Source organism: Brevibacillus sp. HB1.1, assembly GCF_013332445.1.
GTDB classification, from domain to species: domain Bacteria; phylum Bacillota; class Bacilli; order Brevibacillales; family Brevibacillaceae; genus Brevibacillus; species Brevibacillus porteri.
The window spans coordinates 1-115,343 of record NZ_JABMIV010000014.1; the positions used below are offsets into that span (position 1 = coordinate 1).

The 115,343-nt window shown below is 46.6% G+C and carries 109 protein-coding genes, 4 tRNA genes and 1 pseudogene (1 of these 114 running past the window's edge); 75 read left to right on the forward strand and 39 right to left on the reverse strand.

Annotated features, from left to right (window positions below; translation table 11 throughout):
- Nucleotides 1-23: 23 nt before the first annotated feature.
- The 10 genes from HPY27_RS26235 to dnaA form a co-directional block, all read right to left on the reverse strand.
- A tRNA-Glu gene (locus tag HPY27_RS26235) sits at nucleotides 24-97 on the reverse strand.
- A gap of 7 nt (nucleotides 98-104) precedes the next feature.
- Nucleotides 105-180, reverse strand: a tRNA-Asn gene (locus HPY27_RS26240).
- A 17-nt stretch (nucleotides 181-197) separates the two neighbouring features.
- Nucleotides 198-273, reverse strand: a tRNA-Ala gene (locus HPY27_RS26245).
- Nucleotides 274-317: 44 nt separating this feature from the next.
- A tRNA-Ile gene (locus HPY27_RS26250) sits at nucleotides 318-394 on the reverse strand.
- A 219-nt stretch (nucleotides 395-613) separates the two neighbouring features.
- A complete protein-coding gene (gene gyrB / locus HPY27_RS26255) occupies nucleotides 614-2,539 on the reverse strand; it encodes a DNA topoisomerase (ATP-hydrolyzing) subunit B (RefSeq protein ID WP_017246849.1) in 1,926 nt (641 codons plus the stop codon).
- On the reverse strand, nucleotides 2,539-2,826 hold the full coding sequence (gene remB, locus HPY27_RS26260; protein WP_017246848.1) for an extracellular matrix regulator RemB: 288 nt from the start codon (nucleotides 2,824-2,826) through the stop codon (nucleotides 2,539-2,541). Before remB ends, gyrB begins: the two co-directional genes overlap by 1 nt.
- 11 nt (nucleotides 2,827-2,837) lie before the next feature.
- A complete protein-coding gene (gene recF, locus HPY27_RS26265; RefSeq protein WP_174226349.1) occupies nucleotides 2,838-3,956 on the reverse strand; it encodes a DNA replication/repair protein RecF in 1,119 nt (372 codons plus the stop codon).
- 16 nt (nucleotides 3,957-3,972) lie between these two features.
- Complete coding sequence (gene yaaA, locus HPY27_RS26270) at nucleotides 3,973-4,188, reverse strand: S4 domain-containing protein YaaA (RefSeq protein ID WP_017246846.1); 216 nt, start codon at nucleotides 4,186-4,188, stop codon at nucleotides 3,973-3,975.
- A gap of 32 nt (nucleotides 4,189-4,220) precedes the next feature.
- Complete coding sequence (gene dnaN / locus HPY27_RS26275; RefSeq protein ID WP_017246845.1) at nucleotides 4,221-5,360, reverse strand: DNA polymerase III subunit beta; 1,140 nt, start codon at nucleotides 5,358-5,360, stop codon at nucleotides 4,221-4,223.
- A 207-nt stretch (nucleotides 5,361-5,567) separates the two neighbouring features.
- The gene (gene dnaA / locus HPY27_RS26280) at nucleotides 5,568-6,929 is read right to left on the reverse strand and encodes a chromosomal replication initiator protein DnaA (RefSeq protein WP_017246844.1); all 1,362 of its coding nucleotides are present in this window, start codon (nucleotides 6,927-6,929) and stop codon (nucleotides 5,568-5,570) included.
- A 584-nt stretch (nucleotides 6,930-7,513) separates the two neighbouring features.
- Between dnaA and rpmH the strand changes: the two genes are divergently transcribed.
- The 16 genes from rpmH to HPY27_RS26360 all read left to right on the forward strand — a co-directional run bounded on the left by rpmH (nucleotide 7,514) and on the right by HPY27_RS26360 (nucleotide 22,619).
- The gene (gene rpmH / locus HPY27_RS26285) at nucleotides 7,514-7,648 is read left to right on the forward strand and encodes a 50S ribosomal protein L34 (protein ID WP_007720125.1); all 135 of its coding nucleotides are present in this window, start codon (nucleotides 7,514-7,516) and stop codon (nucleotides 7,646-7,648) included.
- Nucleotides 7,649-7,809: 161 nt separating this feature from the next.
- On the forward strand, nucleotides 7,810-8,778 hold the full coding sequence (locus tag HPY27_RS26290; RefSeq protein ID WP_174226350.1) for a nucleotidyltransferase family protein: 969 nt from the start codon (nucleotides 7,810-7,812) through the stop codon (nucleotides 8,776-8,778).
- A 142-nt stretch (nucleotides 8,779-8,920) separates the two neighbouring features.
- Nucleotides 8,921-9,301 (forward strand): ribonuclease P protein component, encoded by a 381-nt coding sequence (gene rnpA / locus HPY27_RS26295; RefSeq protein WP_017246841.1) that lies wholly within the window; start codon nucleotides 8,921-8,923, stop codon nucleotides 9,299-9,301.
- Between the two features lie 4 nt (nucleotides 9,302-9,305).
- On the forward strand, nucleotides 9,306-9,530 hold the full coding sequence (gene yidD, locus HPY27_RS26300; protein WP_205669431.1) for a membrane protein insertion efficiency factor YidD: 225 nt from the start codon (nucleotides 9,306-9,308) through the stop codon (nucleotides 9,528-9,530).
- A 38-nt stretch (nucleotides 9,531-9,568) separates the two neighbouring features.
- The gene (gene yidC / locus HPY27_RS26305) at nucleotides 9,569-10,327 is read left to right on the forward strand and encodes a membrane protein insertase YidC (RefSeq protein ID WP_017246840.1); all 759 of its coding nucleotides are present in this window, start codon (nucleotides 9,569-9,571) and stop codon (nucleotides 10,325-10,327) included.
- Nucleotides 10,324-10,953: an RNA-binding cell elongation regulator Jag/EloR gene (gene jag, locus HPY27_RS26310; protein ID WP_007720132.1), complete on the forward strand. Its 630-nt coding sequence runs from the start codon at nucleotides 10,324-10,326 to the stop codon at nucleotides 10,951-10,953. Before yidC ends, jag begins: the two co-directional genes overlap by 4 nt.
- A 288-nt stretch (nucleotides 10,954-11,241) precedes the next feature.
- On the forward strand, nucleotides 11,242-12,618 hold the full coding sequence (gene mnmE, locus HPY27_RS26315) for a tRNA uridine-5-carboxymethylaminomethyl(34) synthesis GTPase MnmE (RefSeq protein ID WP_017246839.1): 1,377 nt from the start codon (nucleotides 11,242-11,244) through the stop codon (nucleotides 12,616-12,618).
- A gap of 16 nt (nucleotides 12,619-12,634) precedes the next feature.
- On the forward strand, nucleotides 12,635-14,533 hold the full coding sequence (gene mnmG, locus HPY27_RS26320; protein WP_017246838.1) for a tRNA uridine-5-carboxymethylaminomethyl(34) synthesis enzyme MnmG: 1,899 nt from the start codon (nucleotides 12,635-12,637) through the stop codon (nucleotides 14,531-14,533).
- A gap of 11 nt (nucleotides 14,534-14,544) precedes the next feature.
- Nucleotides 14,545-15,261 carry a 16S rRNA (guanine(527)-N(7))-methyltransferase RsmG gene (rsmG, locus tag HPY27_RS26325; protein WP_017246837.1) on the forward strand — a complete coding sequence of 239 codons (717 nt, stop codon included), beginning with the start codon at nucleotides 14,545-14,547 and terminating at the stop codon, nucleotides 15,259-15,261.
- Nucleotides 15,262-15,473: 212 nt separating this feature from the next.
- Nucleotides 15,474-16,037: an MgtC/SapB family protein gene (locus HPY27_RS26330; protein ID WP_017246836.1), complete on the forward strand. Its 564-nt coding sequence runs from the start codon at nucleotides 15,474-15,476 to the stop codon at nucleotides 16,035-16,037.
- 637 nt (nucleotides 16,038-16,674) lie between these two features.
- Nucleotides 16,675-17,529, forward strand: a complete 855-nt coding sequence (gene noc / locus HPY27_RS26335) for a nucleoid occlusion protein (protein ID WP_017246834.1) — start codon at nucleotides 16,675-16,677, stop codon at nucleotides 17,527-17,529.
- A gap of 508 nt (nucleotides 17,530-18,037) precedes the next feature.
- On the forward strand, nucleotides 18,038-18,796 hold the full coding sequence (locus HPY27_RS26340; protein ID WP_015894094.1) for a ParA family protein: 759 nt from the start codon (nucleotides 18,038-18,040) through the stop codon (nucleotides 18,794-18,796).
- The gene (locus HPY27_RS26345) at nucleotides 18,793-19,638 is read left to right on the forward strand and encodes a ParB/RepB/Spo0J family partition protein (protein WP_017246833.1); all 846 of its coding nucleotides are present in this window, start codon (nucleotides 18,793-18,795) and stop codon (nucleotides 19,636-19,638) included. The genes HPY27_RS26340 and HPY27_RS26345 overlap by 4 nt, the downstream gene beginning before the upstream one ends.
- A gap of 15 nt (nucleotides 19,639-19,653) precedes the next feature.
- Complete coding sequence (locus HPY27_RS26350; protein ID WP_174226351.1) at nucleotides 19,654-20,808, forward strand: aminotransferase class V-fold PLP-dependent enzyme; 1,155 nt, start codon at nucleotides 19,654-19,656, stop codon at nucleotides 20,806-20,808.
- Between the two features lie 30 nt (nucleotides 20,809-20,838).
- Nucleotides 20,839-21,552, forward strand: a complete 714-nt coding sequence (locus HPY27_RS26355; protein ID WP_017246831.1) for a DUF554 domain-containing protein — start codon at nucleotides 20,839-20,841, stop codon at nucleotides 21,550-21,552.
- Between the two features lie 167 nt (nucleotides 21,553-21,719).
- A complete protein-coding gene (locus HPY27_RS26360) occupies nucleotides 21,720-22,619 on the forward strand; it encodes a diacylglycerol/lipid kinase family protein (RefSeq protein WP_174226352.1) in 900 nt (299 codons plus the stop codon).
- A gap of 90 nt (nucleotides 22,620-22,709) precedes the next feature.
- Here HPY27_RS26360 and yyaC read toward each other — a convergent pair whose 3' ends face one another.
- Nucleotides 22,710-23,315, reverse strand: a complete 606-nt coding sequence (gene yyaC / locus HPY27_RS26365) for a spore protease YyaC (RefSeq protein ID WP_017246828.1) — start codon at nucleotides 23,313-23,315, stop codon at nucleotides 22,710-22,712.
- Between the two features lie 214 nt (nucleotides 23,316-23,529).
- On the opposite strand from yyaC, the gene HPY27_RS26370 reads away from it, so the two are divergent.
- The 4 genes from HPY27_RS26370 to HPY27_RS26385 all read left to right on the forward strand — a co-directional run bounded on the left by HPY27_RS26370 (nucleotide 23,530) and on the right by HPY27_RS26385 (nucleotide 25,802).
- Nucleotides 23,530-23,811 carry a putative Se/S carrier protein gene (locus HPY27_RS26370; protein WP_026042915.1) on the forward strand — a complete coding sequence of 94 codons (282 nt, stop codon included), beginning with the start codon at nucleotides 23,530-23,532 and terminating at the stop codon, nucleotides 23,809-23,811.
- Nucleotides 23,808-24,683: a mechanosensitive ion channel family protein gene (locus tag HPY27_RS26375; RefSeq protein ID WP_017246827.1), complete on the forward strand. Its 876-nt coding sequence runs from the start codon at nucleotides 23,808-23,810 to the stop codon at nucleotides 24,681-24,683. Before HPY27_RS26370 ends, HPY27_RS26375 begins: the two co-directional genes overlap by 4 nt.
- 15 nt (nucleotides 24,684-24,698) lie before the next feature.
- Nucleotides 24,699-24,908, forward strand: a complete 210-nt coding sequence (locus tag HPY27_RS26380) for a DUF951 domain-containing protein (protein WP_007720174.1) — start codon at nucleotides 24,699-24,701, stop codon at nucleotides 24,906-24,908.
- Between the two features lie 114 nt (nucleotides 24,909-25,022).
- On the forward strand, nucleotides 25,023-25,802 hold the full coding sequence (locus tag HPY27_RS26385) for an Ig-like domain-containing domain (protein ID WP_017246826.1): 780 nt from the start codon (nucleotides 25,023-25,025) through the stop codon (nucleotides 25,800-25,802).
- A gap of 216 nt (nucleotides 25,803-26,018) precedes the next feature.
- On the opposite strand, the gene HPY27_RS30695 is transcribed toward HPY27_RS26385, so the two are convergent.
- Entirely contained in the window at nucleotides 26,019-26,105 is an 87-nt protein-coding gene (locus HPY27_RS30695) for a YjcZ family sporulation protein (protein ID WP_017246824.1), read from the reverse strand.
- Between the two features lie 357 nt (nucleotides 26,106-26,462).
- On the opposite strand from HPY27_RS30695, the gene pepF reads away from it, so the two are divergent.
- Nucleotides 26,463-28,373 (forward strand): oligoendopeptidase F, encoded by a 1,911-nt coding sequence (gene pepF / locus HPY27_RS26395; RefSeq protein WP_017246823.1) that lies wholly within the window; start codon nucleotides 26,463-26,465, stop codon nucleotides 28,371-28,373.
- 67 nt (nucleotides 28,374-28,440) lie between these two features.
- Here pepF and HPY27_RS26400 read toward each other — a convergent pair whose 3' ends face one another.
- Nucleotides 28,441-29,064, reverse strand: coding sequence for an NAD(P)-dependent oxidoreductase (locus tag HPY27_RS26400; RefSeq protein WP_173623511.1), 624 nt, complete (start codon nucleotides 29,062-29,064; stop codon nucleotides 28,441-28,443).
- 394 nt (nucleotides 29,065-29,458) lie between these two features.
- Here HPY27_RS26400 and ychF point away from each other — a divergent pair, with 394 nt between their 5' ends.
- The 10 genes from ychF to HPY27_RS26450 all read left to right on the forward strand — a co-directional run bounded on the left by ychF (nucleotide 29,459) and on the right by HPY27_RS26450 (nucleotide 38,381).
- Nucleotides 29,459-30,559: a redox-regulated ATPase YchF gene (ychF, locus tag HPY27_RS26405; RefSeq protein ID WP_017246821.1), complete on the forward strand. Its 1,101-nt coding sequence runs from the start codon at nucleotides 29,459-29,461 to the stop codon at nucleotides 30,557-30,559.
- A 143-nt stretch (nucleotides 30,560-30,702) separates the two neighbouring features.
- Nucleotides 30,703-30,990, forward strand: coding sequence for a 30S ribosomal protein S6 (rpsF, locus tag HPY27_RS26410; RefSeq protein ID WP_007720183.1), 288 nt, complete (start codon nucleotides 30,703-30,705; stop codon nucleotides 30,988-30,990).
- Between the two features lie 29 nt (nucleotides 30,991-31,019).
- Nucleotides 31,020-31,499, forward strand: a complete 480-nt coding sequence (locus HPY27_RS26415; protein WP_016739386.1) for a single-stranded DNA-binding protein — start codon at nucleotides 31,020-31,022, stop codon at nucleotides 31,497-31,499.
- A gap of 40 nt (nucleotides 31,500-31,539) precedes the next feature.
- Nucleotides 31,540-31,770, forward strand: coding sequence for a 30S ribosomal protein S18 (rpsR, locus tag HPY27_RS26420; RefSeq protein WP_016739387.1), 231 nt, complete (start codon nucleotides 31,540-31,542; stop codon nucleotides 31,768-31,770).
- Nucleotides 31,771-31,871: 101 nt separating this feature from the next.
- Nucleotides 31,872-32,780 carry a DUF2232 domain-containing protein gene (locus tag HPY27_RS26425; RefSeq protein ID WP_174226353.1) on the forward strand — a complete coding sequence of 303 codons (909 nt, stop codon included), beginning with the start codon at nucleotides 31,872-31,874 and terminating at the stop codon, nucleotides 32,778-32,780.
- A 4-nt stretch (nucleotides 32,781-32,784) separates the two neighbouring features.
- A complete protein-coding gene (locus HPY27_RS26430) occupies nucleotides 32,785-34,722 on the forward strand; it encodes a DHH family phosphoesterase (protein WP_007720189.1) in 1,938 nt (645 codons plus the stop codon).
- 26 nt (nucleotides 34,723-34,748) lie between these two features.
- Nucleotides 34,749-35,192, forward strand: coding sequence for a 50S ribosomal protein L9 (rplI, locus tag HPY27_RS26435; RefSeq protein ID WP_017246819.1), 444 nt, complete (start codon nucleotides 34,749-34,751; stop codon nucleotides 35,190-35,192).
- A gap of 24 nt (nucleotides 35,193-35,216) precedes the next feature.
- The gene (dnaB, locus tag HPY27_RS26440; protein ID WP_017246818.1) at nucleotides 35,217-36,566 is read left to right on the forward strand and encodes a replicative DNA helicase; all 1,350 of its coding nucleotides are present in this window, start codon (nucleotides 35,217-35,219) and stop codon (nucleotides 36,564-36,566) included.
- 181 nt (nucleotides 36,567-36,747) lie between these two features.
- Nucleotides 36,748-38,034 (forward strand): adenylosuccinate synthase, encoded by a 1,287-nt coding sequence (locus HPY27_RS26445; protein WP_017246817.1) that lies wholly within the window; start codon nucleotides 36,748-36,750, stop codon nucleotides 38,032-38,034.
- Between the two features lie 131 nt (nucleotides 38,035-38,165).
- A complete protein-coding gene (locus HPY27_RS26450) occupies nucleotides 38,166-38,381 on the forward strand; it encodes a hypothetical protein (RefSeq protein WP_020477510.1) in 216 nt (71 codons plus the stop codon).
- 69 nt (nucleotides 38,382-38,450) lie between these two features.
- Here the strand turns inward: HPY27_RS26450 and HPY27_RS26455 are convergent, their stop codons facing one another.
- On the reverse strand, nucleotides 38,451-38,906 hold the full coding sequence (locus HPY27_RS26455; RefSeq protein ID WP_173623510.1) for a hypothetical protein: 456 nt from the start codon (nucleotides 38,904-38,906) through the stop codon (nucleotides 38,451-38,453).
- Nucleotides 38,907-39,079: 173 nt separating this feature from the next.
- Between HPY27_RS26455 and HPY27_RS30460 the strand changes: the two genes are divergently transcribed.
- The 6 genes from HPY27_RS30460 to HPY27_RS26485 all read left to right on the forward strand — a co-directional run bounded on the left by HPY27_RS30460 (nucleotide 39,080) and on the right by HPY27_RS26485 (nucleotide 46,285).
- On the forward strand, nucleotides 39,080-40,576 hold the full coding sequence (locus HPY27_RS30460; protein WP_017246814.1) for a LysM peptidoglycan-binding domain-containing M23 family metallopeptidase: 1,497 nt from the start codon (nucleotides 39,080-39,082) through the stop codon (nucleotides 40,574-40,576).
- A 207-nt stretch (nucleotides 40,577-40,783) separates the two neighbouring features.
- Entirely contained in the window at nucleotides 40,784-41,494 is a 711-nt protein-coding gene (yycF, locus tag HPY27_RS26465; protein ID WP_017246812.1) for a response regulator YycF, read from the forward strand.
- Nucleotides 41,491-43,314, forward strand: a complete 1,824-nt coding sequence (walK, locus tag HPY27_RS26470; RefSeq protein WP_017246811.1) for a cell wall metabolism sensor histidine kinase WalK — start codon at nucleotides 41,491-41,493, stop codon at nucleotides 43,312-43,314. Before yycF ends, walK begins: the two co-directional genes overlap by 4 nt.
- A complete protein-coding gene (locus HPY27_RS26475; RefSeq protein WP_017246810.1) occupies nucleotides 43,311-44,693 on the forward strand; it encodes a YycH family regulatory protein in 1,383 nt (460 codons plus the stop codon). The genes walK and HPY27_RS26475 overlap by 4 nt, the downstream gene beginning before the upstream one ends.
- Entirely contained in the window at nucleotides 44,680-45,453 is a 774-nt protein-coding gene (locus tag HPY27_RS26480; protein ID WP_017246809.1) for a two-component system regulatory protein YycI, read from the forward strand. The genes HPY27_RS26475 and HPY27_RS26480 overlap by 14 nt, the downstream gene beginning before the upstream one ends.
- Nucleotides 45,454-45,496: 43 nt before the next feature.
- On the forward strand, nucleotides 45,497-46,285 hold the full coding sequence (locus HPY27_RS26485; RefSeq protein WP_017246808.1) for an MBL fold metallo-hydrolase: 789 nt from the start codon (nucleotides 45,497-45,499) through the stop codon (nucleotides 46,283-46,285).
- Here the strand turns inward: HPY27_RS26485 and HPY27_RS26490 are convergent.
- On the reverse strand, nucleotides 46,280-46,516 hold the full coding sequence (locus HPY27_RS26490; protein ID WP_174226354.1) for a hypothetical protein: 237 nt from the start codon (nucleotides 46,514-46,516) through the stop codon (nucleotides 46,280-46,282). The genes HPY27_RS26485 and HPY27_RS26490 overlap by 6 nt on opposite strands.
- 281 nt (nucleotides 46,517-46,797) lie before the next feature.
- On the opposite strand from HPY27_RS26490, the gene HPY27_RS26495 reads away from it, so the two are divergent.
- The 6 genes from HPY27_RS26495 to HPY27_RS26520 all read left to right on the forward strand — a co-directional run bounded on the left by HPY27_RS26495 (nucleotide 46,798) and on the right by HPY27_RS26520 (nucleotide 51,604).
- Nucleotides 46,798-48,030, forward strand: coding sequence for a S1C family serine protease (locus HPY27_RS26495; RefSeq protein WP_017246806.1), 1,233 nt, complete (start codon nucleotides 46,798-46,800; stop codon nucleotides 48,028-48,030).
- 572 nt (nucleotides 48,031-48,602) lie between these two features.
- Nucleotides 48,603-48,845, forward strand: coding sequence for a CxxH/CxxC protein (locus HPY27_RS26500; RefSeq protein ID WP_174226355.1), 243 nt, complete (start codon nucleotides 48,603-48,605; stop codon nucleotides 48,843-48,845).
- A gap of 4 nt (nucleotides 48,846-48,849) precedes the next feature.
- Nucleotides 48,850-49,329 (forward strand): 23S rRNA (pseudouridine(1915)-N(3))-methyltransferase RlmH, encoded by a 480-nt coding sequence (gene rlmH / locus HPY27_RS26505; protein WP_017246805.1) that lies wholly within the window; start codon nucleotides 48,850-48,852, stop codon nucleotides 49,327-49,329.
- A 187-nt stretch (nucleotides 49,330-49,516) separates the two neighbouring features.
- Nucleotides 49,517-50,413, forward strand: a complete 897-nt coding sequence (locus HPY27_RS26510; RefSeq protein ID WP_238144579.1) for a helix-turn-helix transcriptional regulator — start codon at nucleotides 49,517-49,519, stop codon at nucleotides 50,411-50,413.
- A gap of 79 nt (nucleotides 50,414-50,492) precedes the next feature.
- Nucleotides 50,493-51,341, forward strand: coding sequence for a DUF2785 domain-containing protein (locus HPY27_RS26515; protein ID WP_017246803.1), 849 nt, complete (start codon nucleotides 50,493-50,495; stop codon nucleotides 51,339-51,341).
- Complete coding sequence (locus HPY27_RS26520; protein WP_017246802.1) at nucleotides 51,341-51,604, forward strand: imm68 putative immunity domain-containing protein; 264 nt, start codon at nucleotides 51,341-51,343, stop codon at nucleotides 51,602-51,604. Before HPY27_RS26515 ends, HPY27_RS26520 begins: the two co-directional genes overlap by 1 nt.
- A 167-nt stretch (nucleotides 51,605-51,771) precedes the next feature.
- Here HPY27_RS26520 and HPY27_RS26525 read toward each other — a convergent pair whose 3' ends face one another.
- Entirely contained in the window at nucleotides 51,772-52,815 is a 1,044-nt protein-coding gene (locus tag HPY27_RS26525; RefSeq protein WP_017246801.1) for a zinc-binding alcohol dehydrogenase family protein, read from the reverse strand.
- Between the two features lie 125 nt (nucleotides 52,816-52,940).
- Between HPY27_RS26525 and HPY27_RS26530 the strand changes: the two genes are divergently transcribed.
- The 5 genes from HPY27_RS26530 to HPY27_RS26550 all read left to right on the forward strand — a co-directional run bounded on the left by HPY27_RS26530 (nucleotide 52,941) and on the right by HPY27_RS26550 (nucleotide 56,869).
- A complete protein-coding gene (locus HPY27_RS26530; RefSeq protein ID WP_017246800.1) occupies nucleotides 52,941-53,318 on the forward strand; it encodes a winged helix-turn-helix transcriptional regulator in 378 nt (125 codons plus the stop codon).
- 443 nt (nucleotides 53,319-53,761) lie between these two features.
- Nucleotides 53,762-54,589: a helix-turn-helix transcriptional regulator gene (locus tag HPY27_RS26535; RefSeq protein ID WP_017246799.1), complete on the forward strand. Its 828-nt coding sequence runs from the start codon at nucleotides 53,762-53,764 to the stop codon at nucleotides 54,587-54,589.
- 88 nt (nucleotides 54,590-54,677) lie between these two features.
- Nucleotides 54,678-55,661 carry an ABC transporter substrate-binding protein gene (locus HPY27_RS26540; RefSeq protein WP_017246798.1) on the forward strand — a complete coding sequence of 328 codons (984 nt, stop codon included), beginning with the start codon at nucleotides 54,678-54,680 and terminating at the stop codon, nucleotides 55,659-55,661.
- A 33-nt stretch (nucleotides 55,662-55,694) separates the two neighbouring features.
- Nucleotides 55,695-56,033, forward strand: coding sequence for a cupin domain-containing protein (locus tag HPY27_RS26545; protein ID WP_017246797.1), 339 nt, complete (start codon nucleotides 55,695-55,697; stop codon nucleotides 56,031-56,033).
- A 101-nt stretch (nucleotides 56,034-56,134) separates the two neighbouring features.
- Nucleotides 56,135-56,869 carry a hypothetical protein gene (locus HPY27_RS26550; RefSeq protein WP_174226356.1) on the forward strand — a complete coding sequence of 245 codons (735 nt, stop codon included), beginning with the start codon at nucleotides 56,135-56,137 and terminating at the stop codon, nucleotides 56,867-56,869.
- A 128-nt stretch (nucleotides 56,870-56,997) separates the two neighbouring features.
- On the opposite strand, the gene HPY27_RS26555 is transcribed toward HPY27_RS26550, so the two are convergent.
- Together HPY27_RS26555 and HPY27_RS26560 are read right to left on the reverse strand one after the other, a co-directional pair.
- Complete coding sequence (locus HPY27_RS26555; RefSeq protein WP_017246795.1) at nucleotides 56,998-57,372, reverse strand: hypothetical protein; 375 nt, start codon at nucleotides 57,370-57,372, stop codon at nucleotides 56,998-57,000.
- A gap of 68 nt (nucleotides 57,373-57,440) precedes the next feature.
- Nucleotides 57,441-57,680, reverse strand: a complete 240-nt coding sequence (locus HPY27_RS26560; RefSeq protein ID WP_174226357.1) for a hypothetical protein — start codon at nucleotides 57,678-57,680, stop codon at nucleotides 57,441-57,443.
- Between the two features lie 364 nt (nucleotides 57,681-58,044).
- Here HPY27_RS26560 and HPY27_RS26565 point away from each other — a divergent pair, with 364 nt between their 5' ends.
- The 3 genes from HPY27_RS26565 (at nucleotide 58,045) to HPY27_RS26575 (ending at nucleotide 61,054) form a co-directional block, all read left to right on the forward strand.
- Nucleotides 58,045-58,713, forward strand: coding sequence for a YdeI/OmpD-associated family protein (locus tag HPY27_RS26565; protein ID WP_174226358.1), 669 nt, complete (start codon nucleotides 58,045-58,047; stop codon nucleotides 58,711-58,713).
- 360 nt (nucleotides 58,714-59,073) lie between these two features.
- A complete protein-coding gene (locus HPY27_RS26570) occupies nucleotides 59,074-60,165 on the forward strand; it encodes a BC_2427 family protein (protein ID WP_174226359.1) in 1,092 nt (363 codons plus the stop codon).
- A 139-nt stretch (nucleotides 60,166-60,304) separates the two neighbouring features.
- A complete protein-coding gene (locus HPY27_RS26575; RefSeq protein ID WP_017246791.1) occupies nucleotides 60,305-61,054 on the forward strand; it encodes a CsxC family protein in 750 nt (249 codons plus the stop codon).
- A gap of 59 nt (nucleotides 61,055-61,113) precedes the next feature.
- Here the strand turns inward: HPY27_RS26575 and HPY27_RS26580 are convergent, their stop codons facing one another.
- Entirely contained in the window at nucleotides 61,114-62,049 is a 936-nt protein-coding gene (locus tag HPY27_RS26580; RefSeq protein ID WP_174226360.1) for a YndJ family transporter, read from the reverse strand.
- 269 nt (nucleotides 62,050-62,318) lie between these two features.
- Here HPY27_RS26580 and HPY27_RS26585 point away from each other — a divergent pair, with 269 nt between their 5' ends.
- The 4 genes from HPY27_RS26585 to cysI all read left to right on the forward strand — a co-directional run bounded on the left by HPY27_RS26585 (nucleotide 62,319) and on the right by cysI (nucleotide 68,517).
- A complete protein-coding gene (locus HPY27_RS26585; RefSeq protein ID WP_174226361.1) occupies nucleotides 62,319-63,689 on the forward strand; it encodes an FAD-binding oxidoreductase in 1,371 nt (456 codons plus the stop codon).
- Nucleotides 63,690-63,787: 98 nt separating this feature from the next.
- A complete protein-coding gene (locus HPY27_RS26590; protein ID WP_254612999.1) occupies nucleotides 63,788-64,726 on the forward strand; it encodes a class I SAM-dependent methyltransferase in 939 nt (312 codons plus the stop codon).
- Between the two features lie 209 nt (nucleotides 64,727-64,935).
- Nucleotides 64,936-66,762: an assimilatory sulfite reductase (NADPH) flavoprotein subunit gene (locus HPY27_RS26595; RefSeq protein ID WP_174226362.1), complete on the forward strand. Its 1,827-nt coding sequence runs from the start codon at nucleotides 64,936-64,938 to the stop codon at nucleotides 66,760-66,762.
- 33 nt (nucleotides 66,763-66,795) lie between these two features.
- Nucleotides 66,796-68,517: an assimilatory sulfite reductase (NADPH) hemoprotein subunit gene (cysI, locus tag HPY27_RS26600; RefSeq protein WP_174226363.1), complete on the forward strand. Its 1,722-nt coding sequence runs from the start codon at nucleotides 66,796-66,798 to the stop codon at nucleotides 68,515-68,517.
- 53 nt (nucleotides 68,518-68,570) lie between these two features.
- Here cysI and HPY27_RS26605 read toward each other — a convergent pair whose 3' ends face one another.
- A complete protein-coding gene (locus HPY27_RS26605; protein WP_174226364.1) occupies nucleotides 68,571-69,950 on the reverse strand; it encodes an SMI1/KNR4 family protein in 1,380 nt (459 codons plus the stop codon).
- Nucleotides 69,951-70,133: 183 nt separating this feature from the next.
- Between HPY27_RS26605 and HPY27_RS26610 the strand changes: the two genes are divergently transcribed.
- Nucleotides 70,134-70,580: a DMP19 family protein gene (locus HPY27_RS26610; protein WP_174226365.1), complete on the forward strand. Its 447-nt coding sequence runs from the start codon at nucleotides 70,134-70,136 to the stop codon at nucleotides 70,578-70,580.
- 38 nt (nucleotides 70,581-70,618) lie between these two features.
- Here the strand turns inward: HPY27_RS26610 and HPY27_RS26615 are convergent, their stop codons facing one another.
- Nucleotides 70,619-71,167, reverse strand: a complete 549-nt coding sequence (locus HPY27_RS26615; protein ID WP_174226366.1) for a hypothetical protein — start codon at nucleotides 71,165-71,167, stop codon at nucleotides 70,619-70,621.
- Between the two features lie 358 nt (nucleotides 71,168-71,525).
- Here HPY27_RS26615 and HPY27_RS26620 point away from each other — a divergent pair, with 358 nt between their 5' ends.
- Nucleotides 71,526-73,025, forward strand: a complete 1,500-nt coding sequence (locus tag HPY27_RS26620) for a malate:quinone oxidoreductase (protein WP_017246782.1) — start codon at nucleotides 71,526-71,528, stop codon at nucleotides 73,023-73,025.
- Nucleotides 73,026-73,179: 154 nt separating this feature from the next.
- On the opposite strand, the gene HPY27_RS26625 is transcribed toward HPY27_RS26620, so the two are convergent.
- Nucleotides 73,180-76,293, reverse strand: coding sequence for a S8 family serine peptidase (locus tag HPY27_RS26625; RefSeq protein WP_174226367.1), 3,114 nt, complete (start codon nucleotides 76,291-76,293; stop codon nucleotides 73,180-73,182).
- Between the two features lie 232 nt (nucleotides 76,294-76,525).
- Between HPY27_RS26625 and HPY27_RS26630 the strand changes: the two genes are divergently transcribed.
- The 4 genes from HPY27_RS26630 (at nucleotide 76,526) to HPY27_RS26645 (ending at nucleotide 82,041) form a co-directional block, all read left to right on the forward strand.
- Nucleotides 76,526-77,605: an ankyrin repeat domain-containing protein gene (locus HPY27_RS26630; protein WP_174226368.1), complete on the forward strand. Its 1,080-nt coding sequence runs from the start codon at nucleotides 76,526-76,528 to the stop codon at nucleotides 77,603-77,605.
- A gap of 168 nt (nucleotides 77,606-77,773) precedes the next feature.
- A complete protein-coding gene (locus HPY27_RS26635; protein ID WP_174226369.1) occupies nucleotides 77,774-78,919 on the forward strand; it encodes a YcdB/YcdC domain-containing protein in 1,146 nt (381 codons plus the stop codon).
- Between the two features lie 395 nt (nucleotides 78,920-79,314).
- Nucleotides 79,315-80,790, forward strand: a complete 1,476-nt coding sequence (locus HPY27_RS26640; RefSeq protein WP_174226370.1) for an RtcB family protein — start codon at nucleotides 79,315-79,317, stop codon at nucleotides 80,788-80,790.
- Between the two features lie 126 nt (nucleotides 80,791-80,916).
- On the forward strand, nucleotides 80,917-82,041 hold the full coding sequence (locus HPY27_RS26645; RefSeq protein ID WP_174226371.1) for a YcdB/YcdC domain-containing protein: 1,125 nt from the start codon (nucleotides 80,917-80,919) through the stop codon (nucleotides 82,039-82,041).
- 53 nt (nucleotides 82,042-82,094) lie between these two features.
- On the opposite strand, the gene HPY27_RS26650 is transcribed toward HPY27_RS26645, so the two are convergent.
- From HPY27_RS26650 to HPY27_RS26680, 7 genes are all read right to left on the reverse strand, one after another.
- Complete coding sequence (locus HPY27_RS26650; protein ID WP_174226372.1) at nucleotides 82,095-83,708, reverse strand: YcdB/YcdC domain-containing protein; 1,614 nt, start codon at nucleotides 83,706-83,708, stop codon at nucleotides 82,095-82,097.
- Nucleotides 83,698-84,237 carry an RNA polymerase sigma factor gene (locus tag HPY27_RS26655; protein ID WP_174226373.1) on the reverse strand — a complete coding sequence of 180 codons (540 nt, stop codon included), beginning with the start codon at nucleotides 84,235-84,237 and terminating at the stop codon, nucleotides 83,698-83,700. Before HPY27_RS26655 ends, HPY27_RS26650 begins: the two co-directional genes overlap by 11 nt.
- Nucleotides 84,238-84,342: 105 nt before the next feature.
- Entirely contained in the window at nucleotides 84,343-84,729 is a 387-nt protein-coding gene (locus tag HPY27_RS26660; protein WP_174226374.1) for a VOC family protein, read from the reverse strand.
- A gap of 54 nt (nucleotides 84,730-84,783) precedes the next feature.
- On the reverse strand, nucleotides 84,784-85,644 hold the full coding sequence (locus HPY27_RS26665) for a helix-turn-helix domain-containing protein (protein ID WP_017246771.1): 861 nt from the start codon (nucleotides 85,642-85,644) through the stop codon (nucleotides 84,784-84,786).
- Nucleotides 85,641-86,528: a TIGR01777 family oxidoreductase gene (locus HPY27_RS26670; protein WP_174226375.1), complete on the reverse strand. Its 888-nt coding sequence runs from the start codon at nucleotides 86,526-86,528 to the stop codon at nucleotides 85,641-85,643. Before HPY27_RS26670 ends, HPY27_RS26665 begins: the two co-directional genes overlap by 4 nt.
- Before the next feature lie 85 nt (nucleotides 86,529-86,613).
- Complete coding sequence (locus HPY27_RS26675; protein ID WP_017246769.1) at nucleotides 86,614-87,252, reverse strand: GNAT family N-acetyltransferase; 639 nt, start codon at nucleotides 87,250-87,252, stop codon at nucleotides 86,614-86,616.
- Nucleotides 87,249-87,818, reverse strand: coding sequence for a hypothetical protein (locus HPY27_RS26680; protein WP_174226376.1), 570 nt, complete (start codon nucleotides 87,816-87,818; stop codon nucleotides 87,249-87,251). The genes HPY27_RS26675 and HPY27_RS26680 overlap by 4 nt, the downstream gene beginning before the upstream one ends.
- 159 nt (nucleotides 87,819-87,977) lie before the next feature.
- Between HPY27_RS26680 and HPY27_RS26685 the strand changes: the two genes are divergently transcribed.
- The gene (locus tag HPY27_RS26685) at nucleotides 87,978-88,574 is read left to right on the forward strand and encodes a TetR/AcrR family transcriptional regulator (protein ID WP_174226377.1); all 597 of its coding nucleotides are present in this window, start codon (nucleotides 87,978-87,980) and stop codon (nucleotides 88,572-88,574) included.
- Between the two features lie 174 nt (nucleotides 88,575-88,748).
- On the opposite strand, the gene HPY27_RS26690 is transcribed toward HPY27_RS26685, so the two are convergent.
- The 4 genes and pseudogenes from HPY27_RS26690 to HPY27_RS26705 form a co-directional block, all read right to left on the reverse strand.
- Nucleotides 88,749-89,315 (reverse strand): NADPH-dependent FMN reductase, encoded by a 567-nt coding sequence (locus HPY27_RS26690; RefSeq protein ID WP_069850077.1) that lies wholly within the window; start codon nucleotides 89,313-89,315, stop codon nucleotides 88,749-88,751.
- A 23-nt stretch (nucleotides 89,316-89,338) separates the two neighbouring features.
- Entirely contained in the window at nucleotides 89,339-90,394 is a 1,056-nt protein-coding gene (locus tag HPY27_RS26695; RefSeq protein WP_017246763.1) for an LLM class flavin-dependent oxidoreductase, read from the reverse strand.
- A 15-nt stretch (nucleotides 90,395-90,409) separates the two neighbouring features.
- A pseudogene (locus tag HPY27_RS26700) lies at nucleotides 90,410-91,352 on the reverse strand (ring-cleaving dioxygenase).
- Between the two features lie 49 nt (nucleotides 91,353-91,401).
- The gene (locus HPY27_RS26705) at nucleotides 91,402-91,845 is read right to left on the reverse strand and encodes a MarR family winged helix-turn-helix transcriptional regulator (RefSeq protein ID WP_017246761.1); all 444 of its coding nucleotides are present in this window, start codon (nucleotides 91,843-91,845) and stop codon (nucleotides 91,402-91,404) included.
- 241 nt (nucleotides 91,846-92,086) lie between these two features.
- Here HPY27_RS26705 and HPY27_RS26710 point away from each other — a divergent pair, with 241 nt between their 5' ends.
- Complete coding sequence (locus HPY27_RS26710; RefSeq protein ID WP_173623484.1) at nucleotides 92,087-92,575, forward strand: hypothetical protein; 489 nt, start codon at nucleotides 92,087-92,089, stop codon at nucleotides 92,573-92,575.
- Nucleotides 92,576-92,626: 51 nt separating this feature from the next.
- On the opposite strand, the gene HPY27_RS26715 is transcribed toward HPY27_RS26710, so the two are convergent.
- From HPY27_RS26715 to HPY27_RS26730, 4 genes are all read right to left on the reverse strand, one after another.
- Nucleotides 92,627-93,511 (reverse strand): LysR family transcriptional regulator, encoded by an 885-nt coding sequence (locus HPY27_RS26715; RefSeq protein ID WP_174226378.1) that lies wholly within the window; start codon nucleotides 93,509-93,511, stop codon nucleotides 92,627-92,629.
- A gap of 15 nt (nucleotides 93,512-93,526) precedes the next feature.
- A complete protein-coding gene (locus HPY27_RS26720) occupies nucleotides 93,527-94,735 on the reverse strand; it encodes an MFS transporter (RefSeq protein WP_017246758.1) in 1,209 nt (402 codons plus the stop codon).
- Nucleotides 94,736-94,824: 89 nt separating this feature from the next.
- Nucleotides 94,825-95,487: a type 1 glutamine amidotransferase domain-containing protein gene (locus tag HPY27_RS26725; protein WP_174226379.1), complete on the reverse strand. Its 663-nt coding sequence runs from the start codon at nucleotides 95,485-95,487 to the stop codon at nucleotides 94,825-94,827.
- 187 nt (nucleotides 95,488-95,674) lie between these two features.
- Nucleotides 95,675-97,849, reverse strand: coding sequence for a serine hydrolase domain-containing protein (locus tag HPY27_RS26730; RefSeq protein WP_174226380.1), 2,175 nt, complete (start codon nucleotides 97,847-97,849; stop codon nucleotides 95,675-95,677).
- 261 nt (nucleotides 97,850-98,110) lie between these two features.
- Here HPY27_RS26730 and HPY27_RS26735 point away from each other — a divergent pair, with 261 nt between their 5' ends.
- Nucleotides 98,111-99,901: a helix-turn-helix transcriptional regulator gene (locus tag HPY27_RS26735; protein ID WP_174226381.1), complete on the forward strand. Its 1,791-nt coding sequence runs from the start codon at nucleotides 98,111-98,113 to the stop codon at nucleotides 99,899-99,901.
- A 30-nt stretch (nucleotides 99,902-99,931) separates the two neighbouring features.
- On the opposite strand, the gene HPY27_RS26740 is transcribed toward HPY27_RS26735, so the two are convergent.
- Nucleotides 99,932-100,090 carry a hypothetical protein gene (locus HPY27_RS26740; protein ID WP_007720288.1) on the reverse strand — a complete coding sequence of 53 codons (159 nt, stop codon included), beginning with the start codon at nucleotides 100,088-100,090 and terminating at the stop codon, nucleotides 99,932-99,934.
- 259 nt (nucleotides 100,091-100,349) lie between these two features.
- On the opposite strand from HPY27_RS26740, the gene HPY27_RS26745 reads away from it, so the two are divergent.
- Nucleotides 100,350-101,693 carry an erythromycin esterase family protein gene (locus tag HPY27_RS26745; protein ID WP_174226382.1) on the forward strand — a complete coding sequence of 448 codons (1,344 nt, stop codon included), beginning with the start codon at nucleotides 100,350-100,352 and terminating at the stop codon, nucleotides 101,691-101,693.
- 55 nt (nucleotides 101,694-101,748) lie between these two features.
- On the opposite strand, the gene HPY27_RS26750 is transcribed toward HPY27_RS26745, so the two are convergent.
- Nucleotides 101,749-102,339, reverse strand: a complete 591-nt coding sequence (locus HPY27_RS26750; protein WP_174226383.1) for a DJ-1/PfpI family protein — start codon at nucleotides 102,337-102,339, stop codon at nucleotides 101,749-101,751.
- 146 nt (nucleotides 102,340-102,485) lie between these two features.
- On the opposite strand from HPY27_RS26750, the gene HPY27_RS26755 reads away from it, so the two are divergent.
- The 10 genes from HPY27_RS26755 to HPY27_RS26800 form a co-directional block, all read left to right on the forward strand.
- Complete coding sequence (locus HPY27_RS26755) at nucleotides 102,486-103,358, forward strand: LysR family transcriptional regulator (RefSeq protein ID WP_174226384.1); 873 nt, start codon at nucleotides 102,486-102,488, stop codon at nucleotides 103,356-103,358.
- Between the two features lie 183 nt (nucleotides 103,359-103,541).
- Nucleotides 103,542-104,321 carry a DeoR/GlpR family DNA-binding transcription regulator gene (locus HPY27_RS26760; protein WP_174226385.1) on the forward strand — a complete coding sequence of 260 codons (780 nt, stop codon included), beginning with the start codon at nucleotides 103,542-103,544 and terminating at the stop codon, nucleotides 104,319-104,321.
- Nucleotides 104,322-104,355: 34 nt separating this feature from the next.
- Nucleotides 104,356-105,219, forward strand: coding sequence for a class II fructose-bisphosphate aldolase (locus HPY27_RS26765; protein WP_174226386.1), 864 nt, complete (start codon nucleotides 104,356-104,358; stop codon nucleotides 105,217-105,219).
- A gap of 29 nt (nucleotides 105,220-105,248) precedes the next feature.
- Entirely contained in the window at nucleotides 105,249-106,340 is a 1,092-nt protein-coding gene (locus HPY27_RS26770) for a bifunctional phosphoglucose/phosphomannose isomerase (RefSeq protein ID WP_174226387.1), read from the forward strand.
- A gap of 1 nt (nucleotide 106,341) precedes the next feature.
- A complete protein-coding gene (locus HPY27_RS26775; protein WP_174226388.1) occupies nucleotides 106,342-107,286 on the forward strand; it encodes a 1-phosphofructokinase family hexose kinase in 945 nt (314 codons plus the stop codon).
- A 28-nt stretch (nucleotides 107,287-107,314) separates the two neighbouring features.
- Nucleotides 107,315-108,313, forward strand: coding sequence for an ROK family protein (locus tag HPY27_RS26780; protein WP_174226389.1), 999 nt, complete (start codon nucleotides 107,315-107,317; stop codon nucleotides 108,311-108,313).
- Between the two features lie 18 nt (nucleotides 108,314-108,331).
- The gene (gene ebgA / locus HPY27_RS26785) at nucleotides 108,332-111,436 is read left to right on the forward strand and encodes a beta-galactosidase subunit alpha (RefSeq protein WP_174226390.1); all 3,105 of its coding nucleotides are present in this window, start codon (nucleotides 108,332-108,334) and stop codon (nucleotides 111,434-111,436) included.
- Between the two features lie 96 nt (nucleotides 111,437-111,532).
- The gene (locus HPY27_RS26790; protein ID WP_069850049.1) at nucleotides 111,533-113,269 is read left to right on the forward strand and encodes a cache domain-containing sensor histidine kinase; all 1,737 of its coding nucleotides are present in this window, start codon (nucleotides 111,533-111,535) and stop codon (nucleotides 113,267-113,269) included.
- Nucleotides 113,241-114,437 carry a response regulator transcription factor gene (locus HPY27_RS26795; RefSeq protein WP_017246743.1) on the forward strand — a complete coding sequence of 399 codons (1,197 nt, stop codon included), beginning with the start codon at nucleotides 113,241-113,243 and terminating at the stop codon, nucleotides 114,435-114,437. Before HPY27_RS26790 ends, HPY27_RS26795 begins: the two co-directional genes overlap by 29 nt.
- A 118-nt stretch (nucleotides 114,438-114,555) precedes the next feature.
- On the forward strand, nucleotides 114,556-115,343 hold the 5' portion of the coding sequence (locus HPY27_RS26800; RefSeq protein ID WP_017246742.1) for an ABC transporter substrate-binding protein. Its footprint extends 514 nt past the window's final position; 788 of the gene's 1,302 nt are visible here — the first part of the coding sequence; it begins with the start codon at nucleotides 114,556-114,558; its stop codon lies off the right edge, out of view.

The window sequence follows — 115,343 nt, forward strand, 5'->3', positions numbered from 1 at the left end:
CGATTGCAGGGCGTTTTGCTAGGTGACCCGTAGGGGATTCGAACCCCTGTATGACAGCGTGAAAGGCTGCTGTGTTAAACCGCTTCACCAACGGGCCGTTTCAATGGCTCCTCGGGACGGACTCGAACCGCCGACCGATCGGTTAACAGCCGATTGCTCTACCAACTGAGCTACCGAGGAATAATCATATTTTAGAATGGTGGAGCTGAACGGGATCGAACCGATGACCTCCTGCTTGCAAGGCAGGCGCTCTCCCAACTGAGCTACAGCCCCATCCTAACGCTTTAATGACGCAATTGCCATGTCAGCTATGTAAGTGGTGGGCCTAGGCTGACTCGAACAGCCGACCTCACGCTTATCAGGCGTGCGCTCTAACCAACTGAGCTATAGGCCCATAATTACTTCCGGAACTTAAATCTATCACACTTTTAAATTCATTGCAATAGAAAATTTGATTTTTTTTATTGCATGAGTGAACTTTTTTTGTGGAATACGAGCTTAACAAAAGCACACTCTATTATAAGTCATGTTCATCGTATTTTTCAAATGTGTTTTTATATTTTCATAAAGAAAAAGCTTGCCCGGTAAAGGACAAGCTTTTCTTCGTTCCAACTTAAATATCAAGATCGCGTACGTTTGCCGCGTATTGCTCAATAAACTCCCTGCGAGGCTCTACTTCGTCTCCCATCAGTGTCTCAAACACCATATCGGCATCCATAGCATCCTCGAGATCTACCTGAAGCAACGTACGAACTTCTGGGTCCATCGTAGTCTCCCACAATTGATCCGCATTCATCTCACCTAGTCCTTTATAACGTTGGACGTTAGGCTTGGGTTGAGCCTTCAAGGTAGCGAGTACCGCATCACGTTGCTTGTCGGTATAAGCATACTGCAACGTCTTCCCTTGCTTGATGCTGTAGAGAGGCGGCTGCGCAATATAAATATACCCCGCTTCAATCAACTGTTTCATGTAACGGAAGAAGAACGTCAGCAGAAGCGTCCGAATATGCGACCCGTCGACGTCGGCGTCCGTCATAATGACGACTTTGTGGTAACGTGCCTTTGAAATATCAAAGTCTTCGCCAACACCCGTTCCCAAAGCCGTAATAATGGCACGGATCTCGTTATTCCCGAGAATTTTGTCCAGACGTGCTTTTTCTACGTTCAATACCTTCCCGCGAAGAGGAAGAATGGCTTGGAAATGACGGTCGCGTCCCATCTTCGCAGAACCACCCGCAGAGTCACCCTCTACAATGAACAGTTCAGATTCGGATGCGTCCTTGGAAGAGCAGTCCGCCAATTTCCCTGGCAAAGCACTTACTTCCAGGGCACTCTTGCGACGAGTCATTTCACGTGCTTTACGAGCTGCCTCACGGGCACGAGATGCCATGAGCGCTTTTTCCACAACTTTTTTGGCTACACCCGGGTTTTCTTCCATAAAGGTGTTAAAACGGTCACCGAAGACTGACTCAGTAATGCTTCGCGCTTCCGAGTTGCCCAGCTTCGTTTTTGTTTGTCCTTCAAACTGAGGCTCTTGAATTTTTACGGAGATAATCGCGGTAATGCCTTCACGCACATCGTCCCCGGAAAGATTCGGATCCTTTTCCTTCAGGAAGTTAAACTTGCGGCTATAGTCATTGATAACACGTGTAAGAGCCGTTTTAAATCCAGTTTCGTGGGTACCACCCTCATGCGTGTTGATGTTATTGGCAAAAGAGTAGATGTTGCTCACATAGCTGTCGTTGTACTGAAGGGCAACCTCCACGACAAGACCTTCTTTTTCCCCTTCGCAATAAATCACATCATCATGCAAGGCTTCCCGGTTTTTATTCAAGTATTCTACGAACTGGATGATACCGCCCTCGTAGTGGAAGGACTCTTCCTTCTGCTGATCTGGACGTGTATCTTTCAGCGTGATACGCAAACCTTTGTTAAGGAACGCCAGCTCGCGAATACGTTTTTGCAAAATCTCGTATTCAAATACCGTTGTTTCGGTAAAAATAGTCGGGTCTGGCTTGAAGGTAACTTTTGTTCCCGTCTCTTCGGTCTCGCCCACTACAGCAAGATCGGCATCCGGTGCGCCTACTTTAAAGCGCATGTAGTATACCTGGTTATTTTGTTTAACCTCGACTTCCATCCATTCGGATAGCGCGTTCACTACCGAGCTACCTACCCCGTGAAGACCGCCGGACACTTTGTATCCGCCACCACCGAATTTACCCCCGGCGTGCAATACAGTCAAAACGGTTTCAACAGTGGATTTCCCAGTCTTTTCATGAATGCCAGTCGGGATTCCTCGACCGTTATCGGTTACAGATACGGAGTTGTCTGGATGAATGACCACCAAGATCTCGTCGCAATAACCGGCCAGCGCCTCGTCAATGGCATTGTCGACAATCTCCCATACCAGGTGATGCAAACCTCGGCTGCTGGTCGACCCGATGTACATGCCAGGACGTTTCCGAACTGCCTCTAACCCTTCCAGTACCTGAATCTGACTCGCATCGTAGTTTGTATCTTTCGTCGTCACTTGATCCACTACTCTGTCAACTCCTCCACTTCAGCTTGTACAAAGGGAAACTGATCCAAGCTGTCCACGAACTGAGCGCGTCGCTTCAGCGTCAGAGAAGAAATAGGTGAACAGTAAATGGCGTTCTGGGTGATTACATAAGACTTCGTTTCTTCCTCGCTATGATCAACAATTGTCTTACTTTTTTCGAGTAAGAACGCTTTGTTGATTTTTGAGGATTTCACAGTCTGATGATCAAGAATGGAAATGACTTCCTTCGTGCTCACCACAGTATCTCCACCAATGTGAATAAACATCCCTGTACCCCCTACCTTTCTCCGGAGATTTTCCCTTCCCTCACGTAAAAACGAGAGGCTTGCTGGAGAACCTGATGCTTTAAGCCTTCCACACCTGTGGTACTTACAAACGTCTGTACTCGATCCTGAATGGTTTCGAGCAGCAATGTTTGCCGATGTTCATCCAACTCTGACAAGACATCATCCAACAACAAAACGGGGTATTCTCCCACTTCTTCTTTAATCAGCTCAATTTCGGCTAATTTAATAGACAGCGCACTGGTGCGTTGCTGTCCCTGGGAACCATACGTTTGCACATCCATGTTGTTCACTTTAAGTGAAAAATCATCACGGTGTGGCCCAATAAGGGTGCTCCCCCGCATGATTTCCCGGTCGCGAACCTCTTCGTAGGCAGCAAGTATTTTATCTACAGCCTGATCTATCGTCATCTCTTCTGTAACGGGCGATGAGTTTACGTAATGCAAAGAAAGTCTTTCCCTGCCATCGGTAATGCCGGTGTGGATTTCCTGTGCCCACGTCTCCAACTTCCGAAGGAACTCAAAACGCTTCCGTAACAATTTTACCGCTAAATCGGCTAATTGGGTATTCCAAATTGCCAGCATTTCCAGCGAGTTACTTTTTTTCATGGCCAAATCCTTTAAAAGCTGATTTCGCTGGGCCAGCACTTTGTTGTAATTGCTCAAATAATAAAGATACGTAGGTGAAACCTGACCGATTTCCATATCGATGAAGCGTCTGCGCTGGGCAGGTGCGCCTTTGACAATGGAAAGATCCTCAGGTGCAAACATGACGACATTCAATGCCCCCACATAGGCGCTCAGCTTCTGCTGTTCCATTCCGTTGATTTTGGCCCGCTTTCCCTTGGTTGTCAACTGCAGCTCTAAACGAACAGAACCGTAGCGACGAAGAACATCGCTACGGATCGTGGCATAATCGGCATCCCAAGAAATTAGCTCCTTGTCACGGGGCGTTCGGTGGGATTTGGCGAGTGCCAAAACATAGATCGATTCGAGAGCATTCGTTTTCCCTTGAGCGTTGTTGCCAATAAACAACTGGATGGGACCGTCAAACGACAGGGACATCGTTTCGTAGTTGCGATAATTGGTTAGAGACAGGTTCTTGAGAAACAAGAATCACGCTCTCCTCTCAGGGGCGTACCACTTGATAGCGACCATAGCCTTCAATCGCCACTTCATCGCCAGGATATAGCTTGCGTCCACGTCTGTTGTCTAACTCTCCATTGACCTGGATCGGAACCTCAGCCAAAAAAGCTTTGGCCATTCCCCCCGTGTCAATGATTTCAGCCAGCTTCAAAAATTGGCCGAGAGCAATATAGTCTGTGCTAATGGAAACCTCACGCATAGCTTGGCTCCTTTCTTTTACGTAAAAACAAATTAGTACGTACGAACCGGCAAAATCAAGTGGAGCATCCAGTCGTGATCGGTCGGACGAATCACAAATGGACTCATCGGGCCGCTAAAGCTCGCTTTGATTTCCGCGCTATCGATTGCACGCAGCGCATCGATCATGTATTTGGCGTTGAAGGAAATTTTCAATTCTTCGCCATTCATTGCTTTTGGCGTCAAAATGTCCGTTACTTTCCCGATCTCAGGTGCATTGGACGTAATTTCGACGGTTCCATCAGGCATCGTAACGAGCTTGACTACGTTCGATTTGCCTTCTCGGCTCAGCAAGGAAGCACGCTCAATGGATTGCAAAAACTCCTTGGTGCTGACGGTGATTTCCGTTTTACTTCCTTGTGGAATAATTCTGGTCGTGTCTGGATAGGTTCCTTCCAAGAGACGGGAATAGAACAAGATATGCTTTGACTTCACCAAAATTTGATTGTCAGCAACAACGATATCCGCGAGATTTTGGTCGTCATCTAATATTTTTACCAATTCATTGCAGCTTTTACCCGGAACAACCACGTTATGGAAAGAAAGATCCTCTGGGCATTCGACCATAGCAGTACGACTAGCCAAGCGATGGCTGTCGGTTGCCACAAAACGCAATTTGCCTTGATCAAGCGACCACATCAAACCGGTCAAGATCGGACGCATTTCGGAAGTAGAGACACCAAATACAGTCTGGCGAATCATTGCCTTCAGTAAATCACAGGGAACACTGAAGACTTTATCTTCTTCCAGATGCGGCAGCTGTGGATATTCGTTGGCATCCATTCCGTTAATGGTGAACTCCGCTTGTCCGGAACGAATTTGGGTTACGAGCCGATCATCAACTTGAATATCGATTTCATTGCTTGGCAGCTTGCGCACGATTTCGCTGAAAATACGTGCAGTCAACACAATGCTACCAGGTTGATGTACGGTTACTCCCCATTCTCCGGCTTCTTCCAGCGGGATCTGAACTTCAATAGACACATCAGAATCGCTTGCTGTGAGTGTCAAACCTTCATCATCCGTTTTGATTTTAATCCCGGTCAAAATTGGAATCGTAGTTCTGCTAGAAACTGCTTTGCTAACATGCGATACGGCGTTCGATAGCTTTTCACGCTGAACGGTAATATGCATCGACGTGAGCCTCCCTCTCCGGCGCCATTATTTTTGGTTGGAATCTGCATAATGGCTGCGCCTTTATCATAACTTATTAGGATAGATCTTTTTAACAGAAGTAGTAATAGGGCCTGTGGATTTGTGGATATGTGGGTTCAATACGTAAAAGAGAGCCTATACACATGTGGGTAAGTTGTGTATAGGCTTTTTGCGTTATGCACAGGTTTAATGGTTTGCTTTTAACTTTTCAATGAGCGACTGAATGGTTGTTTGCATATGAGGGTCATTTGCCAGCGCACGAGAGATTTTCTCATGGGCATGGATGACTGTCGTATGGTCACGGCCGCCAAATTCATCACCGATTTTCGGCAAGGAGGCATCCGTCAGCTCTCTAGAGAGATACATCGCAATCTGACGTGGGAAAGCGACGGTTTTTGTCCGTTTTTTCGCCTTGAAATCTTCTAGTTTCAGGCTGAACGCTTCTCCGACCGTTCGTTGGATGTCCATAATGGTAATCACGCGTGGGCGGGAGGAAGGAATAATGTCTTTCAGTGCTTCCGCTGCCAGCTGCGTGTCGATATCGCGATTAATCAAGGAAGAGTAGGCAACGACACGAATCAGTGCGCCTTCCAGCTCGCGGATGTTGCTGTCGATCTGGTTGGCGATGTACGCCATTACCTCATTAGGGATATCGAGATTTTCCGCTTTCGCCTTTTTGCGCAAAATCGCAATCCGCGTTTCGAGGTCTGGCGGTTGAATATCCGTAATCAGTCCCCATTCGAAGCGTGAGCGGAGACGATCCTCCAGTGTCGGGATCTCCTTGGGAGGCCGATCGGAGGAGATGATGATTTGTTTGCTTTCTTCATGCAAGGCATTGAACGTATGGAAAAACTCTTCTTGTGTCGATTCTTTGCCCGCTAAAAACTGAATGTCATCAATTAAAAGAACGTCAACACTCCGGTATTTATTGCGGAATTCGACGGCTTTGTTGTCACGAATAGAGTTGATGAATTCATTGGTGAATTTCTCAGACGACAAATAGACCACTTTCGCCGATGGGTTGTGCTGAATGACATAATGGCCAATTGCATGCATTAAGTGGGTTTTGCCAAGTCCGACTCCTCCGTATATGAAGAGGGGATTGTAAGCTTTTGCAGGAGCTTCAGCAACCGCAAGCGATGCGGCGTGAGCGAATCGATTCCCTGAGCCGATGACAAACGTGTCAAAGGTGTATTTGGGATTTAAGATACTGGGTGGCTGGTCATCCGCGACTGTTGGCGGCTCGCTCATTTTCACCCGTGGGGCAGGTTGTTCGTCGGCAAAAGCCGCATCAGGATTTTGCATCGCGACGAACTTTACTTTCATATTGATACCCGTCACTTCATATAGTGTATCGGTAATCAGTTGTGCGTACCTGGTTTCTAGCCAATCACGAGCAAAGTCGTTTGGTGCGACGACGATCAGTGCATCTTCTTCTAATGTAGTTGCCTTTGTCGCCTTCAGCCAGGTATCAAAACTGGGTTTGCTTAGCGATTTTTCTATCTTGGCGAGTACTTTGCGCCATAGTTCGCTAATCGCTGCATCCAACCAGAATCCCTCCCTCTGGACCATCCGAAAAATTGATGAAGCACCGATCCATAATGATCGAGAAAAAGTGCAAAAACCTGCTATGTTGTGACCTAATTGTCAACACAGTCGAATGTAGCGACTGTGGATAAAAAAAGTCGAAATATAGGGATTCCGCTCGTAGAAGTGAAAAAAAGCAGACGGTTATCCTCAATCCTGTGAGTAACGACATACACATAGGAAAGAATCTGTCCACAAACTTATCCACACCCTGTGGAAAAACCGATTTACGTATCGGAGTTATTCACGCTTCAAAACAAAAACATAATAACAGATATAAGGCATGGTATCAATGGTTTTTTCATACTTATCCACAAACACAACTTCTGGTACTCCCCACATATTCACATCCCTATATTTTGTGTACAAGCTGTAGATAAACTTGTCGAAACCTGTTTTTGTGGATAAAATGATATCCACAGGTTCGGGAAATAGTTTTATGGGGATATTTGCCTTGGTAATGAAATTCCACTGTCACTTGACTTTTTAGGCATATGTTCTTATAATGCAAAAGAATGTCTTTGCAAGACGGAGGTGTATACGTAATGAAACCATCTTTCAATCCTAACAACCGCAAGCGCAAAAAGGATCATGGATTCCGTAAGCGCATGAGCACAAAGAATGGCCGCAAAATTTTGGCTGCTCGTCGTCAAAGAGGTAGAAAAGTTCTTTCCGCTTAGGCCACACTTTCAGTGGCCTTTTTGTTTGCTTACATATGTCTGAAAATTCTTTGATCTTATAAAAAGAGGAAGGCTCTCTCCAATGTGGAAACCTTTTGAGGGATAATCGTTACCTAGCTACCAAAAATCCTACTATTTATTGAAGGGACAGGAGGAGGCCGATGGAGCAAAGCAAGGACGTAACCGAGTTTTTTGTATCGTTGGCGCGCGAGTTTCTTGACGAATGGCCTCTAGCTAGCTTGGTATGTGCCTATGCTGGTGGATCTGTCGGGAGGGGAGAAGCGGACGCATACAGCGACCTCGATTTACACATCTTTGTGGAGGGAGAAGGTGATCCTTCCTGTGAAAATCGTCTGTTTAGAGGGCATGTGATACAGTTACAGGTCCAAGCTGCTCCTACAGATGAAGAAGTATACGAGAATCCGTGGGCATGGCGTTACTTAAAGGAAGCAAAGGTTGTTCTGGACCCAGAGGATCGTTTCACTTCCTGGATGAATGACATGTGTGCCTACATGGATTCTCTGGCTGGAAAAGAGAAAATGTTCGCACAGGCAAAAGCGGTGGTAGATTCATTCCACGAAGAGGCGCAGGCTGCCTTAATGGAAGGCTTCCCTTACTCTGCTTATTTGGCTGCATGGGCAGGATGGATCGGTGCGTATCAAATGAGTGCCTTTTTCCAGGGGCATTCATTGAGTGATGCACAATTGTATCAGTTGGTACAGAAAGCAGGACGTTCGGACGGTATGGAAGGCTTTTTTCAGGAGACATACCAGCGTAATGAAGAGGTACAGGATGCACTCATGCTATTGGCAGACTATCGAGCTCATCTACGGTCAAAATATGAGGGGACCCAGTTTGCGCTGGCGGTTGAAAATGATTGGTTAGTAAAGAAAAAGGTTCAGAGATTGCAGGAGAGAAATCAGTTTGATATGGCCGGGTTTTTATTATTTTCAGAGGCGATCTGGTTATATCATAGCGTGGATTCTGATGAATGGCTGGAGAATCATTGGGCGGATCTGCCTGCTAAGCTTTCCTTGTCCCTTCAAAAATTGGGCTTTTTCCAAGCGGATGAGCAATTGCTCTCTGACTTGCGCTATGCCAGTGCAGAAATCATCGCGGAAATTGGCTAATAGCATTCATTTTTTCCACTGAATTTTTGATTTTGTTCTAAACCGAGTATACTTAGGGGAAAAAAGTGGACGAAACAAGGATATACTGGTAGATGCTGTGTACGTTTTCTACTATAATTGTGATGTTAGGGGTTGTTTACCTTTGCATCGTTCACACCGGCTCAAAAAAAATGAGCAATTCCAAGCTGTGTTTCAACGAGGAAGTTCTGCTGCTAATAAGCAGTTTGTCTTGTATTCAGCAAAGCAAGAAGGACAAGCGGCTTTTCGCGCGGGAATTTCCGTAAGTAAAAAAATTGGCAATGCTGTTGTCCGCAATAGAGTCAAGCGGCTTATACGCGAAGCAGTAGCTCGAATGGAGTCTGATATTCCGGTCAGTCTCGATCTCGTCATCATCGCCCGTCCGGGTGTGGAAGCGATGACGCTTGAAGCCATTGAGCAATCTCTGTTACATGTGATGAAGCGAGCCAAAGTGATCAAACAGGCACCCGTACATAATGGAAAAAGAGATGGAAAAAGAGGGTGAAACGATGATGGTGAAGATCATGGTTTGGTTGATTCGGGGATACCAACTAATGATTTCTCCGTATAAACCACCTTCATGCAGATTCGCGCCCACCTGTTCTCACTACGCAATCGAGTCGATTCGTCGATTTGGGGCGTGGAGGGGAGGCTGGTTGGCCCTTCGTCGCATCTTGAAATGCCATCCGTTCCACCCGGGCGGGTATGATCCAGTCCCGGATCAGCACAAATAAGATTACCTCAATTGAAGCGGGGAAAAGGAGGATCACCCTTGAGTAGACGTACACTCAGCATTCTTATGCTGACTATGCTGGTTCTAGTTTTGTCGGGCTGTAACCCCCAAGCTGCTGCACCAATTGGCCCTGACGCAACCGGCATTTGGGACAAGTATTTTGTTTATCCACTGTCCTGGCTAATTAAAGAGAGCGCATTGATACTCGGAAACAATTACGGTCTGGGTATCCTGATTGCAACGATCATCATCCGAATCATTGTGCTTCCATTGATGGTCAAGCAAATCAAGAGCTCCAAGAAAATGCAAGAGATTCAACCGGAGATGCAAAAAATCCGTGAGAAGCACAAGAATGATCCACAAAAAGCGCAAGCGGAAACAATGGCTTTGTTCCAGAAGAGCGGTGTCAACCCGTTGGCTGGATGCTTGCCAATGTTGGTACAAATGCCGATTTTGATCGCGTTCTACCATGCGATCATCCGTACGACCGAGATTAACTCGCAAACGTTCATGTGGTTAACGTTGGGAGAAAAAGACCCGTACTACATTTTGCCGATTGTTGCGGCGATTACGACGTACCTGCAATCCAAGATGATGGGTCAGGCAACACAAGGAAATCCACAAATGCAAATGATGATCATCATGATGCCGCTGATGATTTTGGCGATTGCCGTCACATTGCCATCAGCGCTGTCTCTGTACTGGGTATACGGTAACCTATTTACCATTGTACAAACCTACTTCCTGTATCGTGATAAAGGAAATATGCCTACTCCTAAAGGGGGAGCCTCCAAGTGAAAAAGGTGGTAGCTACGGCAAAAACGATCGACGATGCTGTGCAAAAAGCTTTGCTGGAATTGGGAGTGCCGCGTGAGCGGGCAACGATCCAAGTTCTAGAAGAACCAAGCAGAGGATTGTTTGGACTGATTGGGGCAAAGGACGCTAAAGTGCAAGTAGAATTTCACTTTGATCCGGTTGCACAGGGACGTGACTTTCTTCAAGACGTTTTGTCGAACATGAAGGTGAATGCCAAAGTGGAGACGCGTACAAATGAAGAGGGTATGCTGTTTGACATCCAGGGAACCAATCTGGGAATCATTATTGGCCGCAGGGGACAAACTCTTGATTCATTACAGTATCTCGTAAACGTCGTAGCGAACCGTCATGCGGACAAACATGTACGTATCACTTTGGATGCCGAAAATTACAGGCTGCGTCGCAAGGAAACATTGGAGCAGCTCGCAGATCGTGTGGCGAAAAAAGCGTTATCGACCAAACGGGATGTGCGTCTGGAACCAATGTCTGCTGCTGAACGGAAAGTAATCCATGCCTTCTTGCAAAAGAGAGCGGATGTGGTTACTTTCAGTGAAGGAGACGAGCCAAATCGTTATATCGTGATTGCACCGAAAGAAGCCTCTCGCTAGGCTTCTTTTTTTTGCTGAAATTAAGTGAGCAAGCGTCGACATTTTGAACAATCTCTTCAAAAAGTTGTCCACTGTGGATAATTGACCAAATGGTTGAGGATTTGCGAAAATGATTATACTGTGGATAACCAAAATGGACAGCAACCTTGGCGGATAGGGTTGCTTTTTCCTATTAGATGTTTAGCCATATGGATTGGCTGCACTTTCTTTTGGAATTTTTCTAGACGATCTGTTATGCTAGTAAGTTAGTGGCTGACTTGTAAGAGTGGAAAGCTTGAGGTGAACAGCATGAAATTCGATACAATAGCGGCGGTCGCAACACCGATGGGTGAAGGCGGTATTGCCGTGATCCGGGTAAGCGGTACGGAAGCGATCGAAGTTGTGGATAAGATATATAAAGGAAAGCAGCGGTTGTCCACTGTGGACAGCCATACGATCCATTATGGGCACTTGTATGAGTCAAACACAGGTGAACGAGTGGAAGAGGTACTGGTTTCCGTAATGAAGGCTCCCCGTACATTTACGAGGGAGGATGTAGTTGAGGTCAACTGTCACGGAGGAATTGTTTCCGTTGAAAAGGTTCTGGAGTTAATCTTGGATAATGGTGCAAGATTGGCTGAGCCGGGCGAGTTCACAAAGCGTGCGTTCTTAAATGGACGTGTCGATTTGTCTCAGGCTGAGGCCGTCATTGATTTGATCCGGGCGAAAACAGACAGAGCGATGAAGGTCGCATTGAATCAAGTAGAAGGGAAGCTGTCCAGGCTCATTCGGCAGCTGCGCCAAAACTTGATTGAAGCGATGGCCCATATAGAAGTAACACTGGACTATCCAGAGCATGACGTTGAGGAGTTTACACAAAATTTCTTGCGAGGAAAGTGCCTGGAGGTTAAAGATGAAATCCAACGCCTGTTGCAGACCGCACAGCAAGGAAAAATTTTGCGTGAAGGCTTGTCGACCGCGATTATTGGACGTCCAAATGTAGGAAAATCCTCTCTATTAAATAGTCTGGTCCAAGAGGAAAAGGCGATTGTGACTGACGTTGCGGGAACGACACGCGATGTTATCGAAGAGTATGTCAATGTGCGTGGGGTTCCTTTGCGACTCATCGATACCGCAGGAATTCGTGATACAGAGGACATCGTGGAGAAAATCGGGGTAGAGAAGTCCAGACAGCTGCTGCAAAAGGCTGACCTCGTGTTGCTCGTGGTCAACTACAACGAGCCTCTCTCCGCCGATGATTACGCGATTTTTGAAGCGGCAAAAGGGTTCCATGTGATTGTGATTGTTAATAAATTCGACCTGCCGCAAAAAGTGGATTTGGAAGAGATCAAGCGTCATTTCCCTCAGCAGCCGTTGATTATGACGTCTGCGCGTGAGGAGACGGGGATCGATCTTCTAGAGCAGGCAATTGGGGAGATTTTCTTCAGTGGCCGTGTGCAGCAGGATGACTTGACCTACGTGAGTAACGCCAGACATATTCAACTGCTTCGTCAGGCAGAGCGAGCCATAGATGAAGCACTGGGTGGAATCGACGACTTGATGCCAGTAGACATGATTCAGATCGACATTAAAAAGTCGTGGGAGCTGCTTGGGGAAGTCATCGGGGAAAGCGTCGGCGAGGATTTGATTGACCAGATTTTCTCCCAGTTCTGTCTGGGTAAGTGATAGAGGAGGACAAAAAATGAACGTTGTACCTGCATATGAAGCGGGCTCGTTTGACGTCATTGTCATTGGTGCGGGTCATGCCGGTGCAGAAGCTGCATTGGCGGCTGCACGTATGGGTTGCAGTACATTGCTGTTGACGATCAACCTGGATGCTGTGGCGTACATGCCATGTAATCCTTCCGTAGGTGGTCCAGCAAAAGGCCACGTCGTACGCGAATTAGACGCGCTTGGTGGAGAGATGGGACGCAATACTGACAAAACCCATATCCAAATGCGTATGCTGAATACAGGGAAAGGACCTGCTGTGCATGCCTTGCGCGCACAAGCAGACAAATTTGCGTATCAGCATGAAATGAAGAAAACGATTGAAAATACTCCGAATCTGATCCTGCGTCAAGCGATGGTGGAAGAGCTGATCGTGAACGACGGTGTCTGTGAAGGGGTTATTACGCAAACTGGGGCTCGATACATGGCCAAATCTGTTGTATTGACGACGGGAACTTATTTGCGCGGAAAGATCATCCTCGGAGATCTCCAATACGAAAGTGGACCAAACAACATGCGTCCGTCCATTCGTCTGGCCCATCATTTGAAGGAACTCGGTTTTGAAATGACACGTTTCAAGACGGGGACGCCACCACGTGTTCATAGCAGCAGTGTGGATTTCTCTAAAATGGAGATTCAGCCTGGTGATCCGGTACCGCGCGCTTTTTCTTATGAAACAACGGAGTTTATTATGGATCAGCTTCCTTGCTGGCTGACATATACAAATGAAGAAACACATGGACTCATCAATAGCAATCTGCATCGTGCTCCAATGTACTCGGGGATGATCGAAGGAACAGGCCCGCGTTATTGCCCTTCGATTGAAGATAAAGTAGTTCGTTTTAACGATAAGCCGCGTCACCAAATTTTCTTGGAGCCAGAAGGACGCAATACCGAAGAAATGTATGTACAAGGATTGTCGACGAGCTTGCCGGAGGATGTTCAGCTTTCCATGCTGCGCTCCATGGCTGGAATGGAAGAAGTCAAAATGATGCGCCCTGGCTATGCGATTGAGTATGATTCGGTCGTGCCAACGCAGCTCTGGCCTTCTTTGGAAACCAAAATCTTGCCTGGCTTGTTCACAGCAGGACAAATCAATGGTACCTCTGGCTATGAAGAAGCAGCGGGTCAAGGTCTCATGGCAGGAATTAACGCAGCACGTCGCGTTCAAGAGAAACCACCAGTTATTTTGGGACGAGAAGAGGCGTACATCGGTGTCTTGATTGACGACCTTGTTACGAAAGGAACGCATGAGCCTTATCGTTTGCTTACTTCTCGTGCAGAATATCGCTTGCTGCTGCGTCATGACAATGCGGACTTGCGCCTGACGGATATCGGCCGTGAAATTGGTCTGATTAGCGAAGAGCGCTATAATCGATTTATCCAAAAACGCGAGCTGATCGAGCAAGAAAAAGAACGTGTGGCAAACACGCGTGTACGCCCTGAAATGGCACATGTCCAAGAGGTTTTGCGCAACGCAGGCTCTCCTGAACTGACAGATGTCATCGAGCTGGCTCAATTGCTGCGTCGTCCGGAAATCAACTACAGCCACATTGCTCAAATGGTCCCTGCACCAGAAGCACTGCCAGAGGATGTGACCGAACAGGTTGAAATCCAGATTAAATACGATGGCTACATCAAAAAGTCTTTGCAACAGGTTGAGCGGATGAAAAAAATGGAGGAGCGCCGCATCCCAACGGATATTGACTACCACCAAATCTCTGGTTTGTCCAAGGAATCCCGCGACAATATGACCAAAATTCGTCCATTAAACATCGGGCAGGCGGCTCGTATTGCAGGGGTTACTCCAGCAGACATTTCCGTGTTGATGGTATATCTGGAGTACAAACGCGTGGGAGTAGCCGAATAAGGAGAAAAGCTATGACGAAAGAACAGTTTGCCGAGGTACTTGCAGCCCAGGGGATTTCTTTGACGGATCGTCAGAAGGAGCAGTTTGATCATTTTTACCGCCTGCTGGTGGAATGGAATGAGAAGATGAACCTGACCGGGATTACCGAAGAGGGGCAAGTGTACAACAAGCATTTTTATGATTCGATCACGCCGGCTTTTTACTTCCCATTTGACCAGGTGCAATCGGTTGTAGATATCGGTGGGGGCGCAGGCTTTCCGAGCATTCCTTTGAAAATTTGCTTCCCACATCTGAAAATGACGATCATTGATTCCTTGAATAAGCGAATGAGCTTTTTGCAGCATGTAGCTAAGGAACTGGGCCTGGAGAACGTAAATCCCGTACATGGGCGTGCTGAGGATCGAGGGCAAGAAGCGATTTATCGGGAAAAGTTTGATCTCGTAGTGGCACGTGCTGTTGCGAGACTCAATCTGTTATCGGAGTTCTGCCTTCCTTTTGCCAAAGTCGGAGGACACTTCGTCGCTCTCAAGGGAGCGGAGATTACTCCAGAGCTTGCTGAAGCGAAAAAGGCAATCAAGACGCTCGGTGGAAAGACGAGAAAGGTCGAGACATTCCAGCTTCTAGAGGAAGCGGGAGAGCGTAACATCGTCATCATGGAAAAAATAGAAGCGACACCGAAAAGCTATCCGCGCAAGGCAGGAGTTCCTGCGAAAAAGCCGTTAGTGTAGGAGTCAGTCATACGAGAGGGTCGTAGCCACGTGCTGCGGCCTTTTTTCGTATGGATAGTTTAAGTGAAATTGCCCATTCCTGATGAAATGGAAAGTATGCCTCAAAAGTAGTCTCTCAGGTTTGCTTCTTGGATCATGGAGTCTACAGCTCGGCATATACATAGTACTAGCTCCTTCGAAGGAATGACATCGTATGAGAGGGTGATTAGACTATGCAAGCAGCAGTACTTTCCTCCTTTTTTCCGCCAGAACTCCCGACCATATTGCTTCGGCTCTTTCTTGCTTTTCTAGCAGGTGCCATCATGGGATGGGAGCGAGAGAGATTCATAAAGGATGTGAGTAGGCAAAGAGGTGCTGGGTTTCGAACGTATAGTCTCGTTTGCTTTGGTTCGTGTCTTTTTGGACTAGCTTCTATTTATGGCTTTTCTTCGAGTGGTGTAAATCACGATCCAGGGAGGGTAGCTGCACAAGTCGTGACGGGCATGGGATTTTTGGGAGCCGGAGCTATTATTAAATTCAATGGTACGGTGAAAGGACTGACGACGGCAGCAGGGATGTGGGTTGCTTCAGCCATTGGTCTAATGTTCAGTGCAGGAATGTATGTCGCTGCGATCGTTGCCGCGATTTTCTCTTACCTGACGTTAGACTTTCATAGACTTTTCCCTCGATTGTTTTCTGTCACCAAGATTTCACATCCTACTGATGAGAGCATTGGAAGTGAAGAGAGGCCAAAGCACCGTGACGATCGCGATTTTTATGACGAAGATCACGATTGATGTTTCACGTGAAACGTTTTTCGTTAGCAGGAATTGGACGAATCTTGCAGAATTACATATATATAAATGAACCTGAAGAAAGCGTATAGGGAAAGAAGATTAGGTCAAAGGCAATTTTACAAACCGACCGGATGGGCAGGAAGAGTCTGTTAAGCAGCGTGTACGATAGGGCTTGTGAAGCTTTTTTTAAATAAATGCATGCTGTCTCTAACGATGTAAGAGGAGGACCTATGTAAAAAGAGTAGGACTGCACTCACTTACGACGCCAATATGCCATTTTTCCTTAGCAGCAATAATCAAAGAACATATTCAATCTGTCATATCCGGACAATGGATGGGCGAGGGATACAAAATGTTTCGAGGGAGATTCTGTCGTTGATTGGACAGGACCTTTTTCAGTTTCAAGGACGTATTCAAAAAGTCGTCTTTTCAGCACCAAGAAAGTGGCGAGAAGCTGAAGATGGAGGGGCGGAATGTAGGGGAGCTACATGAGCACCAGGACTTCGAAGGTGAACGCTTGTTTCGTTGTTGCGCAATCTCTTCAGGATTACTTCGTGATCAAAAATGACTTTTTGAACACCTCTTCAAAGACTTTAAAATTGCACGGATGGAACGGGTAGAAGTGGGGGATTTTTCTATGGCAGTTAAAGATTCATTTTCTCGGATTTTTGGCTTGACGGACAAGACAGATAACGAAGAAATCAAACAAATACCAGTTGAGGAGATTGTACCGAATCCATATCAACCTCGTACTGTATTTGATGACGAGAAAATTGATGAGTTGTGTCAAACGATACGAACTCATGGGCTCATTCAACCGATTGTCGTGCGGGTTCGCGATGGTCGTTATGAATTGATTGCTGGAGAACGACGTTTGCGCGCAACTAGAAAATTGGGCATGGAGAGGATTCCTGCGATTGTCAAAGAGTTTAATGACTCGCAAACAGCCTCTATCGCTTTGATTGAGAATTTGCAACGAGAAGGTTTGACAGCCATTGAAGAGGCAGTCGCATATCAAAAGCTGATTGATTTGCACAATTTGACGCAAGAGAGTCTTGCTCAACGTTTAGGCAAAGGACAATCGACAATCGCAAACAAACTGCGCTTGCTCCATTTACCACAAGAAATTCAAGATGCATTGTTGTCCAGAAAAGTAACAGAGCGTCATGCAAGGGCTCTGATTCCGTTAAAAGAACCAGAATTACAAAATAAGGTCCTGTTGGAGATTTTGGAGCGGGAATGGAATGTGAAACAGACGGAAGTGCGCGTGAAGCAGCTTCTAGAATTGGCTGAGAACCCAAAATCGGAAAAAGATGCGAAGCCTCGCTGGAAAGCATTTTCAAGAGATACGCGGATTGCGATTAATACTGTTCGACAATCGATCGATATGGTGATCCAGACGGGCCTACCTGTAGAGACGGCGGAAGAAGATCATGATGAATTCTATCAATTCACCATTCGTATTCCGAAAAACAAGGAAACAGGGAAATAAATGCGATGGTAACAAAAAAGGCGACAAGGTCGCCTTTCTTTTTGGGCAAATGCTGATTATTTAGAGGAAAAAGAGACTTTCGGTAATGTTTAATTTCCAGAAAAAAGCATTTCGTATAAAAAAAGCTAGGGAAATTTGCATTTTTGGGACAAAAATCAGGCTTTTTTGTCTCACTATCTAAAAAAAACAGCGTACGACTAAGCTGTAAATCTGATAACATGGAGAGTACCAACCTGTGCATACTTGCAGGTTTACTCGATAATAAATGAGGATAACTTTGCAGAGACTTTTTTCGTCTTATTATGTACAGGCCATGTAAGGTTACTGAATGGCAACGAACGAAGGAAATTGTATAAAAGACTATCGTTTTACAAGAATACGAGCAAATCGTAAATAGACTCGAATGACTAACTAGATGAGGATACAGAAGATGACTTTGAAAGACGTACTGGAGAGTGTACTGGTCAAACCACAAGCTTTCCTACACGACAAAAAAGAGGTGGAGAAGTTGGGAAAAATCATTGCGGTTGCGAACCAGAAAGGCGGCGTCGGGAAAACGACTACGTCCGTCAATCTAAGTGCTTGTTTGGCCGCATTGGGGAAAAAGGTGCTGCTGGTTGATATTGATCCGCAAGGAAATGCAACCAGTGGGATCGGGGTAAATAAGGCAGATGTTAAGTACTGCATTTATGATGTCCTGATCAATGATATCAACCCCGTCGATGCGACTTTGCCAACTGAAATTGAAGGATTAATGATCATTCCTGCCACCATTCAATTGGCAGGTGCGGAAATCGAGCTGGTTCCTACGATTTCTCGTGAGGTTCGTCTGAAAAAGGCGCTGGAAGTTGTCAAGGACAAGTACGATTACGTCATCATCGATTGCCCGCCATCCTTAGGGATTTTGACCGTTAATTCTTTGACAGCATCTGATTCCGTCTTAATTCCAATCCAGTGTGAATACTATGCGCTAGAGGGATTAAGCCAACTGTTGAACACTATTCGTTTGGTCCAAAAACACTTGAATTCACAGCTTGCTATCGAAGGTGTCGTGCTGACGATGCTCGATGCACGTACGAATCTCGGTTTGCAAGTGATTGAAGAAGTGAAAAAGTATTTTCAGGACAAAGTATACAAGACAATTATTCCTCGAAATGTTCGCTTGAGTGAAGCGCCGTCACACGGACAAGCCATCATTACGTACGATCCACGCTCAAGAGGAGCGGAAGTCTATACTGATTTGGCGAAGGAAGTGGTAGGGGTATGAGTAGAGGATTGGGAAAAGGGCTGAATGCGCTTATTACTTCCAATCTCATCGAAGAAGGGGAACAGGTAAAAGAAGTTTCCATCAATGAGATTCGTCCTAACCCTTATCAGCCCCGGAAAGAATTCGAGCAATCGGCTATCGAGGAACTAGCACAATCGATCAAAGAGCATGGGATCATCCAGCCGCTGATTGTTCGGAAAAGCATCAAAGGTTACGAGCTGGTAGCTGGAGAAAGACGATTGCGTGCTGCAAAAGTAGCGGGGTTAAAAGAGGTTCCGGTAGTAGTAAAGGCGTACACAGATCAGCAATTAATGGAGATTGCCCTGATTGAGAACTTGCAACGGGAAAATCTGAATCCACTCGAAGAGGCAGAGGCTTATGACAAGCTGATTTCTCACCATGATTATACGCAAGAACAGCTTGCACAAAAGATAGGGAAGAGTCGACCGCATGTAGCCAACATGCTGCGTTTGCTGCAACTGCCAGAGAAGATCCGAAAAATGGTCTCGGCATCCGAACTATCCATGGGACATTCGCGTGCTTTGCTTGGGGTAACGGATAAGAAATTACAACAACAGCTCGCAAATGACGTGGTGGAAAAAGGATTGAGTGTTCGTCAGTTGGAGGAGCTTGTGAAGCAGCTCAATGTTTCACGTGAAACAAAAAAGAAAAAGCCAGCGAAAAACGAGCCAGTATTGATCGAGATGGAGGAACGGCTACGCAGTCGTTTTGGAACATCGGTCAAGATTAAGAAAGGATCGAAGCGCGGCAAGATCGAGATTGACTTCTATTCACAGGAAGACTTGGAGCGAATCATCGATATGTTGAATATAGAGAAGTAAGCCCAGGAGGTAGTCATGGCGATCATCTATTTGGATAACGCAGCTTCTACATGGCCGAAGCCACCAGCAGTCAAAGACATGATGGCGGAGGTCATCGAAGATTTTGCTGCAAATCCTGGCCGAGGTGGACATGCACTGGCGATGAAAGCGAGTAAAGCTGTGTTTCGGACACGGGTGCAAGTGTCGCGGTTGTTTGGGATTCAAAACCCGAATAACCTCTTTTTTTATCTCAATGCTACTCAAGCGCTTAATCAGGCGATAAAAGGATTCTTACAAGCAGGCGATCATGTTATTTCTTCGTCTGTTGAGCATAATTCGGTAAGACGTCCCATCGAGTACATGCGCAAAAACAACCAGGTAGAAGCTACTTTTGTCGAGCCGAGAGAAGACCATCAATTCTATGTAGAGGATTTTGCCAAGGCAATTACGCCCGCGACGCGGTTAATCGTTGTGAGTCATGCCTCCAATTTGACAGGTGTCATTCTGCCTGTAGCCGAACTGGGGAAACTGGCAAAAGAGCACGGAATTACGTTTTTGGTGGATGTTTCTCAATCTGCTGGTGTTTTGCCTATCGATGTAGAGGCAATGAATATTGACATGCTTGCTTTTCCTGGGCACAAGGGACTGTATGGTCCACAAGGTACAGGTGGTTTGTACGTGAGCAATGATATTGATCTCGAGCCCTTGATTCATGGGGGGACAGGTAGTCAGTCTGAAGCGATCGATCAACCAACAACTCGTCCAGATCGATACGAAAGCGGAACACTCAATACGGTTGGTTTGGCAGGGCTGCAAGCAGGCGTTGATTTTGTCATGGAAAAAGGTGTAGACAACATTCGTCAGCACGAATGGGAGTTAGTGAAACAAACGATCCTTGGATTGCAGAAGATCGAGGGTGTACATGTCTACGGACCGGGGATTGAGACGGAACGTGTAGGTGTGGTTGCTTTTAATATCGGAGAGGTGGATGCAGCAGAGGTATCGTTTATCCTGGATCAACAATACGGGATTGCGACCAGATCGGGTTTTCATTGCACGCCACTGGGTCACCAGACTGCCGGTACCGAACAACGTGGAGCGGTTCGCGCCAGCTTTGGAATTTTCAACTCAGAGAAAGATGTAGAAGCGCTTCATAACGCTGTTCGAGAAATAGCAGCAGCGTTTGTGTAAGGGTAAGGCATCTGTAGGGGGACAGCGCAAGTGATCTTGCTAGGAACATTGGTCAACGCCGGAGCAATCATCTTAGGAGCATTGTTAGGCAGAATGTTGAAGCGAATTCCGGAGTCGATGCGACAAACCGTCATGCAAGGAATTGCTCTGGCCGTATTCATATTGGGCATTAAAATGTGCCTGGGTTCGGATAATTTTTTACTCGTGATTATCAGTATTGTGCTAGGAACAGTACTAGGTGAATGGATTGGGATAGAAAAAGGCTTAAACAATGTGGGGCATTGGCTGGAGAGGAAAGTTGGGGGAAGCCAAGGCAGTATCGCCACTGGTTTTATCACGACGACGCTGGTGTACTGTATTGGAGCCATGGCTGTACTGGGTGCATTGGACAGTGGTTTGCGTAACAACCATGATGTATTGTTTATGAAAGCATTGCTAGACGGATTCTCTGCGATCATTTTCACATCAACGCTAGGAATCGGTGTTATCTTTTCGGCTGTGCCCGTGTTTTTATATCAAGGCATGATTGCGTTATTATCTACACGCATTTACAGTGTGGTAAGCGAAACGATGCTGGATGCGATCCTGGTAGAAGTAACGGCGGTAGGTGGCTTGATGATCATTGCCATTGGATTAAACGTCTTGGAGATCAAACAGATAAGGGTAGCCAACATGATGCCAGCATTAGTGATCGCAGCAGTCGGAGTTCCCTTTATAGATTGGATTTCAAAGCTGTTTTCATAGATGGCACAGAGGCTCTTCCTTCGGGAGGAGTCTTTTTTAATGAAAAATCAACTATCATCGATAAAAATAGCATGCGATAATATGATACAAAAACTTGATTTGCGAGCAAGTATGGATAAGTGGGACGAAACAGTACAGTATGACAGCATGTTGGGGAGAGAATTACTATGTTGGGTGTAATCGTCAATCCTGTATCGGGCAATGGCACAGGGTTGAAAGTATGGAGGGAAATTGAGCCAACGCTACGACGTCTAGGAGCGCCTTTTCATGTCAGGATGACATCAGGAGAGGGGGAAGTAGAAAAATTATCAAAAGAGCTGATTCAAAAAGAGGGAGTAAATAAAATCATTGCTGTCGGAGGCGATGGAACGGTCCGAGGCGTGATAAACGGAATATACGAGTCGAATCAAGATTGCCGATTTGGATTGGTACCAGCTGGTTCCGGGAATGATTTCGCTCGCGGACATGGAATTCCGATGAAACCGTTACAGGCATTAGAACGAATTCTGTCGGAAAAAGGGGAAAAGCGAATCGATCTGATTTTATTGAATGGAGAAGTGGCTGCGAATTCAATCGGGGCCGGATTCGATGCACAGGTAGCAAAGATAACGGATCAAGCTGTGTACAAAGCTTGGCTGAATCAGTACAAGCTAGGAGCACTCGCCTACATTATATCGGTGATTCGCGTCGTATTTACGTATCAGCCACGTGACATCGTACTGAACGTTGATGGTCTTGAGGTTCGATTAAAGGCTGTCTGGCTAGTTGTCGCTGCCAATATTCCGAATTACGGAGGCGGAATGCTGATTTGCCCCGATGCTATACCGGACGATGGGATTGCGGATATTTGCGTAGTAAGTGGTATGAGTCGATTCGGATTGTTAGCAGCTTTCCCGAAAATATTCACAGGAGCTCACCGTCATCATCCGGGTGTCCGTTTTTATAGGGGCAAGCAGGTAACGATACAAGCAGCAGGACAACTGCCCGTCCATGCAGATGGAGAAAGCGTAGCGCCAACGACGATCAGTGCTCAAGTGATTGAAAAGCGTCTGACGATTTTTGTGTAAAAAAAATAGACCTGTCGTCCGTTGAGGGAGAGAACAGATCGAAAAGCAAGTTTTCTAAAGAGGGATGGAACCTTTTGCAAAAAGAAACGGTCAATCATATAAGACACTATCGAATCGACTCGGCGTAGAAGCCAGTGTTACGGCTTTTGCCAGTCCGGAAGCTATGATATCTGCCATGTTCATGACGATGGAGAGGCGGGTATTTTGAAGGACAAAATACTCCATGAATCCTCCTACGTTGACAATCCCGGTAATGTGAAAGGAACCAACAGGAGGTAGCTCTTTTTTAACACCAGCCCCTGGTTTTAGTGGACCATTAATCACATTGATGTTTCCGACGTGGCTAAATTGACCTAAACAGGCATCGACTGCAATGAGTGTAGCTGTCGGATGATTCGCTTGGATGAGCTCTAATTTTTCCTTAAGATTCATGGCGTGTACAGGGTCCTCAAGCGTTCCGTACACTTGCAAAAAACGAGTTGACTGTGCGATGAGCTTGGTTCCTACTAATGGGCCTAGAGCATCACCAGTAGAACGGTCTGTCCCAATACATACAATGACAAGGTCGTCATCGAACCGATTTAAGCGAAAGCGCTGTGCAAGGTGACCGGCGAGATGCTCGTCTGCGTTTTCACTGCGGTATTCCACTTTAAAAGGTGGCAAAGAATAATCCTTGCGATTATCGGATGTGCTCATGGAAACCCCCACTCTTGCCGACTTGGCTTAAACCAACCTGTAAAAGGTTATATAAAAGTATTCACAGTATCGTACCGATATGACATTTTTATACCTGCTAATGGGAAAGTTACGTAGGTTTTGAAAACTCAGTGAGGCTGGCATGCATGAAAGCGAACAGGTAAAATAAGAGGAGCCTATAGCAGTTTGTGTGAAATAGATGAGGGGGAGTGAAATGGGAGGAGAGACAGTGCTGATCGCGTTTGATTCCACGCAGCAAGCCTTGCGGGCAGAAATGCTGCTGGAGTACGAAGATATTGAGATCGATACAAGACCAACACCGAAAGAAATAACGGCAGGCTGTGCCCTTTCCATTGAGTTCCCACTGTCGGATTACTCACGAGCGAAAGCGATCATGATGGAACAACAAGTGGTAATACGAGGATACTTCCGTCAGTTTTTTGGCCAGTATAGCGAGGTCGACGAAAACGGGGAGCAGAAGGAGCGGGAGGAATGAATCAGGCTGGTTTTTTTGAGAGAATTTATGCCCAAGTATATACGTATGTGACCGATGCAGATATGTGGGTAAATATAGGGATGGCTGTACTGAAAATCGCAGCGATTATCCTGTTATCGCGAATCGTCGTGTCGGTTGTGCAATCAGGCGTAAATAAAGTGTTCCAGCACCGGCATGGAAGCAAGATTCAAATGGATCAACGTCGAGTAGACACGATGCGGGTTCTTGTCAACAATGTCGTGCAGTATGGCATTTACTTTTTGGCGATTCTCATGATTTTGCAGCTGTTGGGCATTGATTTGCGTCCTGTTTTGGTAAGCGCAGGGGTACTGGGGCTGGCAGTTGGTTTTGGGGCGCAGAGTCTCGTTCGTGATATCATTACGGGATTCTTCATTATTTTTGAGGACCAATTTGCTGTCGGAGACGTCGTAACGATCAACAATTTGACGGGCACGGTGCAGGAGATTGGTCTGCGCATTACAAAGGTGCGAAGCTGGACGGGTGAGGTACACATCTTTCCAAACGGCACGATTAATCAAGTGACCAACTTTTCTTTGCAAAATACGTTAGCGGTTGTCGACGTATCTGTAGCGTATGAAGAAGATCTGAACCAAGTTGAGTCTGTGCTCAAAGAAGTGTTGGCATCGGCTCAAACGGAATTGACGGATATCGTAGCTGAGCCGCAAATTTTGGGAGTACATGCACTGGGACCTTCCGAAGTCATCATCCGGGTTACGGCTGAGTGCAAGCCGAACACGCATCACGGGGTCAATCGAAATTTGCGTGCGAAGATCAGAACGGAATTAACAAACCGAGGCATTCAAATTCCGTATCCCAAAATTGTCGCGGTGTCTGGAAAGGGAACAGTGTAGAGAGGAGAAAGAGAAATGGAACGCAAGCAATTTGGACTGGGGGATGTCGTACAGATGAAAAAGCCACATCCATGTGGCACGAATGCGTGGAAGGTCATACGCATGGGCATGGATGTGCGAATCAAATGTACGGGTTGCGATCATAGTGTGATGATTGGACGACTAGAGTTTGAACGCAAGCTGAAAAAGATACTGATTCGCGCAGAGGAAGAACCGCAAGCATAGACCATATTTCTTTGATCAACCCATCTGTCTTTTTCTACAATGCCTGTAAACGATGAAGCGACGCGTTTATATGCTTCAGGGAGCGGCTTTGTCGTTATAGACGGGAGGGGTTCGATGGAAAAGATGAGTGTTCGGTGGTTGCAGTGGGTAGTAGTGCTTGCGATTTTCCTACTTCCATCACAGGGAGTGTGGGCAAAGTCAGCAAACGAATGGGGAGTGAGAATATCCCTGGCTGACAAATCGGCAGAAATAGACCCGGATGAAATCATTACACTGACATTTTCGGGAACAGTATCGTTGAAAAATGGTCAAGAGCTCACTGACAAATCTGGTCTCTCGATCATTTCGCTCACGGATGCGAAAAAAAAGAAGGTTCGTTTTACGGCAAAATGGAACAAAACAGATCGAAGCATGACGATTGATCCGATAGGAAATCTGGAAGCAGGGGCGTCTTATCGAATAAGCTTGCTGGCCAAAAAAGTGAAGGATCAGCGCGGTAATTTGAATCCAGAGTTGACCAGCACGTTTCAAACAAAAAAACTTGTGGATAATATCGCTCCACAAGCAGTCATATTGCCTGGTCACGGGGCTAAAAATGTAGGGCTCCAGAATAAAGTGACACTCCAGTTTGCAGAAGAGATTGCTTTGGTTGGTGGTGGAGTCCTCTCCAGCAAAACGGCCGGGCCATTAGTTCGCGTGACAGATGAAAAAGGGGCTATCGTTCCGCATACCATTACGTGGAACAAAAGCAAGCGGATGTTGTCTGTGAAGCCAAAAGGAAAATGGCAGCCACATACGAGATATCAGGTAAGTCTCATTATGGGTTTGGTAAAGGACACAGCAGGTAATGTAAATCAAGTGCAGTGGATAACTTTTCAGACAGGATCTAAATAATTCAAGCATGTGGGTAAAAAAAAGGATGCAGCCAATAGAGGCGCATCCTTTTTCATTTTGTACGATTACATGTATCTCCCGGTGGTGGTACTTAGGCTATGACTGATCATTATCCCTGGGCTGCATCGCCTGGTTATGATCTATGTGCAATGGAGAAGGTAAGGCTGCTGAGGATGCAAGCTTACCTTCAGATAGGCTGGATGGCAGCGGAGTAGGTTAGTCGCAGTCGCAACCTACGATAACGAGAAGGATGAACAGAACCAAGATCAGCGCGAAATCGTCGAAGCCGTTAAAGATACCCACTTGCTAACACCTCCTACCGTAGTTTCAATACTCATGCTATGTAGGAACCCAATATGAGGTATAGGCGGATGCCCTAGTTCCAAAGAAAATAAGTTATTCACAGCATATCCACAGAAAATGTGGACAACTTTTTGCATAAAAAAGGAGTGTCTGCAATCGTTGTGGGGGATAAAAAGTTGTTAGTAAATACTTATCCACAGACTTATCCACAAAAGGGGATTTTCTCTGGATAAATTGACGGTTGTTATTGAATATTTGAAAAATTTTTATTAGTAAGAAGGAATTTGGCAGGTGAAAATATAATTACACACTTATAATTTTGGCAAAAATAGATAGAAGAAAAGGGGCGATTGAGATTTGAAGAAGCAAGTATTTGCATCAGTTACGGCTTTGGCCATTGCATTGTCGACAGTATCCGTACCATTCATTCCTTACAGCACGCAGGCGGTAGCTCTTGCTGCTGAGAAGCCTTCTTATCAAACTCGCGCTGAGATCCCAGATGCGTACAAGTGGAAGCTAGATCATATTTATCCGACTGTTAAGGAATGGGAAAAGGATGTTGCTAAGGTTGAATCTTTGGCAAACGCTTTCACAAAGCACCAAGGCAAGCTGGGTACATCATCTGCTGCGATGCAGGCGGCATTCGATGACTATGTTGAATTGATGCGTTTAAATGACAAAGCATACGTGTACGCAAACATGTCTCTCGATGTAAACTCCGCGAATCCTGATCTGCAAAAGCTGGGAGACCGTGGTGAGAAAATGTCCACGCTTGTCACAGAAAAAACCTCGTGGGTACAGCCTGAAATCGTTGCGATTCCCGATGACAAAATAAAGAGCTTGCTATCCGAAAAGGAGCTTGAGCCTTACAAGCTGTTTATCGAAGACATGCTGAGAACGAAGCCGTACTCACTCTCTGCGGATATGGAGCAGCTCTTGGCAAAATCTTCTCCGTTGGGTGGTGCACCGACAAACATTTACAGCATGCTGTCCAAAGACGTGAGGTTCCCTAAAATCAAGGATGAGACAGGCAAGGAAGTTCAGTTGACGCGTGCCAATTTCATTTCCTATCTGGAAAGCAAGGATCAAAATGTGCGCAGAGAAGCGTTTAAGGCGTACTATGGTGCACTGATCAATTTCCAAGACTCGTTTGCATCGACGTTGGCTGCCAAAGTAAAGGGCGATAATTTTTACGCAGCTGTACGCAATTACGATTCTGCACTGGAAGCAAGCCTGACACCGAACAACGTACCGACGAAGGTGTATGATGAGCTGATTGACACGGTGAATGACAATCTACCATTGCTGCATCGCTACATTTCTTTGAAAAAGAAAATGCTTGGCGTGAAGGAATTGCACATGTACGACATTTACGTGCCGATCGTTCCATCTGATGACAAATATATTTCCTTCGACGAAGGAAAGAAAATTGTCGTTAATGGGTTACAGGTAATGGGTGATGACTATGTGAAGGCAATGTCTGACGGCCTGGATGGAGGCTGGGTAGATGTCTATTCCACGGATGACAAGCGTACGGGTGCTTACCAATGGGGGGCATATGACACACATCCATTCGTACTGTTGAATCACCAAGGTACGCTCGATGATGTGTATACCATCGCCCATGAGATGGGACATGCCATGCAATCGTATTACACGAACAAAAACCAGCCGTACATTTCGTCCAACTATCCAATCTTTACGGCAGAAGTAGCTTCAACGATGAATGAAACCCTGCTGTTCAAGAGCATGTACGCGAAGGCGAAGACGAAAGAAGAGAAGATGTATCTCTTGAATCACTATCTGGAAAACTTCCGTTCCACGCTGTTCCGTCAGACGCAGTTCGCGGAGTTCGAGAGAGCGATTCACGAGAAGGAGCAAGCTGGGGAATCTCTGAATGCGGAAGCGATCAAGAAGATCTACCTCGACATCAACAAAAAGTACTACGGAAAAGACATGGTTTCCGATGAGGAAATCGGTATGGAATGGGCACGTGTGAGCCATTTCTATAACTATAAATACTACGTCTATCAATACTCGACGAGCTTTGCCGCTGCACAAGCATTAGCGAAGCAAATCATGGATGAAGGTCAGCCAGCAGTGGATCGAGTTCGCAAAAACTTCCTCGAAGCGGGTAACTCTGCTCCGCCTATCGAGGTACTGAAAGCAGCAGGTGTGGACATGTCCACGTCCCAGCCAATCGAGCAAGCAATGGAAATCTTTGAAGAGACATTGAATGAGCTGGAAAAGCTGGTAAACGAGAAGTAAAGAAACGGCAGAAGCAAAACAGGCTCCCTTCCATTACGGATAGGAGCCTGTTTTTTTCCTGTATGTATCAATAGGCAATGCCGACTCGCGCTCGTATGTATTCGGAAGTAGAAAGCTGCTGATACGTAAACTCCGCCGTATCCGGCACGGAGATTTGCATCCCATCTACAGGCAGCTGGTGAGCCTCGGCCCGGTAACTGCCAGTATACTCTCCATCAGGCAAATATGTCGGACATACAATGGTCCAATCGAGCTCGGACTGTTCCAAGAGCGAGTATGCCTTGTGATGTTCCTCGGCAGCACGCGTCAATTTTTGTCTGGACTCACTGGATTGATAGCGGAGCAGGTCAGGAGAAACTCTGCTTTGCAAGATGCCGGCGGTGCCCACCGTAATAATGCGTGTAACGTCTTCTCGCTTCATTGCTTCAATTATATAAGGAGTTCCCTCGGATAACGTCGTTGCCTTGTCTGTCCCGAGTGCGCTAATGACCGCGTCAACTCCACGCATGGCTGATGCAACATCTTTTTGATCGAGGACATTTCCCGTCAGGACACGCAGGTTTTCAGCAGCTAGGTGAGCGAGCTTGTCTGCTGAGCGAACGAGCACGGTTATTTCATGCCCATCTTTTAATGCATAGTCGAGGATATGGCTTCCTACGCGACCAGTGGCACCGAGAAGTAAGAGCTTCATTTTTGTAGTCACCTCTTTTATGAAAATGTCGAGATATTTCAAAGAACAAGTTTTTTTCAGTCTAGCATTTCTTTTTTTGTCCCACCACCTGAAAGGTAGTGTGTAATACTACATTCGTTTACATGAATTTACATATCAGGCGTTTTCAGTGACGGAATTAAATGATTTGGTAAGATAAAAAAATAGAAATGAAACCGTTTGGGCAGCAGGAATTTTGACTCACGAAATGGGAATAGCGTGTGAGTAGCCTATTTAACCCAACCTTATTTTAGGAGACGGGGTGTTTACTAGTTTAAATCGTATTCATTGTTTTCAAGTTAATGGCTGATTGGACGCAATGACAGAATGTGATAGACTATTTGAGTTGGATAATAAATGAACGAGGTGTATATAGATGGGTGCATCATGCGGGATTGTAGGTCTTCCTAACGTAGGAAAATCGACATTGTTTAATGCCATTACACAAGCGGGCGCTGAATCGGCTAACTACCCGTTCTGTACGATTGACCCGAACGTAGGGATCGTAGAGGTACCAGACGAGCGTCTGGAAAAGCTGACACAGATCGTTGTACCAAACAAGGTAGTTCCAACTGCGTTTGAGTTCGTAGACATTGCAGGCTTGGTAAAAGGCGCGAGCAGAGGCGAAGGCCTTGGCAACCAGTTCCTTGGACACATCCGTGAAGTAGACGCAATTGCACATGTTGTACGTTGCTTTGAAGATGAGAACATCACTCACGTATCAGGTCGAGTCGATCCTTTGAGCGATATCGAGACAATCAACCTGGAGCTGATTTTTGCTGACCTGGACTCTGTTGATCGTCGTATTGACCGAATTGCACGCAAAGTGAAATCTGGCGACAAGGAATCCAAGCAAGAGCTGGACGTGCTGGAGAAATTGAAAGCAGCATTTGAAGAGGGTCAATCTGCTCGCAGTGTTGAACTCGATGACGAAGAGCGCAAATGGATTCGTGATTTGCATCTTCTGACAATCAAGCCAATGCTGTACGTGTGCAACGTAGCAGAAGACGGCATTAACGATGCAGACAACAACCCGCATGTGCAGACAGTTCGTCAGCATGCAGCGGGTGAAGGCGCAGAAGTGGTTGTCATCAGCGCGAAGGTGGAAGCAGAAATTGCTGAGCTCGAGGGCGAAGACAAAGAAATGTTCTTGGAAGAGTTGGGACTTTCTGAGTCTGGTCTCGACCGCTTGATTCGTGCTGCTTACAAGCTGCTGGGATTGGTAACATACTTCACAGCAGGTGTACAAGAAGTACGCGCTTGGACCATCCGTCAGGGTACAAAGGCTCCAGGAGCAGCAGGCGTGATTCATACTGATTTCGAGCGCGGCTTCATTCGTGCCGAAGTGATTGCGTATGATCATCTGGTAGATGCTGGCTCCGTAGCAGTAGCCAGAGAACGTGGGAAGTACCGTCTTGAAGGGAAAGAGTACGTAGTGGCAGATGGAGATGTTATGCATTTCCGCTTCAATGTTTAGTACGAAATTCTTGATTCGAATTAGGCAGTTTGCTATAATACGATAATGCGAGTATTTATGGAGTGCATGTTTTGTGCGTTTCGTTTTAGCACTCGCTCCTTGCCCGAACAGGGCCGCTAAAGTCCATAAGGAGGTGAAAAGGTATGCGCCAATACGAAGTAATGTATGTATTGCGTCCAGACCTTGAAGAAGAGAAAGTAAAATCCAATGTAGCTCGTTACAGCGATGTTGTAACTAACTATGGTGGCGAAATCTCTAAGCTTCAAGAAATGGGTAAACGTCGTCTTGCGTACGAGATCAACAAGTTCCGTGAAGGTTACTACGTTTTGATGAACTTCAAAGCGAACTCCGATGCTGTTGCGGAAGCTGAGCGTCTGATGAAAATCAATGACGACGTAATCCGCTTTATGTTTGTTCGTGATGAGAAGTAATCATTGTCGCGATCAGAGGGGGAACCAAGATGAATAAAGTCATTCTCATCGGCAACCTGACGAAAGATCCTGAACTTCGCTACACGCCAAATGGCGTTGCCGTTGCTACTTTTACTGTGGCCGTCAATCGTCCCCGTACCAATCAAGCGGGTGAGAGAGAAACGGACTTCATTAACATTGTCGCTTGGCAAAAACTTGCCGACCTGTGCGCAAGCTATTTGCGTAAAGGTAGACAAGCAGCCATCGAAGGACGTATGCAAACACGTTCCTATGATAATAAAGAAGGTAAAAAGGTATACGTGACGGAAGTCGTTGCGGAGAACGTTCAATTTTTGGGCGGTCGAGGCAATGAATCCGGCGGAGACAATTCAGGATACGATCCAGGACCAGGCATGGGTGGCGGTAACAAACCATCCGGTCAACGAAATAATGACTATGATCCGTTTGGTGATCCTTTCGCGAGTGCAGGCAAGCCGATCAACATTTCAGATGATGACTTGCCGTTCTAAGATCGTATAACTTTCACATTCCTAAGAGGGAGGGACTATCATGGCACGCAAAGGACGTCCTAATAAGCGTCGTAAAGTATGCTTCTTTAAAGTGAACAAAATCAAGCACATCGATTATAAAGATGTTGACTTGCTGAAAAAGTTCATCAGCGAACGCGGCAAAATCTTGCCACGTCGTGTAACTGGTACTTCTGCGAAGTATCAACGTGCACTGACAATCGCAATCAAGCGATCCCGTCAAGTAGCACTGTTGCCTTACACTGCTGAATAATTTTCAAAAGCTATACAAAGAGGGGCACAATTGCGTGGCCCTCTTTTTTCCATAGTTTTCTATGGAAAGTGTACATGAGACATGAATAATGAGGTGCTGACATGCCGTCCAAAACGAAACACTTGGCTGAAAATGCCCTTATGCTGGGTATCGCACTGGTGCTGCTGTTTCTCAGTACATATACCATACTGGGAGGACTCGTCAGTTTCTTGATACCTCTGCCTTTTATCCTTTTGGCAGTAAATCGAACAGTACCTAACATGGTTTGGATCTCCCTTGCCTTTACGTTTCTGGGCTGGATCATTACTGGTCCGTTTGCGGCAACACTTGCTTTTTCGAGTGCGGTTTGGGGTTCAGCAATGGGGATTTTTTATGCGAAAAAAGGAGCGGCTCTTCCGGCGATTGTGGCGGGGGCAGGCGTTGCCTTTTTGAGTGTCGTTTCCATGCTGGCATTCGCGGCATTCGGAATGAACGTTGATTTTAATGCCATCGTGCAAGAAGTTGCTAAGATGCGTCCAGCAATGATGCCAAAAGAGCAGTTTGATCAGCTCCTTGAACTGGGTAAAATCGTCTTGCCTACGAGTCTTATCATGTTCAGCTTTTTATCGACCGCCATTATTCATGGATTGGCGAGTCTGATTGGGCGACGTCTGCGCAGACCGATTCCAGCATTGAAGCCAATTCGGGAATGGAGCTTCCCGCGGTCATTGATTTATTACTACTTCATTGCGATGATCAGTCTTTTGTTGTTTGCTGAAAGCATGCAGGGCACGTTTTGGGAAATCGCCTTGATGAACCTGAAAGTCATGCTGGATGTTATTTTTGTTTTGCAGGGCTTGAGTTTTTGTCTATTTGCTGCCTATTTGTATGGCTGGAAGAGATTGACTCCTGTGCTCATTGTCTGTCTATTTATTTTTCCCCCCCTAAGTACTATACTTAGTCTGGTAGGGATATTTGACCTAGGAATTCGTTTGCGTGAAAAACTGGAAACAAGAGTGAAGAGGGGCTGAGGAAATGCCCAAGTTCCTGTTAAAGCGTTGGTACGGGATGCACATGGTCCTGGCACTCAGCTTTAGCTTGCTGTTGTTGGGGATTTTGACCTTGTTCCATTGGATGTACGGGGCGATCGGCATGATTTGCTTGATTGGCTTGGTTCTTTACGCTCTTCAAGCAGAAAAGGGGTTCCAACGAGACTTGCGCCTGTATTTGGCGACGGTCACCCATCGCGTGAAGAAGGCGGGAGAAGGCGTTATCCAGGAACTGCCGATCGGAATTCTTTTATACAACGAGGAAAAGGCAATTGAGTGGGTAAACCCGTATATGACGCATATGTCCGGGGATGAATCCATGATCGGGAAAAGCCTCCAAGAGGTATTCCCCCAACTGGTTTGGAAGCCGGAGCAAAAACGGCTGGAGTTTACTTATAACGAGCGGGTATACGAGGTCATTGTGCGGTCCGATGAGCGCCTTTTGTATTTCAAGGACATTACGGATTTCAAAGAACTGACGACTCGTTACCATCGAGAAAAGGCTGCACTTGCCATCATTCACCTCGACAATTTGGATGAGGTTGGACAAGTCATGGATGATCAGAGCCGTACGCTGCTCTCTACAAGCGTGGCTGGTGTGATTACAGAGTGGGCCAACAAACATGGCATATATCTTCGCCGAATCACGGCCGACAAGTTCTTGGCTCTGATGGAACGGGAAGCACTTGATAAATTGGAAGAATCGCGATTTGACATTCTCGATGTAGTACGGGAGATGACGGCTGACAACAAAATTCCGATTACGCTTAGTATCGGGGTTGGAGCGGCTGCTACCACTTACATTGAGCTGGGACAAATGGCGCAATCAAGCTTGGATATCGCATTGGGGCGCGGTGGCGACCAGTGCGCTGTCAAGATTGGCAACAAGCTCACTTTCTACGGTGGGAAATCGAATGCGGTGGAAAAGCGGACACGTGTCCGGGCTCGTGTTATTGCACATGCTTTGCGTGATCTCATTCATGAGGCGGAGCACGTCATTGTCATGGGGCATAAACAGCCTGACATGGATTCCATCGGGGCATCACTTGGTGTATTGAAGGCTGTGCAGCTGCACAACAAAACGGCTTATATCGTCATGGATGAAGGCAATCATTCTGTCGAGCGTCTGATGAAAGAGATTTATGCCAATGAAGAGTTGGCTGAGACCTTTATCACGCCAGAACAGGCGATCCGACTCATTTCTGGCCGCACATTGCTGGTAGTTGTTGATACGCATCGACCATCGCTGGTGATTGAGCCGAAGCTGTTGACGGAAACGAGCCGAATTGTAGTGATTGACCACCATCGACGTTCAGAGGAGTTCATTGAGCCAGTACTCTTGTATCTGGAACCATATGCTTCTTCTACAGCCGAGCTCGTCACAGAGCTCTTGCAATATCAGAGCGAGCGATTGAATATCGACAATCTGATAGCAACGGCACTGTTAGCAGGGATTGTGGTGGATACCAAAAGCTTTGCCTTCCGCACAGGTTCACGGACCTTTGAAGCGGCGTCTTTCCTTCGCCGTAACGGGGCCGATACCGCGGCTGTCCAGCGTCTGTTGAAGGAAGATCTGGGACAGTATGTGAAGCGGGCAAAAATCATCATGAACACGGAAACGTACCGCGACAACATGGCGATTGCCATAGGCGATCCGTCCGAGGATTACACGCAGGTACAGGTGGCGCAAGCTGCTGAGCAGCTACTCACTTTGTCAGGTATCCAGGCGTCGTTTGTTGTTGCAGAGCGATCTGACGATACAATCTTGATCAGTGGACGTTCTCTGGGCGACATCAATGTTCAGTCCATCATGGAACTGCTGGGTGGAGGCGGTCACCTCACTGGTGCTGCGACACAAATTCAAGGCATATCAATAAAAGAAGCTACACGTCGTTTGAAAGAAGCGATTGACTCGGTCGTATAGGCCAAAATATAAAGGGGGAAACGATGATGAAAGTCATTTTTCTTCAAGATGTAAAAGGCCAAGGGAAAAAAGGCGAAGTTAAGGATTTGTCAGAGGGCTATGTACGCAACTTCTTGTTGCCAAAGAAGCTGGTAAAAGAAGCGACAGATAGCAACGTGAAAACGCTCGACGCTCAAAAGCGCAGCGAAGATAAGCGCAAGGAGCAAGAAAAGCTGGATGCTCAGGAGCTGGGCAAAAAGCTGGAAGAGCTGACAGTGAAAGTAGTAGGAAAAGCAGGCGAAGGTGGTCGCTTGTTCGGTGCAATTTCCAGCAAACAAGTAGCGCAAGCGCTGGAAGATCAGTATAAAATCAAAGTAGACAAGCGGAAGCTCGAAATGGATGCCATCCGTGCTTTGGGCGTGACGCAAATCAAAGTAAAACTGCACAACGAAGTAACTGTGACTCTGAAAGTACACGTTGTGGAAGAATAATGTCTCAATTGTGGGGGGTGTGACGTGAGCGACCTGTTTTTGGATCGTGTGCCGCCACAGAACAAGGAAGCGGAACAATCGGTACTGGGTGCCGTGTTCTTGTCTAAGGAAGCTTTAATCACGGCCATTGAGATTCTCCGTCCGGAGGATTTTTACAAGACAGCGCATCAGCGCATCTTTCAAACGATGGTGGACCTTTATGAAAAAGGCGAACCTGTCGATCTGGTTACTGTTACAGCGGATCTACAGGACCACAAGCTGTTGGATGAAGTCGGTGGCGTTACGTATCTCACGGAAATCGCTAGCTCAGTTCCAACGGCTGCCAATATCGAATACTACGCAAAAATTGTAGAAGAAAAATCGCTGCTTCGGCGATTGATTCATACAGCTACCAAGATTGCCAATGACGGATATTCCCGTGAAGATGATGTCACGCAGATCATCGCGGATGCGGAGAAGTACATCATGGAGATCGGTCAAAATCGCAACAGTGGCGGTTTTACACCGATTCGTGATGCCCTTCTGGAAACGTATGAGCGGATTGAGTTTTTGAGTCAGCGACGCGGTGATATTACGGGGATTTCTACGGGATATACGGATTTGGACAAGATGACAGCAGGATTGCAGCGCAGTGACCTGATTATCTTGGCAGCCCGTCCTTCCGTAGGGAAGACGGCTTTTGCCTTGAATCTCGCCCAAAACGTAGCAGCTCGTGCAGGTGAGACCGTAGCCATCTTCTCCTTGGAGATGGGTGCTCCTCAGCTGGTACAGCGTATGATTTGTGCGGAGGGCAATCTGGATGCGTCCCGGATGCGTTCAGGGTCACTGGAGGAAGATGATTGGCAAAAGCTAACGATGGCAATTGGTACGCTGGCGAAAGCGCCGATTTACATCGACGATTCACCCGGGGTTACTGTACAGGATATCCGGGCGAAATGCCGTCGCCTTCAAACAGAGAAGGGCTTGGGACTGATCCTGATCGACTACCTTCAGCTGATTCATGGACGAGGCAAAGGAGATAACCGTCAGCAGGAAGTATCTGAGATCTCGCGTACGCTAAAAGGGATCGCGCGTGAGCTGAACGTGCCAGTTATTGCCCTGTCGCAGTTGAGCCGTGGTGTAGAGCAACGGCAGGACAAGCGACCGATGATGTCTGATATCCGTGAGTCGGGGTCGATTGAGCAGGACGCCGATATCGTTGCCTTCTTGTACCGTGATGACTACTATGACAAGGAATCAGAAAACAAGAATGTCATCGAAGTCATTATCGCCAAACAGCGTAACGGCCCGACCGGGACGGTGGAGTTGGCGTTCTTGAAAGAATTCAACAAGTTTGTTAACTTGGATCATCGCTTTCGAAATCAAGCAGGTTAATAGTTGGAATGGAAAAAAAGCCGGAGAAATTCCGGCTTTTTTTTCTATATTGAATTGCCGAACATATTAAGAACTAACTATATGAATGTTCGTATTTAGCGTTGACATGGGGAGTCTCGTTTAGTAAACTTAGATTGTTTCAGGCCCGAAAAGACATGATAATATCAGGAGGTGTTTTTCGATGTCAACAGTCGTTGTCGTCGGAACCCAGTGGGGCGATGAAGGTAAAGGTAAAATTACAGACTATCTAGCTGAAAGTGCAGAGGTAGTGGCTCGTTACCAAGGCGGTAACAACGCAGGCCATACCATTATTTTTGATGGTAACAAGTATAAGCTGCATTTGATTCCATCCGGAATTTTTTATAGTGACAAGACCTGCGTAATCGGAAACGGTATGGTAATCGATCCGAAAGCATTGGTAAAAGAGCTGGAGTACATTCATAGCTTCGGTTTTTCTACAAGCAACTTGAAAATCAGTGATCGCGCACATGTGATTCTGCCGTACCACATCAAGCTGGATGGCGTAGAGGAAGATAGCCGCGGTGCTAACAAAATCGGTACAACCCGTAAAGGTATCGGACCTGCTTACATGGATAAAGCAGCACGTATCGGTATTCGTATCGCTGACTTGTTGGATAGCGAAGAGTTTGCTCGCAAGCTCGAGCGCAACCTGGCAGAGAAAAACATGCTGCTGGAGAAAATGTACAACACAACTGGCTTTGAGCTTCAAGAAATTCTGGATGAATACTTGGCTCTGGCAGAAATCATTCGTCCTTACGTAACTGATACATCTGTTGTCCTCAATGATTCCATTGATAGCGGCAACCGCGTATTGTTTGAAGGTGCACAAGGCGTATTGCTCGATATTGACCAAGGTACGTATCCTTACGTAACGTCCTCCAACCCAATTGCGGGTGGCGTGACTATCGGTTCTGGTGTAGGACCAACTAAGATTCACCAAGTAATCGGGGTTGCAAAAGCTTACACGACGCGTGTAGGTGATGGTCCGTTCCTGACAGAGCTGACTGATGCAACTGGCGACCATATTCGTGAGGTTGGATTCGAATATGGTACGACAACAGGTCGTCCACGCCGCGTAGGCTGGTTTGACAGTGTTGTTGTTCGTCATGCTCGTCGTGTCAGTGGTATCACTGGTTTGGCGATCACCAAGCTGGATACCCTGTCTGGAATCGAGACCCTGCGTATTTGCACAGCGTACAAATACAATGGAGAAGTTATCGAAGCGTTCCCAGCGAACCTCAACCTGCTGGCGAAATGTGAGCCAGTTTATGAGGAGTTGCCAGGTTGGACTGAGGATATCACAGGCGTTCGCAATCTGAACGACTTGCCAGAAAACGCTCGTCACTACATTGAGCGCATCACGCAACTGACTGGTATTCCAATGTCGATCTTCTCCGTAGGACCGGATCGTGAACAAACTGTTATTGTTCGTGGCATTTACGGATAAGCAATAGACTATATAATAGAAGAAAGCTGTCGATCAATCGGTAGCTTTCTTTTTTTTGCAACGGACAGACACGAAACGACACCCTCTGGGCATATGGATAGACATAGGGAGAAATGGAGAGGTGAAAAGTGATGATGGGTTTTGGATTTGACCAAAAGGCCATGAAGCTACTGGGCAAAAATGTACAGGTAAAGATGATCAATGGCGTCGTCATCAAGGGAACCATGACTCATTTCAACAATGGCTACTTATGCTTTATCACCACATACAAACAACAAAATGACGCCGAGAAAACGAAAATACGCAGACTTGCGTTAAAAGACGTTACCTCGATGCAAGAGGTGTGAGTTCACAGATGTCCATAACGAAGTAAGCCATCTTTCCTAGTTAGATAAGGGAAGATGGCTATATTTATTTTAGATCATGCCTCCATACGATCGGATGATCTCGATTGCAAGATCACCTTGTTCTTCTGGTACGACTGCCGTTAACAAGACACTCCGATATAAATTATCGTCGCCCCGGTCTGCCATGCCGCTGGCGTCAGGATCTACTGCTGCCATAATGCTTGCATCCCTGCCGCTTGGGAAGTCACCTGCCAATGTAAGGCTGCCCAAGCTGGGAAAATCTCCGGAAATAGGATTCATGATCTGTTCATTCCCGTCACCAGGGAATTGTCCAATTCTGTCGATCTGAATGATGGAAAAACCAGCTTGTCGAAGTGCTTTTTCTGCCTCTTGGGCATCGTCTTCGGTTTGAAATCCTGCAAGAATGTTACGTTCCTTCACATATATCAGCTCCCAGTTATGATAAATGCTACCAATTATTTGTACATATAGTGACTCTACGGCTATTTTTTTATTCGACAGCAATTTACACTTGATGTTGTCGTTTATCTTATGGTAAAGTCGACATAGTTGGTTTCTTTAGGCAATTTGGCAGATAAATGGAAACTAAATTTTAGGATATACGAACTAATCAATAAATTAAAAATTTTCAGGAAATAGAACGAGCAAGTTGTATCTGTTTTCAGGAGGGACAAGTTATGCATTGGTCGGAATGGAAGGCCAAGCTGCAGGAACGGTCATCACGAATCGTTCGGGATTGCAGTGATCTGGCGAAACGTACAATGAAACGTACAAGCTCTTACATCCAGTCGCATAAAAAACAATCGCTTTCAATTGCGGCAGGTTTAGTATTGACGATTGCTGGTGGAGCATCTGCACAATACTATTACACAAGCAACGTCAATTCTGTCTATCATGTCAGTGTGAACGGCAAAGAGATTGGCGTGGTAAACGATCCAAATGTGATACATAACTGGACAGCAGCCAAGCTGGAAGAGGAAAAGGCAAAAACAGGCCTTAACTTGCAATTGGCTAACTATATCGCATTTGAAGAAGAGCGTGAATTCAAGGCACCGTTCAATAATGACGCCGCTGTACAAGCTCTGGCATCCGTAGCGGATCTCAAGGTTCAGAGCGTTAAGCTGACGATTGATGGCAAAGTGGTAGGTTACCTGCCAGACCAGCAATCAGCTGATGAAGTACTGGCTGAAGTGAAGCAAAAATATTCCGGAGTTCCTGCAACGACAGGGAAAAAGGCTATTGTAGCAGCAGCATCAGCAGTCCCAGTCAAACCAAATCCGGTAAAAGAAGTCGCATTTAAAGAAAACGTAGAGATGCAAACCGAAACAGTCGATGCATCTCAAATTTTGTCTGCCGATAAACTTGAGGAGTTGCTGGTAAAAGGCACCTTCAAGGATATGAAGCACACGGTCGTAGAAGGCGATTGCATCGGTTGCATCGCGAAGAAATACGGCATTACATCAAAAGATATTTACGCGAACAACCCAGGCGTCACGGAAAATACCGTCCTTAAATTGGGACAAGAAATCAATGTAACCGCAGTACGTCCACTGGTTACTGTACAAGTCAAAGAAGAAGTAGATCAGCAAGAGGTCATTGCATTTAATACTCAAATTAATAACAATGACAAGGTCCCTAAAGGCGAAACAAAAGTCGTACAAGAAGGTAAAAACGGCACTAAAACAGTTAAATACGAAGTTTTGAAAGAAAATGGACAAGTAGTCGATCGCAAAGTCATCAAACAAGATGTAACTGTGCAGCCTGTAACCAAAATTATGGAGCGCGGTACAAAAGTAATTCCATCGCGCGGGACAGGCCGTTTGAGCTGGCCTGCTAGCGGATATATCAGCAGCGGCTTCGGCAAACGCTGGGGCAGCATGCATAAAGGAATTGATATTGCCGGTTCTGGTTCTGTCATGGCGGCAGACAATGGACGTGTCACCTTCGCTGGTTGGAATGGTGACTATGGAAAATCGGTTATCATCGATCACGGCAATGGAATGAAGACATTGTACGGTCACATGAGCAGCATTAATGTGAAAGTCGGCGATGTTGTTAGCCAAGGAAAGAAAATCGGCGTAAAGGGTTCTACTGGACAATCGACCGGCGTCCACCTGCATTTTGAGGTTCTACAAAATGGACGAAACCAGAACCCGATTCGTTACTTAAAATAGACATGTAATTTCTGGATAAGAAAGGGCAACTCTTAGGAGGGGCCCTTTTTTTGTTGGCAGGGATTGAATGCCAAGCCCTTCTTTACATGGCGTACATGGTGTATTGTAGAGGAATAGTGAGGGTCGAAGTGGAATCCTTGAAGAGGCAGTTTGAGAGGAAACAGGTGACTGTTGGAACACGTACTTACAGAAAAAGGAGGGCGCAGGATGGCAAAACTCCTCGTAGTTGACGATGAAAAACCGATTGCAGATATTTTGAAATTCACGTTTGAAAAAGAAGGATATCAGGTCGTATGCGCCTACGATGGTGATGAGGCACTTGTCGTGGTCAAGGATGAGCGACCAGATCTGATTTTACTAGATGTTATGCTTCCTGGCAGAGACGGAATGGACGTATGCCGAACCGTTCGTCAAACGTATGATGTTCCGATCATTATGCTGACTGCCAAAGACTCTGAACTGGATAAAGTACTCGGGCTGGAATTGGGCGCGGACGATTACGTGACGAAGCCATTTAGTACGCGTGAGCTGGTAGCCCGTGTAAAGGCCCATTTGCGACGTAACCGCTCGAAAGTGGAGGAAAAGGATAGCCAGCATGTACTGCGCGTGCATGAGCTGGAAATCGATTTGAACTCATATACCGTCGAAAAGGTGGGAGAAGCATTAGAGCTGACGCACCGTGAGTTTGAGCTGCTGGTATACCTTGTTCGCCATCAGGGACAAGTATTGACGCGAGAGCATCTCCTGCAGTCGGTCTGGGGATTTGACTATTTTGGCGATGTACGGACAGTAGATGTGACCATCCGTCGTTTACGGGAAAAAATCGAGGATGATCCGAGCCAGCCGAAGTACATTATCACGCGGCGTGGTTTGGGCTATACATTACGCAATCCCGGCATGGGAGGCCAGCCTGGATGAGGCGGCTGTTCAAAACCGTTCAGTGGAAAATGGTCATCATTTACATGCTGTTGATTTTGCTTGCGATGCAATTTATTAGCGCCTATTTTGCCCGGGAAGTCGAGAGCTACTACATCAACAACTTTTCCGAGGCATTGAATGGACAAGCTAGTTTGTTAGCGAGTTTGCTGGAAAGCGATTTGCGCCCGCATGACGGGAAGGAATCCAACACCGAACAAAACCGTCAATACATCGACAACCTGATCAACAACCTGGTAAAAATCAATGGAGCGAATGTGCAGGTCATCGATCAGACAAGAACGGTGGTTGCGACGACAGAGGACAAAAGTACAATAGGACAGCGGACCTCGCAGCCTGAAGTGACGGTTGCCTTGCTCGGGACGCGCAGTGAATCGATGCGGATCGATCCGAAGACGGGGGCGCGGGTGAAAGTATTGGCACTACCTGTTAAGGGCGATCAGATCGTATACGGCGCGGTATACATGATCGCTTCGATGGAAGGCACTTATGCGACGATTGGTAAAATGAATGGTATCTTGGGGACAGGTACGATGATCGCAATGGTCATTACTGCGGTGCTCGGGGTCGTGTTGGCCCGCACCATCACCAAGCCAGTGAAGGAGATGACCCGTCAGGCACGATTGGTGGCAGACGGGGATTTTAACAGTAGTGTACGTGTCTATAGCGATGATGAAATTGGCCAACTCGGTATGGCCTTTAATCATATGACTTTGCGTTTGCAGGAAGCGATTTTGCAGCAAGAAGAAGAGCGTGAGAAGCTCGCGGGAATTTTGAGCAACATGACGGACGGTGTCATTGCCGCTAATCGGAATGGACAAATCATCCTGTTTAATCGTGCTGCAGAAGATATGTTGCAGGTGACAATGGCTGATGTCCTTCTCAAGAGACGCACCTTGTACGATCTGCTGGGTCTGCCGCCAGAGGATGAGATGTCGCTCTATGCGCAGGAAGAACCACTTTTCATTGAGATGACACTGCCGAATAAGGAAGAAGTGATCCTGCGTGTGACGTTTACGCCCTTGCAGCACGATAGCAAAAAAATGGGTGGGATCATCGCTGTCGTAGCTGATGTGACGGAGCAGCAACGACTGGAGCAGCAGCGCCGCGAATTCGTGGCGAATGTGTCGCATGAGCTGCGGACACCACTAACGACCATTAAAAGCTATGTGGAAGCGCTGCTGGATGGTGCGGTGGAAGATCCAGAGCTGTCCCAACGGTTCTTGAAGGTTACTTCGTCAGAGACAGAGCGCATGATTCGCTTGGTAAACGATTTGTTGCAGCTATCGCGTTTTGATTCGCAGGGGGTTCGTCTGCATTGTAAGGAAGCGGACATCAATCGATTGCTTCGCTATGCTGCCGATCGTTTTTCCATGTTCAGTGAGCAACAGGAGGTTCAGCTCAGCTTGGATATGCCGAGCAAGCTTCCGCTGGTCTATATTGATTTGGATGCGATCAATCAAGTATTGGATAATCTTTTATCCAATGCGATCAAGTATACGCCTCAAGGAGGCACTGTGGTTCTCATGGCAAAAGAGAACCACAAGCAAAAGCGGGTCCAAATCTCCATCACCGACACAGGAATCGGTATTCCCAGTCGCGATTTGAAGCGAATCTTTGAGCGCTTCTACCGCGTAGACAAGGCGCGTTCGCGCGGTCAGGGTGGAACAGGCCTGGGGTTGGCGATTGCCCGTGAATTAGTACAGGCACACGGTGCAGATATCGAGATTACGAGCGAATGGAACGTAGGAACGACAGTCACGTTCTGGGTGCCATTTGCCCAAGGAGGAAAAACGGGATGAAGCGGATGCTAGAGCCTGCCAAGACCGTCTTACTCAATCTGCTAGTGCTAGCCAGCTTTGTTTTGACAGCGATGTTGTGGTCGAATCAACCTAACCTTCAATTTATTGAGCCGGCAGAGTACACGCAGTCAAAGCCAGTTCAGGAAAAACAACTCGAACAGCTCGTTACGCCCGAATCCGTTGTTTTTCACTATGGGGAAGATCGCCACACAAAAGCATCCGCGACCGATGCTCCTTATAGTTTGATCGTGCGAGAAATGTCGAAATGGATCTTCCTCGATTTTTCTCCGCTCACCATCTCCAATGAGAAATGGGAAGATATTGCCCGGGAAAAGATGGGTTTGGAAGTGCGCTTTCGGAGCACGGTTCCCTTGTCAATTGTAGGTCGGCTGGTAACCTTTCGGGATGAGTTTGACAACCGAATGAAAGGGATTGACCGATTGTGGTTGTACTACGAGAAGGACGAGGATGTCGTCTACGCGTTATTTTTGTCGACTGAGGAAGGTCGAATGATGCGTTCTCGAACATCAATCAGCCCTAAGGATTTGCGAGAATCGTATTTGGCTTCTGGTGATTTAATGCCTGAGCAAATCATGAAAATCGTCAAACCAGAGCGAAGCTTCGTAGATTTGGAAGGACCTGCGCTGATGTGGAGCACCTACTATTTGCCCAAGAATCAGATGCGCATGCAGCAATTCCGCTACAGCTACGTACCTGTTACGAATGATAGATTGATCGAGTCCTACTTTATCGATCAGTCGCTCGTCAGACAGATTATGGAGCGGGACAAAACGGTTATTTTTACAGATGGCAGCAGATCGATTCAATTGAGATCGGAGCAGCAGGCGTTCACGTTTACTGATCCGGCATACCAACAGCGGGATCAGGAGCTGTCTGATGAAGAAAAAGTGCAGAGTGCCGTTACCTTCATGAATAAGCACCTGGGCTGGCTTGATGATTATCATTTTGAACGAATCAAGAAGAGCTACAATGAAAAGGACTTGATCACGTTCCGCCAGTACTTGGGGGCGTATCCCTTGATCAGTGAAGGGGAGGCCAAGCAGATCGATACCATCCAAATCACTTCAGAGGCAGGCCAGGTTGTGACGATGAGCCGATCGCTGCTGGATTTGGACAAGTATATCGATAACAAAGAGTGGACGGTTATGTCTGGTCCAGAGCTGTATCAATATATCCGCGACAAAAAGCTGGCGGACACAGAAAAAATCACGAACGCTTATTTGGCTTATCAGACCAAAGTAGGCGAAGGATACGTAGACCTGATGCCAATCTGGGTTGTGGAATTGACGAATCAGGCGAACCTGTATATTTCTGCGCACACCAATAAGGGAGGAGGGAAGGCGCATGGATTGGAGTAGGACCAAGACGATTCTGATCTGGGCCTTTCTTCTCCTCGATTTGTTTCTCCTGTATCAGGTGTATGTGACGCGCATTAGCCTGTGGAATGACAAGGAAGTCGCGCAGAGCGAGAAATGGAATACAGAGCTGTACTTGAATCAGCAAAATATCACATTGGATACAGAAGTACCGCAGGATACACCGGAAATGTCCAATTTGGATGCGGAGTATATCGGAATTAATCCGATTTCCTTGCATGAGATATCAGGACTTGAGGCGACGGTAGAAAAGATGGCGTTGGCTGCCAAGCTGGAACCACCGATTCAGATTCGTGGTCAACTGAATCCGCAGGAGCTCTTGCGTCAAATTGGACCGAGGCTGATTTATTCCGATCAGTACGTAGCCGATCCATATCAATCGAATCAAGCGCGGCTCTTGTATTGGCAGGTCTATGATAAAATGCCAGTATTCGTCGCTCCGTTGGAAATGTATTTGGACAACGGAACGATACTCGGATATAGGCAGACCTTTTTTCACCTTCGTAAGCAGCAGGGAGAAAGACAGGTGATCTCTGGTTATGCGGCACTACGCTCTCTGGTGGACAAGCAAATCATTTCGCCAGGAGAACGGATTGAGAATGTGAGCCTGGGTTATTACGGTTCTTACGATGCGGATATTCAGACGCTAGTGCCTGTATGGCGCGTGGTTCACGATGGCAAATGGCATTTTGTCAACGCGATTACAGGAGCGCTGGAGCGTCCGATGGTAACGCAGCGCTGAATAGATAGACAGCCTGGGAAAGATACGGGAAGAGGGATGTTCGGTGAGATTTAGTGTGTTGGCAAGCGGGAGTACGGGCAACGCCATTTATGTGGCGACAGACCGTGTCTCCGTATTGATCGATGTAGGCATTACAGGAAAGCAGGCAGAAGCGGCACTGGAGACCATTGGTGTCAATCCGGCCGATCTGAGCGCCATTCTCGTCACCCACGAGCACGTCGACCATATTAAAGGAGTCGGCGTCATGGCGCGGCGATATGGATTGCCGATTTACGCCAATGAAAAGACATGGTCGGAGCTGGATGGGCAGATCGGGACGATCAAGGAAGATCAGCGACGCTTCTTTTCTGTGGGGGAAAAGAAAGAGTTGGAGGATTTGGGCATCGAGTCATTCGGAATCTCGCACGATGCCGCCGAGCCGATGGGCTTCTGTTTTTATGATGGCAAGAAAAAGCTCAGTGTCGCGACAGATTTGGGGTATGTCAGCGATCGGATCAAGGAGACTATTCGTGGAGCAGATGCGTACGTGTTCGAGTCCAATCATGACGTTGAGCTGTTGCGCATGTCGCAGTATCCTTGGAGCATCAAGCGACGTATCTTGAGTGATGTCGGGCACTTGTCCAATGAAGCGGCGGGCGATGCTTTGCTCGATTGTCTAACAGGTGGGGCAGAACGTGTATACCTCGCCCACTTGAGTAAGGAAAACAACATGATTGATTTGGCCCGACTGACGGTCAAAAACATCTTGGAGGAGCGAGGGCTATCTGTTGGTGACGATGTGCATCTGCGTGATACGTACCCGGATCGGCCTACCAAGCTGGAAGAGCTATAAGATCGGTTTGATCCCCGTTTGACGACTGGCGATGCGCTCTGTGAGCTTCGCGTACGTATCGATATGGAAAGTTAATTGTGTATCGAGCTCGTTCACTTTGGCAGTCAGCTCGTCATGTGTCAGCAGTCCTTTGGCTACTAGCAGCTCGATCAAGGCATGCAGGACAAGCGTATTGTGGTAGTCTACTTCCTGAAGGTCAGCCAGCTTGGCGATGAGGTGGACTTCTTTCAAGTCTATCAATCCTTTCTATTTGGTCTGGCAGAAAAAAGCTTTTAATCTATCATATCCGTGCTCTCGGAGAAATATTCCGGGAGCTTTTTTCTATTCCACAACCTTTCCATAATTCTCACGCCATTTTGCCGAAAGCGGGTCGTATACTAAGGGTGTCAAAAGGAAACAGACAGCAACGAAATCAATCATGCAAACCAATTACGGCGCATGTCATTGTGTATACGAGCATCCAAAACCTGTAAAGCTAGTAATGGTAGAAAGTAGAAAGGGGAGTATGAATCATGGGTTTCTATGATGATTTAACTCATGTAGAGCGGAAAAAACAACGCGGTTCTAGTATTGGACGAATGGTTGTGACATCGGTAACGTCCGCTGTAATTGGGGGGATGGTCGTCCTGCTCACGCTGCCGACTCTCTCCAATGCCGGATATATTAATATGGTTAAGCCTGGAACAGAAAATGCGCTAAGCAGCAATGCCTCTTCTTCTAACCCGTTTGCCAAGCCAGTATCTGTAAGTGTGGGCTCTGGTACAGTAGATGCGGTGAAAAAAGTGGAGAATGCGATTGTTGGTGTAATCAACATCGGTCAGCGCAGAAACAGTTGGATGCAGAACTCGATGGATGTAGAGCAGGGCCAAGGCTCTGGTGTCATCTTTGAGAAAAAAGGCGGAAAAGCCTACATCGTTACCAACTACCACGTAATCGATAAGGCGCAAAAACTAGAGGTCGCCCTGCCAACAGGTGAAAAAGTATCGGCCAAAGTGGTCGGTGCCGATGGTTACACCGATCTGGCAGTACTGGAAATCGACGCTGCCAAGGTTACGGACGTTGCTGAGTTTGGTGATTCCTCTACCTTACAGGTGGGCGAACCGGCCATTGCCATCGGGAATCCGCTGGGTATGCAGTTCTCCCGGACCGTCACACAAGGCATCATCAGTTCCAAAGAACGCTCCATGCCAATGGACTTTAACGAAGATGGTCAGGACGACTGGGAGCTGGATGTCATTCAAACAGACGCAGCGATCAACCCTGGTAACAGCGGTGGTGCCCTCGTGAACATCGAGGGTCAGGTCATCGGGATTAACACCCTGAAAATTTCCAAAGCCGGTGTCGAAGGGTTAGGTTTTGCCCTCCCGATCAATGATGTCAAAGTGATCGTGGACCAGCTGATGGAAAAAGGTACGCTGGCACGTTCTTACCTCGGTGTGCAGCCGCTCGACTTGGCAAATGTACCGCGCTACGAATGGAAAGAAACCTTGAATCTGCCTGACAATGTGAATGCTGGTGTCGTTGTGCAAACAGAGGTAGGCAAATTCTCTCCTGCGGGTGAAGCAGGCTTGAGACAATTCGATGTCATCGTCAAGCTAGATGACAAGAACATTTCCAATAGCGCGCAGCTGCGCAAGTACTTGACGATGAGCAAAAAGCCGGGCGATACAATGGAGGTTACGTACTATCGTGACGGTATCCAGAAGACTGCCAAAGTGAAGCTGACCGCTCCGCCACAGCAGTAAGAGGTACTGACCAAGCCATTTTGCGGGCAGGCATGGGAAGGAAACAAACGTTGACGGGCAATTCCGGGATGCATTTTATCCCGTTTGCATATATGCAGCATCTGAAGTTCCCCCCTCTATCTATTTTTAAATAGATCCCTTCTTAAGAGCGCCGAGCTGATACGGCGCTCTCTTTTTTTCGTTAGACGGGTTTTCGGTGGAAGAGAGAAAAAAGAAGAAAACGCTCAAGTTCTTGGGATACCTGCTGGGGGTTAGACTGCCCAGCTCCATGTAAAAAAAGAAACCCGCGTCCAAAGTCGTGCCTCTAAGGAGTATCTCAGAGGTGGACGCTAAAGGCAGGTTTCTTTTTTTCCATTGCGCTTCGGTTGGTATCCCAAAGACTTTCGCCGTTTTCTTCTTTTTTCTCTCTACAGCTTTTAACTGTCGGTCGAAGTTTTACAAACAAAAGCTATAAAATACAGGGGCTTATGTGTGCAAACTCATCGATGTCTTTTTGGGGGATTCATTTGTTTTGTTGCGGTTCTGGGGTAGAATAGGAAGCGACATTATTGAACGGAAAAGAGGTATTTGATATGGACATGAAGATGAAAAACATTCAAATAGAAGGCAAAGAAGTTGAGCTGTTGGCTGAATATCCGGTGCGGTTTGCTTGCATGGAGCATTTGGAGCAGGAGTTGGATGATTACGTAAATGATTTTGAAGCGGCGCCAGATACGTATGCGGCACAGGCGATTGAGGGCGATGGAGTAGACAAGCGTTGTCGGGAATGTGGAGAGCCTGGGCAGATCGTGCTTTTGAAAGAGAAGGGAATGTAGGATCATGCAAATTTCGATTATCACGGTAGGGAAGCTGAAGGAGAAATATTTGCGTGAGGGCATTGATGAATACAGCAAACGTCTGTCTGCTTACTGCAAGCTGCAAGTGATCGAGGTCAATGATGAAAAGGCGCCGGAAGAGATGAGTGCGGCGGAGATGGAGCAGGTGAAGCGCAAGGAAGGCGAGCGTATCCTGGCGCAGATCAAGCAGGATCAGTATGTGATTGCGCTGGCGATTGATGGGCAAATGTGGTCATCGGAGAAGCTGTCTGCGGAGATGGACAAGCTGGCTTTGCATGGGCGCAGTCAGGTGGCGTTCGTGATTGGCGGGTCGTTGGGGTTGTCCGATCAGGTATTGAAGCGGGCGGATGCGTTGCTGTCGTTTTCGAAGATGACGTTTCCGCATCAGTTGGTGCGGTTGGTGCTGTTGGAGCAGGTTTATCGGGCTTTTCGGATTAGTCGGGGGGAGCCTTATCACAAATAGTGGTAAAGCAGCGGATCGAGCTAGAAGTACAGTTGAATCAGATAAGAAAGTACTATTTACTTGAGAAAAGAACAAAATGACCGGTGGGGGCAGGGAAGACTCCGGTCGATCTTGTAAAAAAGAATAAGAGAGGATACGTTGCAAATCAACGTAATCTATATAAATGCGCGTAGATCGATTACTATCCATGTTACTCATTATCTCAAAAAAAGGTACGGTTACAGGTAAAGAGCTTGCGGAACATTTTGAGGTGTCCATACGAACAATCTACAGAGATATAGAAAAGTTAGGTGAAGCAGGCATCCCAATCGCATCCATTGGTGGTAAAGGTGGGGGCTATTACATTATGGAAAACTATAATGTGGACAATCTTTTTTTAAACAAAGATGAAGCTTCTACTTTCATGGCGATAATGAATAATCTAAGTTTTCTATTTGGGAAAAACACAACGTTTCATGATATTGTTTTAAAGATCGAGAATACGCTTAAACAAGAAAAGAATACAAGCAAGTTAGACATTAATCTGTCTCATTTCAGTATGGAAAATGAATTAAAGGAATACCTGCTTCTATTAAACAATGCTATTGAGAAAAATAAGCTAGTGGTATTCGAATATATCAACAGAAGTATGGAATGTTTCGAAAGAACAGTAGAACCGTTTCAAATTACATTTTCCGCCGGTCAATGGTATTTGGTGGGCTTTTGCAAAGAAAGAAATGATTACAGAAGGTTCAAGCTAGTACGGATCAAGAATTTGAAAATGGGTGAGAACTTCGAAAAAAAGGATATCCCAAATGAAGAAATCCAAGAAATAATTGAGAATAGCTATCTTACGCGAGGCATAACCGTTACCTTAAAGTTTGCTCATAAAATGGGAGAGCAATTAACTGAGTATTTTCAAAAAGAGAAAATAACTAAAACACATAACAATCAATATATCGTTGTGGATCAATTTCCATATGAGGAGGGATTACTGAAATTTATTTTAAGCTTTGGTAAGGAATGCGAGATAGTGGAGCCCTGTTATTTGAGAAATGAATTACAAGAATATATAAAAACAATATTGCTACCATACAATGACTGACATATAGGTGTCAGTCATTGTGTTTTATAGTAGGGGTGTAAGTAGTCCGGAAATAGCATATATGCAAGGGGATGAGATAGTGAGCAATACAAGGATGAAACTCATGATAGACCTGCAAAGAATTGAGAAGGAACATTACCAGCTTCGTGAAGGTGAGCGGACACAGGATTTTTTAACTCTAATGTTGCAATTTATCGGGGATCCTCAACCGGAATTACGGGATGAACTGATCTATCCGACACTGTATAAATGGATTTATGAAGAGGATCGGTTTACGGAAACGGAATTGAGCACTCTTCTGGCAATTCTGACCGATGAGCATCATTTGTTCTATCATATTGGTAGCGAAGGTGATCAGTCTGTATTTACAAGGACGTTCTCTGTTCTGCCAGTAGCTTTAATAGTACGGCTTCACAGCAAGAAGCCTTTTCTGGATTATGCTGAATACCAGAATCTTAAGCATTCACTGCTCCGCTATTATAAGGAGGAAAAGGATCTGCGCGGCTATCTGCCTGAAGGAGGCTGGGCTCATAGTGCGTCACACGGTGCGGATGCTTTGCTGGAGCTGGTCAAGTGCCCGGAGAGCGATACAGCGGTACAGCTTGAAGTACTTGCTGCTATTGAGGGGATGCTCCATAATGGGAAACAAATTTTTAGCGATGAGGATGATGAACGGATCGCCAGTATCGTGGATACCATGATGGAAAAAGGTCTGCTTCCACAGCAGGAGATCGCTGACTGGATAAGCGGTTTGACAAAATGCGTCGACTGGCCGAGAAGCTACGTTCAGACGATCGCCCGTGTGAACAGTAAAAATCTTTTGCGTAGTCTATATTTCAGAAGAGGACAGGGCAGCCGCGGAAATGTTCTTGCCGCTGTCATACTTGCTGCAGAGACGAAATTGAACAAGTTTGCGACTGGAAGATAGTGAATTCATCCTTTCCGAAAGCAGCTTTTTTGCAAAAAAATGCTAACGGCACGTTTCGAGTAGAACTTAATATGGCCTGCTCAGCTCTAATCGATCCTTCAGCCATTGTGTTGGAGTCTCATAAATCAGGTTATGTCGATTTGCATGATTTGGATGAGGATAGGCAGCCGTACGAATTAGCCGAGCTTGTTCCGGCCGATGATATGAGAGAGCTTGCGGAAAAGGCAAAAATGATCGCAGATGAGCTCGCACCGTTAAGCTAAGCCGTATCACAACTAAAGGAAAGTTTTTACAGAAGTCTGGGGAGAATTTGTCTCGCCAGCACATACCGTTGTACTCAAAAAGGCCCCGTATTAGCAAGGGGCCTTTGAGTTGTTTATTCACATCAGCACATTTTGGAACCAACCATACCTACTTCGCCTTCATAGTATCAGAAGTTTTCTAAAACAATTTTTCCAATGGTCCGTCCAGACTCCAACTTCTCATGCGCGAAACGTAGGTTTGCTGCATTGATGGGCTCTAGTCGTTCAGTCAGCGTAGTTTTTATTTTTCCATCATCGATTAAGTCCGCCAGTTCATTCAACAATTCGTGTTGTTTGATCATGTCATTGGTATGAAACAAGGACCGTGTAAACATGAACTCCCATACAAACGTTACACTTTTAGAAAACAGCAAGTCCATTTTCAAGCTCCCTGTCCAGGTAGCTTTATTTGTAGGAACGATAGAGCAAATTTTACCTTGGGGGACAATGACTTCCGCCATATTTTCAAGATGTTGAACAGTATCATTCAAGCAAAGGATATAATCTACGGTGTCAATACCAACTTCCTTGAGTTGAGGGTGAAAAGGTTCGTTGTGGTTTATGATAAAATCTGCACCGAGACTGTTGACCCATTGAATTGACTCTGGACGTGAAGCAGTACCGATGACGGTCAACCCTGCTAATTTTGCAAGTTGAATAGCAATCGATCCTACTCCTCCAGCTGCACCGATAATCAGTATGCTTTTGTTTTCATCTGTATTTACGCTAATTCCTAAACGATCAAATAGGCCCTCCCATGCAGTTATCGAGGTAAGCGGTAATGCGGCGGCGGCAGCGAAATCCAAACTTCGCGGCATATTCCCCACAATTCGTTCATCAACTAAGTGAAATTCACTGTTACTACCTGGTCGAGACACACTGCCCGCATAATAGATCTTGTCCCCAGGTTTAAACAATTGGCAGTCAGGACCAACTTGTTCTACGATTCCAGCGGCATCCCAACCAAGAATTTTCGGTGAATCGGCTTCGTAGTTATGTACTTCGCGGACGCCTACATCTGCAGGGTTGACGGAGATTGCTTTTACACGTACAAGCAAATCACGGCCTGTAGGTTCCGGTTTATCCAAGTGCAGATCAATAAGGCTTTCCGGATTGGATATGGGGAGGTAACGGTAAGCACCGACAGCTTTCATCTTTTGGTGAGTATTCATGGGTATCCATCCTCTCAAATAGGAAATGTTGTACAGTTGCATTGTAAATCGATTCAATTACTTTAAGTAAGTACGCATATTTTTATGGTATAGTATTAAAAATCAAACCATTGGGGGATAAGCTGATGGGAGACCGAAGAAAGAAATATGGAGTAAGTCCAGATATGCAAGCATGTCCGGTTGAAACAACGCTGGATGTTATTGGTGGAAAGTGGAAGGGGATCATTCTCTATCAGCTCCTGAACGGAACGAAAAGATTCAATGAATTCAGGCGGCTCAATCCGGGAATCACGCAGTTTATGCTCACATTGCAGTTAAGAGAGCTTGAACGGGATGGCATCATTCATCGCGAAATATATAAAGAGGTTCCTCCAAGAGTGGAATACTCCCTTACTGATTTCGGAAGGACTCTGGAACCGGTCATTATGTCAATGAAAGCATGGGGCGAGTCTTATAAAGTGCGGCTTAATGAAAATCCAACGATACAAGGGGAGGAGAGTTAATGGAAAGTTGGGTAACAAGGCGGCGGGTACAGGGCCATAGCTGCATTCCGCAAAGGATGGCCTTAAAAACTTGCTGTTACGGACAGCGCGGAGAGCCTTATCATAAGTGATGGCGAAAAATTTGTGAGAAGAAGGGTGTAGAGGTGTGATGGAGGAAGGTGCTATAGAAATAGGCTTACGATCGGGACGGGTGTCGTCCGGCGACGAAACCACAACACAGACCAAGGAAGATCTTGTTACTTCTTGTGATCCTCACTCCCCTATTTTTGAAAACATCCTGACCTGATGCCGCTACCCGGCGGTTTGAACACTAGCCGGGTAGCGGCATTTTTATTATTCATATAGGTTGACAATGATAATCGTTATCAATAATGTGAAAATAGGATGTACAACGATCCATCTCAGGATTACCGGCAAACTACTATTGAAATGAGGTATGCAATATGAAAATCGACGTTGATCAGTTAGCAGAGCATTTTGCACACATTCCTTTCCAAGTAGAAGGAATATATCGATATGCTAGAAATCCAGGTGTGCCTTACGCTGACTATACAGATTCCTTTCCTGGATTTGTGTTTCCACTTACAGGGAAGGTACAATTTCAATTTAATGGCACGCCTTATATCCTTTCGCCAGGAAAAGTTGTGCATGGCGGTGCAAAAATGAAACTAGCTCAAAAAATGTTTGGTAACACCAACTGGGAGTATATCCTTGTTTTATACCGGATATGTAATTCAGAACTAGAAGGGTCAAGCTTTTCTCATCAGCATTTTGAATTATCAACAGGACAATCCCCTCGTCTGATTGAATTAATCATGCGTCTTTGGCATGTGTATAATCAGCGTGGTGGCCTTTCGATGTTTCAGACCGAAATGCTGTTTCGCGATGTACTGAATGAAGCCTTATTATGTGTTGTTAATAGGCAAAATAGCTGTGAATCACATGCTTTATTCGAACGGGTATCTACTTATATTCATGAATACTATTATCAAAGCCTTACAATAGCATCGCTTGCAGAACAATATAACGTTAATCGAAATCGACTTTCTTACGTATTTAGAAGACATGCAGGGATGGGACCAGCAGAATATTTATTAAAATATCGTATAAAGATGGCGCAAAATATGCTATTTACAAGTGATGTGCCCGTACAGCAAATTGCGCAAACTGTTGGAATTGCTGACCCCTTTTATTTTAGTAGAGTGTTCAAGAAACAATATGGTATTTCTCCTACTGAATATCGAGAGAAGTTCATCAATAATCCATGCTAATTTCAACAGGCATCCATTTTAAACCAAAAGTGACTTAACTATACTGATGGTAAGCCAAAGAAAACATCATGTAGCGGAGGAATTGCGTATGCACAAGATGAAAGGCTTGCTAATCCCCATGCTATTATTAGCAGGCATGCTAGCAGGTTGTAATGAAACACCTGCTGAAAATAAAGGATCAACTACAGAAAGTACATCTACATCAGCAGTTAAGGCAGATGCACCTGATTGGCCAAGAACATTTAAGGATGCGTTAGGTAAAGAAATTGTTATCAAGCACAAACCAGAAAAATTGGCTGCATTATGGTATTTTTATCCTGAAATATTAGTTGCATTAGGTGAGCCTCCTGCTGCTTCTACTGATAAAGAGTATCTATCTTCGTTATCTTATTTAAGTGGAAAGTTGGATTCAGCTGAAGAATTAGGAGACAAATTGTCCCCTAGTATCGAGAAAATTTTATCTATTGAGCCTGATTATATTTTAGCAACAGAACAACATGAAAAAATGTATGATTCACTAGAAAAAGTTGCGCCAGTCATTACGTTAAAGTCCAAGGACATCTATGAAAATTGGCAATATGGGCTTCGTACAGTAGCCGAAATTATTGGGAAAGAAGACGAAGCGGAACAAGTCATTAATAAAATGATGAAAGAAATTACAACTGGGCGTGAAGCATTAAAGTCGATTCAAGGAGAGTCAGTAGCTCTTATTTTGTCTTGGGACGGAAAAACTTTTAATGTTCTAGGTGAAGGAAATCCTGTCTATACACTTGCGTTTGAGAAAGAAAAGGGACTGGGGCTTACACCAGATGATACATTTAAAGGTACGAATAATAAATTTACGACGTTTGAAGGGATTTCAACTGTTCAAGCAGACCACATTTTCCTTATAGGTGACATTACAAAAAAGGAAATATTAATGAATGACTTAAAGCAAAGTAAGGTATGGAATAATCTGAATGCCGTGAAGAAAGGCAATGTCTATTTAATGGATACTTCCGCTATTACTGGTGGCCCATTAGCTATCGAATACGCTTTGCAAAATATAACAAATGCCTTGCGTAAGCTCTAAATTATGCAGGTTAAAAAATAAGGAGGGATTAATATGCATTACCAAGCTATCAATCTGAATGAGGAGCTATCTACATTCACCGATCTCTGGTCTCCGAAAGTCATTGCTGAAATGAATGACTATCAATTTAAGCTCGTTAAGATTGCTGGGGATTTTATATGGCATGAGCATCAAGGTACGGATAAGGTATTTATGGTACTCGAAGGAGAGATGTTCATAGATTTTCGTGATGGTCGGGTGAAAATTTCCAAGGGTGAGATGTTTATTGTCCCGGGGGGAGCCGAGCAGAAGCCCTTCGCCGAAAAGGAATGCCATATCATGTTGGTGGAGCCTAGAAGCGTAGTAAACACTGGCGGTACTGAGTCTGAATAACAGCAGTCAATAATACTTGGATCGATCCAGTGTTTGTTACTAGTACGAACTCAATGTATGAGAAAATGGTTCACGTAAGAAAAATAAACAGAAGGTGACAAGTGGAGTTGAAGCAAATGGAACAAGAGCTCGTTGCCTTAACATGCGGGGTATGCAAAGGCGTATCAGAGCGCATAAGGATGGAAAGTGAGCTGTTTGATATTGCTGGCTTCGAAAATGATATTATGGAATGGTCAGATTCTGAAAACGAAGTTCCTCCGTTGGATGAGCGACATTGGCTGCGTTCTGATCGCCCGCCTGAGCAAGGTCAGGTTAGAACGGTGAAGGTTTCCCATCCTTTCCATATGAGGATTGGAGAACCCTTTTGGATCATGTACACTCCGGTACTCTCCAGTTTTAATGGATGGGATTCGCATCCCGAAGAGATTGAACAATCTTCTTTTGTACAGTGTTCCATTGAGCGTGTCATTGAGCGGAATGAGTTTACAGCTTGGTTGTGCATAAAGATTTTAGATGTATGGATGATTAAGGATTACAACGAGAGATTTCCAGAAAGAGATGGGAGCACAGGTTATTTAGAAGGTTTTGAGATGTTCGGAGATCCTTACATATTTAACTACAGGAACTGGCTATTTATCAGTGCTGGTGCACAGGGAGATCTCGGCGAATGGGGACTCGTAAAACAATTAAATAGTCAGTACCATATGCTCGTATATGGAGATTGGGGCTTTCATAAGAATAATGCTTATGGAGGAAACATCCTGCTGCCTAAGGATCGGATCGATGGATGGATCAAGCAAGCGATGGAGAATAATCGTTATGAAACGATAGAGTAGTAAAATGAGAGCGTGAAAGAGGATTCATGGAAAGCATATGAATTTATCATTGCTTGGGGTAAAGAAATAATGATTGAATAGTAAAGGAAGGAGCTGACCGCCACAGCCCCTTCCTTATTTTTTCATTTTCATTCACATATACTGGAATTCGGGAATTTTCCTTGCAGATAGGAATCCCACAGGCTATTGATAAATTCAATATTAATCTTGTTTTCAAACGCTTTGGAAATGAGACCAAAGTCGTCCGACGCATACCCTGCCAGCTCTGAATTCTGGGTTATCCGAAATGTTTGCTTGAACACAAATTCCCTAATTTCTTTGATCACGGTATTTTCAGAGGGGGCAATTTCATCAACTTTTTTGTAACTAGAACTCCATGCCGTATCAAATTCATCAGCATCCCTAGCGTCTAATTCAGCGTCCCAATCAACATCTTTATGGAAGACATTCTCTAAAAAACTGTCATTATTGATTAGCGAAAGTATCTCACTCGCTGTTTTCAACGGAACCAACCCCCTTGCATAATATACTAATGGGAATCACTTAGTAGCACAATGGGATGTAGGCTTTATTACCCTACACCATCATTTTCTAACAAGGAATAAAAATTATCTCGGTCTTCGTCATCAAATGAGCCAAGTGTCCGTATCCTAACAAATTCATGTCCGCCATACATGTCTATTTCCTCACCGTACCTATTGAAGAGCGCGATCATATTGCCATCCTCATTCAACTCCATGTACCCGTAACATTTTACTTCAGGCGCTTCACCGTAAAAGAGCGTATATTTGATCTTGATCACTTTGTGCATACAGATCCTCCTTTACTGTCTTTCGTATTGGCTTTGAATTTATACACTACCATCCATAAAATGTCAACTGATAAGCCTCCACGTGATAACGGCGGAGAAGTTACCTTATATGGGGGCCAAATCAATTCACAAATGGTTGTTGAAGCTCTGCCTTATCGAAGAGGCGGAGCTTTTTTTATGTGTCTTTTTTATAGAAACGACCAGTTGGAGAAAAGCCTGTTGCCTCCATTCATGTAGTTTTTAACTTTAGCGGTATAATAGTAGAACGGAAACACAGAACACATGAAGAGAAACTCTGCGAATGTGGAAAGTAAGGCAGGCTTGGCTCCGAGCCGTACCATGAAATCAAAGGAGAAGATCCATCATGTCGAAAACAATCATTGAGAAGCTGAACCTGCAAAAATATCAAAAAACGGCTGTCTTACATACACCGGAGGGTGAGGAGAGCTTAGCCGTTCTGAAAGAAGCGGACCATGAGTTGAAAGACGTACAATATGAGATGATTTTTGCTTTCGTACTGGATATGAAGTCCTTGCAGGAGCTGATGAAGAAGGTAATCGACCACAGCCATTTATTGGAGGGAGGGCTTCTATACGTTGCTTATCCCAAGAAGGGGAATAAAGTCTATCCGACTTATATCCATCGGGATGAGTTATTCGATGGATTAGGAGCCGACGAAGATGGCTATATCGGGACAAGCACGATCAAATTTAATCGAATGGTCGGCATGAATGAAGTATTTACGGTTGTCGGGTTTAAAAATGAGAAAAAGAAGGCGGCAAAAGCTTCATCTAAGCCGAGTCAATGCGTCGATGATTATATAGACTTTGTTCCGAAAATAGAAGAGGATTTGCGTCATGCGCCAAAAGAGCTCGCTTTTTACCAATCTCTCACGCCTGGGTACCAAAAGGATTGGGCTCGGTATGTATATAGTGCCGTACAAGAGGGGACACGGGCAAAGCGCCGAGCTGAAATGATGGCGATCTTGGCTGCGGGCTTTAAAAGCATCGATCTCTATCGCCGGAGTAAATGAGGCGCTGTTTGAAGTTGTGAGGAGACCTCCATAGAATGAAATACAAGAAGAACCCGCGTCGAGCGTGGGCTCTTTGTTGTTTGAATGAACCGAGGCGACCTTACCGGGGAAGCAGCCGCCACAGTTCTTACCTTCCCGAACCGCGGACAGGGCGAGGAAAATACGGTCTCCAGCATACAGGGTCTTCCAAGCGAATCTCGTGCCACTTAAGAGGAATTAGGAGTCAGCCTTTAAAACGGTTGATCGGAGAGCTCTTATATAAGAATACATCTTCAATATATATATTAGCCTAAGGGCAAAAACACTATTACAGCATATATTAATATAACGATGATTTTCTTTATTTGGGAGTGAAATATTGTGAAAACTCCATGGATAAATTATGCGAAGATGGGGCAGATCAGTTTAAAACAAAAGAATAGTAAAAACACTAAGGTACCGCCAAAAAAAGAAATCCGTCTCAAAAAAAATAAAAAGAATGATGGCAAACAGCTAACGGATGTGAAAAATCGCAGAGCTGGAAACTATCATTATTGTCAAATAGATAAGCATTTTGATTGTAACCACAACTCTCAAGACGATGAGTTTTCTGTTTCTGATAATGGTATGGAAGTGAAGGATTCCAAAGATATTGAGCAAGTTTCTCAGAGTGAGCAAGTCGATGAACCGACTAATGATCCGCAAATCGAATCGCCTAAACGTGGAAGAATCTATTCGCTAACAAACAAAAGCCCATTTTCGACTATTGTAAAAATTAAAGATTTTCTTCATCCCCCCATTTTTGGCGGTATAGATCAAAATACAATTGAATTTATAGACCTAAATAATAAACAACAACCTCAATTAGATACAAAGCTAGTCAATAGTACAGCTCATTATCAGGAGGAGATTTTTGGTCGTTTAATTCATTCTAAAATTTCTGGAAGTATATTTTTAACTACTACTGTTCATGCGTGTAATATGAATAAACAAGATAATCTTTATCATACTTTTGCAGCTCCCATTCATGACTCGCCAGATACAATTTCAGCAGAAACAAATCATATATCCTGTCCTACTCATCATTTCATAAATATCAGGGTACCAGTTATAGTTGGAGAATATAAGGTTGAAATACCTCTAGATGAGGATATTATGTTTGAAGAAGAGATACTGGGTATTAAAGGAATCTCAAATGAGGTAATCCTTAAAGAGTGCAGATTGGTTCCTACTCAATTTCATCCATCATTAGGGGAAGGAACAAGGAAAGCCCGGGAAGGAGATTTATTCCTGGAGGGGTATATCCATCAAAATATCGAGTATTCTGTCGCGGACAAAACAAATGGTACTACAGTTCAAAAAGAGTCAGTATTGAATTTTTATCAATTACATCAAAAAATTGCAGTAGAATTAATTGTTCACATACTACAAATTCAACCGGTTCGAATCAGTTGTGATGGCACTAAAATTTAGGAAATAACGGAATCAAACACCGACTCAAGTAAAATGGGTATGTTGTCTAAGAGAATTGCCCTTACTTAAAAAGGAATGCGGAATATAGTGATATCGAGTTTAAAAAACTCAAATTGAAAATTGGAGTTGATTTCCAATTATGAGCAATGTCAATCCAAATCAAGTGACCCCCGCATGTCCAGTGTTTTCGACAGAACAAAATCCATTAACCGTCGAACCAACCACGATCATTTCTCAAGCAGCTTTACCAACCATTAAAGTTCCAGTTGTACTTGTAGAGCCAACACTTCAAATCGTTGTAGAAGCAAATATTCCACTTAACCCACCAGCAACCGAGATTAAGAGAGTGGTTAAACATGTATTTCTCAATCAGGTTAAACTTGTTCCTGTCGCATTTCAGCGTATTGGTACTACTGACTTTTTCAATGTTACAAGAGCCAAGTTATTTGTAGCAGGATTCATTCGTAAAAATATTGAATATGCTACTGCTGCATGTACTGGAGCACTTCAAGATACAATTGCGGATGTTTCTTTCACAGGTTTTGCTGACATCAGAACATTTTTAACAAGGCCCATTATTGGTGTCTCTGAGGCGAGTAAAGCATTTTTCCTCAATGAGAATGATGGCCAGATTCCACGTTTGGATAAAAATTTCTTCCAAAATCTCGTTAAATACAACGAACAACCATTTGGTGAGTTGGTAGCTGCCAACTTCTATGAACTTGATTTTTCACCGGTTACAGCAACACCTGAAGGAACGTTTACTAGCCTGACTGAAAAAATTGTCTTAGATCTAACTGTAAAAGTGTTACAAACACAACAGTTATTAATTACAGCTACACAACAAATTACAGTTCCTCCTGCAGGTACAGTTGGTTGTGACGAATAGGTTTTTATCTAAGAAGGTTACTCCCCATCGGCCAAACGGTCGGGGGGAATGACCTTTTTTCATTTTCGTAAATTAAGAGAATCTATCATATACGCCCATCCAATCAGGCCACATAAAACAAACCCAAACGCATGCAGCGATCCGTAAATCGGAATGAAATCGTGTATGGTTAAAGAAAACATGTTCTTCAATAACGGATAGCAAATGGAAACTACAACAATCGTGTAAAAGGAAATGCAAGAAAGGACTAAAAAGAAGTTGGACTTATTGAGCAAAGAACCTCTTTTCAAGTAACCAAGCAGATAAGTCGTGTAAATCGCAATATTACAGGCGAACAAGGTGACGCCAATATACTCAATCGGCTTCGAGAAAATAATACCGATAGCGATCAGAATAGGTCCAATGATATCGACAGCAACGACCCAAGGATACCAGCTTTTCTTCGTCATAACCCGTCCCAGTAGACCGATAAAAATCGGTACAATGGCAGATGAGAAATGAAAGTGGAGTGAACTCAGGGCGTGCGTTGCGGGCTTAGCCTGGAAGAGGTCAAACTGATACTGATAGAGGGTGAACCAAATGCCCCCGATAAAAAAGTAAACGAGCCCCGCGCCAATCGCGATTTCCTCTGTTCTTCCCTTGCGATTCATAATAATGGTCAGGCCATAGATGCCGAGCAGGAATGTGAACAGTAGCCACCCGAGCGAGAGGGTCCCCGGTATTGCTGTGCTTCCCAGCCCCCACGTCTTGCTGCCCATTACAGAGGCTAAGGCGAGAAGCGCTGCGGGAAATTGAAGTAGCTTGATAGCAGCAAAAATACTCCGTTGATGTTTATTCTTTTCGTCATAGCGCAAAACTCCAATCACAAGAGGCACAATGACGAAAGCCGCAAACATGAGAAATTTTTCAACAAGGTTAAATGGGAAGTAATCCAGATAAAAGATCAGGATGGTTATGATTCCACCGGGAATCGTCCGTACTATCAATGGTTTCATCACTTGCCCCCAAGAAGCCATTCATGGATATTCATATAATTGGTTGCTTATAGTAGTGTAACACATTTTGTGAGGGCTATTCTGTTCACGAATCGCATACTAGATTTGCTCCCAATTTATTGGAGGAATGCGAGAAAGGTGCTGCGGCGCCTTCTTTTCTTTCAGAATAATGTGGGTGTAAGGCATGTGCCGTTACCAGGTCTAGTGTCCCCACATAGGAATAAGCAGATGAGAAAAGCTTACTCCATGAACGAGGTGGGTGACATTCGATGGCACAAAAACGGAAAAAAGCAGGTACACGTTTGACCGGTAGAATTGTGTTGCCGGGCAACCCGTCTTACAATACGGCCAGAATGGAGTTCAACAGGCGCTTTTCCAAGTTTCCAAGGGTCATCGTTTTTTGCAGACGAACGCAGGATGTGATCAACGCAGTCAAATGGGCTCGTGAGCGGGGTGTACGGCTGCGAGCGCGTAGCGGGCGGCACAGCTATGAAGGCTTTTCTGCTGTAAATGGCGGGATTATCATCGATGTGAGCGAGATGGATAAGGTGAAGGTGGATCGCAAGAATATGGTGGCTCATGTGCAGACAGGCAATCCGCTTGCCCGCGTGTACAGGAAGCTGTGGAATGAGCGTGTGGCACTCCCGGCTGGGACTGCACCCGACGTGGGAGTTGGGGGGCTTACCCTTGGCGGCGGGATTGGACTCTTGTCCCGTAAGTATGGCCTTACCTGCGATAACCTGAAACAGGTGAAGATGGTCGTAGCATCGGGACGGCTTGGGGCGAAGACGATCGTGGCAAATAAGAAGAAGCATTCCGATCTGCTCTGGGCATCACGAGGTGGTGGGGGAGGGAACTTTGGCATTGCTACAGACTTTACGTTGCGGGTACGGCCTATCCAGGATGTCTCCATCTACAGCATTACCTGGAAATGGCGCGATCTGAAGAAGGTATTCCCGACTTGGCAGCGCTGGGCACCGTCTGTCACGAACCGCTTAACTTCAACCATCGAGGTGGCTTCCAAGCAAGTGGGTACCATCGTGTCTACCGGGCAATTACTAGGCGGTGCAAAGGAGCTGCGGCGATTGATCAGACCTTTGCTACAAGCAGGAACTCCGGTGAAGGTGATGGTGCGGACAGTGCCTTTTATCGAAGCAACCAGATTTTTTGCCGAAGCGGACCTGAATCTGGAGCCGAAGTTTAAAATAACCGGGGCTTTCGGATTTCAGCCTTTGCCTCGTGAAGGAGTACGGATCATCCGCAATTTCCTGTCCAAAGCCCCCAACAGGCATTCTACCGTATGGTGTCAAAGCTTGGGTGGTGCAGGAAGCGCGGTGAGCCGAGTCTCCCCAACCGCAACGGCTTATCCTCATCGGAAGGCAGAGACGATCTATGAGCTGTCGGCGCGATGGAGGAACGACAGCGAGCAGCAACGAAATATCCAGTGGGTGAAAAGGTTCCGCAGAGCGCTACGTCCCTTCGTTGTTGGGGATTATGTGAACTTTCCTGATTTACAGATCAAGAACTGGCCTGAGGCGTATTATGGTGTGAACTTTGCCAGATTAAAGCGAGTGAAACGAAAGTACGATCCGCATAATGTGTTTCGTTTTGCCCAGAGTATTCCAGTGGGTAGCAGGTAAGCAAATCAACAAGGGAGCATGCCGCGGTGTACTCCTTTTTCAATTTTTTCGCCGATAGGCGGCAAGTTTTTGGAGGAGGGTGGTCTAGAGGTATTGAATTGCTATTTGGCAGGATTGTTCTATTAAATTGGAGCATATTAAAATCGGACATTTTGTATTTAATAGGAGAGACAGCAGCCATGCATGATAAGGAAAATACGGTGCCAGACCACACGGCGGTACGGGTCGCGTTGTGGCGGGCATTGCATGTACAGAACGATTCACCACCGCATGTGCTAGAAGACGAGATCGGTCTGCGACTGGCGGTCCCGGAAGACGAATGGCGCCAACGCCCTGACATGGACCCAGAGAGCACGAGCGGATTCCGAGCATCTATCGTGGCCCGTGCCCGTTTTATAGAAGATTTGGTCACCGAACAGCTCGATCACGGCGTCACGCAGTACGTCATCCTCGGAGCTGGCCTCGACACTTTTGCTCAGCGCCGACCGGAGATCGCCTCCCAGATGCGAATTTTCGAGGTTGACCAGCCAGACACGCAGAGCTGGAAGAGGCAACGCCTGCTCGAGCTTGGCTTTGGCATCCCCGAGTGGCATCGACTCGTGCCTGTTGACTTCGAAGTAGGCGGGTCTTGGTGGGAGCAGCTGAAGGTCGCTGGCTTTGACGCTAGCCAACCAGCTGTAGTGGCATCCACCGGCGTCACCCAATACCTCACCACGGATGCGATTGTGGCTACGTTGCGCCAAGTAGCGACGCTTGCTCCAGGCTCCACGCTGGCCATGACGTTCTTGCTCCCCTTTAACGTCACAAAAACCGAGAAGCGACCTGAGGTTGAAGAGGCGGAGAAGGGAGCGCGAGCAAGCGGCACGCCTTTTATCAGCTTCTTCACACCGCCGGAGATGTTGGCACTGGCCCGCGAGGCTGGTTTCCGAGAAGTCCAGCATGTATTCTCGGCAGAACTTAACCAGCGCTACTTCGGCGGCCGCACCGATGGTCTTTCGCTGCCAAGCGGCGAGGAATTCCTGGTAGCCACTACATAGAGTCGAGACTCATAAGAATTTGAGTGAAGAAAACCCCGGTTCTTTATCTTAGGATCGGGGTTCTTTATGCAGTTTTCCAATGATTAGTAAAGCTTATGATCATAATAACGAATTCCAATTGCTCGGGTTCTACTTACTGTGGTAGCTTAAAGTAAATAATCATATAAGAATACTCGGAATTAATTTTTTCTCTTGTGAGGTGCATATCGTTGGTACTTAAGGTGACAGACAGTCCTTTCAGTCAGGAACAAGTAGAGCTCCTAAATCGGTTGCTGCCCACGCTTTCGGAGGTGCAAAAGGTTTGGCTGAGCGGGTATCTTGCAGCTCTTCACAAAGTGGAGGCACCGATGGCCGCTGGGTTTCAAGCCGCTTCAGCTGCGAATGGGGCAGTCATTTCCAAAGAGGTGACAGTGCTTTTCGGATCTCAGTCCGGAAACAGCCAAAAGTTGGCCAAGGTGCTGACCGGAAAGCTTCAGGAGCACGGCTTCCATGCAACTCTTTCCTCCATGAGCGACTTCAAGACGAATGCGTTGAAAAAGGTTGAAAATCTGCTTGTTGTGGTAAGCACACACGGGGATGGTGAACCACCGGACAATGCCATCTCCTTCCATGAATTCCTGCACAGCAAAAGAGCGCCGCAATTGGTGGGCCTGCGGTTTTCCGTGCTGGCATTAGGCGACACCTCTTATGAATTATTCTGCCAAACTGGCAAAGAGTTCGATAAGCGGTTAGAAGAGCTAGGCGGCAAGCGTCTTACTCCCCGGGTCGATTGCGATGTGGATTACGACGAGCAAGCCTCTGAATGGATGAATCAGGTCCTGGCTTCTCTCAGTGAAACTTCGGCAACCCAGGTTGCTGCTGCAAGCGCGATCGTCGGCGGTGCAGTGATCGGGACAGGGTCACAAACCGAATATTCTCGGTCGAATCCGTTTCAGGCTGTGGTCTTGGAGAGCTTGAATCTGAACGGACGCGGATCAGATAAGGAAACCCGCCACTTGGAAATCTCCCTTGAGGGTTCCAATCTCGAGTATGAACCGGGTGACTGTTTGGGGATCTATCCCAAAAATCATCCTGACCTTGTCCGTGAGCTGATTGACACGATGGGTTGGAAGGCGGAAGAGCTCGTTCCCATTCATAAAAACGGGGAAGAGCGCACGCTGGAAGAGGCCTTGTCCAGCCATTTTGAAATTACGGTTCTCACCAAGCCTCTCTTGGAACAAGCAGTAAAGCTATCATCAGGAAACGGGTTGCAGGAACTGCTTGCGGAAGGGCGAGAGCAAGAGCTTCGCGATTATGTTCGAAATCGGGATTTGCTGGACCTGGTGGAGGATTACGATTTTAAAGGCGTGCCTTCCAAAGAATTTGTCTCCATACTTAGAAAGCTGCCGCCGCGACTCTATTCGATCTCAAGCAGCTCAATGTCCTACCCAGACGAGGTTCATCTGACAATTCGCAATGTTCACTATCAGGCTTATGGCCGAGATCGTTACGGCGTTTGTTCGAGCTATATCGCGGATCGTTTGGAGACGGGTGATACGCTGCCAGTATTTGTACAGCATAACCCCAACTTTAAGCTCCCGGTTAACCCGGACGCCCCGCTGATCATGATTGGTCCCGGCACGGGTGTCGCTCCATTCCGTGCCTTCCTGGGAGAACGGGAGGAGCTTGGGGCGACGGGCAAGACATGGCTTTTCTTTGGTGACCAGCATTTCTCCACAGATTTTCTCTATCAGCTCGAATGGCAGCGTTGGCTCAAAAAAGGCGTACTAACGCACTTGGATGTCGCGTTCTCTCGAGATACAAGCGAAAAAGTGTATGTTCAGCACCGGATGCTTGAGAAGAGCAAGGAGCTCTATCAATGGCTACAAGATGGGGCGCACGTATACGTATGCGGAGACGAGAAAAAGATGGCGCACGATGTTCACGCAGCGATGGTCACCATTCTCCAACAAGAGGGTGGACTCCATTCAGAGGAAGCTGTTGCGTATTTGAAGCGGATGCAGCAGGAAAAACGCTATCAGCGAGATGTCTACTGATTTTTGAGAAAGAATGAGAGGGGAGATGAAACCATGTCAGAAAATCATTTGCTTTCGCCAAACAGTGCTCCTCACAGCGATGTAGAAGACATTAAACGCAAAAGCGATTACTTGCGGGGGAGCCTGGTGGAAACACTGGAAGACAAAATTACAGGGTCCATCCCTGAGGATGATAACCGCCTGATGAAATTCCATGGCAGCTACATGCAGGATGACAGGGATCTTCGTAACGAACGGAGCAAACAGAAGCTGGAGCCGGCCTATCAATTCATGGTGCGCGTGCGTGCCGCTGGTGGCGTTGTCACACCAGAGCAATGGCTCATGATGGACGATATCGCCCAGCAGTTTGCCAATGGAACGATTCGCCTGACGACTCGTCAGTCTTTCCAACTGCATGGCGTGATCAAGTGGAATATGAAGCAGGTGATTCAAGAAGTAAACGAAGCCTTGCTTAGTACACTGGCTGCTTGTGGGGACGTCAACCGCAACGTCATGTGCAACCCGAATCCGTACCAGTCGGAAGTTCATCAAGAGGTTTACGAATGGGCAAAAAAAATAAGCAATCATCTCGATCCCCGTACCCGCGCCTATCATGAAATCTGGCTGGATGAAGAAAAGGTTGTCGACAGTCGGGATGGGGAAGAGCAAGAACCGATCTATGGGCCTGTTTATTTACCACGCAAGTTTAAGATCGGCATCGCCGTACCGCCTGCCAACGATGTGGACGTTTTTTCTCAGGACTTGGGCTTTATCGCTATTCATGAGGACGGTCGACTGCTGGGCTTCAACGTTGCGGTCGGAGGTGGAATGGGAATGACCCACGGCGATCCAAAAACGTATCCGCAGGTGGCGCGGGTGATCGGCTTCGTCACACCGGAACAAGTCTTGGATGTCGCCGAGAAAACGGTCATGATCCAGAGAGACTACGGAGATCGCGCGGTGCGGAAGCACGCTCGATTCAAATATACAATCGACGACCGCGGTATCGAATGGTTTATCCATGAACTGGAGCAACGACTGGGCTGGGAGCTGGAGAAGGCACGCTCCTATCACTTCGAGCATAATGGCGATCGCTATGGCTGGGTGAAAGGGAGTGACGATAACTGGCATTTTACCCTTTTCATTCAGAATGGCCGTGTAAAAGACGAGGACAACTATCTCCTGAAGTCCGGCTTGCGGGAGATTGCCAAGGTGCATACAGGGGATTTCCGCCTGACGCCGAATCAAAATCTCCTCATTGGAAATGTCACCAGTGAAAAGAAGCCGGAAATCGAACAGATCATTCAAGCATACGGGCTCACCGATGGAACTTCCTATTCTGCACTGCGGAGAAACTCCATGGCTTGTGTTTCGTTGCCGACTTGCGGACTCGCGATGGCTGAAGCGGAGCGTTATTTGCCTACACTGCTGGATGAGGTCGAGCTGATCTTGGATGAGGCGGGTTTGCGCGATGAGGAGATCGTCATTCGCATGACAGGATGCCCAAATGGATGCGCAAGACCTGCACTCGCAGAAATTTCTTTTATTGGGAAGGCTGTCGGTAAATACAACATGTATTTGGGCGGTGGTTTCTCCGGCAATCGATTGAACAAGCTGTATCGTGAAAACATCGGAGAAGCAGAAATATTAAATGAACTGCGGCCAATTTTAAATCGGTATGCGAAGGAACGTGAGGATGGCGAGCACTTCGGAGATTTCGTTATTCGGGCAGGGTATGTGAAAGAAGTAAGATCGGGACTTGATTTTCATGAGTAGTGTGGCTGCGAAGAGAAGACCATCCCGTTAAGGATGGTCTTTACCTTTGTCTTTTAGGCATCTCGTAGCTGCTGAATCACTTCCGCTGCGAACTGATCTGTAAACCGGATATGACCATTTTCCTGTACGATCCGCCCTTCCTTCTTGCGACGGTCCAGCCATTCCCTAATCCATCCCGGGGCATAGCCGCCTTGACCGAATTCTCCACCAAAGGCGATCATTTTCTCATAGACAGCCAAGTACTGTTCATGACTGGTATCCGGGTATGACTTTGAGTATAGCCAAAATTGCACATCGTACATCAGATACGAGAGTTCATCCGCATGAAAAGAAAAATAGCCTTTTTCCTCTACAATCCGTGTACAAATGCTGCGTATTTTTTGATCGATTTGTTCCACTTCCGATACTGGCGTGCACAGCTCCTCTAGCAAGGAAGAAAACTTCCCGTGGGCCACTTTATAAAGAGCGGCTTCCTTATCCTCCTCGGAGGTATCGTATTCTTCTTCGCTCACCAAGCCCTTGATAAACGCCTCGAAATTTTCAGCCAGGAACGTAATCTCATAATCGCTTTCCTGATCGACGTGAATGACTTCGGGTTCACCATCTCTCCCGCATGCCCGGTAATCCAGCATGACTACGTCGTGACCTGCTGAAGGACAATCGCAGATGACGACTCCAATGTCGGGATATCCCCAGTCTTCAATCATAAATGGACTGCCGAGATCTCCACAGAGCGAATAGCTTTTCTCTCGGCCAATGCCTAGAATGCCCGTAATGGCAATATGATCCTCCGCCCAAGAAGTCGGGTCCTCTGTTGGAAAGCAGGTGTTCTTTGGAATTCCGCCATTCTGCTGATTCATTAGTGCAAGATAGGAGGCAGGGAGCTTGTATCCCAGCTCTTCCTCGATCGATGCGATCAGTTCATCCGTGGGTGGCTCGGATAGATAGGACTTTTTCGCGTACTCGCTGTCGTCCCAAAAGTCATCAAGCGACATGTTCGAAAAAGGAACTTCCTCCGATGCTGAACCCTCAACAGCGGCTGCCTTTTTGGCTGCCATCCGAAGCTCATGTCTTTGCTGCTTCTCCGCTTTTTGCAGGCTCCACCTTAACCATGATTCGGTATTCTGATTGCCCGGTTCTAACTTGTCTGAGGTACGGAATGATTGTGCCGCCTCTTCATATCGTTTCAAATGATAGAGGGCAAAACCTACCCGAAAGTGCCAGACTGGGTCTTGCTGACCTGCTTCAGCAATATTCTCCAATTGGTTGAGTGCTTCTTCATAATGCCCCAAGTTGTTATAAGCTCTGCCCAGTCGGCTGATTGCCTCATAGTCTCGTTCCTCCTCGGGGAGGCTTAACAGCGAGTCCACAATTTGCTGGTGTTCGTCTTCTTCATGCCAGCGGTCCAATTGTTCAATAAGTGCCTGATCCATGGCAGCCTCCTAAACGATTCTTTTTCTTAGAAAATTTCCGGTGCTTAAGGGTTATTGCGATGCTAGCCACGCGAAGCTACTCCCATCTACCAAACGATTATGTATTCATATAAGATTAATTTATTTCGTGTCGTTTGTGCAAAGCTAATCTAGAAGGGGTTAAACATTAAGGGGGCGTACAAGTTGAGTAAGATGGATATCCATGACGTATGGTTCGATTATGCCGCAGCCTTTGTGCAGAAAAAGAATGCTTCCGGCTGGAACACACTGACCTCACAGGAACAAGAGATTGCCGCCATATGGTTGTTGGAAGCTGATGTATATAACGGCGGGTTTTTGCAGTTTTTTTGCAACTGGGGAGAAGAGGCATATATCTACGCGGTACGGGCCTTACAAGCCATCGGGGCAGTCCATGCACTCGAAATCGTCCAGTCGGGATATGCCTGCATCGAGCATTTATCGGAAGACAACCGCCTCACCCAACTCTGGGATATTCCACAGTTCCTTACTGAGGAAGAGGCAGAGCGGCTGGATAAGCTTGATCAGAGCTTCTGGGAAGACCAAGATCGCATTGCAGAAGTTGCACATCACTATTACATACAGCAGTTGGGAATACCCACCCCATCATAAGGTGACGGGGGTGGGGACTATCAAGGAGAATCCGACACCTATTCGTCAGCACTGGCCTCTTCTGACTGAAGCATAAGCAGCAGCTCTTGAATATCGGGAGCGAGCTTATCATTCCCTTCCATAATTGCGGTGAAAACGGGAATGGCATCCTTTAGCAGCGAATAACTGAAAGAAAAATAGCTGAAAAATGCTTCCTGCTCATAACCCCGCGGCTCCTCTTCTTCCCACCATAATTCATCGTCTTCCTCGTCCTCTGGCCATAAGTACTTTTCGTCCAATAGCTCGTTCATGGACTCAACCGCATTTTGGGAATCCATTTCGTCCACGTTTATAGCCGAAGCTACAGCCAAGTACAACTGAATTTCCTGCGAAGAGACCTGCTCTGGTTTTTGTTTGGCAAGCTCCTGCAGGAGAATCAGCAACACCCACGGCGTCGTCTGCCACAAGGTGCTTTGGTGCTCGATTAGACTGGCCAATTCCTCATATTGCCTGGTCTCTATAAGCCGCGGAATGTCCGTTCCTCTTCCATAGGCTGTCGTCAAACGCTGCCACGGAATGTTGTTTGTCAGGTGGGTCAAAGAGTTCATCTCCATTTCTCCTTAGACATGAGATTAAGCATATTTTACTAAGTTTTGCCATATGCAACGAAAAATTTATATGGTAAGCACCTCGCTGGTAACAACAAACCAAATCCTTCACCCCTGCAAGAAGCTAAGGTAAGGTCTTGGTTTTTATATGTTCCTATAACCTTTTCTAGACAATCCTCTCTTTTTTACCAACATTAAATAGTTATTAATCCTCTAATTATAATAGATAATTGAATCAATAAATAATTTCTATGATATAGTTATAGTTGTGAAAGGTAAGATGTTTTCGTAGCGTCTTGCAACGGGGCAAGGAGCTACTACTTCTTTTTTACAAAAACAGTAGATAAGGAAGGGTAATATGAGCTCCATACAGCAAAAAACAGACGTTATTTTGATTGGTGCAGGGGTCATGAGCGCAACTCTAGGAGCATTACTGAAAGAATTGGCACCGGAGTTGGAAATCAAAGTTTTTGAGAAACTCGCAAAAGCAGGCGAAGAAAGCTCTAACGAATGGAATAATGCGGGTACTGGCCACGCGGCACTCTGTGAGCTGAACTATACATCCGAGAAAGCTGACGGGTCTATAGATATTGGCAAAGCAATTAAAATCAATGAACATTTTCAGCTGTCCAGACAATTCTGGGCTTACCTTGTAAAAAACAATCTCATCCAAAATCCGCAAGACTTTATCATGCCAATACCTCATATGAGTATGGTACAAGGCGAAAAGAATGTAAGCTTTTTGAAAAAACGTTTTGAAGCGCTGGCAAACAATCCTCTATTTCAAGGGATGGAATACTCCGATGACCCTGAAAAACTGAAGGAATGGATTCCACTCATCATGGAAGGCCGCGCATCGAATGAACCAATAGCTGCAACCAAAATCGACTCTGGTACCGATGTCAATTTTGGTGCTTTGACACGTATGTTGTTCGATTACCTGAAGACGAAAGACGTCGCGATTAACTACAACCATGCTGTTGAGGATATCAAACGTACGAGCGACGGCATGTGGAAATTGAAAGTGTACAATATGGCTACCGGTAACATCGAAGACCATATTGCCAAATTCGTCTTTATCGGCGGTGGGGGCGGAAGCTTGCATCTGCTCCAAAAAACCGGTATCCCAGAGTCCAAGCATATCGGTGGTTTCCCGGTAAGCGGATTGTTCATGGTTTGTAAAAATCAAGAAGTGGTAGAGCAGCACCATGCAAAAGTGTACGGTAAAGCAAAGGTCGGAGCTCCTCCAATGTCGGTACCGCATCTGGATACCAGATACATCGACAACAAAAAATCCTTGCTGTTTGGACCTTTTGCGGGATTCTCGCCAAAGTTCTTAAAAACAGGTTCCAATATGGATTTGATCACTTCTGTAAAACCGAACAACGTCATCACGATGTTGGCGGCAGGCGTAAAAGAAATGGCATTGACCAAATACCTGATCGAGCAAGTTATGTTATCGCATGAAAAGCGCATGGAAGAACTACGGGAGTTCATTCCGAACGCGAAAAGCGAGGATTGGGGTATCGTGGTAGCGGGCCAACGCGTGCAAGTTATCAAGGATACACCAGCTGGAAAAGGTACCCTTCAATTTGGTACAGAAGTAGTTAGTGCCGCTGATGGCTCCGTAGCTGCATTGCTCGGCGCATCTCCGGGTGCTTCTACAGCTGTTCAGGTTATGCTAGAGGTATTAGAAAAATGCTTCCCACAACGTATGGCAGAGTGGGAACCGAAAATCAAAGAAATGATTCCTTCTTATGGCGTGTCACTCTTGCAAAACGAAGAGCTTCTCCAAGAGATTCAACGTTCGACAGACGAGGCGCTTGGTCTTGTCCAAAAGGAACTGGCTTATAGTTAATTAGTTAATGGCAATCTTACAGTGAACCTTCGATCCGTTTTTGGATCGGAGGTTCTTTTTTTGATTTCGCAGAGTAGGAGTGGGGGAGATGAAGGAAGAAGGCCCCGCCATACACCATGGCGGAGCCTTCCTTTCTATGAAGCGTCATAGCAGACTACTCTACTACCGCCTCCAACGTCACTTTCACCTTCACAGTCTGCGTAACAGACTCATCTTCCTTAGAAGTAATCGTCACGTACAGCGTAACGGTCTCTTCCCCTTCGGCAGGCAGCTCCTTCAAAATCCCCTCGCCATCGATAAACGCCTCATCAGAGCTCTTTGTCACCTGATAAGTCACATCATCGCTTTCTTCCGGCAGGGCAAGCACTGGCTGATCCAGCTCTGTGGTGTTCGCAATCTCAATCTCGAATTGATCTACGGCTTCTTCAACCACCTTAGACAAGACCGCGTTTTTATTCGATGCCTTAATCATGAAGGATTTCCAAGCCTCGTATTCTTTTACAATCTGCTCACCCTTCGGCTTGTTTTGGTCAACGCTTCGACCGACGAGCTTCAGCTTGTATTTTCCTGGATCGAGCTTCTTCGCTACTTGGCCACCATCGTAGTAGGTACCATCGAGATTAGAGAAGGTGATAGGGCCTGGTGCAATCAGTGCGTAATTGTTGAACACGGATGCGAGGGTACCGATGTATTTATCGTCCATGTTCCATGCTTCAACAGAGATCTGGTTCACGTCTTTTGCTTGCAGCTCAGCTTCGAGTGTGAAGGAATCCTCATTGCCATCGCCATCAGGCGTGATCGTCGTATCGGACAGCTTCAGGTTGTCGAAACCGAAGTTGGTATCCTCACGCTTGTCTCCCACGTGTACAGCAAACGGCAGGCGCAGGTCAGGGTTGCCTTTCGCTTTCAGCAGGACTTCCCCTTCATACACGCCGTCTTTTGCATCGGAGTCAACGGACAGGTTGAGCTCAAATGTGGTCGCATCGCCTTTTTTAGCGGAGATGGAATCATCGGAGATTTCCACATCGATGTCATCGACATCTGGCGATTTGGAGCCAGGCTTGTACGGATCTGTCGTGACGGATGGATGCATGATTACTTCTGCTTCGTAAGAAACTTCTTTCTTGGACAGGTTTTTCAGCTGGAGCGTTTTCGTGACGGTATTGCTGCCAGCCTTCAGCAAGCCAAAGGAAACGTTATCCGCATAGTACGGAATGGTCTTCGGCTCAAAATCTTCGCCCAAAATGGTGAGCTGCTCGACCGTTGTCAGGACAGCAGGTGTTTTCGCTGCGGCGTAGCCGTTCACACGGCCAGCACCTTGGGAGTACACATCGTACAGTAAGCCGTCTGGGCTATACAGCGGTTTTGAAGTGTTCGCGAGCGCTGCCTTGATATCGGCAGGTGTCCAGTCCGGATGTGCCTGTTTCAACAGCAGGGCAAGACCGGAAACGTGCGGAGCTGCCATGCTTGTACCGTTTAGACGGGCGTATGCCTTGTCGTACTTGGCGTCAGGGATAAGCTTGCTCCAAGATGGATAGCTGGACAGAACGGCTACACCTGGCGCAGCTAGATTCGGCTTGATGCTGTAATCGTCGCCCATGATTGGACCACGAGAGCTAAATCCAGCGATGCGGTCGCCCGGATCATTTGTGCTAGGGTAGTTTCCTGAGAACGTAAACGTCAGTGTTTTTGCTTTTTCAGGATCAGCCAGCAGCTCTTTTGCCAGTGTTCGGCCTTCCAGACCCTTCATGTCAAAGGTAGGGATCGCTTCGATCTGGTCACCCAGGATCGTGTTAACATAGCCTTCGCGATCACGGATATCTAGGTCGGCTTGGCCATCCCCGTCGACGTCGTTACCGTTAAAGACCACGATAGCGACAGCACCAGCTTTTCGGGCGTTTTCGATTTTTTCCGTGAAGCCGAGAGAACCACGGGAAACGAGAGCGACTTTGCCTTTTACATTTGCCTTTTCAAAATCGCTGCGAGAGCCAAGGTTGGCATAGACGACTGGGAGCGCTTTGGTTCCGATGATGGAGGAGAAGTTATCTTTTCTGACCTGCCATGCCATCACAGGGAATTCGTAATTGGCTCCAAAGGATGAGGTTGCTGAGCCGTCATATTGCACGGTAGGGGAGTCTACCGCTGCAACCGTGATCGGCAGCCTCGCTCCAGAAGGTGATCCTGCCGTGTAGTAATGTCTGCCGCGTTCATCGTCGGCTGAATTCCCACCCGATACAACCGTGATCACACCAGACAGCACCGCGTTATTCACAGCAATGGCATCTGGGGAGTCAGAGTCCTTCTCCATAGCGGAGCCAAGCGACAGGTTAATGACATCCATGCCGTCTTTCACCGCTTTTTCGATACCGTCGATGACCTGAGCGGAGCTACCGCCGCCTCGGCCCAATACGCGGTAGACGTAGAGGTCTGCACCGTAGGCAACCCCTTTTACTTGTACATCTGAGGTCTTGTTTTTGGCGCGTCCTACGATGGTGCCGGAGACGTGAGTTCCATGGCTGGAGCCTTCATATCCTTTTCCATCGCGATCCTCTTCCACAGGGATTGGTGCTTGTTCATAAGGGTCTTTGTCATTGTCGAAGGAGTCATATCCGCCTTTATAAGCATCCTTGAGATCAGGGTGCTTGTAATCGACCCCCGTATCGATGACGCCGACCTTCAATCCTTTCCCTGTCAAACCATCTTTCCACATATCGAGAACGCCGATTTGTTGGAGCGGGGCCTGATCCCATTTGGTGGACGATGCTTTCTCGCTGACGGCATCAATTTCGGGAAGCTCATAATACGTATTTTGATAAATGCGTTTCACCTGTGGCAATCCAGCCAGCTCTTCTAATTCGTCGGCTGACACTGTTACTTCCATCCCGTTGAATACATGTTCAAACTTGCGCTTTACCTTCAGTTTGACCTTGTTGTCTTTTGCCTCATCGAGGAAAGATTCTTGCTCCTCCTCTACTTTTGCTCGTAACGATCTAACGGAAGATTCTGAACCTTCTTCGTGTTTAGCTGTGATCGAAGGTTCGCTGTTCAGCTCAATAATGACACTGACGTTTTTGCTGGAACTGGTGTTCAGCAGGGGGGATATCTTCGAAATTTCGGAGCCAAGCTCTACTTCCGCGTTGGTATATTCGTTTACTTTCTCCCAATCCTGTTCGCTAAACTCCGCCGCTGCCAGTGCATTGTAAGGAAGGCCACTCAGCATGAGTGATGCTGCAAGCGTAAGAGAAGCGAGAGTACGCATCTTCTTCATCGGTCCACTCTCCTTAAAAAATTATGTATAAGACGATTTGCATAAGTATTTCTCTTCCCGTAAGACTACTCCTTTTATTGGGAAAAAACTTTTTATCGAGCAAATTCGTCAAAAATAGACAAAATTTCATGTATTTTCAAACGAATCAAGAGGGATAATGTAATAATTTGTTGTTTTTTGCCAATTAATTTTCTATATTTTTCATAAGACATAGGTTAGGAGAGGGTAATCAATGATCACGTTGAAAGGTATCGGGAGATTTGAAGAGCTGCCAGAAATCGCGATGCATATTTATCAAGGAAATGTCACGGCTTTGCAAGATGCGATTGCGGCAGGCTGGGATATAGAAAAGGGCATCGTGCTTAGCGAATATACGACGATAAGTCCGTTGGATCTGGCACTTGTATCGGAGAAACTAGAAGTTGTTAAGCTGCTGGTAGAGCATGGCGTTAATCTGAATGTCAAAAATAAACCGGCTTTTTTGAAGGCCGTACGTTATGGCAAGGAAGAGATCGTTCGCTATGTTGTAGCGCAAGGCGCCAAGCTGGACATGCTCAATCAGGTGCGCTCAGGCGCTTATTCGGAGGCTTACTACGGCAACAAAAAGAACATCCCGCTCATTCAAGAGCTGGGACTGGATATAAGACTGCATGGCGGCGATGTATTGCGTGAAGCCGTGTCGGATCATGACCTTACGACCACGGCCTACTTGCTCGATCATGGGGTGGACATCAATTACAACAAACCGAATATGGTGTATCCGTATCAAGCGACCCCATTAACAGTGGCCACGCGCATGGGGAATGTCGCCATGGTCAAGTATTTGGTTGAACGCGGTGCGGACGTTATGATAGCGGAAAAGGGTGGCGAGCGGCCTTATACCATCGCGGTCAGCAATAAAGATACGGTGTTGGCTGCGTATTTGAAATCGCTGGAGCCTGCCGAGCTACATGATGTGGAGAACAGAAAGTACGAGCTGCAAAAATATAAACTGACCGAAGAACTGATTGGCTTCCTTACCGGAGAAGAGCTGCGTCTTGAGCTGGCGGAAAATGAGTATGCTATCGGATACATCGATTTTTTCACATTGACCGATACGATTGAGATGAAGGTCGGGCGGCAAAAGCTGCTGCGTTTGTCTGCCGAAATCGACAACTACTCCCATCTGCATCTTGTGTGGAATCCGAAGAAAAAAGGTAGCATAGGCTTGTATGATGAGGAGCATAAGGAGTATGCGGATTTGTGCAGCTTTACAGAACTTATCGCGCATGCTGATATGTACTTGATCAAGTTTATGGAGGGTGAGTTGTAAGAACCAATAAACAGCAATCAGACAAGCCAGATGACAGTATCCGATTGCTGTTGGTTATCTCTGCGGGGGCTGGAGCAGGTATAACGCCCGTAAAAATTTGTGACTTTTTCTCTCGTTGTCACGACTTATCAATTGGAAAATACTTGAATAGAGGGTGGGGGGAATTACATGAAAAAAATGAATTCAATCTTGGCCTTGTTGATTGCAGCACCCTTGTTATGTAGCGCAACGGTTTGGGCAAAAGACAAGAATGAGGTCAAGCTCCCTACGCTCGTGAATGAAACGTATGAAGAAGTCTTGGTATCGGTTCCTCAATTAAAACAGTACAAACTGACTTCCGTTGAACAGGAAGACGATCGTTTCGAGCTGATTTTGCAGGGAAAAGAAAAAGGGGAGTATCGGTCTGCCACAATCAAAATCGATGAAAAGTCAGGGGATTTGGTCTTATTCACTCATATTTCCTCGGTAGAGCAATCACAAAAACAACCATCAGATGAAATCGCCAAAGAAAGAGCCACAAAGTTCTTGAAAGAAATATGGGATGAGGAGTTTCACCGATACCAATTCACAGCTGTCGAGCCTGCCAACATCGACTTTTATTATGAGGATGAAAAGGCAAAGGAAATAAATGTAATAAAGGAAATAGATGTACATCGGAGTGGGAAGCGAGTCGTGTTCACTTCCCAAAATGATGGAGAGTCCATTCTTTCCGTGCGGGTTGAAGCTGGCGGAGAAATCTACAGTGTAGAAGAAGAGATTTTCAACGTATCCAAGCTGGATGAGAAAGTGAAACAAACTGCCCAACGGTTATTGGAGGCTGTTCCTGAAATGAAGGAAGAAACGTATCATATAAGCAGGGACGATAATCGTAACGGGAAATGGTTTAAGGGGCCACTTATGAGCTTAGAGAGAGATGTGATCCGTTATGTTTCGGAAAGTAGTAATAAGGTTAAGCTCATTTTTATTAACAACAGAACAGGGGAATTGACTCACTTTTCTCTTCTAAAAGAGAGAGAAAAATCGAATAACCCCATTACGAAAGAGGTTGCAAAAGAAAAGGCAGCTCACTTTATTCAACAGGTTCTGAAGGATAGTGACAAATATAAATTCGTGGGATCTGGGGAAAGGGTTCTTGGAGATGGTTATGTGGAGATAGTAGTCGGATTTACAACGCCATTGCCAGAGCACATCAACTTTATAAAGCATCTTGAAATTTCTGTCGATCAAGATGGAAAAATAACAGGGGCTACGACGGGAGTGGAAGAAGCAAACTCTGATTTCCAAGAATACTATGAGGAAGGTAGCCCCCGATAATTTGGGGGCTTTTTTCTTTTCGTATTGACAGTAAAATTTATCCAATGGTAAGATCGTGAGCAAGAAACGAAAGGAGGAGGATTCGAACATGTTCGCATACGTAATCAAGCATGAATCAGGACGTTTTAGCGATAGGATCCAACTCCATAGGTATGCCTTTTACGCGATGTATCAACGGATTGTTGCGTGGTTGAAGGGTGAGTCAGCACCGTTTCCCATCAGTTGCGGTTGCAGATGATACCCGTACGATAACCCAATAGCTCCAAGCGTAGAGGCTGCAATCAAGGCTGCATTTTTTCATCCCCGCATGAAGAAATGAGCTTTTGGAAGCGGCTTTTTCTATTTGGTAAATAAAGAACGTATGTTCCTAAAAAACAAACAAAGGTGGTTTTACATTGAGCAACACGCCGATTAAATATTTCATCAATCCGGAAGTAAAAGTGGAAAACAATGCGGTAGAGGAGCTTCATCGACTTTTAGAGGTGAATGAAACAATTGAAACGCTGCAAAAGCATTCACCCGATTATTTTGACGATCCCAATACAGGGGTTTTGGAAGTAGCCATTACGCCCGATTTTCACAAAGGTAGCGGCATCCCTGTAGGCACGACGCTGTTTACACGTGGGTTTGTACTGCCGCAAGCGATTGGCAACGACATTAACTGCGGGATGCGTCTGTATGTCACGGATTTGCACGAGGAACAGATTCGCACAAATCTGGATGCCATTGAACGGAATGTGCGCCATGTTTTTTTCGAAGGGGGCCGCAATATTCCCATGACGCGGCATATGCGGGAAAAAATGTTCAAGGAAGGCCTGATCGGCATACTGGACAGCCACAAGGAAGCGAATGGCGAGGGAATTTGGCGTTATTACAACGAGAAGCAGCAGGAGCTCGATTTGAGCCATGTTAATAAAATGGGTTCTTTTATCGCAGAATCGACGATTGGTCTCGATGACTTTCTCGGTCCTGCCGAGCTTTCCCGGGATGCACAAATCGGCTCGCTTGGCGGAGGGAATCATTTTTTTGAGATTCAGGTGGTCAAAAAAGTGCATCAGGGTGCTATCGCCAGCCAGTGGGGGCTGAAGGAAGGGCAAGTCGTCCTCATGATTCATACGGGCTCCGTTTCTATTGGGTATAACAGTGGGGCATGGATCAAAGAGATGCTGAAAAAGATGTACCCGACTTCCTTGAAGCATCCGGATAATGGGATGTATCCACTGCCTCTTTCGGAGCATTCCCTGCCGCAGTGGAAAATGTTTTGGAGTCTCCTGCACAATGCGGCGAACTTTGCGTTTGCCAATCGATTGATGCTGGGCCTGATGATGTACAAATCGATTTCCGATGTGTTGGGCGATTTTGAACACCGGCTGTTGTACGATGCGCCTCATAATTATTTGTGGGAAGAGCAGCTGGAGCAGGTGGGCGGATTTTTGCATCGGAAAGGGTCGTGTACGGCGAAGTCGGCCGAGCAAATGATGGGCACGCCGTTTCAGTATACGGGCGAACCTGTGTTTATCCCCGGTTCCATGGGCTCGCACAGCTTTATTTTGGCGGGGCTCGGCAATCGGGATAGCTTGTATAGCGCAAGTCATGGCGCCGGTCGTGCACTCTCTCGCGGGGATGCTGTGAAAGTAGACGACGACCGATTTCGCGAGTTTCTTGCCAACTTCCGTGTGATCAATCCGATTGACCCGAAACGGGCGGACTTGCGTGGACGGAGCGATATTTTGAAGAAATGGGAAGAAGAGCTGAAAAAAGAGGCGCCGTATGCCTATAAAGATATTACACCCGTGATTCAGTCGCATGTCGATCATGGTATGGCTGAGATTGTGGCTGAGGTGGCACCGATTGCTACCGTGAAAGGCTAGATAGGAACCTCCACATTCACTAGTACAGTGATTTGGAGGTTTCTTTATAAAATTTGCGACCTTTAGACTCGTGATTACGACTTATTTATAGGAAAAAAATTCCTTTAAAAAAATGGAGGGAACAACATGAAAAAAATGAGTTCTACTTTGGCTGTGCTGATCGCAGCCACATTGATGTCAAGCACACCAATTTGGGCTAAAGACAAGGATAGCGTCGAACTGCCGAATCGTGTGAAAGAAACGTATGAGGAAGTGCTCGAGCTGGTGCCAGAAATACAGAAATACGAAAATAGGGAGGTAGAATTCTATAACGGAATTTATACCATTACCCTGGAAAAAAAGAAGCGGGAATATCCATCAGCAACGATTGAAATTGATAAGAAAACAGGCGATATCGTTTATTTCGAGCACATTTCCAATCTCGAGCAATCATCGAATCCTCCTTCTGATGAATTAGCAAAAGAAAAAGCAACGGAGTTCTTGAAAGAATTGCTCGATGATAAGTTTGAGCAATACCAATTTGATAGTATCAAAGAAGATGCCATTCACATTAGAAATGATAATGAAGATGGAAGCCAAATCGATGCTGAGCGTGATGTCAAACGGGTATTGTTCACTACAGAGAATAACAACGTGTTGAATCTTGGAGTGGTGGTGGACACGGAAGGTACCATTCATAGCGTATTACCTTTTTTAACTGAAGAGAAGTTGGATCAAAAAATACGAAAAAGTGTCGAACGGGTATTTGAGGCAATTCCTGAGTTGAAAGAGGGGCCATATAAAATGATGAGAAGGGATCGAAATGACGAGAGGTTTAAAATACCAGAGCTTAGCATAATGCGAGACCAGATCTTCTATAGTAGCGATAATGCGGACATTGTTATTGACAACATCACCGGGGAATTGAACCATTTAACCATTCATGGAATGGATGAAAAATCCAATAATCCCATTAGTAAAGAGGTAGCGAAGGTAAAAGCGGCGCAATTTATACAGCAGGTTATCGAGGACAGTGAGAAGTACAAATTTGTGGCGCTTGGAACGCCGTATTCGGAAGCAAATGACTCGGGGACGGCCGTTGGATTTACGACACCTTTGCCAGAGGATGAACGGTATGTAAAACATTTGAAAGTGTATGTAGCTCAAAATGGAAAAATCCTATCGGTAAGAGCTAATGTAGAAGAAGAATCTTTTGATTTTGAACAACACTATAAAGATCTAGAACAACCTTTGGCTAGAGAAAAGAAGTAATCATAGCTGAAAGCCTCCGATCATTTCGGAGGCTTTCTTCTTGTCAGGTAGATTCACCATATCACCTTTTTACCTGATCTCGCATCAATCCCGGTTCGTGTTGTCTCTTTTTTTATGATCGTATAAATCAATTGTGGAGGTTGACTTGCACCTGATAGCCCGGGATTGTTCGTGTACACCAATTCCAGCGGACTATCTTCCAAAAGACGCTCGATTGCTGTTTCTTGCAGAATGACGTTAACAGGTTCTGGTAAGGTATCCGTGCTTGTAGTCAAATCTCCAACCATGCGAACCACTTGCTCCGTTTCAAGGTCTATCGAAATCTCGAAGGTACGATCAATAATGGCGATGTTATGGTGCATAGCTTGGAATTGGATGGTTATCTCAGACCTAGATGAATTACGGATGATATCTTTGACACGTAATTGCTGAATGCTTTTATCGAGAAACTTCTGTAAAAAGAGAGAAGCTGATTCAATATAAGCCTCTGTCGGCTTCGGATCGGGTATCTTTTTACTGCTCTCTTCTGCTTCATGAAAATAATAGCTGACGACCTGGCCTGTATCGGCGATCACATCCATTGAAACACTTTTCTGCTGATTGGCAGAATACCATTGATAAACAGTAATCTTCTGCGGTCGCATGCCGTTATTATTGGATGAATCATATCTAAAGGTCATTTCATTCATGGGGAGTTGGAGCTCCTTGGAGAGGAATGTAGCAGCCTCTTTTTCATCACGTACAAATTGCTTCCCATGTGGTGTAATCGGAATGAGTTGCTTTTGCTCTTCTTTTCTAACCGTTCCGTCTATGGCATTGATGTTTCCGAATAAACCGGGAAAATAGACGAGCTTTGATTGATTTCTTACATAAGCGAGCTCCACTGAATCTGCAAAAGCTTGTTGAGCCTGTTCCATAGGAATGGCTTTAGCTGGGTCAGGAAACAGCTGTGTATTCCATTGTTTATTTCCGCTGAGTGCCAACGATTGCGTTTTCTCTCCTTGAACCTGCACGAGATAGCCGCTATCCAAGTAAGGAATACCATTTACCATCCTCGTGAAATAATACTGCCCTGTTTTCTCATTGGAGAGAGAGGAGTGAACCTGGTATTGGTTGACATTTCCGACCGCAATTTTTTGAAAGTGAGTCCAAACAGGAGCGGGAATATCAGGTGGGCTGACTGGTGGACTTATTGGCGGACTTACTGGTTGTCTCATTTGGCTTTCTCCAATCGGAGTTTGGCTGAACTGTTCCGTATTGATTTTGTTTTTGTCGGCTTGCTCAGTCCGAGCTTTACTTGTTTCCTTTGGAGTAGTCTTTGCAGGGGGATTCGTCTTTTGTACGGTCGGTTCCTTACTTTCTGGATGCTTGGGCAATATCGGCTGCTCGGTTTTAGGCAGCTCCACGACTTCAGTTGGTGGGAGAGAAACGGTTTGCGGCTTTTCCACTCCCATGTCATGCATATTCGCAAGACCAAAGACCAAAAAAGCGGCCGCTGCGACTCCGCCTGCTTTCGAAAGCACCAGTAACTTTTGCTGTTGCTTTAATTTTCGTGCTCTTTTTTGCAAATCGTTTTGCAGATACGTCACGAAATCTTCCCGGGGCTGTTCAGAAAGGGACATCTCCTTTAGTTGGTCGAGAAGCTCTTTGTCGCTATCATTTAACATTTTCAGTTTGCAACCCTCCCGGATAGTAATGAGGCTTGAGCTTTTGCTGCAAGATCTGTAATCCGCGGCTAAAATCAGTTTTCACCTTGGATTCTGTACATCCGAGGATTTCTGCTGTTTCTTTGATGCTGAATTCCTTGATTCCACGTAAATAAACAGCCATACGGTACGCGGGTTTTAACGTTCGAATCGCATTCATCAATTCATGCTGCGTTTCTTTGCTCTCCCAAGAGCTCTCTGGAATGCCCTCTTTGGAATGAAGTCTTTTCAGCCACTCGCTCGGTAACAGCTCGTACATTTTTCTTCGGCGGTACGCATCAATCGCTGTATATTTCGCAATGGAAAAGAGCCACGTCTTCATTTCAGAGCGTCCGTCATAGGTGGGAAGAGCCTTTAACAGACGAATAAAAACTTCCTGAGTCAGGTCCTCGGCTTCGGTGTGATTTCCAGTAAAGTAGAGAAGGAACTGATAAATATCCAAATGGTACTGCGTATGGATGGACAATATCTGTTGCTCTATATCATGCAAAAAGGCTCCCCCTAAACCCCGAAATATATTGCTTACCTATTAGTCGTAAGAAACTGGAAAAAGGTCGCGGGATTTTTGGGAAAATAAAAAAGAGACCGTTCAAACTTAAACGGTCTCCCCTTGTACTTCACTCACGAAGGCATGTGTATTCTCTTCTGTGTCTTTAAAAAAGGTCATCCATGTTTCCGTTTGCCCCATTTTGGCTACGAGATGTGGCTCGTCGATAAACGTAACGTCTCTTTTTTTCAAACCTTCAAAAGCAGTTTGAATGTCATCCACTTGAAAGTAAAGGACGGAGCTGGCATGTGCAAATTGCTCTTTTTCCGGTAAGCTCAGCATGAGACGAAGTCCGTTACATTCAAAGAACGCCATATTGTCTGTCTGAAACAAAAGAGGGAGCCCGAGCTGCTCTTTGTAAAAATGGATGGCTTTTTCCATATTTTTGACAGGGATGCCGATTTGCCCTACTTTTTGAATCAGGTTCGTTTTCATGATAAAATCCCCCTTTTGTTCGCGTCTCCTCATCAGCATAAACGAATTCATTGATTAATTCTTATCCAAAATCACTTTTTTTCTGAATGACAGAGGAGAAATGCCGATATGCTGCTTAAACATTTTGCTAAAGGAAACGGGATTATGGAATCCAAGCGCAAAGGCGATGTCTGTCATACTGAAGTCCAGTTTAGCTAACAGTAGCTTGGCTCGTTGTATCCGGTATTCCGAAATATGCTGGTGGGGCGTTTTGCCATACACTTGGGCGTACGCTCGCAATAAATGGTTGGGGGACAGACAAGCAATCTTTGCGATCTCATCGAGCCTAATTGGTTGATCATAAAAAGCTCGTATATAATCGTGGGCGGTACTGACTCTTCGATAGAGTTCTTCGCGCGTCGATTGTCGAAGCGCGTGCAACGCGTCTATTTCTTTTCTTACATCGAGGTGTCCGAGCAATATGGTCCGCATAATTTGGTGAAATTGTTCTTCATAACCGATGGATTCCCGATCAAGGAAGGTGAGACCATCTTTCAGAGTCGTTAACTGGGAAGCGAGTGTATGGCTCGTAGCATAGGTTTTTTCAAAGAAACCAATAGAAGCTGTGTCTTTATAAGGATCGCTAAGTAGTCTATCCGTCGATTCCTTGAGCGATTGGAAAATCTCCTCTGCAAAACCATGCTTGAAGAAAATACAAAACGATTCAACTTCCTCGGAATCATCAATCGAAATGGTGTAATTCCCTTCGTTCAGCAACAGATAACGATTTTCTTCCACAGCAAAAAAGCCTTTGCTCGTCTTGTAATGTGCCCTTCCTTTCCGGAATGTCTTGATAGAGAGTTGCCCCTCCCCTTCCCAGTAAAATTGCTTGCTTTTTGCATGCAGAACATAGTTGGTTGAGGCTTTGCCGGTCATTTCAAGATATCCTGCAACGTCTTATCGATATGGGCGAAGCGAAACGGGTACCCTTCACGCTCAAGCCTTTCTGGAATGACCCAGCGACTTTTCAAGACCAGCTCTGTTTCTGTTCCGATCATGACCGCTCCCATTTCCAGCATCCATTTGGGAGAAGGTAGTCCGAAGCTTCGATTCATGACGTTTCGAAAATGCTGCATGAACTCACGGTTTGTGACGGGATGTGGAGAAGAGCAATTAAATACGCCGCTTAAATCTCCCCGTTTTTTCAAAAAGAGAATAATTTGATACACATCTTCAACATGGATCCAGCTAAAACGCTGATTGCCCGATCCTTGGACACCGCCAAGACCAAAGCGAACCAGATTCTTGTAAGGCTCGATCACACCGCCGTTTTCCCCCAGCACGATCGCCATACGTAAGGCAACTTGTCTCGTATGCGGCAAATCAAAGGAAAAGAAGGCAGACTCCCATTCCTTGGCGACATCAACGGAAAAGCCTGTTCCAAGCTCCCCGCTCGCTTCTGTCATGGGGCGATCCTCCGCATGCCTATAGATGGTGGCTGTGCTCGAGTTGATCCAAAGCGGTGGCGGGTTTTTGCAAGCCAAAACAGCATTGCCGAGTATGTGAGTGGTCTCTGTTCGAGATTTCAGGATTTCTTCCTTGTTCTTGTCATGGTAACGGCAATTGACGGATTTGCCCGCCAGATTGATGAGCAGCTCGGAATCTTCCAAAGCTTCCACGATCTTTGCATGATTATCCCACATTATATGAGGGAAAGTTCTTGCGATGATCATGACTTCGTAGCCAAGTTGATTGAATTTGTCTGCCAGATACTTGCCGATAAAGCCAGTGCCGCCGGCCAGGATGACTTTCTTTTTCATAAGATCAACTCGCTTCCTTCTGTATGCGTATTTCTTACAATAATTGTAACATAATGCGAAGTGGCGGCAGCATGTATCCGTCATTCTAGCGATTTTTTTGATAGACCATACAAAATACAGGTACATCATCGATTTTGGTTTGTTCTCGCAACGTAAATCCTAGTTTGCGATACAAACCGACATTCTCTTCCTTTTCCGTATCCAGCGCGATCCCCTGCGATTCGTGGTCATCCTCTATGGTTTGAAACAGATGTTGCATCAGGGTTTTTCCGACTCCCTTGCCTTGAGCCTCCGGTTTTACGCCAATCATAATGAGGTAGTGATGCTTCCATGGAGGAGCGGCAGAACGTGTGATGCGCATATATGAATTAAGGAGTATCAGCGTTTTTCCAGACAGTTGAAATACTAAAGGAATTAGCATACCGATTAACAGCAAGCCCCCTTTTATATGCGGAAGCTTGCTGGTTTGTGGCTTCTCGACGACGTATGTGCCGAGTAAGCTGTCTTCGTCAAAAATACCCCATACTTCCTCATGAAATAGAAAGCTCTTATCAAACAGAAAAGACAGAAAAGCTGTCACGCTTTTTCTTGCTGCATGGTCGAGCTCTGAATCCCCAAATACGTGCAGAAAGAGTGGATCACGCGAAAATGCCCTGCTCATGAGTGAGACGAATGCGGATTTATCCGACTTTGTGAGTTTGGATATGCGGTAGGAAGTCTTCATTTTTCTGTACCTGTGTCGTTGATTACTTTCCCATAATGATTGACAGCAAAGCTAAACAACACTTTTACCATAAAGAATAAGCAGGTGATCAACAGAAACGGATGCATGCTTGGAAGCAATGGTATCCAGCCAAGGCCAACAGACAGGAGAATGCCTGCGACAAACAGCTGAGAACGATGCCCAAAAAGAGCATTCACAACAAAAGCTCCTACAATCGTATAAGCCCATACCCCTATGGAATACGCGAGGTTTTGCTGTAAGAGAAATGCAACGAGGATGATATGGACGTGAATCGCGATGAAGACGATGCGATTTTTTTTACGTGCGGCATAAAAATTGCTGGTTGAGATCGTAAAATTCGCTAGGCAGCCAGAAAATATATCGAATACAAGCAACAATGCCAATGTACTGCGCCAAATGGGCAAGCTCTCCGTGAGTTCAGGGAATCGCAAATAGAGAGCAGTTGTGAGCACTCCACCGAACAGCAAGATAACTGAGATCGAGCCAATGCTCTGCTTTTCACCGAAGACGTCATGCAAAAAAGCAGGAATCCGTAATTGTTTCATGATAAATACACTCCCGTCTCTCGAAAAAATATGTAGTAAATATACTCATTTACTACAAAACAATTATAACTATCGAGGTCCGTCCATTTCAATAATTTTGTAGTGTATTCGTTGAATTACTCTAAAACCTGAGCTACACTACAGAAAGAGGTGGAGAAGATGAACGGATTCGAACGACGAAAACAGAATAAAATCGATCAGATATACAGCGCCGCCTTTCCATTGTTCTCCAAGCATGGCTTTCAAAAAGTCAGCGTAAATGAAATTGCGCAGAACGCGAAGGTTTCTCCGGCGACCATTTATAACTACTTTGGGACAAAAGAACAGCTCTACGCGGACATGCTAATGAACTGGATGGACAAGCAGTTGGAGCAGTATGAGAGGATTCTCGATTCGGGGAGTTCTTTTTCTGAAAAGACAAAGGACATCATGCTGTTGGAAGCCAAGAATTTGCATACCCTCACGGACGAGTTTCAGAACGCCCCCTTTTCTGAACTAAGTCGTTTACTGCAACGAATCGAAAGCGAATACGAGCAAAAAATCAGGCGCTTTTTTACGAAGTTCGTCGCGCTTGGGAAGCAGGAAGGTTATATTCAGCGTGATCTGACAGAAGAAATGATGATGATGTACTTCACGATGTACAAAAATGAGCTGGGACTGCATTGGGAAGCATCGAATCGTGAGCGAGTAACGTTGAGTATGGAGCAATGGGTGGATATGTTTTTCTTTGGTTTGGTTGGACAGAAGCAGAAGTAGCACGAAAGTAAAAAAGCTCTTCACCCAAAATGGGGAGAGCTTTTCTTTTTTAGCTAAAATTTGAAAAGTCTGTATGCCAGTTAGATTTCGATAGGTTGCCGTGTTTGGAATTGGATAATTCCTCCTAAATGTCTTTGTGTGTAGTTTCTTTAATTTGAGATAAATTTGATTCGATTAAAAATCGTACTCCGCATCTTTTTGCTCCCGAATCCGTGCATAGGCATCGACGAGTAGTACCGTATCCTCGACGAGACGCTCCAGACGGAAATGAATATCATCATTGATGATTTCTTTGCGGTTGAAGTCCTTCTCTTCGATAAAGACATAAGTGGGTACGATATGTGCCTTCATATAAGAGAGGATCGGCTTCAACTGTTGTTCCGCCATGAGATAGTGCTTGGATGTTCCTGCTGTGACCAATACGCTGACCACTTTATCCCTGAAAGCGTTGACGGGCAACAGGTCAAAAATGTTCTTCAATGTGGCTGGGATAGATGCTTGGAATGTAGGTGTTCCAATGATAAGCGCATCGGCTCCCATGATGGTTTCGGTCACGAACTTGGTGTCGCCTTCGTAATCCGTGTAATTCCGACCGTCGCTGAAGACGAGATTGTACTCGGCTAGGTCAAGCAGCGTAATTTCTGCATCCGGGTATTTTTCCCGTGCTTTTTTGAGTGTCCAATCCATCGCTGTTCTTGTTTTCGAGCCTACGTTAGAGCCTGCAATGCCGACGATTTTCATAGGTGTCACTCCTTTTTTTGTTCTTATTTTGCTGTATGCTTTTTAATTTCTGGCAAGATTTTCGTTGCGATCAGCTCAATATTTTTGGCAATCTTATCAAACGGAACGCCGCCAAAATCGATTTGCGCCATGAAGCGCTGTTGCCCATACATTTCGTATTGGTAGAGCATTTTTTCGACGATGACATCTGGGCTACCAATCATTAACGCATCTCGATAATCGACAGCTTGCGCAAACTGTTGCTTCGGATATCCACTACCACGCAAAGCGATAAAACCACCGTTTAGATGCGGATAGTACTCGCGAAGCGTATCAGAAGTTTTGTCAGCTGTATAAAACAAGCTTGTTGTCGCTACTGGCAAGGTAGCTGGGTCAAAGCCATTTTGCTTCGCAGCCTCCCGATAGGCATCGACGGAGCCTTTAAAGTTGATGGCAGGACCTCCGAGTGTTGTCAGCATCATGGGTACTCCTGCTTGACCGGCTTTGATCGCACTCGCAGGTGGTCCCCCTACTGCTCGCCAGATAGGCAGGCGTCCGTCTAATGGCTGCGGCAGGATCGTAGCATTTTGTAGCGGTGCACGGAATTGCCCTTCCCACGTAATGCGTTCCTCGTTATTCAGCTTCAAAAGCAGATCCATTTTCTCCTCAAACAATTCTTCATAGTCGCGTACATCGTAGCCGAGGAGGCTATAAGCCCCTACACGGGAACCGCGTCCCGCAACAATTTCAGCCCGACCATTGGAGATCAAATCCAACGTAGCAAAGTCTTCATACACGCGGACTGGGTCGGATGTGCTCAATACCGTAGCAGAGCTGGCAATTTTAATGTTTTTTGTAGCTTGTGCGATCGCGCCCAGAATGACGGTATGTGCTTGCGTCGTAAAATACGTCTGGTGGCTTTCGCCAACAGCGAATACATCAATACCTGCTTCATCTGCCAGCTTACTTGCCTCGATTAATTCCTTGATACGTTGTTCAGCAGAAATCTTTGAGCCTGTGTGTGGGTTCGGGGTATGGTCGCCAATTGAATACAGGCCGAATTCCAGTCCCTTTTTGGTGTCGATACGATATTGTTCCATGTTCATTCACTCCTTTTAGTCTATAGGTGTCAATTTTTCTTCAATCTCTGCACGACGGCCTTCGAGGAATGGAGGTAAATCCAACGCTTTCCCAAGCGCCTCGACGGTTGAATCTTCTGTGAAGCCAGGACCGTCTGTTGCGATTTCGAATAAAATTCCATTTGATTCACGGAAATACAAGCTTTTGAAGTAGAATCGATCGATCACGCCTGTTGAACGGAAGCCGCGTTTTCGAACGGCGTCATCCCAATATTGCAGCTCTTCATCGTTGTTCACGCGGATCGCCAAGTGATGGACACTCCCTCGTCCTGGTTTTTCAGGGGTACCTTCTTCCTGCTTGATGACAATTTCTCCGAAGGATTTCCCTGGGACGGATTGATAAATGGCTTCTTGTTCTGAGCGTGATACTTCGGTATAACCGAATGTGTCTGTTAACAGACTGGCTATTTTGTCCAAGGAGCGGACGGTAATCTCAACCGTGCCGATTCCCAAAATGCGATGCTTTTCTTCGACCACGGATTCGTCCCATGGAGCCCAACTCGATGGAACTCCTTCGCCGTTGTTATTGATCAGGATCATTCGCAGGCCTTCTGGGTCTTCGAAATGCAAGGCATCGCGGCCAGCGTACTTGGTAATCTCGCCATGGTGAACATTCAGTTGTTCAAAGCGCTTTTTCCAAAAGGTCAAGCTCTCCAGTGACGGAACGAGCAGTCCGATTCGAGTGATCGCGTTCGTGCCGCGTACGGTTTTTCCTATCATCGGCATTTCAAAAAATGACAACTCGGTTCCGGCACTGCCTGTCAAATCTCCGTAAAACAGGTGATACATCGACGGATCGTCTTGGTTGACGGTTTTTTTTCACTCTGCGCAGTCCCAATACGTTTTGATAAAAGTGATTATTCGATGGAGCGTGTTTGGTTAACATAGATACATGGTGATGGCCTGGAATGGTGTACATGGTAGCCCTCCTTATATAACTTGACTAATCAAGTGATGGTGTAAAAAAATTACACAGGCGGTAATTCCTTTTTTTGGCTATTCTTATGAACGCGTGTCATGAGGGTGTATAGCGTTTTTTGCTCTTCTTCGCTGAGTACTTCGTCAAAGAAAGACGATTGGAAAGCCAGTTGTTCAGGAAAGGCTTGTTCCAGTACTGCTTCCCCTTTTTCGGTAAGGCTGATCGTTTTTGTTTTCCAATCCTGCTTGCGTACAATGTAGCCTTCTTTTTCAAGACGTACGAGCATTCGAGAAATACCACCTTGGGTAACGGTTACCCTCTCAGCTAACTCCGATTGGGTAAGAGGCTGATAGACGCTAATTTGCATCAGGACATCGAATTGAGCTGTTGTTAAATCAAATCTATTTAGGAACTCATTTGACAGCTGGTTGCTTTGGGTGGTAAACCGCATCAAGCGTAACCAGATTAATGAGCCTATGGTGTTATTACGCATGTTAGTTTGCCTCCCTTCGCTGAGCTTATTATCACTTTACTACTCAACTGATAAAATAGCAAGCGTTTATTAATTTCCTTCCACACCCATTTATTCATCCGAGTATGATGTTGTGTCGATTATTTGGTATTTTTATAAAAGAACACTATGAGATATACACAATTACTCGGAATGGAACTTTGCCCAAGTGGGGTACGGATTAAAAGGTAATGCACACTATTTATGAAATAGGGGATCATTTATGGAGAAAAAATCAGGAGTATACTTTGGCAAAGAAATTGTCTTAAACAACTTGAGAGATATCCTATTTCACTATCATACTGAAGAAAATGCAGATTATGAGCTTACCATTGATTGTAAAGAGTTCGATCCAAGAATTGAAATAGATGCTGAAATAATTGGGTCTTATGTAAGAAAAGAAGACATAGAAGAATTGAATTTGAAATTAAAAGGGCTACCAGGGAACTTCCGTTGGTGCACATACAAACACTGGCATACGACTGCAGTAATCAATGAAGTAAAATATGAAGCATATGGAAAGGAAACGCTAGATGGTGAACGGTTGCTTCTATTAGAAGATTATACGGGAGAGTTGAATGATCTCAGATTAAAAATATGCAATCTCCCTCAGCATTTACAGTGGGTGACATTGAGGAAAAATATTGATGGAACATATCCAAATATGCAAGAAAACTTTAGATCTTGGATAAACGAGATGTTAAAACTTTAAACTGTTTGTAAGAATGTGCCGCTCCATTTTTAGGAGCGGCATTATTTTTATCTATTGTTTTTTTTCAACCGTCTTCTTCATCGTTTCAATTAATGCTTTCAAGAGGGGCAAATTTCGGTTCTTCATATGATATGCCAAGTACAAATCATTAAAAACAGTACAGGACGGATACATGATCTTTACTTTGTTTCTGGACAAATGGTCATCCAACATGAACGTGGGCAACAGGCTGATGCCAGCACCATGCTCGATAGCCTTCAGCACACTGTGCAAATCCGGTACGACGTGTGTCGGATGCGTTTGTGGACGCTTCTGAAAATGCTCACGCCAAAAGCGGCGGATGATCGGCAAATCCAAATCATAGCTGATCCACGGCTGGGAGCATAGCCACGATTCAAAAGACTCCTCGTCGTCAAACGTTGGTTCACTGTAATCGGGAGGTGCCACCAAAGCAAATTCCTCTTGCATGTACGGAATATATTCGACGCCTGGCGCGGAAAGCTTTTGCGACATGACGATGAGATCTACTTTTTCCTCCAGTAATAATTCGAGTACCTTGGAAGCGACACCGAGATAGGCGATGACGCGCATTTGGTAGCTCCCGATATGCGGAGCTAATTTTTCACGGAAAAACTCATGCGCTGACCCGATTCGAATCACGGGTAAAGACGTGGCCGCGTTCGTCTTGAGGGTCTGCGTGGTTTCTTCCAAAGCTTCGATGAGCGGAACCACCTGTGTATAGAGCGCTTTGCCTCTCTCGGTAGGAATCATTTTTCGGGGAGCTCGTGTAAATAACGGCTCACCCACTTCTGCTTCCAGGGAGGCCAAATGCTGGCTCATGGCTGGTTGGGTCATCATTCTCGTTCTGGCAGCTTCCGATACGGAGCTATGCTTATAAATGCTGATAAAGCTTCGGTACCATTCAAAGTCCACCATGCTGGCTATCCTTTCTTAACTGAGACGTTTCTGGTGCTGTGCTCCCCATATCGTAAACAAAATTCCGATGACCGTCACGAGCGAAGCGACCCAAGGAACGGCAGTAAGACCGCCTGCAAAGTTAAAATCGATAACAACGCCCCCGATATAGGCACCAAGTGCATTACCCAGATTGAAGGCCGCGATGTTCAGGGTCGAGGCGAGAGTAGGTGCTTCCTTGGCTGTGTTGAGCATGTGGAGCTGCAAGCCAGGAACGGTACCAAATGCGGCAATCCCCAAAATGAATACGGTAATTAAGGTGAGAAGCTTATTTTGATCGGTAAAGCTGAACACAGCGAGAATGAGCGCTAGTGCGACAAGTATCCCGAGCAGGGAAGGAAACAGCTTGCGGTCTGCCAATTTTCCACCGTAAATATTCCCGATTGTAATCCCTACGCCGAATAAGACGAGGATGTACGAAACAGAGCTGGGTGAGAAGCCCGTGATGTCCACCAGGATTGGCGAAATGTACGTAAACGCGGTAAATACGCCACCAAATCCGAATACAGTCATCAAAAGCGCGATATGAACCGCTGGGCGTTTGAGTACGCCGAGCTCTTGTCGCAGACTGGACGTTGCGTTGGCGACCTTCGGAACGAGCATGACAATTCCGATCAATGCAATGATCCCAATCATCGTGATTGCCCAGAAAGTAGAGCGCCACCCGTACGCTTGCCCCAGAAACGTTCCAATCGGTACACCCAAAATATTGGCCAGTGTCAGTCCGGTAAACATAATCGCGATGGCACCCGCGCGTTTTTCCTTGGGAACCAGCTCAGCAGCAATGACCGAACCCACACCGAAGAACGATCCGTGGGTAAGAGCAGCCAGGATGCGAGCCAGCATCAGAACCATATAGTTCGGTGCGAGGGCGGCTAGCGCATTTCCCGCGATAAATAGAATCATAAGAAACAGCAGAAGTGCTTTGCGCGGCATTCTGTGGGTAGCCATCGTAATGATGGGAGCGCCGATAGCGACACCCAATGCATAGCCGGTAATAAGGAATCCAGCCATCGGAATGGAGACGTTCAGACTGGTGGCTACCTCAGAGAGTAGTCCCATAATGATGAACTCTGTCATCCCGATCGCAAATGCTCCGAGTGTCAGAGCGTACAGGGCGAGAGTCGATCCTTTGCGAGTGGCCTGTGCTGGTTTATAGTGTCGGGCCATATTTTCTGTTGCCATGGTAGTGAGTAGCCCTCCTTTCGGATAAAGAAAATGACAAGATAAATAGGGGGAAGGCTGATATTTTTCGTCTATCAGCCTCACGTGTATTATTCGCCTAATTTGTTTACTACTGCTTCTGTGACAGCGAGTGTAGATTGGGGATTTTGTCCAGTAATCAGGTTGCCGTCTACTTCTACATGGGTGCTCCAGTTTGGTGCCGCCACAAAAATGGCACCGAGATCGCGGATTTTGCTCTCCAGGAGGAAAGGCAGGTAGGACCCCAAGCCTGTTGCTGCTTCTTCTCTGTCTGTGAAAGCATTCACGCGCTTGCCTGCGACAAGCTGCTGACCATTTGACAAGGTCGCACCGACGAGACCGGCAGGACCGTGGCAAACAGCGGCTACGATTTTTCCTGCTTCATAAAAATCTCGCAGTAATTGCTGGAGCTTTTGGTTATCTGGCAGGTCAAACATCGTGCCATGACCACCAGGAAGGAAAATGGCCTCGAAGCCGTCTGCTGTTACGTCATCCAGCTTTTTGGTGTTTTCCAGATGCTTGGCGGCGTCCAAGATTTCTTGCGGTGTTTGGTCGTCCACGCTGCCGGGGTCAATCGGACCAACTCCACCCAATGGACTTGCTACGGTGACTTCAAAGCCTTTGTTTTCGAAGGCTAGATAAGCCTCCGCAAACTCGGACAGCCAAATTCCTGTCTTTTTGCCTTCCTGCATGTCTGTATGATTGGTGACTACCATCAAGATTTGTTTTGCCATCTATATTGCCTCCTGTATTTTTTGATTGGGGTACAGTTGCTATTCTAAGGTCGAGTTATCGATAAAACAAATTATGTTTTAGTAGCATAACAATAAATAAATTTATAGATAATAATTGAATAGGAAAAAGGCTTATTGCTCTTGGATTTCCAAAAGCAAAAGCCTTCTATCAATTTTCCTTTTTAACTTAACGGTTAAATTCCTTTTCGAACATGGCTTGGTTAGTGACGACAGGTTCTGGACCGACCGCATTGATGTTCGTCACCATAATATCCTTCCCGCCTAAGGTACCACCCGCTAACGTTTCAAACCCATGAATGCCGCCTCCATGAACCCAATAGGTCTTTCCGCTCGGCAGTGTCACCCCGTAAATTCCCAATCCATATTTGCCAAAAGGCGATTCCACACCTGTTGTCATCTGTTTCATCATCTCGTCATTTAATAATTTCCCACCCAAAAGCGCACTAAAAAAGCTGGTCAAATCTTTCCCTGTCGAAATCATTTCCCCCGCAGCATTCGCGAATGAAGGATTATACTCTGTGAAATCAAACAGTTTCCCTTCCCGATTCAAGCTATAGCCTGTGGCATGCTGGCCCGGGATTTTTGGATTACTGCCACTAAAGGATGTATTTGTCATCTGAAGCGGGTCGAGGATCCGTTTCTTCATCTGCACATCGTACGTTTCTCCTGTCACCTTTTGAATAACAAGACCAGCTAGGACGGTATTTGTATTCGAATAGTCAAAGCCTGCCCCTGGTTGAAATACTGGTGGCTTAGCCAGTCCCATACGTACAAGGTCATCAACGGTATATTGAGGGAATGAGGTAGCGTACCGCATGTCTGTACTCGTATAGCTTGCAATCCCGCTCGTTTGGTTCAATAACATACGAATCGTGATTTTGTTGCCGTCATACCCATTGCCCTTTACCACACCTGGGAGCCATTTTTCTACCGAGTCTTCAAGATTTAGCTTTTTCTCCTGAGCCAACTGTAAGACAACGGTAGCAACAAACGCCTTTGTGACACTACCAATACGGAAAGTAAAGTCTGGCTCCATCGGTTTTTTATTATCGAGGTTGGCTACACCGGCTGTATAAGACCAGTATTCTCCGTCTCTTAACCCAGCAGCAATTATTCCAGGGACTCCCTCAACTTTTGCTTTCTGATCAATGAAGTCCTTCATTTCTTTCCCATGTTTTTGAGCTGCTTGATCCGGGGTGGATGGTTGCATCGCTTGTCCCGAGAATTCAGTCATCTGGATGTTCTCCATATGAGAAACAGTATCTCCTAATGCATTGATACTCATCGCGATCACGTGCTCGCCGTCTTTTGTTCCACCTGCGAAGTTGGTGAATCCAGGAATACCGCCTTGATGGCCCCATATGGTAGTGCCATCCGGCAATGTTACTTCCTGAATACCGAGTCCGAATTTTCCGTATGGATTAGAAACAGTGGTTAACATTTCTTTCTGCATCTCAGGTGTTAACAATTTTCCGCCCAATAAAGCGCTAAAGAACGTTGTTAAATCTTTCGTAGTCGAGATCATAGCCCCTGCTGCGTCTGCAAACGAAGGGTTAAGGTCAGTTATATCCATTAATGTACCGGCATTGTTAAAGTATCCATTCGGACTGTTTTTCTGAATGGATTGTGAGTGATCCGGGAAAAACGTTTCTGTTAGTTGAAGCGGCTCAATCACTCGTTTCTTGATTTGTTCGGCAACCGTTTCTCCTGTGACCTTTTGGATAACGAGTTTCATCAGCACTGTATTCGTATTCGAATAGCCACCCGTGGTCGGTGTATGCTTTAATGCGCGAGAAATGAGTTGTTCTGCTGTAAACGTTTGAGTGGAGTTCTGGATTATACTTTCCTTGAGTTCATCATCTAAGTAGTCTGCCACTCCACTCGAATGATTTAATAACTGACGAATCGTAATTTTGTTACCGTCATATCCGTTTCCTTGGACGACACCTGGGAGCCATTTTTCCAACGAGTCATCGAGGCTTAGCTTCTTTTCCTCAGCTAGTTGCAGGGTCACTACACCGACGAACGATTTCGTTAAACTCCCGATTCGAAATGAAAAGTCAGCTTCCATCGGTTTCTTACTTTCTATATTCGCTTCTCCGGAAGCATACGACCAGAAATCATTTCCCTTCTTTACTGCAAAGAGGACACCTGGAATGTTTTCGCTGGCAGCAGCTTTATCAATCGCTTCTTTTATTTTGGTATGATCCGTTTTCTGTTGTTGCGTGATTGCCTGGTCCAAACCTGCTTCCGCACAACCGTAAGTAGGAAGTATCAGCGTTCCTATCAATAATGCAGATAACGTAAGGGACGCTCCTTTTTGCATAGGGAATGGTTTCATTTCTCATCGCTCCTGTAAGTTGAAATGTGTTGTCTTTACACATCCACCTTATTCTCAGGGCTGTAAAATCACATAGTGACAATACCGTTCAATCTATATATGACATCGTGCTAACCGTTCATATTTGCGGCATGATAAAATGTCATAGGAGCTATATGACACGGCTCATTCTGCTTGACGAATCGGGAAATGATGATGCATGATGAGTCAGAAACATTCGGGAAATTCCTTACCATTCAAATGAGCAGGAGTACATGACAAATGTTATTCATGATAAAAAAATGGTTCTGGTACAATTGGGTGATTTTTGCCTTGCGAACGATTTGGCTAGGTATCATCGTCATCGCAGATATTATGTATCCGGCAATGATAGCCGTTCCGTTCGGAGTCATCATCCTTAGTGCCCTTTTGGTTTATGCCATTCCATTGATCGTTCAATATAGAAAAAAAGATTGGTATCTGGCAGTCGAAGTCGTAATGACAGGCTTTTTTTATCTATTTGTGGCCTTTGTAGCACCTGGATGGACTTGGCCTTTCGTTTTACTAGTAATCATTATTGGTGTGGCCAGTAGTCGCAGAACGTATATGTGGACGGGAATCACTAGTGGGATTATTTTTCCGGTTTTGAACGGGTTGATTACCAATCGTCTCCCGTACGAGTTCATGTTTAGTTGCAGCTTTGGTTTTGCGATTGGGATGGCATTTAGCATATTAATTGAGTCTCATAAGCAAGGCCGCATCATTCAGGAACAGAAGCAATTATTGGAGCAGCATATTAAGCAAATCGAGGAGCTGACACTGATCGAGGAACGTAATCGGCTGTCACATGAGTTACATGACACGATTGGCCATTCGCTAACCTCTCTGATTGTTGGCGTTGAGTCGCTCCGATCCTCGGTTCCTGATTCACAGGTCGAACGAGTTGATAAACTTGTCTCCATAGCAGAAGGCAGCCTAGATGATATCAGAAAGCATTTGCATCAGCTCTCTCATGCTCATGCTCGCTTCAACCAGTCGTTAAGTGAGTCACTCCTGGAACTGACGGAAGAATTTATGAAGTCAACAGGTGTAACGGTCAACTTCCGTGTGATCGGCAGTGAGACGCTCGTTATGCAAAAAATGAGCATTTCTTTATATCGTTGCCTGCAAGAATTGCTTACAATGCGGGTTCGTCACGGCCAAGCAAGTGTGATAGCTGTTGATCTGTATTTCGAAAGTCAGCAACTCCGTTTACAAATCGAAGATAATGGCAACGGACTAGAGTCCATCGAATTCGGCTTAGAACTAAAGGGAATAAAAGAACGGCTTGAGCAACAGCAAGGTACGCTGTCCGTTCATTCACAATCAGGGCAAGGGACCGTTGTCATTTGTAATGTTCCCATACAGGCAGAAGCTGGACAGGGAAGTATCCGCCTGCTGATTGTTGACGATCAGGTGATGATTGCCGACAGTTTACAGCAAATATTAAGCCAGCAGGACAACTTTATCGTTGTGGGTACAGCCAGTGATGGGCAAGAAGCTTTAGAACAGTGTGAACGACACCAGCCGGATATCGTGTTAATGGACGTGCACATGCAAGGGATGAACGGACTGGAGACCTTCCTTCAAATGAAAGAAAGCTGGCCGAACATGAAGGTTGTGGTCATGACAACGTTTGAGGATTCGGTACAGGCAGCAACAGCATTGGAGCATGGGGCGGAAGGATATATGCTGAAGTCTACTCGTCCAAAAGAGATGATGGAAGCGATGAAGCTCATATATAGCGGGGGAACGTGGCTTGATCAGTCGATCGCCACGCGCGTATTCGAAGAGATGAAGCGCCAACGTGAGCAGTTGGAGAGGTACAGCCCGAATGATCCGTATGGATTGACGAAACGGGAGCGGGAGATTTTACAGCTTTTATCGGATGGGCTTCGCTACAAATCGATTGCCACCAAACTATATTTATCGGAGGGAACGATACGGAATTACTGTTCCACTCTTTATTCGAAGCTCGGTGCCAGCAACCGGGAAGAAGCAGTTGAACTGGCGCGAACCAAGAGTATCTTATAGACGACAAAAAAGACGGGAGAAATCCCGTCTTTACTCTTCCGGCGTTCGATCTAGGAACAGCCGCGTTACCTTTGTGTAATCCCCTTTTTCTACTTCTTCTTCCGTTGCCTTTTCTTCCAAAGGGTCATGACCGTACATACTTGGCGCAATCGTTGGATCGTGCTCAGAGGAACGCTTTTTATTATCCATGATTCACCACTCCTTTAGAAGGTAGGGTGCGATGGATGGCCGATTCTTATCCCTGATTGCAGCATATGACATTGGAAATGTTATTTCAAAAGTACCGATCTTCAAGATCCGGTGCTTTTTTTGATGACAGATTGTCATATGGGGTAGGGGGAAACCGTTGGCAGCTGGGCGTTTGATACTTATGACAAAACGTTACTTGTTGTACAGGCAGTGCTCGGGCCATACTTTGGGCAAACGAAGATAATAGGAGGAAAGAGAAATGAACTTTTACAAAAGTAGCATCGCCGCGGTATCGATTTGTAGTCTCCTCTTAACAGGAGCCCATGCCACGTATGCAGCTCCATTAACCGAGGCGGACAGCGAACAACAACAAGGGAAGAAGGCAAAAAATCTAAGTCCAAAAGAATGGTTAGAGCTGAAATCTTTTGAATTGAATAGCGCTGAGCCTGGGACTGATCTTGAAGATATTGAACCGCTGCGCGACATGATCGGTTCTGCTTCAATCGTAGGTTTAGGTGAGGCAAATCATGGCAGTCGTGAAATTTTTACGATGAAACACCGGATTGTTGAATTTCTCGTCATGGAAATGGGCTTTACCACCCTTGTATTAGAAGAAAACTGGGGCAACGCATTGGAACTTGATCATTACGTTCTCACAGGAGAAGGGAATCCGAGTGAATATCTAATGCCCCTATTTCAAACACAAGAAATCGTAGACATGCTGGAATGGATGCGTGAGTACAATGCTGATCCGGAGAACGAAGAGAAACTGCGGGTGGTCGGGATGGATGTACAAAACGTCAGCGAAAATGTATACGATGAGATCAGACAGTATATAAAAGAATATAAGCCTGACCTGCTGCCCCGTGTGGATAAAAAAATGAAGGAACTTGCCGAAGCTACGAAGGATCTGGAAACCTATACATCTTTGCCAGATGCCATTCAGAAAAAACATCATGAGCAAGCGAAAGAAATCACGAAAATATTAGAACAAAACAAAAAGCGTCTGAACGGCCAATCCGAGGAGTTTGCAAAGATCAAGCAACACGCCAAGGTCATTGAGCAATTTACTGGCATGTATTTCAACTTCTCGGAGAATCCATCAGAAGTATTTTTGAGGCATGATATCGCGATGTTTGAGAATGCGAAGTGGGCTCATGAACAGCTGGGAAAAACAATCGTATGGGGTCACAATGGGCACATCGCAAAGAACAATATATTGCCGGATGTATACCCGAAGCTCGCCGGTCAGCACTTACTGGAGCATTATGGTAAGAAATATGTAACGATTGGAACTTCATTCGGGAAAGGCGATTACAACGCGTATAACCTAGAAAATAAAATTGTTCCAGTTACCATTGAATCGAATGATCCAAAAACATTCAATCACACCCTGGATCAAGTCTCAAAGGATCAATACTTTGTTGATTTACGGAATGCTACAGGTCTCACCAAAAAATGGTTAGAGGAAGAACGACCGTTTTTGAACGGATTCGGTTCTGCTGATCCAAGCAAACCAAACACTGTAACAACTGCGCTTGGGCAAACATTTGATATTCTCATTCATATAGACACAGTGAGCGCTGGCGAGCTTGTTCGTTAAATAGCAGAAAGAAACCGGCATTTACCCAAGAGCACTGGGCAGAATGCCGGTTTTATTATACAAGAAACCCCATCAAGCGTTTCACATTGTCGGTGTTTTCGCGGGATGTCAGCGACTCCAGCAAGGTGAATGCCACATCAAAAGCGGTCGAAGGGTTGTACGAGGTGATAATATTGTTGTCGATGACGATGGATTGGTCAGGGATGACATTGGCACCCATCGCAGCTAGTTGCTTTTGCCGCAACTGGTTGTTCAGGTTGTAGGTCGTTGCGTTTCGTCCTTGCAAAATCCCGCTTTTCCCGAGGGGCAGTGCGCCAACACAGATGGAGGCGATCACTTTGCCTTGTTTTTCAAATTCACGTATGAAAGCGAGCACGTCCTCGCGATAGGCATCTTCATAAAACCCCGCCTGCTCAAAACCGCCAGGCAGTGCCAGTGCATCGAAGTCATTTACATCCGCATCGTCGATCACCATTTCGGGGATCACAGTAAAATTCCACGTGCATTTCAGCTCTTTGCGCGTTCCCACCGTCACCAGCTCCGTTGTTCCGTCGCCCTCTTCCTTGTTCCAGCCGATTACATCTGTAAATACGCTAGCCTCTACTGCTTCAAAACCATTCGGTAATAACAAGCACACTTTTTTCATCGAAAATCAGCTCCTGTGTTCGAATCGTTCAAGCCGTACCGGTACATACCAAGAATCATATGCTATCATTGGTTATTAGTAAAAATGAAAGTTCTGAAGATGATCTTCAGGATTTCTGATAATAAATTTGCGCAAGGGGGAGCGGTATGGAGATTCGCCAATTTCAAACCTTTAAGGCAGTCGTCGATTTCAACAGCTTTACAAAAGCTGCACAAGCACTGCAATATTCACAGGCGACGATTACCTCCCATATTCAGCAGTTGGAAGAAGGAATGGGTGTCCCTCTGTTTGATCGATTGGGAAAGAAAATTCAGTTGACCACCTATGGCCGCGAGCTGTACACGTATGTCGAGGAGCTGCTGGTTTCGTATGCAAAAATCAAGGATATATCGGCGAATGAGCAATCCCTGCAAGGCGAGCTGCGCATCGGGGCCTCAGAGACGATTACGATCTATCGGCTGGGTGACATTTTGTCCAAGTACAGAGCGAGCTACCCAGGCGTAAATATTTCATTTGTGATGGACGACTGCATTCGCTTGCGGGAAAAGCTGCATGAAGGTCTATTGGATATTGTGATCACGCTGGAGCCAAAGCTCGATGATCCGAATCTGGTAGTGGAGCAGTTCTCTACCGAGCGGCTGGTTTTTATCGGGGGGCGTAATCATTCGTTTGAGAAAATAGAGGATGCTGGCGAGGAATGCATGATTTTCAGTGGAGAGCATTGTGCTCTGCGGCGGTTTTTTCAACGATTCTTGGAAAAAAGGGAGATCAAGCCGAAGCACCACCTGGAATTCTCCAGTATGGAAGCGATCAAGCAGAGTGTGGCGAACGGGCTAGGCGTGAGCTTGATGCCCTCTATCAGCGTCGAAGCCTTGTTGAATGAGCAAAAAGTGAAAATGATAGCGTGCGAGGAAGAGCTGTTGTTCTATGCGCAAATTGCCTACCATAAAAACAAGTGGCTTTCACGGGCACATAAGAAGTTTATTGATTTCATGCTGGAAAGTCGGGATATCGGGTAAAGCGGCAACCAACCAGTCTGTTTTGGTCTAGAACCAGAGCAGGCTGGTTTTATTTTCGGAAAATTTCATAACTTGTTTGACATCGGTTTTTCTACAATGCTAAGATCGAAGTGAAAGTAAACGAAAGGAAAATAGAAATAAAACGAAACAAAATTATTTATGATCGTAAGGAAGTGAAGTCTTATGCTGGCAGCCGAACGGCACAGCAAGATCCTCGAACAATTGAAAGCAGAACAGAGCGTAACCGTCAGCCAATTGAGTCTGGCGCTGGATGTGTCGGAAGTAACGATCCGAAAAGATTTGATCAAGCTCGAAAACGATGGCCTGCTGACGCGCATTCACGGGGGAGCGACGATTACGAATTTCTTGCCATTGGAGCGCAGTTTTACAGAGAAGCTGGAAGAGAAAAGCGAAGAGAAGCAAGCGATTGCCCATCAAGCGCTGTCGCACATACAGCCGGGGGACACGGTTATTCTCGGGGCAGGGACAACGATGATGGAGCTCGCCAAGCTGCTGCGCGGCTTGAATGATCTGACGGTTGTGACGAATGCGGTCAATATCGCCATGGAGCTGAACAGTCAAGGCAAGCATCACGTTATCTTGATCGGTGGAGAGATGCGCCACAAATCCTTTGCGCTCGTTGGTTCTGTCGCAGCGGACAATCTGCGTGGACTTTCTGTCTTCAAATGCTTTATCGGGGCAGATGGGGTTCATCCGGAAAATGGGCTGACGACGCTCAATCTGGCAGAAGCGCAAATCAACCAAGTTATGATGGAACGCGCCAGAAAGGTCTATGTGCTGGCCGACCACAGCAAGTTCGGAGAGACGCATTTGGCGAAGTTCGCCGGGGTGTCCGATGTCGATCGGATTATTACGGATGCGGCGGCACAGCATCTTGTCAGTAAGTACGCGGAGCTGGGCATCAACCTGGAGCTGGCGAGCTTGCAGGGCGTGACTAGGTAAACTACCAGATCAGAAAGGAAACGGAGGGATCGATATGGCGTTGGTATCATCGACACAGATGCTGCGCACAGCAAGGGAGCAAGGATATTGTGTGGGGGCATTCAACGTACACACGATGGAAATGCTCCAAGCAGTAGTGGAGGCGGCTTGCGAAGCAAACGCACCGCTCATTTTACAGACCACAGTCGGAACGGTCCGGCATCTCGGACCTGAGTATGTAGCAGCAATCGCCCGGGTAGCCTCAGAAGAGGCCCGGGTACCAATTGCCCTGCATTTGGATCATTGTCATGAAGAGGAGCTGATCGTGCGATGTATTGAAGCGGGTTATACATCGGTCATGATCGATGCGTCGATGCATCCTTTTGCGGAAAATGCGTCGATGACCCGGCGTGTAGTGGAGCTGGCTAGGGAGCGCGGTGTCAATGTGGAGGCAGAGCTCGGCAAGGTCGGGGGCGTGGAGGACGATCTCGTCGTGGACGATGCAGATGCTGCACTGGCTGACCCGATCGAGTGCGAGAGATTTATCGAGCTGACTGGCGTAGATACGTTGGCTCCGGCTATTGGTACGGCCCACGGGATTTACAAGGGGGAGCCGCGCATTGATTTTGTTCGTATCGAAGAGATTGCTCGTCGTGTTTCTGTGCCGCTTGTATTGCATGGCGGTTCGGGAATTCCCGAGGAGCAGGTGAAGCGGGCGGTTCAGCTCGGCATGGCAAAAATGAACGTAGCGACAGAGCTGCGTATCGCGTTTTCACAAGCGATCAAGGGCGTATTTGACAACAACCCGCAGGAAAACGACCCGCGCACCTATATGAAGCAGGCCAAGCAGGCGGTCAAAGAAGTGGCTCTCGCCAAGATGGAGATGTGTGGTTGTATCGGGAAAGCTAGTGGACGTTAATCAAAAAAATGGGAAAGGGACGATTTTACATGCGTATGAATCTCGATGATACAAAAGCACTGCGTGAACTGGATACGATTCGGGCACTGCAAGATACGGAAAGCTATGATGAGCAGTTTAAAACAGGCTTACAATTATCTGATTCTTTAGATGTGTCAAATATTTCTGTTAAAATTGAAAATATTGTGGTGCTTGGCACTGGTGGCGGTTCGGCTGCGAGCGTTAATTTGATCAAGTCGTATTTGTTTGACGAGCTGCAAGTGCCGCTTCAATTAAATCAAGGCTACACCATCCCGGCTTTTGTAGATGCGAAGACGCTCGTCATCGTCGTTAGCCACTCCGGCAATACAGAAGAAGTCGTCAGCGGCTATGAAGCGGCCATCGCCAAAGGAGCACAGATCGCCGTCATTACGGCGGGCGGAAAAGTATTGGAGCTGGCTCGTGAACACAATCATGCGTGCTTGATTGTACCAGGCGGAATGATGCCTCGGATCGTACTCGGCTACATTTTCTTGCCAATCCTCGCCATATTGACGAAACTCGGGCTGATTTCCGACAAACGTGCGGAGGTCGAGGAGACGATTGCCCTGTTCGAAAAGTGGAAGCACATCTACGGAACGGACTCTCCAATCGAAAATAATGAAGCCAAGCAAATCGCCATCGAGATGGATGGACTGATACCTGTTGTGTACGGAACGCTACCGTTTTTCGATGCTCCTGCATGGCGTTGGAAAAACCAGCTCGGGGAAAACAGCAAGCTGATGGCATTTTGGAACGCCATTCCGAGTCTTCACCACGACGAAGCTGTGGGCTGGGATTCGCCGTCTGCACTGCTGAAGGGCGTTCATTTTACACTCATCCGCGATCAGGAGGATAGCGAGAAGACGACCCAACGTGTAGAGATCAGCGCTGACATTTTGCGTGAGCGCGCTGGTGGGGTAAGGGTGGTTCACTCCCACGGTGTGTCCCGAATGGCTCGTTTGTTTTCCATCGTGTACTTGGCTGACTTCGTGTCGCTGTACGCTGCTCTGATTCGCGGCGTAGATCCAACCCCTGTAGAAGTGATCAATTTGTTCAAACAAAAAATGGGCCAGCCGCTCGTTACTGTGCAGGTGAGATAGCATGCTCGTAACGGTAACACTGAACGCGGCCATCGATAAGACGTATCGACTCTCGCATTTTCGTTCTGGAGAGCTGCATCGCACGGCAGATGTACTGAGCTTGCCCGGCGGAAAAGGGCTAAATGTGGCCCGTGTAGCAAAAGCATTGGGGCAGGATGTAGTCGCTAGCGGTTTTGTCGCCGGTCACAACGGGAGGTTCATCGTGGAAGGCTGCGAACGTGAGGGGATTACGTCCTCCTTTATCGAAACGAGCGGAGAATCTCGACTGTGTCTCGCTTTTCTCGACGAACAGGAAAAGACGGTGACAGAAGTGCTAGAGCAAGGTCCTGCACCCAATGAAGAAGAGATCAGTCGCTTGCAAGAGCGTTTGATCGAGCTGGCGGCCAAGGCACAGTACATGGTCTTTTCCGGAAGCTTGCCAGGTGGCGTTCCAGCTGAAACATACGCTGCGCTCATCCGAGGTGTCGCCGGGAAAGGAACTGCATGTGTGCTCGATACGAGCGGCCAGGCCCTGCTGGAAGGAATAAAAGCAACCCCCTCGCTCATCAAGCCCAATCGACCGGAAGCGGAAGCGATTCTCGGATTTTCGCTGGATAGCGACGATGCCAGATGCAGAGCCATACGCGAACTGCGTGAGCACGGTGCCCAGCGAGTCCTTCTCTCGTTAGGAGAGGAGGGTGCGTGGTTTGGCGATGGCAAGGAGACGTGGCGTATTTCCGCGATCCGGTTAGCGGATACCGAAGTGAAAAATACAGTGGGCTGCGGTGATTCGATGCTTGCGGGTGTCCTTGTCGGAAGGCTGCGAGGCTTGGCTTGGCCAGATGCGATTTGGCTGGGAATGGCATGCGGCGCCGCGAATACACGGTCGTTAGGAGCGGGCATGATCGCGCCCGACGATGTGCAGAGGTTGAGGAGTCAACCGATGCATGTGGAGCGAGTCGAGTAGAATGACTGGTTCAGAAGGGAGGAGTAGCATGCGCCATGTAATTGGCCTCGATGTCGGTGGTACGACAATGAAAGGGGCGGTCATGGACGAGAATGGGCGAATTCTCCTCCGGGCTGCCAAGGAGACAAAAGTTCATAACAACTTGCCCATCTTGATCGAGCGAATGGCTGCCTTGATTAACGAACTGCGGGATCAATCACCCGTTCAAATAGAGGCAGTAGGGATCGGATTTCCTGGTCCTTTTGATGCGGAAAAGGGGATATCGGTTCACTCGCCCAACTTTCAATTGCACCAGGCAGACTTGCGGACACCACTCGCGAAGCTGGTGGAGCTGCCGCTTTTTTTTGAAAACGATTTACGGACAGCTGCACTCGGAGAAGCCATTTTCGGTGCGGGTCGTGAGGTAAGTCACCTCGTTTTCGTGCCGCTTGGTACAGGGGTGGGAGCAGGGATTGTAAACGAAGGCAAGCTCGTTCGGGGCAGTCACGGATTCGCGGGAGAGATTGGTCATGTGCGCTATCCAGGGCTTACTGCTCCATGCAATTGCGGCAAACTCGGTTGTGTTGAGACGGTCGCATCTGCCACAGGTATTGCCAGATTGGCCCGTGAACGCTTAGACAAGGAGCTCGATGCCAATCCGCGGCAAGCAAAAGCCTCTCCTCTGTTTACTCTGTGCGATGGACAGATTGAGCGGATTACGGCTGAGCAGGTGGCTACGGCAGTGGAACAAGGTGATGCGGTGGCGATCTGCGCCTGGAACGAAGTGTGTGAAGTAACGGGCTGGGCTTTGTCTGTGCTGGTGAACGTGTGCAACCCGCAGCTCGTAGTGATCGGTGGTGGGGTTTGCCGGGCTGGGGAGCTATTGCTGGCCCCGGTACAAGCGAGTGTACAACGGTACGCCATGGAAGTCGTTCATCAACAGACAAAGATCGTTTTGGCCGAGCTCGGTGCAGATGCAGGAATGCTCGGTGCTGGCGCCTTGGCCCTGCAAGCAATGAACAGGGAACAAGGAACCGTGAAATTGTAAAAAGAGGAGTGTACATCGATGCAACAACGGTATGACTGGGCGAATCATCAGCTGCTTGAGCGAAATCGCTTGGCGGCGCGGGCTTACTTTTTGTCTTACCCGGAAGAATCGGGAGCACTGACATATGAAAGAGGCGCGACACCGTGGTTTCAATTGTTGAATGGGCATTGGCAGTTTGCATACGCAGAATCACCGCTGCGTGTACCGGAAAACTTTTTTGCCGCCGATTATGATGCGACGGAGTGGGCCCGGATTCAGGTGCCGGGGCATTGGCAGCTGCAAGGGTACGGAAAACCGCATTACACGGACTTGTATTATCCGTTTCCGGTAGATCCGCCGCATGTCCCGTCAGATAACCCGACAGGCTGCTATTTACGAGAGTTTACCGTAGCGTCTGCGTGGCAAAATCAGCAGGTGATCCTGCGGTTTGAAGGGGTCGACAGCGCTTTTCATGTGTGGCTGAACGGGAAGGAAGTCGGCTATAGCCAAGGAAGCCGCTTGCCATCTGAGTTTGATGTGACGGAGCTGTTGCAGGAAGGCAGTAATCGCTTGGCTGTTCAAGTGTACCAATGGTCGGACGGTACGTATGTTGAGGATCAAGATATGTGGTACTTGAGCGGGATTTTCCGGGATGTTTCCCTGATTGGCAGACCGAAGCTGCATGTGAGAGATTTGGCAGTCGTGACTGATCTGGATGATGAATGCCGCCATGGCGTGCTGCGGGTACGTGTCCATGTAGAAAACAGTTCCGCAGCTTCCTATGATGGGGTGAACGTGACCGCAAAGCTGTTGGATTCATCCTACATGCCTATCGCTTCGCTGACGGACACTGGGGCAGGCGAGCTGGCAGCCGGACAAGAAAAGGTCGTGACTTTGGAGCTTCCGGTGCAGGAGCCGAAAAAATGGTCGGCGGAGGAGCCGAACCTGTATCATCTGCTACTTTCGATTGAGCAGGAGTCGGGCGAAAAGACAGAAGTCATCCCGATTCGCGTGGGCTTCCGACGGATCGAAGTAAAAGGAAACAACTTCTTCGTAAACGGTAAAGCGATTCGCCTCAACGGCGTGAACCGCCATGATCATCATCCCGATCTCGGGCGTGCTGTCCCGTATGAAACGATGCGTGAAGATGTGCTCATGATGAAGCGCTACAACATCAACGCCGTTCGTACCGCGCATTACCCGAACGATCCGCGTTTTTACGATTTGTGCGACCAGTACGGATTGTATGTCATGGACGAAACCGATTTGGAGACACATGGCTTCCAGTTAACTGGAAATATTAGTCGGCTGAGCGATGATCCAGAGTGGGAGCAGACATACGTGGAGCGCATGGAGCGCATGGTAGAGCGGGACAAAAACCATCCGTCGATCATCATGTGGTCGCTTGGCAACGAATCCGGCTTCGGCTGCAATTTCCGGGCAATGGCTGCTTGGTGCCGACAAGCCGACCCGACTCGCCTCATTCACTACGAGGAGGATCGCGAAGCAGAAGTGTGCGATGTATTTTCCACCATGTACTCCTCGGTAGAAAAAATGATCCAGCACGGTGAAAATGAACATCTGCAAAAGCCGCATATCATGTGCGAGTATGCTCATGCCATGGGAAATGGACCCGGTGGCTTGCGCGACTACGCCAATGTGTTTGACAAATATCAACGCTTGCAGGGCGGTTTTGTGTGGGAATGGATTGATCACGGCTTGCGTCAATTTACGCCGGATGGGCGAGAGTATTATGCCTACGGGGGAGACTTCGGGGACTACCCGACGAATGGCAACTTCGTCATCGACGGCCTGATTCGTCCGGATCGCACCCCATCCCCTGGATTACTCGAATACAAAAAAGTGATTGAGCCGATCGTCGTCGAAGCGACTGATTTGGAAAGCGGGCTCGTCACCATTACGAATCGCTATGATTTCCGCACGCTTGCGCACGTGAAAATGGTTTGGAGTGTGACAGCAGACGGACAAGTGGTGCAGAGCGGAACGCTGTCGCTGCCACATACAGAAGCAGGAAGTCGTACCATTGTAGCTGTTCCATATACCTTGCCCGCGCAGGCACAGGATCGGGCCGACTACTGGCTGACTCTCTCCTTTGTGCTGGCCCAAGATGAGAGCTGGGTACAGGCAGGACATGAGCTGGCGTGGGCACAATTTGTCTTGCCAGTGACCGCTGCCCAACTGGTTAAGGTCGCTTCCTATCAGGCTGTGTTAGGCAGAGTAGATACGAAAGAAACGAAAACGGACGTCACCCTTACAGGAGCAGATTTTCAGTTCGTTTTTGACAAAGTGAGCGGTGTGCCGACGAGCTGGGTATTTGCAGGCAAGGAGCTGTTGGTGGCAGGACCTCGTCTCACGTTTTGGCGTGCTCCGATTGACAATGACATGTACGTAGTGGAAGAGTGGCGCAAGGTGTACCTCGATCGTTTGCAAAATCGAGTGGAGGATGTAAGCATCCAGCAGGATCGAGCAGATCGTGTGGTCATTACCTGCGATGTACGGATTGCTCCACCTGTATACGACTGGGGGTTTGCGTGCCGCTACACGTATACCGTGTTCGGAAATGGCGAGGTGCAAGTAGATGTTCAAGGCACACCCAAAGGCACCCCGCCAGCAATGCTGCCACGAATCGGCTTGAAGCTATTGGTCGCCAAAGATATGGAGCGTGTCTCGTGGTATGGTCGTGGCCCGGGAGAGGCGTACATCGACAGCAAGGAAGCCAATCGCATCGGGGTGTATCACGCGAGCGTGGATGAGCTGTACACGCCGTACGTGTTCCCGCAGGAAAATGGCAATCGCACGGACGTCAAATGGATGTCGATCACGGATCAGCGAGGCATTGGACTTTTGGCGATGGGTCAACCGACCTTGGAATTTAGCGCACTTCGCTATGATACGGACGATCTGGAGCAAGCGAAACACACGACAGATCTCGTAAAAAGAGAGTATGTCACACTGCATCTCGATTATCGACAAAACGGGCTGGGTAGCAATAGCTGCGGACCTAAGCAATCGGAGCAGCATGCCTTGCGTCCAGAGGAGTTTTTCTTCCAGATGAGGCTAACGCCTTTTTCGAAGGATACGATTTCTCCGGTTCAGTTGTCTAAGCGGAATTTGTGTGACTAACCGCTGATTGTTCTCGAAGGCATCGCCGAAACGTTGTACAATCTAATTAAAGATTGAATAGTGCAACTAATCAAAATCCGGTGGTGGTTCTGTCACATGAAGTCATGGTCGCTCTTCCCGCGCAGAAGCATTCATGCCAAGCTGCTCGCTTTTATGCTGATTGCAGCCATTATTCCGCTGATTACGCTAGGGAGTATGGCGTATTGGAAATCGTCGATGGTCGTTCGCGAGCAATTTAGCAAGTCAGGCGAGTATATCGCTACGCAGCTGCAAATCCAGATCGACAACTACCTGAGTCAAATGAGATACATGGCTTATGACATCAATACGTACGTGTCAGACCCGACGTTGGTCGTCATGCGGGAGGAACAGCCGAAGACGTACACAGGCTTCCTGGAACAAAAAAACTTCGAGCGATACCTGGGGGCGCACCGCAACCTTGATACAAAAGGCATTTTTATCGTGACGCCCTCCGGTTACTTTTTCGGGGAAAATGTGATCAATGGAAAGGATCTGATGCGGGAATGGTGGTGGAAGGGGCTGCCCGCCAAGCTGGATGAGGAGCGATGGATCGGTTTTTACACACCACGGCATTATGTCGGATTTCAGGATGAGGCGGAGCTGCGAAATCAGGAAAAGGTACTCGGTCTGGTCGTTCCTGTTCTCAGCGGTTATGGCGTATTGAAGGATAGCCGGATTTTGATCGAGATGAAAGCAGGCAAGCTGTTTCAGTTGTTTGAACAGCTGGAAGAGGACATGAGTGCGTATGTAACGATTACAGCCAAAAATGGCGAGCTAATTTACCAGACTGCGGGTACGTTCGTCCAGCAAGAGAGCGATATCGTCTGGAACAAGCCACTGGAGTCCAACAACTGGATGATTCAGGTGCGCTTGCCTTACGAGCAAATGAACCGCTCTGCGGAAGTGATTCAATCCTTTTTTATCGCGGCGCTGATTCTTTCGGCCGTGCTGGCACTTCTTTTGGCGTATTTATTTTCCAAACGGATTACAGGCAAAATCAAACGACTGCAAGAAACGATGCGGCTGGTAGGAACAGGCGAATTGCAGACGCGCGCAGAGGTCGATACAGAAGACGAGCTGGGGCGGTTAGGGGTGAGCTTCAACCAGATGGTGAGGCGGATTCAGACGCTAATCGCCGAGGTGAGTCGCACCGAGCAGTTGAAAAAGGAAGCAGAGCTGCGAGCCGTTCACTACCAGATCAATCCGCATCTGTTGTTTAATACACTCAATTCCATCCAGTGGAAGGCAAGATTATCTGGCGCCAATGAAATCGGCAATATGCTCTATCATCTCATCAAAGTGCTAGAGGGCAACCTCGACATCACGCAGGAGCTCGTCCCGTTGGAAAAGGAACTGCAAACCGTCGAGCATTTTCTGCAAATCCAAGAGCTGCGGTATGGGCCCGTTTTTCAATTTGAACAGACGGGAGTAGAGGCTTGCCGTCGCTATTTGATCCCGCGAATGACTCTCCAGCCGCTTTTGGAAAATATCTTTTTCCACGCATTCGAAGACGGGCATGGAACGATCCGGATCCGTGTCAGTGAAAAAGAAGGGCTTGTGACGCTGTTGTTGCAAGATGACGGCGCAGGAATTGTGCCGGAGCGATTGGCCAAACTTCTCGATCCTGATCTGGAGCGTTCTAGCAAACGAGGGCTCGGCGTGTACAACGTCGATCAGAAGTTCAAGCTTCATTTCCGTATGGAGCACGGCATGAAAATTTCATCTGTCAGAGGAGAAGGAACCACAATTCAAATCACATGGCCGAAAAGGGAGGAAATTCCTGATGAACATCAAGGTAATGATTGTGGATGACGAAGTGCTGGTGCGAAGAGGACTGAAGGCAATGGTGCCGTGGAGTCGCTACGGGATGGAAGTGGTAGCGGATGCACCGAATGGTCGGAAAGGCTGGGAGGCTTTCCTGCAAATACAGCCCGAGTTGGTGATTACGGACATCGTCATGCCGGAAATGGATGGGTTGGAGCTGTGCAGGCGAGTGAAGGAGCACGCTCCCCAAACAAAGATGCTTCTGCTCAGCTGTCACCGCGATTTTGCTTTTGCCCAGCAGGGAATTTCTCTCGGGGTGTCCGGATATTTGTTGAAGACCGAGTTTCAGGATGAGGAATGGGGGACGTTGTTGGAAAAGCTGCGGTCTGAGCTGGCAGGCGAGAGCGCGCGACCCGATAAAAGTAGGGAACGCCCTGATGAATGGAAGCGGGAATTCGGTGCGTGGTTGACTGGTTTGAGCCGGGATTTCGAGCAAAGCTTGTCCTCCCTCCTGCAATCACACTGGTCGTGGATGAACGATTCCATGCGTGTATGGCTCTTGGAAGGGATGGGCAGCAGTGCAAATGGCGAGGAGCAGGAGCGGGCATGGATTTCACGGGAGCTGGACAGCCAATGGGAGTGGATCGCATGTGGCGATATCCGTTTTTTACTGACTCCCGCAAGTATTAGCAGACAGGTAGAATCCTTGCTCGTGGAATGGAAGCTGGCTGGAAAGGTGACGAGCTGGGAGACAACAAGTCCGTTTGCTGGACTCGAACCGTGGATTCAGGCGGTACGAATGCTCTACCAGCGCACGGAGCGGGCGCGCAAGTACGGCGTCATTCAAGATCCGTGGCAGGAGCCAATCAAGCAGGCTGTTCATTATGCGCTCGATCGTCTGGATACGCCATTGACGGTCAGTGAGGTAGCTTCACAGGTGGGACTGAGCCGTAGTCATTTTAGCGTGATGTTTAAAAAGGGAGTGGGCGAGAGCTTCGGCGAGTTTCTCGACAAGCGCCGGGTAAAAATGGCCCGAGCGATGCTGGATGAAACAACGCTGTCCATTCAGGAGGTAGCGGAGCGAGTCGGTCTTCCTGACGCGAAATACTTCAGCAAATGGTTTAAAAAATGTACAGGGATGACCCCGAGCCACTACCGTTTCAAACAAAAGGAGGGTTCCAGTCGAACAATCGTCCACTCCACCGCGCAAACCTGAACAAAGCGAAAAAAAGGAAACAAATTGACGCACTATTGCGAACAGTTGGCGGTTTCACCGTTTTTTTCCCTTCATTAAAATAAAGAAAAATGAGGGGTAAATTTAGGGGGGATCACAGATGAAAAAGGTTGCGTCAAAATGGATGGCAGCTGGTATGGCACTTCTTTTGGCCGTCGTAGCTGGTTGTTCACAAGCCCAGCCATCAGGATCAGACGGCACGTCTAGTAACACAGGTACGACAACGCCAGAATCGTCTGATAAAAAGGAAACGGTTACATTGCGTTTCGCGACATGGGATACGGACCAAATGCTGAAGATCCAACAAGATATCGCGAAACAATTCGAACAGAAAAATCCGGGTGTGAAGGTACAAGTCGAGGCATATGCAGATGGTTTTGATCAGAAGCTGGTAGCGGCATTCGGAGCGAAAAACCCGCCGGATGTCATGTACATGTGGGATTTCCCAACGTACCACGCCTCGCTCGAGCCATTGGATGAGTACGTAAAGAAGGACCCATCAGTGGCAATCGACGACTTTTACCAAGGCCTCTTAAACTATAATCGATTCGATGGAAAATTGTTCGGTCTCCCAGCGGGCTTCTCGACGCGGGTCGTCTTCTACAACAAAAAGCTGTTTAACGAAGCAAATGTACCACTTCCGACAGACGACTGGACGTGGGATGATTTCAAATCGGCCGCCAAACAGCTGACCGTTCGCGATAAGAAGCAGTACGGCTTCGCTGTTCGTTCGGAGCCGGATACGTACGATTTGCAGCAGTTCGTGTGGAGCAACGGCAGTAGCTTTATTAGCCCTGATGGAAAAGCCATCGAAGGCTACATGAACAGCAAGGAAACGGCAGCAGCCCTGCAAATTTTCAGTGATTTGACGAAAGACAAGAGCGCTTT

Bases quoted from the DNA above. Each gene is read 5' to 3' on its own strand.
- remB (WP_017246848.1), bottom strand. From the start codon at position 2,826: ATGTTTATTCACATTGGTGGAGATACTGTGGTGAGCACGAAGGAAGTC.
- yaaA (WP_017246846.1), bottom strand. From the start codon at position 4,188: ATGCGTGAGGTTTCCATTAGCACAGACTATATTGCTCTCGGCCAATTT.
- dnaN (WP_017246845.1), bottom strand. From the start codon at position 5,360: ATGCATATTACCGTTCAGCGTGAAAAGCTATCGAACGCCGTATCGCAT.
- rpmH (WP_007720125.1), top strand. From the start codon at position 7,514: ATGAAACCATCTTTCAATCCTAACAACCGCAAGCGCAAAAAGGATCAT.
- HPY27_RS26290 (WP_174226350.1), top strand. From the start codon at position 7,810: ATGGAGCAAAGCAAGGACGTAACCGAGTTTTTTGTATCGTTGGCGCGC.
- yidD (WP_205669431.1), top strand. From the start codon at position 9,306: ATGATGGTGAAGATCATGGTTTGGTTGATTCGGGGATACCAACTAATG.
- mnmE (WP_017246839.1), top strand. From the start codon at position 11,242: ATGAAATTCGATACAATAGCGGCGGTCGCAACACCGATGGGTGAAGGC.
- mnmG (WP_017246838.1), top strand. From the start codon at position 12,635: ATGAACGTTGTACCTGCATATGAAGCGGGCTCGTTTGACGTCATTGTC.
- rsmG (WP_017246837.1), top strand. From the start codon at position 14,545: ATGACGAAAGAACAGTTTGCCGAGGTACTTGCAGCCCAGGGGATTTCT.
- HPY27_RS26330 (WP_017246836.1), top strand. From the start codon at position 15,474: ATGCAAGCAGCAGTACTTTCCTCCTTTTTTCCGCCAGAACTCCCGACC.
- noc (WP_017246834.1), top strand. From the start codon at position 16,675: ATGGCAGTTAAAGATTCATTTTCTCGGATTTTTGGCTTGACGGACAAG.
- HPY27_RS26345 (WP_017246833.1), top strand. From the start codon at position 18,793: ATGAGTAGAGGATTGGGAAAAGGGCTGAATGCGCTTATTACTTCCAAT.
- HPY27_RS26350 (WP_174226351.1), top strand. From the start codon at position 19,654: ATGGCGATCATCTATTTGGATAACGCAGCTTCTACATGGCCGAAGCCA.
- HPY27_RS26360 (WP_174226352.1), top strand. From the start codon at position 21,720: ATGTTGGGTGTAATCGTCAATCCTGTATCGGGCAATGGCACAGGGTTG.
- yyaC (WP_017246828.1), bottom strand. From the start codon at position 23,315: ATGAGCACATCCGATAATCGCAAGGATTATTCTTTGCCACCTTTTAAA.
- HPY27_RS26370 (WP_026042915.1), top strand. From the start codon at position 23,530: ATGGGAGGAGAGACAGTGCTGATCGCGTTTGATTCCACGCAGCAAGCC.
- HPY27_RS26375 (WP_017246827.1), top strand. From the start codon at position 23,808: ATGAATCAGGCTGGTTTTTTTGAGAGAATTTATGCCCAAGTATATACG.
- HPY27_RS26380 (WP_007720174.1), top strand. From the start codon at position 24,699: ATGGAACGCAAGCAATTTGGACTGGGGGATGTCGTACAGATGAAAAAG.
- HPY27_RS26385 (WP_017246826.1), top strand. From the start codon at position 25,023: ATGGAAAAGATGAGTGTTCGGTGGTTGCAGTGGGTAGTAGTGCTTGCG.
- HPY27_RS26400 (WP_173623511.1), bottom strand. From the start codon at position 29,064: ATGAAGCTCTTACTTCTCGGTGCCACTGGTCGCGTAGGAAGCCATATC.
- ychF (WP_017246821.1), top strand. From the start codon at position 29,459: ATGGGTGCATCATGCGGGATTGTAGGTCTTCCTAACGTAGGAAAATCG.
- rpsF (WP_007720183.1), top strand. From the start codon at position 30,703: ATGCGCCAATACGAAGTAATGTATGTATTGCGTCCAGACCTTGAAGAA.
- HPY27_RS26415 (WP_016739386.1), top strand. From the start codon at position 31,020: ATGAATAAAGTCATTCTCATCGGCAACCTGACGAAAGATCCTGAACTT.
- rpsR (WP_016739387.1), top strand. From the start codon at position 31,540: ATGGCACGCAAAGGACGTCCTAATAAGCGTCGTAAAGTATGCTTCTTT.
- HPY27_RS26425 (WP_174226353.1), top strand. From the start codon at position 31,872: ATGCCGTCCAAAACGAAACACTTGGCTGAAAATGCCCTTATGCTGGGT.
- HPY27_RS26430 (WP_007720189.1), top strand. From the start codon at position 32,785: ATGCCCAAGTTCCTGTTAAAGCGTTGGTACGGGATGCACATGGTCCTG.
- rplI (WP_017246819.1), top strand. From the start codon at position 34,749: ATGAAAGTCATTTTTCTTCAAGATGTAAAAGGCCAAGGGAAAAAAGGC.
- HPY27_RS26445 (WP_017246817.1), top strand. From the start codon at position 36,748: ATGTCAACAGTCGTTGTCGTCGGAACCCAGTGGGGCGATGAAGGTAAA.
- HPY27_RS26450 (WP_020477510.1), top strand. From the start codon at position 38,166: ATGATGGGTTTTGGATTTGACCAAAAGGCCATGAAGCTACTGGGCAAA.
- HPY27_RS30460 (WP_017246814.1), top strand. From the start codon at position 39,080: ATGCATTGGTCGGAATGGAAGGCCAAGCTGCAGGAACGGTCATCACGA.
- yycF (WP_017246812.1), top strand. From the start codon at position 40,784: ATGGCAAAACTCCTCGTAGTTGACGATGAAAAACCGATTGCAGATATT.
- walK (WP_017246811.1), top strand. From the start codon at position 41,491: ATGAGGCGGCTGTTCAAAACCGTTCAGTGGAAAATGGTCATCATTTAC.
- HPY27_RS26475 (WP_017246810.1), top strand. From the start codon at position 43,311: ATGAAGCGGATGCTAGAGCCTGCCAAGACCGTCTTACTCAATCTGCTA.
- HPY27_RS26480 (WP_017246809.1), top strand. From the start codon at position 44,680: ATGGATTGGAGTAGGACCAAGACGATTCTGATCTGGGCCTTTCTTCTC.
- HPY27_RS26495 (WP_017246806.1), top strand. From the start codon at position 46,798: ATGGGTTTCTATGATGATTTAACTCATGTAGAGCGGAAAAAACAACGC.
- HPY27_RS26500 (WP_174226355.1), top strand. From the start codon at position 48,603: ATGGACATGAAGATGAAAAACATTCAAATAGAAGGCAAAGAAGTTGAG.
- rlmH (WP_017246805.1), top strand. From the start codon at position 48,850: ATGCAAATTTCGATTATCACGGTAGGGAAGCTGAAGGAGAAATATTTG.
- HPY27_RS26510 (WP_238144579.1), top strand. From the start codon at position 49,517: ATGTTACTCATTATCTCAAAAAAAGGTACGGTTACAGGTAAAGAGCTT.
- HPY27_RS26525 (WP_017246801.1), bottom strand. From the start codon at position 52,815: ATGAATACTCACCAAAAGATGAAAGCTGTCGGTGCTTACCGTTACCTC.
- HPY27_RS26530 (WP_017246800.1), top strand. From the start codon at position 52,941: ATGGGAGACCGAAGAAAGAAATATGGAGTAAGTCCAGATATGCAAGCA.
- HPY27_RS26535 (WP_017246799.1), top strand. From the start codon at position 53,762: ATGAAAATCGACGTTGATCAGTTAGCAGAGCATTTTGCACACATTCCT.
- HPY27_RS26540 (WP_017246798.1), top strand. From the start codon at position 54,678: ATGCACAAGATGAAAGGCTTGCTAATCCCCATGCTATTATTAGCAGGC.
- HPY27_RS26545 (WP_017246797.1), top strand. From the start codon at position 55,695: ATGCATTACCAAGCTATCAATCTGAATGAGGAGCTATCTACATTCACC.
- HPY27_RS26560 (WP_174226357.1), bottom strand. From the start codon at position 57,680: ATGCACAAAGTGATCAAGATCAAATATACGCTCTTTTACGGTGAAGCG.
- HPY27_RS26565 (WP_174226358.1), top strand. From the start codon at position 58,045: ATGTCGAAAACAATCATTGAGAAGCTGAACCTGCAAAAATATCAAAAA.
- HPY27_RS26575 (WP_017246791.1), top strand. From the start codon at position 60,305: ATGAGCAATGTCAATCCAAATCAAGTGACCCCCGCATGTCCAGTGTTT.
- HPY27_RS26580 (WP_174226360.1), bottom strand. From the start codon at position 62,049: ATGAAACCATTGATAGTACGGACGATTCCCGGTGGAATCATAACCATC.
- HPY27_RS26585 (WP_174226361.1), top strand. From the start codon at position 62,319: ATGGCACAAAAACGGAAAAAAGCAGGTACACGTTTGACCGGTAGAATT.
- cysI (WP_174226363.1), top strand. From the start codon at position 66,796: ATGTCAGAAAATCATTTGCTTTCGCCAAACAGTGCTCCTCACAGCGAT.
- HPY27_RS26605 (WP_174226364.1), bottom strand. From the start codon at position 69,950: ATGGATCAGGCACTTATTGAACAATTGGACCGCTGGCATGAAGAAGAC.
- HPY27_RS26615 (WP_174226366.1), bottom strand. From the start codon at position 71,167: ATGAACTCTTTGACCCACCTGACAAACAACATTCCGTGGCAGCGTTTG.
- HPY27_RS26620 (WP_017246782.1), top strand. From the start codon at position 71,526: ATGAGCTCCATACAGCAAAAAACAGACGTTATTTTGATTGGTGCAGGG.
- HPY27_RS26625 (WP_174226367.1), bottom strand. From the start codon at position 76,293: ATGAAGAAGATGCGTACTCTCGCTTCTCTTACGCTTGCAGCATCACTC.
- HPY27_RS26630 (WP_174226368.1), top strand. From the start codon at position 76,526: ATGATCACGTTGAAAGGTATCGGGAGATTTGAAGAGCTGCCAGAAATC.
- HPY27_RS26635 (WP_174226369.1), top strand. From the start codon at position 77,774: ATGAAAAAAATGAATTCAATCTTGGCCTTGTTGATTGCAGCACCCTTG.
- HPY27_RS26645 (WP_174226371.1), top strand. From the start codon at position 80,917: ATGAAAAAAATGAGTTCTACTTTGGCTGTGCTGATCGCAGCCACATTG.
- HPY27_RS26650 (WP_174226372.1), bottom strand. From the start codon at position 83,708: ATGTTAAATGATAGCGACAAAGAGCTTCTCGACCAACTAAAGGAGATG.
- HPY27_RS26660 (WP_174226374.1), bottom strand. From the start codon at position 84,729: ATGAAAACGAACCTGATTCAAAAAGTAGGGCAAATCGGCATCCCTGTC.
- HPY27_RS26665 (WP_017246771.1), bottom strand. From the start codon at position 85,644: ATGACCGGCAAAGCCTCAACCAACTATGTTCTGCATGCAAAAAGCAAG.
- HPY27_RS26670 (WP_174226375.1), bottom strand. From the start codon at position 86,528: ATGAAAAAGAAAGTCATCCTGGCCGGCGGCACTGGCTTTATCGGCAAG.
- HPY27_RS26675 (WP_017246769.1), bottom strand. From the start codon at position 87,252: ATGAAGACTTCCTACCGCATATCCAAACTCACAAAGTCGGATAAATCC.
- HPY27_RS26680 (WP_174226376.1), bottom strand. From the start codon at position 87,818: ATGAAACAATTACGGATTCCTGCTTTTTTGCATGACGTCTTCGGTGAA.
- HPY27_RS26685 (WP_174226377.1), top strand. From the start codon at position 87,978: ATGAACGGATTCGAACGACGAAAACAGAATAAAATCGATCAGATATAC.
- HPY27_RS26690 (WP_069850077.1), bottom strand. From the start codon at position 89,315: ATGAAAATCGTCGGCATTGCAGGCTCTAACGTAGGCTCGAAAACAAGA.
- HPY27_RS26695 (WP_017246763.1), bottom strand. From the start codon at position 90,394: ATGGAACAATATCGTATCGACACCAAAAAGGGACTGGAATTCGGCCTG.
- HPY27_RS26705 (WP_017246761.1), bottom strand. From the start codon at position 91,845: ATGCGTAATAACACCATAGGCTCATTAATCTGGTTACGCTTGATGCGG.
- HPY27_RS26710 (WP_173623484.1), top strand. From the start codon at position 92,087: ATGGAGAAAAAATCAGGAGTATACTTTGGCAAAGAAATTGTCTTAAAC.
- HPY27_RS26715 (WP_174226378.1), bottom strand. From the start codon at position 93,511: ATGGTGGACTTTGAATGGTACCGAAGCTTTATCAGCATTTATAAGCAT.
- HPY27_RS26720 (WP_017246758.1), bottom strand. From the start codon at position 94,735: ATGGCAACAGAAAATATGGCCCGACACTATAAACCAGCACAGGCCACT.
- HPY27_RS26725 (WP_174226379.1), bottom strand. From the start codon at position 95,487: ATGGCAAAACAAATCTTGATGGTAGTCACCAATCATACAGACATGCAG.
- HPY27_RS26730 (WP_174226380.1), bottom strand. From the start codon at position 97,849: ATGAAACCATTCCCTATGCAAAAAGGAGCGTCCCTTACGTTATCTGCA.
- HPY27_RS26735 (WP_174226381.1), top strand. From the start codon at position 98,111: ATGTTATTCATGATAAAAAAATGGTTCTGGTACAATTGGGTGATTTTT.
- HPY27_RS26740 (WP_007720288.1), bottom strand. From the start codon at position 100,090: ATGGATAATAAAAAGCGTTCCTCTGAGCACGATCCAACGATTGCGCCA.
- HPY27_RS26745 (WP_174226382.1), top strand. From the start codon at position 100,350: ATGAACTTTTACAAAAGTAGCATCGCCGCGGTATCGATTTGTAGTCTC.
- HPY27_RS26750 (WP_174226383.1), bottom strand. From the start codon at position 102,339: ATGAAAAAAGTGTGCTTGTTATTACCGAATGGTTTTGAAGCAGTAGAG.
- HPY27_RS26755 (WP_174226384.1), top strand. From the start codon at position 102,486: ATGGAGATTCGCCAATTTCAAACCTTTAAGGCAGTCGTCGATTTCAAC.
- HPY27_RS26760 (WP_174226385.1), top strand. From the start codon at position 103,542: ATGCTGGCAGCCGAACGGCACAGCAAGATCCTCGAACAATTGAAAGCA.
- HPY27_RS26765 (WP_174226386.1), top strand. From the start codon at position 104,356: ATGGCGTTGGTATCATCGACACAGATGCTGCGCACAGCAAGGGAGCAA.
- HPY27_RS26770 (WP_174226387.1), top strand. From the start codon at position 105,249: ATGCGTATGAATCTCGATGATACAAAAGCACTGCGTGAACTGGATACG.
- HPY27_RS26775 (WP_174226388.1), top strand. From the start codon at position 106,342: ATGCTCGTAACGGTAACACTGAACGCGGCCATCGATAAGACGTATCGA.
- HPY27_RS26780 (WP_174226389.1), top strand. From the start codon at position 107,315: ATGCGCCATGTAATTGGCCTCGATGTCGGTGGTACGACAATGAAAGGG.
- ebgA (WP_174226390.1), top strand. From the start codon at position 108,332: ATGCAACAACGGTATGACTGGGCGAATCATCAGCTGCTTGAGCGAAAT.
- HPY27_RS26790 (WP_069850049.1), top strand. From the start codon at position 111,533: ATGAAGTCATGGTCGCTCTTCCCGCGCAGAAGCATTCATGCCAAGCTG.
- HPY27_RS26795 (WP_017246743.1), top strand. From the start codon at position 113,241: ATGAACATCAAGGTAATGATTGTGGATGACGAAGTGCTGGTGCGAAGA.